This window comes from Bacillus sp. V2I10, assembly GCF_030817055.1.
Taxonomy (GTDB): Bacteria; Bacillota; Bacilli; order Bacillales; family Bacillaceae; genus Bacillus_P.
The window spans coordinates 4,195,115-4,308,720 of record NZ_JAUSYV010000001.1 but is presented as its reverse complement, the minus strand read 5'-3'; the positions used below and the strand labels follow the sequence as shown (position 1 = coordinate 4,308,720).

Sequence of the window (113,606 nt, the reverse complement as noted above, 5' to 3'; positions counted from 1 at the left end):
TAACGCAGCACAGATTGTATTGTTTATTTCAGTTTGTCTTTCATTTGTTAGGATAGAGTTTTTTATCATAAAATAACCCTCTTCAAATTTATTTGTTATATCTATTATACGAATACATGTTCTATTATCAAGTAAAAGAAAACCCTCTCACTTAAGAAAGGGTCTTTATTAAGGTATATCTAAAATCGTTTCAACATCATCTAAGCGATAATCAATATCTTCTAACTCGTATCTCAACTCTTCATTTTCCGATACTAATTCTTCGTTAAGTTCTTCTAATTCAATTAATCTGGCATTCATATCTTCTTTGTACTTGATTCATCAGTGCTTACAGTCTCTGCATTGAAAAAGTCTTTGGCAATAAATACAGCAGCTAAAAAGAAAATTCCCCATATGACATATCCTGCAATCTTACTCTTCATGTTTTTCCCTGTAATCGTAAAGATCTTCAACCGAAACTCCCAACAATCTGGACAATTTAAAAGCATCTTCTAATGTAGGCCTAGATTTACCGGAACACCATAAAGAAATTGTATTATTAGAAACCCCCATTAACTTTCTTACTTCTTCCCTACTGTAGGAAGATAATTCAATATATGGTTTAATCTTGATAATTAACATTTTATATCCTCCAAAATGCTTTTACCACTAATTTCTAATATGATCTCTATCTTGATGAAATTTCTGATATTGTTCAGCTTTTGGATTTAAACTAGTAAGATATTATAAAAGGAGCTCTAGCGATAAGTTGCTAGAGCTCCAACCTTCTGTTATTCTTTTGAAAAATACATTTAAAGGAAGATAGTTATGAAACCAAATCTTGATAAATCCACAATTGAATTAGTCAAAATGATTTCTTTAGTAGTTATAGCTGTAAGTACTGCTACTATTGCCTATCAATTTGATGATTTAATAGATGTACTTTCAGTCATAGGTAATAAATAATCTTTTTATCTATCTGATTTCAGAATGGATTAGTAAATACATAACAAAAATAAGAGCGTCCGCTGATTAGGCAGTCGCTCTTATTTTTGTTATCCTGTACTATAATAATTCTCTGCTGTGTAAATGTTCTATGACCAAAATATTTCACCTTTTGAAATAATGTATCGGTCTAAGAAAGTTTCAAAGTTAAGATTCAAAGGTGAAAGGTCTACAAACTCCAAGATGTTAAGGTAATTTGGATTTCCATTCTTTAGCTTATCTATATCTAAATATAAATAGCAATCTTCCAATAGGTGTGCAATGGGAATCCCCAATTCATTATACATCTCAATTTCTTGTAATTCCTTTATTTCATCTAAACTAAAGATTTTAAGGCCCCCGCCTATTTTTTGTCCGTCTTCATCAATAAACTGATAAATTCTTGCACCATTATGGAGTGTTAAGAATGCCTTGTAGTCCTCAGGAAGTTTGATGTTGTTCTCTTTTTCAAAGATTTCAACTTCTTTTAAATTGGTTGGAGAGTTGAAAGAACAAGCGACATCATAAACTTGACCTTCATATGAAATTTTTAACTGCCCCTTATCATTCAGCAATTCTTTGAGACCAGTTAGGGTATTTTTCACGAAATGACTCAATTCAGTTTATCCCTCCGTAACTTTATTAATATGAAGCCCACCAAGGAGTCACTGTTTTTTGATGAATTGTCGTAGGTAATGGAAACAAGTTGCCCATCGTATTATTTCCACCATATTTCAGTGGTAACTCATGGTGTATTTGCAAGGTTGTCCAATCCCATTTTGGGTCTCCATAATTTCTAATGTACCACGTTTTATACTTGCTAGGTAGAGCATAGTCTCTCTTGGTTCTTAATTCAACAGGAACTACTGCCATATTAGCTATCGATGGTTTCCACATGTAAGTATTATTATGGGTGTTACGGATTACAGGATATACTGCCGCCTTTTTATTCGCTAATACATCTACTGTTTGTCCTTGACTAGTCGATGGGTAAGAACCTGTCCAACCTACACTAGTATTATATGTTGATATCCAAAAGTTCGTAGATGTAGTTGTATAGACTTTAGTTGCTTTTTGACCTGCAAAAATCTCTGCACCTGTCCATTCTACATCAAAACCGACCATTCTAGAGTATGCGCCATCTACTGTTTTACCGTTGTATAAATCCCTTCCTAATAGCATGATAACAGGCTTTGTCCCAGTTATCGACTGTATCGTAGATGTCATAGTTATTGTTGATTTTGTGGCATCAAATATAGTGTCATGCACTGTTTTAAATCACATTTACTGGAGCATTTGGCTTAATGTCATTCTTGCTAGTGAAGTTCTTGCTACCTGTATTGTAAATGACTTCCTTCTGATTTTTATTGTACTGACTTTTTACTTCTTTTTTCAATACCTCAAATTCTTTAGCGCTTATCTGTGTCTGTGAACCATTCTGATTCGTTTTAAGATAAACACTCTCAGTCTTCTTAGTTACCGCAGGACTAGATACAATATACTTCTCTTCACCTGTAGCACTAGCACTCTTTCCACCTGCAAATGGCAAGAACGCACCTAAAACAAAAACAAGTGCCAGCAAAACTTTGGTAAACCTTTTCATTCCATTACCTCATCTCCCATTTTTTTACTTTCGTGACAATAATACCATAATATTGTAAATAAATGTTTAATAAAGTAATAATTTATCAGAATTTATTTTTTATTTACATTTTCTTAACCATTTTTCAATCAGTTAAAGATTGCACTTTATCAAATCAAAGGGTTTTATTATCATAAAAAATATTTTCTTATAAAATAAAAAATAAAAAACCCACCGTAATGGCAGGTTACTTTTTTTTTGATATTCTTCTTTGCTCTGATTCAGTGCGATTAACTTGCTTTTGCTCCTTTGGTAAGAATGTCAATGTATCCTTTGTTAATGGCAAAACCTGCAGCTGCTGGCTAGGATGCAGGAATAATCACAGAGAAAACAGTAAGTGCATTTGATCCTATTGTGGATTTGATTCAAGGGTTATCTTATCCTATAGGTCTAATCGTTATGATGTGTGGAGGTATCGTATAGATGATTGGAAATAAAGAAAAAGGTTTAGGTTTAATTACTAATGCTGGAATGGGGTATATCATTGTCCAAATGGTCCCATTAGGAATGAAATTATTGGTTGAGGTTGCTAAAATATTCTAAGTAAGAGCTCCATGAACTTTTTGCATAAATTTTGCATTATTATTTACAGATATGCTCATAAACCCTTATATATCAATGGTTTATGGATATAAGTAATACTCCCACCGTCGGAGTCAGACTAACGGATGGGCTCAAAGGCACCATAGTTCAACGAACTTCTTCGCCAGCCATTAAACATTATGGGCCCCGAACCCCATTTTCATTCTCTGTGGTGCAGCGTCGGTTTTGCGCTGCATGGATGGCTAACGGGTGCTTTTGTTCAATAAGGCTTTGTAATGATCTTCAGCAATCGGGCGCTTATCTGTAATAAGGTAAGTGTCCTTTTTAATGGAATAAAAGATTGAGTTAATCACCTAATTTTGAAATTATTGGTATTAAGCAATCTGGCAGGATTGTTGAATACATCTTTTTGAAAATGTTAGAAAATTGAAACTTCTTACACCTGAATTACGTATTTTAGATAATACGATAATAACGGGGGTGTAGTATTGAAGAAGTACATTTTTTTTGTCTTAGTAACACTAGTAATTGAGTCTTTATTAATTACTGGGACAATAGTTATTTGGGATACGCGTTTTCCAGAAACAATGTTCTTCGGTTCCTGTTTATTCATTTTTATTGCTTTTTTAATAAGTTCTTCAGGGGATTTCTTATCTAACTACTCTGAATACTCTGTTTTCGGGGCGATAGCAGGAAGTTATCAACCCAAGCGTGAAGAAACCTATTTGATTATTAGTCCATTTTTAGTTGGTTCTATTTTGTTTTTCATCAGCTATTTTATAATATATTATTTTATTTATTGAATGTTTTCCAGCAAAAAGATGCACTTAAATGCAACAGTAATAAACCTTATTCGTAGTGTGATTTTCTATTTAAGGGGGCGATTGAGTAGCAAAGTGTCGTCTCTTCTTATTGACGTAAAGGGCCAGATTGTTGTGTAACTTTTCAATGTAATTGGAGTTATATGTTAAAATGCAGCATAAAAATTGTGATGGATTTCACTTAAACTAACGGTGCAATTTAGTTGAAGAAGGAATTTGTATTTTCTTCCAGAATATAAATTATTAGAAATATAGAGGGGGAGTACAAATGAGTTTCTATTGGGTGGGCTTCATTTTTTGGTTTTTAATTGTTGCTTCATTCTTATTATTAATATTGGGTTTATGGAAAAAATCTTGGAAAGTTTTAATATGCAGTGGTATTTTACTTATTTTACCGTCATTATATTTTGGCGGTGCAGAGAATTGGTATAGACTGCTGGCTCTTTTTCCCGTAATCCCTTTTGTACTCGCTTATTATACAAAAAAGAGAGTTTAGTTCGAGGTGCATTATGAAAAAAAATATAAGTATTGCTTTTCTTTTTATGTTTTTGTTGTTAACTGCTTGTTCTGGACAAGAAAAAGGGGAATTAACAAGAGTAGATGTTCAAAAGGTTGATATAGAAGGAAATTACGAAGAAGTTGTAATGATATCTGATAACGAATCAATCGAGTTGTTAAAGAAAGCATTCGAACAAATCAAATGGGATAATAAAGTTGTTGATATGGCTAGAAAACCAGATGTAGAAGCGACTTTGTTTTATACTTTTGATAAAAATATGCCTGAAAGATTAGTTGAATATGAAATTTGGTTTAATGAAAGTGCAGGTACAGCAACGATTGTTAGCAATAATGAAAACGAAAGTTATGGAGAATTAGATAAGGATTATACAAGAACGCTTAAAAGCATTTTATTCAAGTAACGGGGTGCTTTTCTTCAGTAAGACAACATAAATGATATTCCACAATCGGGGGCGTTAGTTGAGGAGGATAATAGCTTATCCTTACTATAATTGTGGTGAATTGCGTAAATTATTTTGGAAAAAGGGGGTATTAAAAATTCGTATACAAAACCAAATTGTTATTGAATGGATAATTGCAAAATATTATGAGGATTTCTCATTTGAAAAACGGCTTGAAAGTGCTATTAAAATGGAGATGGAACTCCATCCTCTAAAAGAAGGAGAAGCATTAGAGATTCATCAAGTCGTCTTTGTAGGTGAATTCAATAATGAAAAGGTATATTTAATTATTTTAAATATCGTACCGGAAAAAGTGACTAATTGATTTCGAAGTAACAAAAGGAGCTTATTCAACAATCGGGGGCTTTTCTGGAATATTCATGCAGCGATTAAAGTTCTGGTCTGAGTAATGTACTTGTTCAGATAATGTTATTGCTATTGAATGTTTTAAAAGAAGTTGGGGGCGCATCTAATAATCATCTTTTTGACCACATAATTGACCACATTTTAGCCGAAAAAAAGTGAAAATTTACGAATGGAACAAAACATCATTTTCAAAAAATTATAAGTTGGATATATATAAGTAAAATGAAAAAAACTGATCTCCCAAGGTAATAAAGTAAACATGTTTGCCTTGCTTGGTAACCGGGATTTGAAGAAGTGAAAGCAGAGCTTGAAAAACGATTGAAATATGAAGTTAAAAGGAGATGCGCGAATGGCACATCTCCTTTTTTGTGAAAACAGCCAACTGACAATTGAGATTAGTCCTTTTTACAATGAAAAACTTTAAAACGGAACCCCTTAAAATTAAATTGGCGTTTTTTCTTCTTTTATTAAATGACCCCAAAGTTTTTCTTCAGATTTATTAAGTATCTTTCCAATCACTAGGGCCACCCTTAATGTTTAGCGATATAACTGACCGAAAAACTGACCAAACTGACTGTAGATGCTTTTAAAGTTTCATAAAGTAGTAGAATGATGGTTTAAAATATACCGGTGCAAATGGATTTGTCCTGCACTGGCCTGAACGTGCCAAACTATCTTATTTCCTTGACAGGGAAGGGGTCGAGGGTTCGAATCCCTCACAGGTCATCAAGCGTATACGTATCAAGGGTTTTGCAAGGATTTTGCAAACTTAGTAAGAAAGTGGTCGCTGTTAGACCCTTTTCTTATAACTAAGACCACTAACCTTCTTAAAAAATAAGAAGGAAGTGGTCTTTTTATGTTATTAAAATTTGCTTTTCAAGATTTTAAAGAAGACAGAGAATATCAAAACTTATCTAAACAAACAATCAAAACGTATCAAATTATTTTAGGAGAGTTTCAAAAGTGTTGTGCTGAAAAGGAAGTTAAAAGAGAGGTTTTATCAAAAAATAGTATTCTGCCCCTACAATCGTGTTAAATATTCATCACGTATGATTCTACTTGAAAAACATGTCAATTGAGATGTTTTTACGTGTGAATGATCTAAATTATTCAACTAACTAGGCAGAAAAGTAAAGGAAGCAACTTGCCTTATTTGCTATAATAAATCACATTATTTAAAAGATGTTGCTATGGAATTCTCTATTTGTTAATTAAAATGGAGCCTTCCAGAAGAAGAGGAAGATGGTTTTTGTAATTCATCCTTTAAAAAATAAATTTTTCTTTGGAATGTTTATTAGATCAAAAATTCTAATAAAGAACCTATTTTGAATAGTGGGCATTTAATATCTTTCTTTAATGAGTCTTCAAATTAATGAAAGAACCTAATATAAATAGAGAAAAAGGATGACTTAAAAAATTCGTTATGTGCAACCTTTTGAGCCATCATCTTAATAAACTAACAGTGTGGAAATTTAAATTGGTACAATTTGACCTCTAATTTCACCTGATGGATTTTGTTCAGTATGAGCATTAGCATAAGTTAATTCTTGTTCCATGAATTTTAATAAATCTTCTACAGTTTCTATACCTTCGTCATTTTCTACAATATCGTCATCCGTAATAATTCCTGTAACAACGCCTCTTCTTGTCGTTATACCATTTTGCTCTTCAAGCGTTTCTAAGTCAGCACCAAAAAGGAACACTACTACAGGTCCATTTTTACCACGTTCACCAAAGTGGATGTGTGCTTGAACAAAGTTTTCAATGTTTTCAACTTCTAGTGCAAACTTTATCTTAGTTCTTTGTTTATTAGCTGCAAATTTTGCAAAACCAAAAGCATTAGTTTCAACAGGAGGGACTTCATTTTCACCTTTTAATCTTGCCTTAAAGAATTTTAGCATGTTAATCACCTCACTTTCATGTAATTAATCCAGTCTATGTAAGGTAATTTTGATTTGTATAGGTTGGGTAACTAAAGAATTTTTAGTTTAAACAATTGAATTGAAAATAAAGATAATTGTGTCAATCAGCATTTTATTCCAACAAAAATTATATTAATAACCATTAGAATTTGTGAAGAGTTGTACTTAAGCTAACGAGTGCTTTACTTCAATAAGGAGTAATCATAAGTCTCTGATGGATTAATACATCATAAATAACTTTAAAAACCATTGCATACGTTACATGATCCTATTTATATTCCGTCTTTGAAGCATTACTAAGTTGTTATTTTCATCTGCAATATGAATTTCATCATCCTTTTTTGTAAAAATAGCCATTCTTTTATTTTCTTTATCTATATTCGGCTTTAAACTTTTTACCATATCTCATTGGATGTAAAATACACCAAATGGCTTAGCAAAACCTTTTTTGAAACAGGCACCAAAATTCAAGCGCATATTTTCACTCACACAGGTAAAATTACTAATTGTACGATCCACATCCCTTAGGAGGTCATCAGCATGGGCTTTTTTGATTTTTTTAAAGAAGGAGAAACTCGAAAAAAGGTACGTGAAGTAGATCGCAATGCCGATACAGAATTTGCAGCAGAAGACATACATGTTAATCTTCGTGAGGAAGAATTGGACATCGACAAACACCGGGTGGAGACGGGTGATGTGACGCTTCATAAGGACATTGTTGAGGAAGAACAATCAGTGAATGTCCCTGTTTTCCATGATCAAGTCGTCATTAAACAAAGAGCTGTTGATCACGAACCAACAGATGAACCAATTAAAGAAGAAGAGATGGTTCACATTCCAGTAACTGAGGAAAAAATTGATGTAGAAAAGCATACAGTCGTCACTGGTGAAGTCTCTGCTCATAAACGTTCGGTTCAGGAAACAGAACAAGTACACGACGTACTTCGTAAAGAAGTTGCAGATGTTGAATCGCATGGTAATACAGATATTATCAAAGAGGACTAATTCCCTCACCTACTTAACTAAAAGTTAAGTAGGTTTTCTTCTCTTTAAATAAAAATAACTTTAGGAGGTCCTATGGGAAAGTATATTACTATTGGTGCGATAATCGGTAGCATAATCGGTTGGATAACAGGTTTTACAGTTGTAACAGGAATCGTTTTAGGAGCAATCGTTGGCGGCATTATTTATACAATGAAAGAGAAAAGGAACATCGACGGACCATCTGAAAAAACAAATGAAAATAAAGAAAAAAAGCTTCAATTACGAGAAGAGCAGCTGGACATAAAAAAAGAACGTGTACAAACGGGTGAAATAAAGATTCATAAAGAAGTCGTCGAAGAACAGAAAACGTTCACGGTTCCGATTAAGCGTGAAGAAATGGTAATAGAAGCAGGAAATGAGGAGGAACTTCGAATTCCTCTGAAAGAAGAAGAAGTTGAAATAAACAAACACCCTGTGCAAGTGAATGAAGTATCGGTTACAAAACGTCAAATAGAAGAAATGAAACAAATAAAGAAAAAGGTGAAAAAAGAAACAGCACACGTTGACGTTGCAGGTCAGGCAGATGTCATAAAAAAGCCGCTATCTGAAACGAAGGACTAAACCATTCCCCGTCATAGGTGGTGACAGGTGAAGGCGCTACCATAACTTTTGAGATCACCATCGTCTCACCAGCAACCAACCCGGGCTACTTTGATAACACCATTCCCTTGTGCGTTTCAAGGAATTGGCTCTTTGCTTTTTAGTATCTGTTATCAATAAAAAATATTTTACGATTTGTTTGTATTAGTCTTCTGGGTTTGGACGTTTTCGTCTACTCTATTACCGTCTGGATCTTCGAAAGGCTCTTCTATATCTTCCTCAAGCTCTTCTCCAGAAATTTCTGCCGGATCTGGATCAACGTTACATCCAACTGCCATCATAATGGATAAAAATATACCTGTTAGTATTAGAAGCCATTTTTTATTCATGGGCATTCCCCTTTCTTAATTTATGAATGACCTTTTAGGTCTTTGCTTATCCCTTATATGTATAAAATTATGAGTTGATTTTTTCAAAATGAAATAAGATGTAAGAGACAGCAAAAATAAAGTACCTATTGAAGATATACTGATTGTTTATAATTTAATAGCTGACTCCAAAGTCTTTATACTCTATTCAAAATTAGTTTACATAAACCGAATCGGTCAAGGAATAAATACCCATAATAAAAATAGATAAAATAATAAAGGATGATGATTTCCTATGATTTATATTTATAATGATTTTGGTGGTACACATACCACGGCTTTGGCTGCCGCATATCATTTAAAACAATTACCTCAATCAGAAAGAACACTAACTTCGGAAGAGATATTAAATGTAAAATATTTCAACCAACTAACGAAAGAGGATTTTGGAAAAATTATTTTTCACGGGAACGATGAAGATGGCAACTCAGTGTATACAATTGGACGGAAAAGAAACAAGCTTGTTGTTCCAGCATTAAAAGAATTGACTTTCCTACTACAAAATAAATTTCATATTAATGAAAAAATAGTGTTCTCCAATACATCACCAACTGTTCCAATTCTTATGTCATTAGGGGGATTTTTCTCGAGAGGATTGAAAATTGACTTTATAGGTGTCCCGTTATTAGTAAAAGGTGCCAAACAATGCTGTGATAATGTTTATCGGTTAGTTGAAAACACGAAACATGTTGGTAAAACTCCTTTCAATGAAACCGTGATTATTTTAGAAAATGAAATGTTTAAGTAATACAACAATATAGTAAAAAAAGATTTCCATACATAGCAAATCTTTATAAAAATTATAGTGGAAGGGTTTCCACACCCCGTTCTAGATGAAATTAATTTTTCCAGGGCCCCACACCCCTTCTAATAAAGGGGCAAATGCATATCAATGTTCAATTGAACATCCTCCATTAACTGAACTAAGTAACATCCTATTTAATTTCGATTTACCTCCTAATGAATCATAATACATTACTTTAAATATCCTTTCATTTAACTTCTTTTCATCATAGAGTTCAAATACATAGGTCATGTTCATTTTCACAGTATCAGTTCCTTTTCTAAATATAAAATATAGGAATGATGAGAATCTGTAAAAACGACAAAATCGTATTTTGTGAGTTAAAATTGTCAACAACACTTAATTTAGAGAGGTCCTTCTATTGGATAAAATCAAAAAAAACTTGATATTCAAGGGTTTTTTTTGATGGAGCATACCGGGATTGAACCGGTGACTTCTACGCTGCCAGTGTTAACTTCATGAATCTTGAAGTTTGCAGCTTTAAGAACTTTTAGGTCTCTTTCTAAGATTTCTGTAGCGATATGATTTATTAGAACTGACCAAACTGACCGCAAATGCTTTTAATGTTTCATAAAATAGTAGAATGGTGGTTTGAAAAATACTGGAACAAATGGATTTGTCATTAATTATCCTGAACTTACCCAACTATGCTATTTCCTTGACAGGGAAGGGGTAGGGGGTTCGAATTCCTCATAGGTCATAAGCCTATAAACGTTGATATAAAAGGGTTTCCCGGAAAGGGAGACCCTTTTATTTGCTATGGAAATAATTTAACTGACCAATTAATTTCTGACCTTTAAAAAGCAATTCCAGCGTCTGAATCCATCTTTTTAGTGAATTGTGTAGAAAAGTTCATAGTATTCTCAATAAATTTATGTCCAAGTCTTTCTTGGATAACTTTATACTAAAACCTACACTTAACAAATAGAACGCAGATAAATGTCGGAGGTCATGAAAAGCAATTTTCTTAAGGTCGTATCGCTTCACTATTCGTGCCACGAAGATAAAGTGTATGTACCCTTGAACTTGGAACGCGTTTGGAATAAATAAAAAAGCCTTATCTTAATTGAGAGGGGCTTAGCTTGTAGACAAAGTCCCATGTCTATAAGCTTTTTTTATTGTTCTATTAAAGTAGATTCTGTTTGAGGGGAAATTAACTTGAGGAGCATGTACCACACGTGGTGAGATCGGCCGTTTAACAAAGAGTAAATAGAAATCATCAATAATAAATGGCCAATTGACAAAGCAATATAAAAAGAAAATATATAAAAAATTTTTAGTGAAAATCCAGAGATTTTCACTTTTTTATTGTACAAATTTAATAGAATGTGGACAATTACCGTTCCTGTTCCTTTTACATTTCATAGAATATAACATCTTAGTTCAAGGAGGTTTTTTATTTGTTTGGATATTCTATGGTACAGACTGTTCGTTCACATTCTCATAAATTAGATAAGTCTTTGCGTGAGAAAGTATTAAATTTATATAAACCGTTTAAGTGGACACCTTGTTTTTTGCATAACATTTTAGAAGGGTATATTAAAAAGAATAAGAAAATGTCTGTCATTATCGAATTTGAGAAAGATTGTTTTGAAGAGGGGTGCTCAGAAGTCGATCATATTTTTACGAATCAAAGAAGATGTCAGATTAGAAATCAGTTTTCTGTCATTTCTTGCTGCAGTGCAGAGATTACACCATCAGTACTGGATGAGCTGCTCACAAGCTGTAACCACGTTAAAAAAATCTATTTAAATCGTGAAGTGAGGGCCTTGTTAGATGTCGCTGTCCCTTCAGCTAATGCTAAAAATGTGATTAGAAATGGGACAACTATAACGGGTGAAGGAATCACGATAGCCATTATTGATACAGGTATTTATCCCCATCAAGATCTTTCTGGAAGGATTACAGGATTCGTAGATTTGATAAATCAAAAGACGGAGCCTTATGATGATAATGGACATGGTACACATTGTGCGGGTGATGCGGCTGCAGATGGCTCCGCTTCTTCTGGGGTTTATAGTGGACCAGCTCTAAAAGCTAATGTCATCGGGGTAAAAGTATTGGATAAGTTAGGATCTGGTTCATTAGAGACCGTCATGCAAGGCGTGCAGTGGTGCATCGATTATAATGAACAAAATCCTGATCGGAAAATTCATATCATCAGCATGTCTTTAGGTGCAGCCGCACAGCAGTACAACAATGAAAATGATGATCCGATGGTTCAAATTGTAGAAGCAGCTTGGGCAAAAGGAATTGTCGTATGTGTTGCTGCAGGAAACGAGGGCCCAGAGGGTCAAACCATTGCGAGTCCAGGAATAAGCGATCAGGTTATTACAGTTGGCGCGCTGGATGACAGAGACTCAGCTGAAAGTAGAACAGATGATGATGTAGCAAGTTTTTCAAGCAGGGGGCCTACGATTTATGGGAATGTAAAACCCGATATACTAGCACCGGGTGTAAATATCGTATCATTACGTTCACCAAATTCTTATCTAGACAAGTTACAGAAATCAAATCGAGTCGGCTCTCAATATTTCGTATTATCCGGGACATCAATGGCAACACCGATCTGTGCAGGAATAGCGGCACTGATTCTGCAAAATAATCCTAACTTAACCCCCCAAGAAGTAAAGAGCTTATTAAAAAATGGGGCAGATTTATGGAAAGACAGAGATCCGAATGTTTATGGTGCAGGTTATATAAATGCTGAAAATGCTATTCTTTAATAAAAGCTGAAATATGCTTTCCCTTCTCCTAAACGAGAGGGGTTTTTATTTCGTATGGAAATACAATTTCATTCTTTTGTTAACATGTTGCGCTGGGGCGTATTGCCAGTATCTCAATTTCCCTTGGTACCCAAGAGCAAGGTATTCATATTCAATAAATTCTATTCACTTTTACAGGCTCCATTTTTGATGTTCATCTTTCTGAATTTAAATTTCATATCACGGATATCAATTCTAATGCGCTTGGTTTTTTTCCTCCTCCTCCTCCTCCTCCTCCATCTTTAAAGGCGTCCCACATCGGTAAGCAGGGATAAAACATAAGCCACTTATCATTCGCTTGAGAGACCGCGCCTTCTATATTTCCATTAAAACTTAAACGGATAAGCAAATGAAAGTGATTAAAACTGAGTAATTATTCAAAGGTTAAAAATGGGTAAGAAAATAAATGAATATGACTTTACATAGGATGGAGGGGTATGGTATATTATTTTCAAGGAGGGAAGTTAATGGAAAAAGAAATTGTAAAAATGGATCTTCCTATTGAGGATGACTGCTGTAATACTTCTTCCCGAAAAAGTCATCACTCAGATTCAGTAAAGAAAAATTTAGTAACCCGTTTAAATCGCGTCGAAGGTCAAATCAGGGGTATTAAAGGTCTTATAGAAAAAGATACTTATTGTGATGATGTTATTACACAAATAGCAGCGACTCAAGCAGCTCTTAACAGTGTTGCAAAAATTCTGCTTGAAGGCCATTTAAAGGGCTGTGTAGTTGACCGGATCAATGAGGGCGATATGGAAGTTCTTGATGAGTTTGTCGTAACGATACAAAAACTAATGAAAAAATAAAAGGAGAAGTGAAAAATGGAAAACGTAAAATTAAATGTAAGCGGAATGTCCTGCGGACACTGTGTAAAATCTATAGAAGGCAGTGTAGGGAAACTTGAAGGCGTTAGTGAAGTAAAAGTACATTTAGAAGATGGAAAAGTGGATGTTGCTTTTAACCAGGAAAAAGTTTCTTTAGATAAAATTAAAGAAACAATTGATGACCAAGGCTATGATGTTGAATAAAAAATGAGAGTGCTTTTTAAGCACTCCTTTTTCCCAAAAAAATATACCCCCATCAGGTATAAAGGTGTAGGTTGACTTAAATGAAGAAAAAGTAGATGTATCATTTGATTCGAAAGTGGTTTGACAGTATAGATTTTGCTGAGTAAATCGCCTAAAGATCAAAGCTGTCACTAAGGAACTGAAAAAACGAAATGTCTCGGCGGCACTTCCCTCAAAAATATACCCCACTATAGTATGTGGTGATAGGAGTGTAAGATTATGAGCGATAAAAAAGAAACAACACTTCAAATAGCTGGCATGACGTGTGCAGCTTGTGCGGTGAGAATAGAGAAAGGTATCAAAAAAATAGATGGAGTAGAGGATGCGAGCGTGAATTTCGCATTAGAAAAATCAAAAGTAACCTTTGATCCATCTAAATCAAATGTAAATCAGATTAAAGAAAAAGTGGAATCTTTAGGATACAAAGTAGTAAGTGAAAAAGCAGAATTCAATATAAGCGGAATGACATGTGCAGCGTGTGCTAATAAAATTGAAAAACGTTTAAATAAGTTAAATGGAGTACAAAATGCAACGGTAAATTTCGCCTTGGAATCTGCGTTAGTAGAATATAATCCGGATGAAGTTTCAATCGTTGATATGAAAGAGGCCATTAAGAAATTGGGCTATCGTTTAGAACAAAAGCAAGAAGCTGCAGGCGAAAAGGTTGATCATAGACAGAAAGAAATTGAAAAACAAACAGGAAAATTCATTTTCTCTTCTATTTTGTCTATCCCTTTACTTTGGGCGATGGTCAGTCATTTTGAATTTACATCTTTTATTTGGCTGCCAGAGATGTTTATGAATCCATGGGTACAGCTCGCGCTTGCTACTCCCGTTCAATTTTTAGTCGGCGGTCAATTTTACGTAGGTGCCTATAAAGCATTAAGAAATAAAAGTGCAAATATGGATGTTTTGGTGGCGCTTGGCACCTCTGCAGCTTATTTCTACAGTATCTACCTGAGCATTCAAACAATAGGTTCTGATGCACATATGGTGGAATTATATTTTGAAACAAGTGCGGTGTTAATTACCCTTATTATATTAGGTAAACTGTTTGAGGCAAAAGCAAAGGGACGTTCATCTGAAGCCATTAAGAAGCTTATGGGCATGCAGGCGAAAACGGCCACAGTGTTTAGAGACGGCCAAGAATTGAATGTGCCAATTGAAGAGGTAATCGCTGGTGATATCGTATACGTGAAACCAGGTGAAAAGGTACCTGTTGATGGTGAGATTTTTGAAGGACGATCTGCTCTTGATGAGTCAATGATTACAGGTGAAAGTATTCCTGTTGATAAAACAGCTGGAGATTTAGTAATAGGATCAACCATTAACAAAAATGGGTTTTTAAAGGTAAAGGCAACAAAGGTTGGGAAGGATACTGCCTTAGCGCAAATCATCAAAGTAGTTGAAGAAGCACAAGGATCAAAAGCTCCTATTCAACGCCTAGCCGACGTAATCTCTGGAATTTTTGTCCCAATTGTAGTTGGGATAGCCATTGTGACATTTCTAGTTTGGTACTTTGTTGTAAGCCCTGGAGAGTTTGCAGTAGCTCTTGAAAAGTTAATTGCCGTATTAGTTATCGCATGTCCATGTGCTCTAGGTCTAGCTACGCCTACGTCCATTATGGCAGGGTCCGGCCGCGCTGCAGAATATGGAATTTTGTTTAAAGGCGGGGAGCACCTTGAAACGACACATCGATTGGATACAGTGATCCTTGATAAAACGGGAACTGTAACAAATGGAAAACCAACACTTACAGATGTTATTCTTTCAAATGGATTTGAAGAAAAGGAATTTTTAAAGGTAGTCGGTGCTGCAGAAAGAAATTCTGAACATCCGTTAGCTGAGGCAATTGTCCAAGGCATTAAAGAAAAAGGGATTGAACTGGGAACCACTGAACATTTTGAAGCAATCCCTGGCTTTGGAATCGAATCTAAAGTTGAAGGTAAATCCTTGCTTATCGGAACGCGCCGTCTTATGGAGAAAAATAACATTGATGTTGCGAACATATTGCCTAAAATGGAAAACTTGGAAAAGCAAGGTAAGACCGCAATGCTAGTCGCAATTGATCATCAGTTTGCCGGTGTGATTGCTGTCGCAGATACAATTAAAGAAACTTCTCAAAAAGCGATTGAAAGGTTAAAAAAGATGGGTCTTGAGGTTGTTATGATTACAGGAGATAACAAGCAGACAGCTCAAGCAATTGCAAATGAAGTCGGAATTGACCATGTTATAGCAGAAGTTCTGCCAGAAGGAAAGGCAGAAGAAGTTAAAAAGCTTCAAAAAGCTGGAAAGAAAGTGGCGATGGTTGGTGATGGTATTAACGATGCACCAGCGTTAGCTACTGCAGATATAGGCATGGCAATCGGTACTGGTACTGATGTAGCAATGGAGGCTGCTGATATCACCTTAATCAGAGGAGACTTAAATAGTATTGCCGATGCCATCTATATGAGTAAAATGACGATTCGGAATATCAAGCAAAATCTTTTTTGGGCCTTTGCTTATAATGCTTTAGGAGTTCCAATTGCAGCACTGGGCTTTCTGGCACCATGGCTTGCAGGAGTAGCAATGGCATTTAGTTCAGTTTCCGTTGTTTTAAACGCACTCAGATTACAAAGGATTAAGCTAAAAGGATAATTTTATCTATTAAAAAGAGAGGAGTGTTTTTATGAAACAAAAAAAGATAGTTACCTGGGCGATTTCAGCCATTGTTTATCTCGGGTTAGTAATTGGCGGATATACCGTATATGCAAGTATGAATAATAATAATGATCACACTGATATCCACTCGGCTGCATCAAATAGTAACGAGAAAAAAGAAACTAGTACTGAGGAAGAGCATAGCGATGATCATACTAGTCAAAAAAGTGAGGGGACGGATTCTGGGCATTCAGATCATGCTGCTCGTTCAGAAAGTGAAGTGGTCACAAACGTAAAATATGAGGAAGGCTTAATTACCATTGATTTAAAGGATAAAGATCAAAATTCACCTAAATTAGAAATTTCACACGAAAAAATTATGCATTTGATTATTGTTAGTGCCGACTTGGAAGATTACTACCATTTACATCCTGAGGAAAAAGGAAATGGCATGTATACTCAGAAATTTGACCTACCTGAAAACTCTTATAAAGTGTTTGTTGATATTAAACCCAAAAACCTTGCCTATCAGGTTAGTCCTATAGAGCTGCATGTGGGGAAAGCTCATGGTGAACATGAGGAAAATTCACTAAAGGCTGATACTAACTTAACAAAAACAATCAATGAAAAGACAGTTGAATTAACAACTACAGAGCTAGGAATAAACAAAGAAGTTACGTTAAGTTTTGATACGAAAGGGATTACTCCAGAACCCTATCTGGGGGCTTTAGGCCATGTTGTTATTTTGGATGATAAGGGCGAGAAATTTGTTCACGTGCACCCTGCATCAGAAGAAAAGACAGTATTTGAAACAAAATTTGATAAACCTGGGATCTACAAAGTGTGGGGAGAATTTAAATTTGATGGTAAAGTAAATAGCTATCCATTTGTTATAGAGGTCAAATAAAAAGGGTAGAACAAAGGGGAATTTTTATGAACTTAGATGGGGTTAGCAAACATCTATTAATTTGCAGCGGGAAAACATGCACAAAGAATGGAGCAGAAGAAGTAACAGAGACCATTAGGGGAGAATTAAAAAACTTAGAGCTGCAAAAGGAGATTCACACAACAAAAACATTATGTAACGGCCAATGTAAGCATGGTCCAATCGCTGTTCTATATCCACAAGGAACCTGGTATAAAGAAATGAATAAAACAAAAAGTGAAGAACTTATTCGGCAATTAAAAGAAAATAACAATGTTCATTTGAGTTCTGAGCTTTATTACCATGATGGGAAAACATTTAAGAACCATGAAAGTGAACTGTAACATCTTATCTTTATATCGAAAAAGGCGTTTCTGTGTCACAGGACGCTTTTTCTGCTGGAATAAGTCCAGTAACAATTGCAATAAAGTCTAAGATGGGACACAAATTCAGGAATAGATTTGATTAAAGTCAGTCATCTTAACACTAAGGAGATGATGAAAATTATGCCAAGGAATGAACAAAATAGTGAAGCAACTCCCCATTTTGATGGAGAAAATGAAAACGTCATAAATGATTCAACAGCCATGCAAGGCAAGCAAATGGGAATAGTAATCACCGCTGACGAAGAATTCACTCAAGACCAAAACCCATTTCATTTTTCTAACATTCAGACGAATGAAAAGATGGAAGATTTTGAGAAAATTATGCGTGGAAATAAAATCGACAATAAAATCAAGAAGTAAACATAGCTCAGTAATATGAAAAAGACTCGTCAAATGGGCGAGTCTTTTGTGTTTATTCTTTGTCAGCTGCAATGTCAAAACCACTGTCATTTTAACTGTTTCTTTTGAAAAAACGCATCAGATTAAAAAGCTGCCTTTTTAATTTTTCAATAAAATTCTATTAAAATTAGTATAGATATTATGTGGGAAGAATTGGTATCATTACTTAAAGAAGAATTTGACAATGAGGGAGAACGGTTGGATGTGGAAAAAGCTAATAAAGATGCTGCAAGAAAATAAAGATAAGATTTATTACAGCATCATACTGATTTTCTTTGTTCTGGCGGTTGTATACGGAATAAAAGGATATTTTCATCATCAATCTATTCACGCTGTTAAAGATGGAAATGACCTTATAGGCAGAATTTTCTCACCGTTTATATTAGCCGTTCTGAGATTCGTCTTAGTTGTGCTTTTAGGAATTTTCGTTGCTATGATTGTCATTGCAACCCCTCTAAAGAGAATTAAAGTGATGCAATTTGAAGTGGAGTTTGCGGAAATAGCTAAACAGCAAGAAAAACAATTAAACCAATTTCATTTTATATCGTCTGTTCTGAAGTTGAATACTTACTTTATAGGAAGAGTGTCTTCCTATTCCCCGGTCCCATATGAAAGGACCATTCAAGAAATCTTAGCAAAATACGAAGAATTCTTTCAAAATGAACTTTTAATCAATATTCAAGCGCAAGTTTGGGAATATCAAGCGGGTGCTTCACCATTCTCGAATCCATATTACACAAATATAATGGATAGGCTGGTTCTTGAAACATCGCCTGACAAACAAGTTTTTATAAAGAATAAGGTATCTATTGACACCAATATTTTAATGGCAGTTAGAGAAGAGTTTGGGAAAAAGGTTATTATCCTCATAGAGAGTAAAGAGCACACATTTACAGATTATGATAAAGAAGTAATTACTAGTATTTTTGAATATGGAAAAAATATTTGTCATACAACCCTTCTAATCCCATAACTGCTTGAGTGTTTACATAGATATTGATTAGGATATACAATAGAATAAAGGGAGTGAATTAAATGGAAAATCAAAATTCACATATGCGTATTTACCATTCCGAAGAAGAAGAATATGAAAATTGGAGAAAAAGTCAGGATTCTGAATTTTCTATAAAAGAAACATATAAATCACACTTTTTAGAAACAATCAAAAACAGCAGCATGACTGATGTTCAAATTAACAAAGTCAATGTCTCTAAAAACGACCCAGTATTGAAAAACATTCAAGCTTTTCTAAGTGCCAGCAGTGCAAAATAAAAGGAAACCGGGACTGCCGGTTTTTTTTGATTGGAATTAATGGCAGGTCACAATCATAGCCGTTTTAACAGGCTTGGAACAGGAATAAGTTTTAGTATCACGTCTTTCATTGTTGGATAGACGACTTTTTTTATGTTGAGATCGTGATGACGTTCTTTTTCCGTCCTAATCTCTTCTAACAAAGCTTTTTTCCACTCTTCTTTAGTCATAAGTGTTCAACCACCTTATTATTTATCCATCATTTAATGTATTCACTACGTCTATTATTCATTCTTATTTCAAATGTTTACTCATCATTAAATGCGACAAAAAAAAGAGCCTTTTTCGGCTCCACAGTGTTTAAAATTATCTCCAAATTAACTGCTTAAAATACAATTTCATCTAATAAGTAGAGAGAAAATGCCATGCGTTAATATAAAGTTAATTAACTTTGAAAAACGCAGTGAAATTCGTAAATGAATTCCACTGCGTTTAATTTTTTCATAAAAATTAGCATTTTAGGAGGAAATCTTTATACGTTTTTCTACTTTTAATGATTACCAGGTTTCATCAAGGTGCTGTGCATAGTAAGAAATCCCTCGTTTAAAGTATTGAAGGTTTTCATCAGTCGTGGTTTCCATCAAATTCATCAAGACTATTTCCATTGCTTCTTTATATTTACCGGTATTATACAAAGCCAGTGAATAAAAGACTTGCAGACCGCGATGTTCAGGAAACTGAGTCACACCGCGATGCAGTGTTTCAACCGCTTTATCATAATACCCCAAAAGACGATAAGTACTGCCTAGACCGAGTAAACATCTTTGTAGATCTGGTTCTGAAAGGCCTTGCTCAATCGCTTTAACATAATAAGGGATCGCTTCTTTCCCAAAGCCAGAATTATCATAAACAATCCCAATCTGATAATTAATCTCTGCGTTGTCTGGATAATCTTCAGACATTTTTAAAAGGAGAGTACGTGCTTCATTCAAAAGAGTCATATCTTGTTTTGCACGTCCGTCTTCACGCAGTGAAATAGCTTTGTTCAGAAGCTTACGTAAATTTGTATTTCCAGAAGTGTTCTTTAATTTTTCATTCATTTTTTAATCTCCCCTTCTGTTTTAGTGCTGTCAAGCTGCATTAATTATATTAATACTGCCAGGGAGTATTCATTTTTGGCTGCTACTCTCTAATAATATAATCATTGGTATTAATCCTCTTTCAAATTAAAAAGACCGGTTTTTTCGGTCTTTTTTGTATGTCTTCTGCGTCTCTTTTCATGTAAGCAATTATATGAAAATTTTTCCTTCCCCTACTTTCACACAAGCTCCTCCGATTTTGACTTTTTTATAATCATTTTCTTCTTTAGTGATAGAAATATCAACAAAACTAGGACGGCCCATTTCTAAACCTTGTTCGCTGCGAATGGTATATGTTCCATTTTCATTGAATGGAATGAGTCCATGTTCGATGAGATAAGCCCCTAAAGGTCCACTAGCGTTACCAGTAGCGGGATCCTCAGTAATCCCCATGGCAGGGGCAAACATGCGACCATGTACCGTTGAACTGGGATTTACGGTTTCTTGCGTGAATACGAAAATATGCTGCGTATCCTTATTAGCTGAAAAAGATTGCTGCCACACATCATTTCGGAAGTTGATGCGTTTCATGGCATCAAGTGAACGTACAGGAATATATAAGAAAGGGACACCAGATGAAATCGATTGAATAGGCAAGTTAGTATCTATTTCGTCAACAGAAAGGGACAAAAGATCAGCTATGACCTGGGTGTCATGATACAGGTCTCCAAATATCGGGATCGGCTGACTCATTTCGGCCTTTGTGATTTTATCATGCTCTTTATAAACAGTTACGTGAATATCTCCTACTCCTTCTTCCAAAATCCACTCATTAACTCCTTGTACTGTCTCTACCCAATTTTCAAGTCCTAAGAGAAATGCGGTTCCGACTGTTGGATGACCTGCTACCGGCAACTCAATTTGCGGAGTGAAGATTCGTACTTTTTTTGTTTTGGTCTGATCGCTAGGCGGGAAAATAAATACTGTTTCTGATAGGTTCAGTTCCCGGGCTATTTTTTGCATTAAATCTGTATCAAGCGGTTTTGAAGATTGAAATACAGCCAGTTGATTACCTCCAAACCTTTGATCAGTAAAAACGTCGACTAGAACGTAAGATAATTCTTCCATTTTCATTTCTCCTTTCAATAAAAACTCTAATAAAAGAATAACCTTTACATACATAATCTTACAACTATTATTAATTTTCACAATTTGGAGGACTTTAGTTTTATTGTTAGTTAGCTATAGGGCGCGATTTTTAATTAAGAAGGCAACCTTTTTAAATAGGACCAGATTGTTTAAGATCGGCAGGTATTTTTGTGAAGGACGATTTTGATTAATATTCTTAGTTTGCGCTCGGATTCTGATAAAATGGGGATACGTAAAGAATTGGTATTTATATCATAAGGAGGGAATCAGCAAGTTATGAAACCACGAATTACTGTAATTACATTGGGTGTAGATGATTTGGAAAGATCGTTAAAATTCTATCGAGACGGACTGGGGTTTCCGACAGAAGGTATAGTTGGTAAAGAATTTGAGCATGGCGCCGTTGCCTTTTTTGACTTGCAATCAGGTTCAAAGCTTGCAATTTGGAATCGCAAAGATATAGCTCATGAGGCAAAGGTTCCTTATACTGCATCAAGTCCTGCCGAATTTACTATTGGTCACAATGTATGCAGTAAAGAAGAAGTTGATAACGTAATGGAACAGGCGAAAAAAGCTGGTGCTATTATAACTGATCCGGCACACGACACATTTTGGGGAGGATATTCTGCCCACTTTCAAGACCCAGATGGCCATCTGTGGGAAGTAGTCTGGAATCCGCAGTGGGAAATCAAGGAATAACCTTAACTTGTGGCGGTTGACATTTTAGGCATTTCGATCATCGAGCTTCTCAAAGAGTCTTCACCAATAGGTCGCTTTAATTGAATAACAAAGGGAACTTCCAGTAGATGAAATAATATCAATAGTAGTACTTGGTACTTTTTTGGATTAAACATTTATCGGTAATCAAATAATAAAGGATAGCATCTTTTATAGAAATTTCCTAAAGGATATACGTCTTGAGCAAGCCGGAAGAATACTAGTCCGAAAAAATACGAGTGGCAATTTTCAGCTTAACTAGCACTCTTAAATATTGAAATCAATTCAAATATGGTGAGTAATGGAAGGAACTGTTGCAGCAGTTCCTTTTGCATTGTACTAACTTGGGAGGTTAGATTTAGAAGAAGTATCGTTTATTTAAAACATAAAATACACTTTAGCCACAATAATCTTATAGTAGTGCTTTACAGAGGGAGGGAAATGCCTTATATTTAAATCGTAATAATTACGATTTAAGGAGAGAGCTTCTTGACCAAAAAAATTCCTGTAACAGTTTTAAGCGGATATTTAGGAGCCGGCAAAACAACCATATTAAATCATATCCTTCAAAATCAAGAAGGGCTTAGAGTTGCTGTTATCGTTAATGATATGAGCGAAATCAATATAGATGCAGAAACGATAAAGCAAGGGGGAGGGTTAAAGAGAACTGAAGAAAAGTTAGTCGAGATGTCAAACGGCTGCATTTGCTGCACGCTTCGTGAAGACCTGCTTGTCGAAGTTGAAAAACTTGCGCAGGAAGGAAATATTGACTACATCGTAATCGAATCAACAGGTATTAGTGAGCCAGTTCCTGTGGCTCAAACCTTCTCATATATCGACGAGGAGCTGGGGATAGACCTTACTCGTTTTTGCAGGCTGGATACAATGGTTACGGTCGTTGATGCAAATCGGTTTTGGCATGATTTCAAATCAGGTGATAGTCTGATTGATCGAAAAGAAGCATTAAGTGAAGAAGATAATAGAGAAATTGCTGACTTATTATTGGATCAAATTGAATTTTGTGATGTTCTCATTATAAACAAGTGCGATCTCGTAACAGAGGAAGCATTACATAAACTTGAACAGGTATTAAGAAAGCTTCAGACGGGAGCGCGGTTCATTCGAACAGTAAAAGGCCAAGTTAAGCCCGCTGAAATTCTTCAAACTGGTCTTTTTGACTTCGAAAAAGCAAGTGAATCTGCTGGATGGATTAAAGAGTTAACTACCGGGCATAAAGACCATCAGCCGGAAACACAAGAATACGGCATCACATCGTTTGTCTATAAACGAAGACTGCCTTTTCACAGTGACCGTTTTTATCAATTAATGCATTCTCTTTCAGGGAATGTGGTCAGGGTCAAAGGAATAGCCTGGTGTGCTACAAGAAATCATCTTGCCCTTTCTGTCTCACAAGCAGGACCTTCTATCATTATCGAACCCGTGTCTTATTGGGTAGCAACTTTGCCCGTACTAGAACGGGATGCACTATTGAAAGAGAACCCTCATATACAAGCAGAATGGGATCCGGAGTTCGGAGATCGAATGACACAGCTTGTGTTTATTGGGGTTGATATGAACGAACGTGATGTTGTGAAGCTATTGGATAAATGTTTACTTACAAATGATGAATTTGATTCCGAGTGGAACAAACTTGAGGATCCGTTTGACTGGGAGATACCTATTTCGAATGAATAACGCTATTTGCAGATTGATTTTATGTATAAGAGGTGAAGGTGATGAACGAAAAGCTAATGAATATCTTAACACGCAGCATTATTGCAGGGCTGCCTCCGAAGAAAAAAAACCTGTATCAATACATTGAAAGTTTGGAAGATAGACTGGCTTCACAATGTGAGACAAAAGAGCAATTTCTGAACCTTCTTATCCAAAGGTCTCCATTTCAGCAAGCGGCTAATCATTTTTGTATGACAGTGGATGAAACATATAGATTGATGAAGCAGATTGAAAATGAAATAAACCGAGAACTGGAAAAAAAAATAGACAACCATAAATGGATCGACTATACAGAGAAAGTGATTAAAAATCAGGAAAAGACAAAACAAAAAATAAAATATTTTCTGTTTGTTACTTGAGTATTATGCTCACGTAGACCTTTGATATTTCTAAGTTTTAGGATACGTCTAACAGAGAGTATTTGAAATCTAATTCAATCCGTGTTTAAATAGTAATGATTACGATTTATTATATATTAAATAAATTATGAAAGAAAGGATGAGAGCAGTGGCAAAAAAGTCGAAAGTTGCAAAAGAGAAAAAACGTCAGGCATTAGTTGAGAAATATAGAGAATTACGAATTGAGCTGAAACAAAATGGAGATTTTGAAGCTCTTAGAAAGCTGCCTCGAGACTCATCGCCAACACGTTTAAAAAACAGATGTGAAGTAACTGGAAGACCGAGAGGATACTTAAGAAAATTTAAACTTTCCAGAATTGCTTTCAGAGAATATGCTCACAAGGGTCAGATTCCAGGAGTGAAAAAAGCCAGCTGGTAAATAACTCTCTATGATAATATCAGATAGTAATCTAAAACAGAATGGCAAAAAACATGAGTTAAAAAGAACCCTCCGGATATCTGGAAGGTTCTTTTTACGATTAATTTCGAATTCCAACTTACCTATTCTCCGGCAGGACACCTGAACCTTTTGTTAGAAAGCTAAGGGGCCAGCCAAAAAAGTGTAAGTAACTTCATTTCTATCCTATTTAATTTAAAGATAATTCCACTTGTTGTATAACTTGAGAAATCAGTTATAAGAAAAATTACATCTAAGGCTAAAAAAACTTTTATTGATAAACAAAATTCCAATGATTTGTTTTATTTACATACTAAAAGCCACCCAAAGGCGGCTGTTGAAAGTGTATAAAAAGGTATGGGAATACTGCTTGTGGATTCTTATAAGTTATGCAGGAGTCAGTCCTATTGTGCGATTATTTATAAAAAAGATCAGGTATAAGCCCCTGATCTTGTAAGACAGATAAGTTATTTTTACCTCTTATTTTGCTTTAGCAGTATCCGCCGCCGTTGCCTCCACCGTAACTGCCGCCAACAAAAGCAGCACCAACGATGATTAAAAGAATAAATAGTACTACAATTAAAGCAAAACCATTATTGTAGTTTCCTCCACAACTCTCACCCATAAAGTATTTAGGACTAAAATACTTTATGATGCAGCGTGAACGTTAGCTTAGACTAATTGAGCACATTTTGCAATTTTACTCTATAATTTAATGTGTGTGTATAGCTTCCCAAGGAAATTATCCATTTTTAATTGCAATTAATTCTTTGTGCTAAAGTAAAACCCATATAGGCTATTTTGTGCGCTTCAACCTGAGAGAAGATATGGTTGAAATCGATTTGATGAAAAATAGTTAAGAAGAATTTTGCTGCTTTCAATTGGATATGGAAAAGCATAGCTCACAAGGCGGCAGAACCTAATGCTCCAGTATGATTAAAGCCCCACTGTTAAGCGGGGCCTTAATCAACTAAGTAGTTTTAGGATTTTCTTTTATCCACCAATCAATATGATCTAAATTAAAGATAAGAATCTTGTTGATGGGGCTAAGATGGGGAATGGCTTTCCTTAGCAGCAAATGATTGATTTCCTCCTCAGTCATTGGATAGTCGACTGAATGTAAATACTCAATTAATTTCTGGGTTCCATAGACTTTTCTCAAATAATCACCTCCCACCAAGGTCTCTTTATTCAAAATAATGAGCAAAGAAATCTTAGTGGCAGATACTAGATGAAAATAAGCTTAATTTTATATACCCTATCTATAAAAAAAGTAACATTCTGTAATGATCGAAGATAATCTAGAAACATAGAGTAAGCTTCCTGTTTCATCTATTAAATGGCGCGTTCATTTTATATGGATTAACAGCTTGGGCGCATTGCTTAAATAAATGGCTTCTAATAAACATAACAGGGGTGTCTAGGATGTTTAAAATCCACAAAGAATCAAATGAATTAATCATTGTCATTCACGAAATTTATGGAATTAACAAACATATGACGGATTTATGTGAAGTTTTATCAGAACAAAATTTTGATGTTATCTGTCCAAATTTATTAGAACAAGAAATACCTTTTGACTATTTTCATGAGGAAGAAGCTTACCTTCATTTTATGAATAATGTAGGTATCACAAATGGATTCAATAAAATAAAAAATATCTTATTTGATATTAAAGATGAGTACTCAAAAATATTTATTATTGGATTTAGTGTAGGGGCCACTATTTCTTGGTTATGCAGTGAGATAGAGTTTGTGGATGGTATTGTCGGATACTATGGTTCACGTATTAGAGACTATGTAAATATATCTCCAAAATGTCCAGCATTGCTGTTTTTTCCCCAAGCAGAAAAATCATTTAATGTTCATGAATTAATTTCAAGTTTAGATAAACAGGGTATAGATGTACATTTATGCAGGGGTGAACATGGATTTAGTGATCCTTACTCACATAGATACAATGAAGAATCAGATCAGTATACATTTAGAGAAATATTGAAATTTTTTAGAAATAACTGAGTCTTTACTCCGCAAAGAGCGCATTCCTGTATTGGAGAAAACGACGTTTGGTCAAAAAAATAACCTCTTGGTATAATATGAGAGTCATTAAGCTGGCCAGCTTACTTCTCAAACACTGATTATAGGTTTGAATAGTGCAAACATAAGCTTGAAGGTTGTGCAAATACATAGAGTTTGGTGTATCTTTCACCTCGAGAATATCAAACCACATCGATTTCGTCATACAGTTAAGTTATCTAATGCTCCCTATCAATGACATTGATAAAGTTTAGTAGTGATGTTCTAAGACCTCCACATACCTGCGCTGAGGAAATTTTTTCTTTTTTTAGATAACAAAAAAAGGGGAATAGGGCTAGTAGGAGGGGACTAAAATGGACTTGTTAAAAATGGCATTAGACTTATTAGTTGGTCTTCTTGCTCTAATTTTCATCATGCGTTTGCTCGGGAGAAAAGAACTGGCTCAAGCAACCCCGCTTGATATTATCTACGTGCTGATTTTAGGAGGGATCGTTGAAGAAACAGCCCTTGATCCAAAAAAAGGATTATCGTATTTGATTACAGGTTTACTTGTTTGTTCATCAACAATTTGGCTTTTTGAAAAAGCAGCACAGAGAATAAAACTTTTTCGGAAAATATCAAAAGGGAAGCCTGAAGTTATCATTAAAGACGGATCAATTAACCCACATTGCAAAACGAGCACATTTAGATCTAGAAGAAATTTTAATGTTGTTAAGAATGCAAAATGTCTGGTCGGTTGAAGAGGTAAAGCTAGGAATACTAGAATCTAATGGGACTATTTCAGCTCAAAAAAAATAAGTGATTATTTTACTAAATCCGATTAGTTAAAGAGAATTGTGGAACCTGCTCCTAAAGGCAGGTTCCCTTACTTAATATCAACTATAAACTTTACATAGCCTCTTAAAAAGAAGTTCAGGATGAAAAGGATAAAAGCTCTTTACTTCTTGTATAATATGGATGAATTATCATTAGGGGATAAAAGATAGGAGAAAACGTCATGCAGCTAGAAAAATTTATTGATCGAAGAAAAACACATTCTGTTAAATGGTACATAGAGGATCAAGATATTATTCCATTATGCATTGCAGATATGGATTTTCAAGTTTCAGAAGAAATCGTAAATGCCATAAGTCAAAAAGCAGCGCACGGAATATATGGCTATAGTACATTTTGTGAACGGTATTATGATGCTGTTCAGTATTGGTGGAAAACACAATACAGCTGGGAGTTAAAACGCGAGTGGATTTCTTTTAGCCCTGGAATTATTCCTGGAATAAATTTATTATTAAAAACATTAACACAGCCAGGTGATGCGGTAATCGTGCAAGATCCTGTCTATTATCCGTTCTTTTCTACAATTGAAACACAAGGCTGTACCATTTTATATAATTCTCTTGTCTGTTCGAATGGATCATATGAAATGGATTTTGAAGACTTTGAAGAAAAAGCATCACATCCCAATACGAAAATATTCATTTTGTGCAGCCCTCATAATCCAGTAGGAAGAGTTTGGACTCGTGAGGAATTGCTTAAAATTGGAGAAATTTGTGACAAACATGGTGTTTTTGTTATTTCGGATGAAATGCATGGAGATTTAACTTACGCAGGTTATAAACATATACCATTTGCAACCGTTCACCCAAACCATTTAAAGTTTTCTATTACATGTGCTGCACCAAGTAAAACTTTTAATATCGCGGGTATGCAAAGCTCTATTTTTATTATTGCGAATAGAGATGTGAAAGAAAAATATGAAGCCCTATTAACAGGATACGGTTTAATGCGTCCAAATGCCTTCGCAGTCGAAGGAACGATTGCTGCCTATTATAAGGGATTGCCATGGCTTCAAAAAGTAAGGGGTTATTTAGAAGAGAACCTTCAATATGTATGTGCTTATTTAAAAGAACATATTCCTTCTATTAAAGTGGTGAAACCTGAAGCGACTCATTTGATTTGGCTGGATTGCCGTGATCTTGGGATTCCGCACGAAGAGTTGCATACATTCTTTTTAGAAAATGCAAGAGTTCGCCTTGATGAAGGAATGAAATTCGGTAAAGGCGGGTATGGGTTTGAACGTATAAATATTGCATGTCCTCGTGAGGTTTTAACGGAAGCTTTACTTAGAATGAAAGCTGCTGTAAAAGGAAAAGAAGAAACCTGATGATTAGCTGGAATTAAAAATTTTAAACACGATTAGGAGAACAGATCATGATTATCGAAACCATCGCTGATTCACTTGAAGATGCAAAAATCGCACAAACAGCTGGTGCCGATCGGATAGAATTAGTCACAGGATTGATGGAAGGAGGGCTTACGCCAAGCTATGGCTTAATTAGAAGTGTGTGCAGCGAGTTAACGATACCAGTGAATGTGATGATTCGCCCGCATAGCCGCAGCTTTTGTTATACAGAAGAAGACTTGAATATTATGTTAGAAGATATTGAGATTTGCCGCAATTTAGGGGCTGCTGGAGTTGTCTTTGGTGCTCTAACGCAAGAGAAGAAAATAGATGAGGATAAGGTAATTAAATTAATTCAAGCCTCAAAAGGGTTAGATATTACCTTCCACAGGGCATTTGACGAGGTTGATCATCTGTTCACGGCTTTAGGAGTTCTTCAAAAATACCCTGAGATATCTAGAATCCTCACATCCGGCAGCAAGCAAAAAGCTACAGAAGCGATCGAAGAGCTGGGTCAGCTTGCAGACCTTTCGGCAGGGACTGGACCCTCCATTATGGCAGGATCAGGATTAACACCTCAAAATTTGCAGGCATTCTTAAAAAAGGTAAACGTGAGAGAAGTACACTTTGGTTCAGGAATCCGTTTTGAATCAAGCTATCAGAACCCTATCGATCCCAATAAAATAAAAACAATCAGGAAAATCGTTTCATAAAGAGTGTCATGAAAAGTTTTTCAGAAATAGTTTGACTTATTTTACGGCAGATTTGGAGAGATAGTTTAACCATCACCGAAAAGGCTCCAGGCATTTATTAAACCCTGCAGCCTTTTGTTTATGAAGTTTTTTTCAATGGGATCATTGTTTCAGATCGCTTTTGCTGTTTTTTTCGATAAACGAATTTAGATAAGCTCACACTGATTTCATATAAAACGAATAACGGTACAATAACAAGTATGTCTGAAATAAGATCAGGGGGGGTTATGAAAATAGCAATCAATGTAAGTGAAAAGTAAGAGATCTTTCTTGCTTTAGAGAGCAGCATCGGATTAATGACGCCAATTGAGGTAAGAAACATAGCTATTAAAGGTATTTCAAAAAGCAATCCAAACGGGAGTGTCAGATTGATCATAAATTTAAAGTACTTTTCTGCAGTAAACATGGTTTCAAAATGTCCTTCTGATAAAGAGATTAAAAAATTTAGGACAAGCGGATAGACGATAAAATAACCGAATGATAGACCTGCAGCAAATAAAGTAAACAATCCTGGAATGTACGCTAACGCTGTTTTCCGTTCCTTATCGGTTAATGCCGGTTTTACAAACAGCCACGTTTGATAAGCTGCAATAGGAATAGTCAGTGCGATGGCAATGACCCCTGCAATCGTAAAATAGACCCATAGAATTTCACTTGGCCCTAAGACAGCTAAGTTATGACTGAGATCCCGAACCAGCCATTCGTATATTTCCTGTACAAATAGGAATGAACCAAATAAAAAAACGGCAAAAGCGACTAAAACAAAAATGAACCGTTTCCTTAACTCCCCCAGGTGATTGACAAAAGATAACTCTTTATTGTTCATATTAGCTTCTCCCTTTTTGAAAATAAGAGGAAGATGCAAACATGGTGTTTACATCTTCGGGCACTTTTACTTGGAGCTGCTGTTATCTTCTTTTTCTTCTGACATGATATCCTTTGTTGAGTTCTTAAATTCTCTTAATGTATTTCCAAATGCACGGCCGATTTCCGGCAGCTTCGAAGGTCCAAATACGATAAGAGCGATAATCAAAATAAGGATTAGTCCAGGGACACCTATATTTTGCAGCATGATCATTCCTCCATATTTCTCAAATTTTATAAGAATTAACTGTTCGTCTCTTCAGTATTTAAAGGCAGAGGATCTATACTTTGATCATTCGCAGTTAAATCAATTCCATAGTCCTTAGCGAAAACCATATGAGTTTCAACAAGTCCGCCTTCTTTGTTCTCATCTAAATTGAATACCCGTGCTCCGCGAAGTCTATTTCTTTGTGCACCTGAAAGGCCGTATGTGCCAAAGCCTGTGTTTCCGGCATATCCAAGGAGAATTCCATAGTAATTTCCGCAGTAAGTGTTCACATGATCATGTCCGCAGAAAACTCCTTTAACGTCTCCGCGCTCAAGCATAGCTGAAAATAAACCGCCGTTTACCGGTCCAGGACATTCATCTTCATTTCGTTCACCTGTGATTTGATGCTTTGCCATTGCAAGCTCATGGCTTGCTTGTGTTCTTACGTCTACGCCTCCATGCCACATAAAACGATGCTCCCATAAAGGGATATGAATGAATACGAGTGATGGAACTTTATAACCGTATTGCTTCTCAATTTTTTTTGATTGCTCATAGTACCAGTTCACCTGATTAAAACGGAGCCAGTCCCATGTAGGGTAACCTTTAAAATCTTGTCCGGCGATTTGTGATGGAGCATATCTTCCGCTGTCAAGAAGCCATAGATTGAATGCAGCTTTATTGCCTTTTGAATGTCTAATGAGGAGGTTCATGTTGCCTGTACCAGTAAGACCATTTTCACCTGGCTCGTTCATATTATATTTGTAATTCATATAAAATTGCAGCATCGCTTTCTCGTCCATTCCGCTCTTTGAAGTGGAGTCTTCATCATGGTTTCCAAACGTAACCGCCCATCTAATCCCTCTTTTTTCCATAGGTTGAGCAACATTATTAAGAGCTTGCTTCATCTCGAGTTCTGTATCACAGCCTCCAGCAATATTGTCACCGTTCAGGACCACAAAATCCGGTTTTTCAGAGTCAAGAACCTTCTCCATAAGTTCAAGTGTTCTCCGGTCAATACGTTCATCATCCTGAGTATCATTAAATTGAACGACCTTAAACTTTCCATCTGAGTTGAAGTGAAGCTTAGCGTCCGGTTCTTTTTCAGCATGTACAGTGTTCGTCAATAAATTCCCCGGCAGGCCGGTTGTCGCTAGTGTTAAGGCGAGTGTACTCATTCCGCCTATTTTTATAAAACTCCTTCTGTCTAATCCCTTTTGCTGATCTTGATTACTCATAAAAAAACCTCCCATTTTTTTAATTGATTCGTATAACAATTGAAAAGAGCAATAGTAATGGAGAATCATTTATGTAATGCTGCAAGCATTCACTACGTAAATGGAGATGGCGCCACGATCCCCGTTAGCTACATCTTCATCATAAGATATAAATATTGATAGATTATTAAACAAAACAGCAATGTAAGTAAATAAAACAAAACAAAAAACAAAAAAACAAAAATAAATCGCTTATTTCGCCTCAAAAAGAAGCTTTTTAGAATTATTTATGAGATATAAGGCTGATGAATCACAAGTTTTGACTTTTGATTTCGTTTTTATTTTTGTTTAATTTTACAAAAGTTAATATTTTCACTGTCTTTTATTTATATAACTTTTTTATAATGGGTTAATCCAAAACAAACCAAAACAAAATGGGGGAAGGAAATGAAAATGAATGATAGATATAAAGCGATAATCAGAGAACTGGAAATGAAAAATAAGATTGGCGTAGCAGATATAGCTATAAAATTAAACGTGACGCCTGAAACAATCAGAAAAGACCTGAGTGCACTCGAAGAGAAAAAGAAATTGCGCAGAATTCATGGGGGAGCCATCCAATATCTTGGTGTGATTAAAGAGCCTCATTTTAATAAAAAAGTCGGAATCTTTCATCCTCAGAAAAAAATGATAGGAGAAGCTGCGGCGACTTTTATTATGGATGGAGATTTAGTAGCTCTGGATGTCGGCACAACAACTTTTCAAATTGCAAGTGCTATTAAAGAAGTCAAAAATGTAACAATCGTGACCAATTCTCTGGCAGCAGCTGAACTATTAAATAGTCGGATCGAAAACAGGTTATTTGATGGAAAAGTCATTGTCCTCGGAGGTGTCTCCAATCCTCTGCAGCGTTCTATAAGCGGGTCCATAACCAATAAGTTATTGGAACAATTTTATTTTGACAAAGCCTTTATTTCGTGCGGGGGAATAAACAAGGATGGAATTTGTGATTTCAATGTAGAAGAAGCAACGGCTTCTTCTATTATGATGAAGAGATCAAAACAAGTAATTGTTGCAGCTGATTCTTCTAAATTAAATCAGAGGGCTCTTTTCCATATAGGGCCGTTCTCTGCTATTGACTGTCTGATTACTGATCAAAAAATGCCGGTTGATTGGTCTAAAGATCCAGTTATTGGTGATGTAGATTGGATAACTGTAGGTGACGCCAATGAGAGTTGATTATCACGTTCATCTTGAGGAAGGTCCGTATACATCTAATTGGCTGAAAAAAACCTATCAAAACCTTCTTATAGGAGAGCATTTTTCGCCAGAAGAAAAATCCTCGAAACAATGGGCTGCCCAATCCGTGCAAAAGTTATCTGAAAGAATGATAAAAGGAGCTTATGATCCAAGCTGGCTTGATTTATATCTTGAAAATGCGAAAAGAAAAGGAATCAAAGAAGTCGGGATTGTGGATCATTTATATCGTTTTACAGATTGCCGAAAGTATTTTGAAAAGAACATGCAGCTTGATGAAAGTCCGATCGGCCGCATGCAAAAGCAGTGGTTAAATCTAGTCATGACCGAAAGCATGGATCATTTTGCGGAATCCATTTCAAGAAATAAAGAAAAATGGGCCAAGCAAGGTGTGCAGTTAAAGATAGGAATAGAAGCAGACTACTTTGAGGATGATGAAGAGGATTTATTTGCATTGCTTTGCAAGCATGATTGGGATTTTATTAATGGCTCTGTTCATTTTATCAATGGATGGGGATTTGATAATCCTAAAACGATCGATGAGTTTGAAAATTATGAGGTACATGAATTATATGAAACATTCTTTAGAATTGTGGAAAAGGCCATCAGAAGCGACTTGTTTGACTATATTTCCCACCTGGATAATATTAAAGTTTTCGGCTACCGTCCCCATAACGATCTTTTGCTGCCCATGTACAAAAGGATAGTAAAAGCTATAAAAGAAATGGATGCAGCTACAGAGGTTAACGCAGGGTTATTTTACCGATTCCCGGTAAAAGAAATGTGTCCAAGTGAACCATTTCTTCATTTATTAATCGAAAATGAGATTCCATTGCTTCTTTCTTCTGATGCCCATTTTCCAGAGGATATAGGTGCTTTTCTAGATGAAAACATGGAGATGCTGATTAATAAAGGGGTAAAGGAAATCGCTACTTTTGATAAGAGGAAACGGATTATGAAGCCACTTCCGATTAGGGATCCTCATTGAAAATACTTTAGCAGAAAACAGATAAAAACACCTTAAATCTTGATTTGCGATTTAAGGTGTTTTTTTTAATGAAAATCTATTATTTTTTCTGTGCCGATTTCCGGATCACGATTTCAGGCTCCATCATCTGAATAAGGCTGACAGAACCAGGCTGATCGATTAAAGACAGGAGGGAATCAACCATTGTCTCAGCCAGGAGATCAATTGGAACACCTACGCTTGTTAGCTCTGTTTCAAGGCTCGCCATTTGCGGGATATTATCATATGAAAGTAAGGAAAGATCCTCTGGAATCCTCAAGTTTAGCTCCTTTACGGCTCTTAGGATCCCTACACTGATATCGTAGCTTCCGCTTATAAGAGCTGTTGGCTTGTTTTTATACTGCAGCAGTTCTTTTGCAGCAAGATAGCCATCATACCAGCTTAATCCCTTCGTATTGCAGATGCTTTCTTCGGTTACAGGAAGTTTAGCTTCTTCCATTCCTTTATGATATCCCTTGAGCTTTTCTGCCTGTCGTCTGTCAAAGGGTGATAAGTCCCCAATATAGCTTATTTTTGAATGACCCAGATCGTTTAGGTGAGCAACCGCTTTTTGAATCGCTTTTTTATGATTGACGTCGATAATAGGATAGGCATTGTCTCCTGAAACCCCGTAGGACAAGATGGGAACGGATGAGGCCATATTGGAATGCAGCTGAGTTTCACCGCCTTCCTCGAAAATCATGACGCCGTCAACCTGAAAGCTTTTAAACATTTCTACCGCTTTGTCAGCTGCATTAACAGATAGAATCATAAAATAATTTTTATTTGTCACGATTTCATTTATTTTCGATACTAGGGCAGTAAGGGCTATTCGGTCAATTGCAGGCCATACAAGACCTATCGTTCTGCTTTTTTTAGAAACAAGATTTTTTGCGGCAAAATTGGGAGAGTACCCTAAAGTCCGTGCTGCTTCTAAAACCTTTTTCTTTGTATCCGGCTTTACAAGAGGACTGTCATTCAAGGCCTTAGAGACAGTTGAATAGCTTACTCCTGATTCCCGGGCAATATCTTTTATCGTTACACTCATTAGAAATCCTCCAAAACAGTCAAAAATGAAATGTTGAAAATTTTCCGAATACAGACTATACTGTTAAATAACAACGTTGTTACTTGTAGTATAGTATAAAAGCTGAGGAAAAACATGCTTTTTAAAGAAAAATAACAACGTTGTTATTTTTTAGATAGAAATAACAACGTTGTTATAGAGATAGATTTCTCTCGGCCTTACTAGCATGAAGAAATGTAATCGGTATCAAAAGCAATTGTTCAACGAATCAATAGGGGGGACATGCATGAGAATATTATTAGCGTTAATGGCTGTCTGCATAATATCGGCTGGAATATTATCAGGGTGCAGCAGCAGAGCAGCTGGTGATGATAAGACCGTAATGATGAGGCTTGCTCATAATCAAAGCGAAACACATCCTGTTCACAAATCTTTAACTGAGTTTGCAAGATTAGTAGAAGAAAAAACGGATGGAACGGTTAAGGTCCAGCTTTATCCAAATGGACAGCTTGGAGCTGAGCGCGAAGTAATTGAACTGACACAAACAGGGGCGGTTGATTTTGCCAAGGTCAGCGCAAGTGCTTTAGAAAGTTTTTCTGATGTTTATTCTTTGTTTAGTCTGCCTTATTTGTTTGATGGAAGAGATCACTATTACAGTGTGATGAACAGTGATATCGTGAAAGGAATCTACAAGTCTTCAGAAGAGATTGGTTTTAGAGGAATTACTTTTTATGACGGAGGTTCCCGGAATTTCTATACGAAAAATAAACCAATCATGCATCCAGATGATCTAAAAGGGTTAAAAATCCGTGTTCAGCCTAGTGCAACAGCCATAAACATGATCGAATTGATGGGCGGGTCTCCGACACCGATGTCTTTTGGAGAGGTCTATACTGCCCTTCAGCAAGGGGTAATAGATGGTTCGGAAAATAATGAAACCGCTTTAACAGATAATAATCACGGAGAGGTTGCCAAGCAGTACTCTTATACAGAACATGCTTTGGTGCCGGATATTTTAATTATGAATCATTCAAAATGGAAGGAATTAGATGAGGAGCAAAAGCAGGCAATTACTGAGGCTGCTGAAGAATCAACCGAGTATCATAAAGCAGTCTGGAATCAGTCAATTGAAAAAGCTGTCGAGAATGCCAAGAAAAAAGGTGTCAAGTTCAGTAATCCGGATAAAGAGCCATTTCGAAAAGCTGTGCAGCCTCAGCATGAGGAGTTTGCAAAAAAAGAATCTACAGCAAAGTACTATAAAGAAATTCGTGCAGCAGCAAAAGAGAAAGAGTGAGGTACAAGGGAGGGAGATATTTATGCAGACAGTTAAAAAGAGAGCAGATCAAGTCATAGCTATTATTACAAGTTCACTTCTTGCGTTTATGGTTCTCATCGCCATATGGCAGGTCTTCACAAGATACGTTTTGAATTCTCCAAGCACGCTTTCAGAAGAGATTTTGAGGTATTCGCTGATTTGGGTTTCCATGCTTGGAGCAGCATATGCATTCGGTCAAAAGAAGCATATTGCGATTGAGTTTATTGTAGAAAAGCTGCCAAAAAACAAAGCCCTTATTGTAAGCGTCATCATTGAAGTTCTTGTCCTTTCATTCGCTGTTTTGGTCATGTTCATTGGAGGTTCACGGGCTGCAGCGATTACAATGGCCCAGTCATCAGCTGCGCTCGGAATTCCAATGGGGTACATCTATCTTTCCCTTCCAGTCAGCGGGGTCTTAATTATCGGCTATAGTCTTTTAAGTATCTATGAAGCGGTTTCAAAGAGAAAGGTAGAATTATATTCCGATGATTTAGAAGCAGTCTCAAAATCGCAAATCGAAGGTTAAAAAGGAGGGATAACAAATGACTTTAACAGCTGGGCTCATTCTCTTAAGCGTATTTTTTGTTCTTTTACTAATAGGTGTTCCAATTGCAATCAGTATTGCGGGGGCTTCCATTGCAACGATGCTGATTTTGTTCCCATTTGATGTAGCGGTATTTACATCTGCACAAAAAATGGTCACAGGATTAGACAGTTTTGCGCTATTAGCCGTTCCATTTTTCGTTTTATCAGGGATTATCATGAATAATGGCGGCATTGCCATTCGGCTGATCAACCTTGCAAAATTGCTTGCAGGACGCATGCCCGGTTCATTGGCTCATACAAACGTGATGGGCAATATGCTCTTCGGGTCCATTTCAGGATCTTCTGTGGCATCTGCTGCTGCAATAGGCGGAGTCATGTCTCCTATGCAGGATAAGGAAGGCTACGAAAGGACTTATTCTGCAGCGGTCAATATTGCATCAGCGCCAACCGGCTTGCTTATTCCTCCGAGCGGCCTGCTGATCATTTATTCGCTTGTCAGCGGAGGAACATCAGTAGCGGCGTTATTTATGGCAGGATACATACCAGGAATCTTGTGGGGACTTGCGACAATGGCAGTTGCCTACTTCATTGCCAAAAAGAAAAATTATCCTGTTTCACAAAAAATCACTTTTAGACAAGGGGCCTTGGTGTTTCTTGACGCTATTCCAAGCTTGATGCTGATCGTGATCGTCCTTGGCGGAATTATTGCAGGAATTTTCACTGCAACAGAGGGTGCTGCAATTGCAGTGGCGTATTCTCTTATTCTTTCAATCATTTATCGGACATTCAGCTTGAAAAAGCTTCCGAAAATGCTGCTTGAAACCGTTGAAATGACTGCAGTTATCATGCTTCTAATTGGTACTTCAACCATTTTATCTCTTGTTATGTCTTTTACAGGCATACCTGAGGCGATCAGCAGCGGATTGCTGGGTCTTACGGATAACCCGATTATGATCCTGCTGTTGATGAATGTCATTTTGCTCATTATCGGAACATTTATGGATATCACACCGGCTGTCTTAATTTTTACGCCTATTTTCCTCCCTGTAGTTGCAACATTTGGGATGGACCCGGTTCACTTTGGGATTATGATGGCTTTTAACTTGTGTATAGGGAATATTACGCCGCCAGTAGGAAGTGCGCTATTTGTAGGCAGCAGCATTGGAAAGGTGAAAATTGAACAAGTAATCAAGCCGCTGCTTCCATTTTACGGAGCGATTATACTAGTTTTGCTGGCCGTTACATTTATACCCGAAATCAGCTTAACCCTGCCTAAACTATTTGGATTGTAAATTCAGCAGAGAGAAGGTTTTCATGATGAGCATTAAAGAGAAATATACATTTGCATTTGAACAGGAAAGCCGGAATGTTCTTCATTTTAAGTTGGAGGATGGAACGGTAAGAGCATCTATTTTCATTTTGGAGAAGGATATTATTCGAATTTTGTTTACTGTGGGAGAAAAATTAACACTTGACAGGACATGGAGTATTGCTCCCGGAATGGATGATATTCCTTTAGAGGGAAAAAGCCGGTTTGCTACGGATGGGTTTTCATTGCCTGCATATGAAACCGAAATACTGGATGATTTCTTTGCTGTAAAAACAGAAGTGTTAAAGCTGCAGATTGATCTGAACGGATTTAAAATCACTTGGTATTACCGGAAAGAAAATGATTGGGTTCAGATTGCGAAAGACCGGAGCACCCAAGCCTATCATTTTGAACATTCACTCAGCAGCGGGCCTGCACATTATTTGCAGCGTCATTTAGACGAGCAATATTTTGGCCTTGGCGAAAAAACAGGATCAGTCGATAAACACGGAAAGCGTTATCGGATGCAGACGATTGATGCCATGGGATATGACGCTGAATATACAGATCCGCTTTATAAACATATACCGTTTTACATTACCCGAAAGAAAGAAACGGGGTTATCGTTTGGTTTGTTTTACGATAATTTATCCAGCTCGGTTTTTGAAATGGGTTCTGAGCTTGATAATTATCACGGACTGTACCGTTATTTTCAGGCAGAGGACGGTGACTTGGATTACTACGTCATTGCAGGTCCCAATGTCAGAGACGTCACAGAGAAATTTGCATGGATGACAGGAAAAACCATTCTTCCTCCAAAATGGAGCCTTGGATATTCAGGATCCACAATGAGCTATACAGATGCTCCTGATGCTCAGGAACAAGTAAAGAAATTCTTAAAGCTTTGCAGGGAGCATGACATTTTGTGCGATTCCTTTCAGCTTTCATCAGGCTATACATCAATTAATGAAAAAAGATACGTATTTACATGGAATGAATCAAAATTTCCACAGCCTAAAGAAGTGATCAATGAATTCCATGCAAACGATCTTAAATTATGCGCAAACATTAAACCGTTGCTTACTAAATGATCACCCTGTTTTTCAAGAATTGAAGGAAAAACGGATGTTCATTTTAAACAGCAAAACAAATGAAGCGGAAATGGCTCAATTCTGGGATGAAACAGGCGCATATTTAGATTTCACTAATCAGGAAACATACAACTGGTGGAAAGCTCAGGTGAAGGAGAAACTGCTTGAATATGGAATTGATTCAACATGGAATGACAACAACGAGTTTGAAATTTGGAGCAAAGAAGCTGAATGCCATGGCTTTGGAGAAAGAATAAACTTTGAAACCATTCGTGCTCTTCATCCGCTGCTCATGATGAAAGCATCCTATGAGGCACAAAAGGAATATAATCCTGAACTGCGTCCATATCTCATTTCACGCTCGGGAAGTCCCGGAATGCACAGGTATGTGCAGACATGGACAGGAGACAACAGAACAAGCTGGAAAACACTGAAATACAACAATAAGATGGGCGTCGGCCTAAGCTTATCGGGCATATATAATTTTGGGCATGATGTGGGCGGATTTTCAGGTCCTGCACCAGAGCCGGAACTGTTTGTTAGATGGGTACAAAACGGAATTGTTCATCCGAGGTTTACCATTCATTCATGGAATGATGATCAGACGGTAAACGAACCATGGATGTATCCAGAGATGCTTCCTGCCATTAAAAAATTAATCAAATTCAGAACAAAGATTACTCCGTATCTTTATACATCTTTTTACGAGGCGCATGAGAACTATAAACCAATCATCCGCCCAACATTTTATGAATTTGAGCAAGATGAAAAAACGTTTGAAGAAAACGATGATTTTATGCTGGGTGATAACCTGCTTGTTGCAAGTGTAGTGGAAAAAGGAAAAAAAGAACGGGACGTTTATTTGCCTCACCATCAAGGAGGCTGGTATGACTTCCACAAAGGAACATGGTTTGAAGGCGGACAGACGGTGACAATTCCCGCACCTCTTGATTATGTTCCCTTGCTTGCAAAAGGAGGAAGCATCCTTCCAGTTAATCTGGAGGAGGTCACATTCGCTGATAAACATAAAGATGAAAGAGGGTTTTTATTATTCCCTGAAAAGGGCTGGAGTGAATCCCATTACAGATTATATGAAGATGACGGTTTTACAACACAATACAAAGATGTCTTCGCCTATGTGGCTGTCGAAATGAAAACGAAAGAAAACGAGATTCATATATCCGTAGAAAAAAAGGGGAAATTCACTCTTCCATATGACACAGCAGCATTTATTTTACCGCAGGGTGAACAAAGAAAGCTGATTGTTGACGGTGTGGAATACCAAAGCGGAGAGCACGTCCATTTGAAAAAGGAGGGAATCTGAAGTGAAAAAATTTATGGATAACGATTTTCTATTAGATTACGAAAGCTCTAAGATTCTCTATCATGAATATGCAAAAGAAATGCCGATCTATGATTACCACTGCCATTTAAGTCCTGAAGAAATTGCGGAAAACAAGCAGTTCCGAAACCTGACGGAAATCTGGCTGAACGGCGATCACTACAAATGGAGAGCCATGCGTGCAAATGGCATCAGCGAAGATCTGATTACAGGCAGCGCAAGCGATAAGGAAAAGTTTGATGCATGGGCAAAAACAATGCCATCCTGTATCGGCAATCCCCTTTATCATTGGACACACTTGGAGCTGAAGCGATATTTCAACATCGATTTACCGCTGAGTGAAAAAACAGCAGACGAAATCTGGGAGCGCTGCAATCTTCTGCTTCAGCAGAAGGATTTTTCTGCGCAGTCCATCATTAAAAAATCAAATGTTCATGTGATTTGCACAACAGATGATCCGGCAGATTCACTTGCCTATCATAAGGAAATTCAAGCAAATGAAAGGATAGAGACAGCCGTTTTGCCAGCTTTTCGTCCGGATAAAGGGATAGAAATTACGCAGCAAGGTTTTCTTCGTTACATAGAGAAGCTATCTAAAGCAGCAAATATCGAAATCAACGGCTACCAAGATTTATTAAAGGCTTTTGAAAATAGGGTCGATTATTTCCACGGAGCAGGGTGCAGAGTGTCAGACCATGGTTTTGACCATCTTTTCTATGAAGAAGCAACACTGGAAGAAGTTTCAGCGATATTTGATAAGACCATTCAAGGTCAATCCATCACCATATCTGAAGAAAATAAGTATAAGACATATACACTTCTTCATCTTGGGAAGTTGTATCATTCTCATGGCTGGGCGATGCAGCTGCACATTGGGGCGATCCGCAATAACAATACAAAAATGTTTAAGAAAATAGGTCCTGATGCAGGGTTTGATTCCATGAACGATTTTGAACTGGCAAAGCCGCTGAATCAGTTTCTGAATCGTCTTGACAGAGAGAATGAGCTGCCAAAGACCATTCTCTATAATTTGAATCCTGCTCACAATCCGATCATTGCATCAGCCGCCGGGAATTTTCAAAATGAAGAAGCAAGAGGGAAGCTTCAATTTGGCACAGGCTGGTGGTTTAACGATCAAAAAGACGGGATGATCCGCCAGATGACAGACCTTGCAAGTATAGGGCTGATCAGCAATTTTGTAGGTATGGTGACGGATTCACGCAGTTTCCTATCTTATACAAGACATGAATACTTCCGCAGGATTCTATGTAACTTAATCGGCGGCTGGGTTCACAAAGGCGAAGCACCAGATGATTATGAACTACTCGGTCAAATGGTGCAGGATATTTGCTATAACAATGCGAAAACATATTTTGAGATTGCCAGATAATCAGATGGAGGGAAAACGCTTATGCAAATGACATTTCGCTGGTATGGAGACAATGATCCTGTTACCTTACAAAAGATACGACAGATTCCAGGTATGACTGGAATTGTATCCGCTATTTACGATATCCCTGTCGGGGAGGCATGGCCTTACGACAAAATTATTGAGCTCAAAAAGAAGGTTGAAGAGAGCGGCTTAAGCTTAAGTGTAATAGAGAGCGTCCCTGTTCATGAGGATATAAAGCTCGGCCTTCCTTCCAGAGATCGATATATAGAAAACTACAAAACTACGATTCGGAATTTATCCAGGGCTGGAATTAAAATTGTATGTTATAACTTTATGCCGGTCTTTGACTGGACTCGTTCATCACTTGACTATGAATTAGAAGATGGCTCCACAGCTCTTATTTATGAAGAAGAAAAAGTAAAGCAAATGAATCCGATAAACGGAGACTTAAAGCTACCGGGCTGGGACACAAGCTATGAACCGGAGCAATTAAAAAACCTGCTGAACCAATATCAGAATGTATCGGAAGAGAAATTGTGGACGAATCTCTCGTATTTTATTAAAGAAATCATTCCGGTTGCAGAGGAAGAGGAAGTCAAAATGGCTATTCATCCGGATGATCCGCCATGGTCAATCTTCGGACTGCCAAGAATCATTAACAGTAAAGAAAACTTAGACAGATTCGTCAATCTTTATGAAAGTCCATACAACGGTCTTTGTTTATGCAGCGGTTCGCTCGGTGCAAATCCAGATCATGATTTCCTTGAATTTGTCCGTTATTTTGGCAGCAAAGGGAAAATCAATTTCGTTCACTTAAGAAACATTAAATGGACAGGTGAAAAATCCTTTCAGGAATCTGCCCATCTTTCAACGGACGGTTCATTGGATATGTATGAAATTGTCCGTGCCTTAAGAGAAGTTGACTTTTCAGGACCGGCAAGACCGGATCATGGCAGAATGATCTGGGGAGAAACAGGAAAACCGGGTTATGGTTTGTATGACCGCGCGCTTGGTGCTACGTATCTAAATGGTTTGTGGGAAGCTGCAACAAAAGAAAAAAACAGAAAAGCCGAAACGGGGAATAAATATGAAGATTCCTTTTCAAATTAATTTAGAGGGAAAAGTAGCTGTCGTTACTGGTGGAAGCGGTGTTCTGTGCAGCCAATTTGCCAAAGCTCTTGCAGCATGCGGAGCAAAAACGGCAGTCATAAGCAGACGCCAGGAATCTGTAGAACGCGTTGCAGAAGAAATTCGTGCAGATGGCGGTACGGCTATAGCACTATCTGCTGATGTGCTTGATAAAACAAGTCTTGAGCGGGCAAAAGCAGAAGTGAATGAAAAACTTGGCCCCTGCAGCATTCTAATAAATGGAGCAGGAGGCAATCACCCTAAAGGGAATACGGATAAAGAATACTATAACAATGAGGATTTGAACAACTCAGAAATCAATACGTTTTTTGATTTGGATTCAGAAGGGGTCCGTTCAGTCTTTGATTTGAACTTTCTCGGAACCCTGCAGGCCACTCAGGTGTTTGGCAGAGATATGGGCGAAGGTAATGTGATCATTAATGTCTCATCCATGAATGCCTATACCCCATTGACAAAAATTCCAGCTTACAGCGGGGCAAAAGCGGCAGTCAGCAACTTTACTCAATGGCTGGCTGTGCATATGTCAAAGGCAGGCATACGTGTCAATGCCATTGCACCTGGCTTTTTCTTAACAGAGCAAAATCGAAATTTATTAACGAACACAGATGGCAGCTACACCGATCGGGCTAAAAAGATTCTTAACCAGACACCGCTCGAGAGATTTGGAGATCCTGAGGATTTGAATGGAACACTGCTTTGGCTTGTCAGCAATGAAGCATCCCGATTTGTGACTGGAACGGTGATTCCGGTAGACGGCGGATTTTCAGCTTATTCAGGAGTTTGATGACAACTGACTTTCGTTTGTTGGATAAATTCTTATTTTCCGTTGATAGAGTAAAACGAACCTTCCTTGAGAGGGTTCTTTTGTATCTTGAGGGAAAGTCATTCCAACGAGCAGAACTAACATTGATAAAGGAGGATGAAAAATGAACGTGCACTTTAAGAAGGCGATCCAACTTTTCCAGTGCCGGGAACTTATGATTACTGGCCTGCTTTAGCCGCGATCTATTTGAACGAATCCGAATCCACCCGAAATTCACTGCTGGAGTTCGCTTGGATTGCATCCGTTACCCCGATTGAAACGCAAATACATCAGTTCAAATAAGGGAAAACGGTCAAGTGAGACTGTTTTTTCTTATTTATTGTGGAAAATAGCATTATGCGGGTAACTCAGAGCCTTTGAAATTTTATTCCAAGACTTTCAATACTAATTCCAATACTTTTAATAATAATTCCGAGACTTTTAAAATTAATTCCAAGACTTTCCGAATTAATTCCGTACAAATGTGAACTCCGAATGAAAGCGTCTATCCTCATTCTAATAAGTGATCTTTTTTCTAGAAAAAAACTTTTAAATATCCACTCAAGCGAGTATACCGGTCAAAACTTTGTTGATTACCTGAAGCAGGTCCGCATCCTTAAAGCTCGCCGAAGGAGTTTAGAGAGCAAGCCCACGAAACTAGTAGAAAATAAAAACAAGAAAGTAAATGCCTCAATTTGGGGAAGTAAATCGGTAAACCGGAAAGAAAATCTATGAAAATGGTATGTATTTTTAAAAATAATCAAATTAATCCTTGTTGGATCGGATTTTCTTGTTTATTATCAGCTAAAACGGTCAGGAGGAAATCCATGATTACCTATCCTATCTTAAAAAATGAAGCAAAAATCGGAGTAACGGCACCCTCATCAGGGGTTCCCTCAGAATTACACGATATTCTTACCCAAGCCTGCACCCGCATGGAATCTAGAGGGTATAAAGTGATCTGCGGAAAAACACCGTGGACGCAGGAAAAAGCAAAATCGGCTCATTTTAGAACCCGGGCAGAAGAATTTAACCGTATGATGCAGGACGATGAAATCGATCTAATCATCCCTCCTTGGGGCGGAGAGCTTTTGATGGAAATGCTTGAACATGTAAACTATGAATCAATCAAGCAGAAATGGGTGCTGGGCTATTCAGATATCAGTTCGCTTCTGCTTGCCATCACGCTAAAGACCGGAATGGCCACTGCTCATGGAACCAATCTTGTGGATTTAAGAGGGGAGAAATCCGATCCTACAACAGCAATGTGGGAGAACGTTCTTAAGACAAAAAGCGGGGAATCGATTCTTCAATCCTCTTCCGGCCATTACCAGAATGAGTGGCAGCACACCAATCCGACTCCACACATCTTTCATTTAACTCAACCAACAAAATGGAAGACCTTGTCCAATCGGTATGAAAAAGCAGAAGGCCGATTGCTTGGAGGATGCATTGATGTAATCAGACATTTAGCCGGAACGCCTTTTGGCGATGTCAAAACGTTCAGCAAACAGCACATTCCAAACGAACCCATTCTCTGGTACTTTGAAAACTGCGAGCTGACAACAACCGATTTGCGCAGATCCCTTGTTCAGCTGAAACTTGCAGGATGGTTTGAAAACTGTTCGGGCATTTTGTTCGGAAGGAGTGCAGCAAATCATCCTGTCGATGATTATACAGTGTTGGATGTATACAATGATCTTGCTGAGGAACTGGACGTTCCAATCATATATGACATCGATTGCGGCCATCAGCCACCGCAAATCACGTTGATCAACGGGGCTTATGCGGAAGTTATAGCGGAAAATGGGAAAGGGGAGGTCGTTCAGAGTTTTAGAGAATAATTAGCAAAACAAAAAAGAGCATCATCCACGCCTGATGCTCTTTCCTGTATTAATAAATTTCTTTTATTCCCGCAAGCCTGATAGAGAAGATATTCTTGTTTTCGTCCTCTAAAGACAGTGTCTGATCACTAAGGTCCAGGTTGTGAACGCGGCCTTTTAATGTCTGAATCGCACCGTCGATGTAATAGTTAACCGTTACTAATTTATTTCGCCTCAAAGCTTTTAAGATCATGGTGAATTCTCCTTCCGCAAGTTGTTATATTTAAGGTTAAATAGTCTATAAAGTTGACTTTCTGAGATTATATTCCTATTATACTACAAGTTTTTGAAAGCGATTACATAAAGTTTGAACACTTTGTGAAAAAAAACACATTGGCTGCTTTCTGAGAAACGATTGAAACAACCAGTACATAATGATACCTTTAGATATAAGAAAAATCGGATATGCCAATTGCTTGGTCCATTCGAAAAGGCTTTTCTTTAATATAGTCATAGGAAGTGGGGATATAAAATGGGAAAAGGCTTAGAAGGAAAGCGGATTGTCATCGCAGGCTCCCGCAAAACAGATGAAATCAGCACATTAATTGAAAAACAGGGAGGTATTCCTTTAGTCCGTTCTCTGCAGGGGACTGTTTTTCTGGCTGAGGAGCAGGTTGAGCCGGCGCTGCGGAAATTTATTCATGACGGTGCGGATTGGGTCATCTTTACAACGGGTATAGGAACAGAAACGCTGTTAAATCTTGCTCGGAAACTAGGGGAAGAGGAAGGTTATTTAAATAGAATCCATCAGTCGCAAATCGCATCCAGAGGGTATAAAACATTTGCTGCTCTGAAAAAGCTTGGTTTAGTACCTGCGGCAAAAGATGATGACGGAACGACTAGAGGGCTTGTGCGCGCTCTGGAAAATGAGGATTTGAAAGGTAAGAAGATCATGGTTCAGCTTCACGGGGAAACGGCTCCGGCTTTGATCCGATTTCTTGAAGAAAAGGGCGCCTCTGTTCTGCAGGTTTTGCCATATCAGCATATTGCTCCAGATGAAGCGGCAGTCAGCCTCCTTTGTGAGGAAATGCTGAGCCGTAAAGTAGATGCTGTTTGTTTTACAACCGCGGTGCAGGTACGCGAGTTATTTGCTTATGTGAAAAAAAAGAAGTGTCTGCCGCAAATCCTTCACGCATTTGAGACTCATGTTTTGCCGGCCGCTGTTGGAAAAATTACTGCAGAGGCATTGATGGAAGAAGGCGTAGAAAATCCGCTTGCACCCGAGCTTGAGAGAATGGGTGCCATGATCATTGAACTTGCAAAGTTTTATGACGAAGCAAAAATAAAATAAAGGATGATGCATCATGCCAAAATGGCTGAACAACACGCTGTATGTCCTGGTCTTAATTGTCAGCATCGGATGTGTTTCACACGGTTTTGAGTGGAAAAAATAAAATGGGAAGTTCTTGACATAAAGTCGTTTACTCCGCATAATATATAAAAATCAATGAACGTTGAAGAGGGACTAGTATGCGGGTCTTTATGTGACAGAGAGCGGGGTTTATCAGCTGGAAGACCCCGCCGCAGCAAAGCCGCAGAACCTGCCCTCAGAGTCCTATGTCAAAAACATAGGCGCCATAAACCTGGCGTTATCAGGCAAAGCGGGATGCTGTGTGCATCCAACTAAGGTGGTACCACGGAAAAAGCCAAGCCCTTTTCGTCCTTTCTATAAGGATGAGAAGGGCTTTTTTGTATTAGGAGCTAGATATAAAATCATTTGTCCGGGCGGCACATCATATGGTTCGGCTATATGTTTCCCAATTTCCGCTAATAAATCTTCAAAATCGGCTAGAAAAAATGTAGTTTTCGCTAATAAATGTCTGGTTTTCGCTAAATGGAAACGCAGGCCGTCCGTATTCATTCAAAATAGGAGGTTTCATCTCATGAAAAAACGAATTGTCGTCAAAATCGGCAGCAGCTCCTTAACAAACCGCAAAGGAGAAATCGATCAGGAGAAGTTTTCGGATCACATTGCTGCCATCGCCGCCCTTAGAAAAGAAGGCCACGAGGTTTTGCTCGTCTCATCAGGAGCAGTAGCTGCGGGCTTCAGAAAGCTGGGCTATCCAGCGAGGCCTGTCACCCTAAAAGGAAAGCAGGCAGCAGCAGCAGTTGGACAAAGTCTCCTGATTCAATCGTATATGGAGCAGCTTAGCAGTTTTGGCATCATTCCTGCTCAAATTTTGCTCACCCGTAATGATTTTTCGAAAAAGGACCGCTATAAAAATGCATATGCCACAATCCGTGAGCTCCTTGACCGGGGCATCCTGCCAATCATCAATGAAAACGACACGGTTTCAGTAGAAGAGTTAACCTTTGGCGACAATGACATGCTTTCGGCTCTCGTCAGCGGACTCGTACAAGCAGATCAGCTGATTATTTTGACTGACATCAACGGACTGTATGATTCTAATCCGCGTGAAAATCCGGCTGCCAAAAAGTACGATCAGCTTCTCGAAATCACAGATCAAATGATGCAGGGAGCTGGATGTGCAGGTTCACTTGTTGGAACAGGCGGCATGAAGTCCAAGCTCATCGCAGCAAAAACGGCTTTATCTCTAGGAGTGAAAATTTTTATTGGCACCGGAGCGGGTTCAGAGAAATTCATCGAAATCCTTGACGGAAAAGGCGACGGAACGTACATAGGCGGAGACAGCCGTTTCTTCGTCAACAGCAGCAAGCAATGGATCGCCCTTCATTCACTCGTCAGAGGAAAAATCTATGTAGACCAAGGCGCTGAGCTTGCATTGACTGCAAACGGAAGAAGTCTTTTGCCGGCGGGCATTTATGACATTACCGGTACGTTTGAAGCAGGAGACGTCGTAGAAGTTTTCGGGACAAACGGTCTGCTCGGGAAAGGAGAAGTACTCTATTCATCAGAAAGTCTGAAACAAGTAATGGGAAAACGAAGCCACGAATTAACGGATGAAATTATCTCTATTGAAGTGATTCACCGCGACCGCTGGGTCAAAGCCTGAAACGGAGGGGAAAACATGAGCGAAGTACTAAGAAAAGGCAAGGCAGCCAAAGCTGTCAGCTATCATTTAATTGAAAAAACGACTGAAGAAAAAAACACCGCATTAGAAAAAATTGCCCAGCAATTAGAAAGGGAACAAGAGTATCTTGTCGCCGAAAATCAAAAGGATCTTGATTTTGGAAGAACTAATGGCTTATCTGACTCCATCCTTGACCGGATGCTGCTGAACAAAAAGCGCATTGAAGACATGGCACATGCCATTCGTCTCCTGATTAAACTGAAAGACCCAGTCGGAGAAACACTTGAAACCATCGAAAAAGAAAACGGTCTTCTTATCCAGAAAAAGCGTGTTCCTCTTGGAGTGATCGGCATGATTTATGAAGCAAGGCCAAACGTCACCATCGACGCCGCAACTCTTTCTTTGAAAACAGGAAATGCAGTCATCTTACGAGGCAGCTCATCCTCCATCCATTCAAACAAGGCGCTTGTATCCGTCATCCACCGAGCTCTTGAACAAACGGCAATCCCGCAGGAGGCCGTGCAGCTCATCGAAGACACAAGCAGGGAAACAGCGAAAGAGTTATTCACCCTAAATGAATTCCTGGATGTTTTGATCCCGCGGGGCGGAAAAAAACTGATTGATACAGTAGTTAGAGAATCCACTGTTCCAGTCCTTGAAACAGGCGCAGGCAACTGTCATATATATATTGATGAATCAGCAGATCCAACAATGTCTGAACGGATCGTATTAAACGGAAAAACACAGCGTCCATCTGTGTGCAATGCCATTGAAACGATTTTGATTCATGAAAAATGGCTTCAAACGAGCGGGGAAAAGCTTTTGCAGCAGCTTCACGATCAATCAGTTGAAATCTATGGTGATGAGCAAATCCGGTCTATTTTTCCAAAAGCAAAACCAGCAGCTGAAGAAGACTGGAGCACAGAATATTTAGCACTGACCGTCAGCGTAAAGACAGTTAAGGATCTGGATGAAGCCATCCATCATATCAATAAATATGGTACAAAGCATTCAGAAGCCATACTTACAAATAATGAAGGAAACGCATCACAGTTTCAGACACGGGTAGACGCTGCCGCTGTTTATCATAATGCATCAACCCGATTTACGGATGGCTTTGAATTTGGTTATGGAGCTGAAATCGGCATCAGCACACAAAAACTGCATGCAAGGGGACCGATGGGGCTGCCTGCGCTGACATCAAGCAAACATTTCATTTATGGAAATGGACAGATCAGGGAATAGCTAACAACATCAATTCAGGAGGGGCTGATCAAATTGAACACATCAATCAAATGGAACGGAAAAATGAGTTTCTCCGGCACAACGCCTTCAGGACATGAAGTGAAAATGGATGCCGCAGAAGAATTCGGCGGAGAAAATACAGGTGCAAGGCCAACAGAGCTGCTTTTACATGCAGTTGCAGGCTGTACTGGAATTGACATCATTTCCATCCTGCAAAAAATGAGGCTGAATCCTTCCTCTTTTCTCATGGAAGTAAACGGTACACGTGCAGAAGATCATCCGAAACGATTCACAGCGGTCCACATTCACTATATATTAGAAGGAGATCTGCAAGAAGAAAAAGTGATAAGGGCGATTCAGCTGTCGAAGGACAAATATTGTTCTGTTTCACAATCGCTGAATGCGGAAATATCGGTTGGGTATTCGATTAATGGTGTAATCGGGACACAGAAAATATAATAAAAAAAGAGAGCTGCCTAGTGCTGCAGCTCTCTTTTTCATTTATTAAAATCGTTCCCCCGTCATAGTTGACATGAATTTAGAAAAGAACAGACTGTAATTGAGTTCAAATGCGATACGGTGTTTTTTCTCTTTTTCCCCGATTTTCACATAGGGTCTGATATCTGCAATACTGTGGCCTCTTTCTATCCCATCCTTTGATTGGACAACATAAACGGGCAATGATCTGTAGCTCAGCATTTCCGGATGAAGCGGAGCCATAATCGTTAAGGCATCATGAACAGGACTGCCTGGTGCAGCCGGATTTCTTTTTTTGTAAAAAGCAAAATAGTAGTCAAGCAGAGGCTTTAGAATTTTGGCTTTCCCCATGCTTGCAATGTAATCGACCATTTCCTGGCTGACAATGGCTCGTTCGGTTACATTCAATGGGATAATCGTCAGATTGATTGCGTGATTCAGAACCACTGTGGCTGCAACAGGATCTGCATGGAAATTAGCCTCTGACACAGGTGTCACATTTCCAGGCACCCAAAAAGCTCCTCCCATGACATAAAATGCTTTTACGCTGTTCATTAACGTTCTATAGTGAATAAACATGGTAGCAAGTGATGTTAGCCTGCCAATGCTGATAATGGTCAAATCTTTTCCATGAGCTTCAATAAGCTTTGCTATTTCCAGAAAGTTATCGCCCTTGCCGGAATACTCCTGCTCAGGAATAATAGGGCCCATTCCGTATTCCCCGTGAATTTCTGGATAATAGGTCGGATTTTCTCCAGTCATCGGAAGCTCTGCCCCTTCAAAAATAGGGATTAGATCAGATTGTTTAAATAAATTGTGCAAATACTGAACGCTGGCCATTGCATTTTTTCTTGGAATGTTCCCGTAATCAGCTACAACCCCAACGATTTCGATCTCCTCATGCAGCACTCCATATATAAGGGCAACAATGTCATCAATGCCGAAATCCCCAAACAGCAAGACCTTTAACGCCACCGCAAAGCCTCCTCGTATTTGATAGTATTTCTAAGCTGTATCCTTTTTTCTTATGTAAAATGCCTCTTTTTTACAAGTTCTGGAAAATCGCTTCCAAATACCTAATTCATGGAAAACAATAAAAGTATGCTGTTGAAATTTGGCTCGGAAAATACAGAAAAAAAACCGCTCTATTAATATAGGCGGTTTACTTGATCTATTACATCTTAGGATTTGGTCCATATTTATTTGCATTCGGCTGACTATCTTGACAACTGAACACAATAATCACAATTGATCCAATGATCGGGATAAGGTTGATTAATAGCCACCATCCAGTTCTGCCGGTATCATGTAATCTGCGGACTCCAACTGCCAATGAAGGTAAAAGAACGATAAGAGAATAAATTCCAACCAGGATGTCAGTCAGACCGGTGATTGACTCAACGACAGTTAAAATTAGGGTGACAATCAGATTCATCAAAAAAAACATCCAGAATTCCTTCCGTCTTGCACGGCCTTGAAAAACGGCATAATTTTTTAACACATGCAGGTACCATTGCATATAAATTCCTCCTCTCAAACTCTATATATGAAGGCAACTTAAATAGTATATCATTTTCAGATTATCTATTAAAAATATTTTTCACATACTCCAAAAAATCGAAATCCCATGCAGGAGTTTCGATTTTTTCGTTTACTTATTCAAAATACTTTCCTCAAGAACCGCCGATTTATCCCCATACACCTTCGTAATATGGCCTTCTCCCCAGGCACAGAGAGAATCTAGAATCGACTGCAGGCTAAAGCCGTATTCGCTGAGCTCATATTCAACTTTGGGAGGAATCTGCTGATGGACAATCCGGTTAATGACGCCATCATCTTCAAGTTCCCTCAATTGCTGTGTCAGCATTTTTTGCGTAATGTTTGGCATCAGGCGCTTCAATTCGTTTGTCCGTTTTTTGCCGTGAGTCAAGTGACAGAGAATAACGCATTTCCACTTGCCGCCAATAATTTCAAGTGTTGCTTCAACAGGTATATTGTATTTTTTTTGCATGAAATCCCTCCTTAATAATAGGCACCAAAAAGTGCCTACCGAACTTAAAAGTTCCTACAGCACTTAAAAGTACGTACTTTTCATGATGTCTGATATGTTCCATAATAACATTTGCCGGCTGATCTTTACCATACACTTATTTTTAATAAATATTCAATTTTTTAGGAGGAAAAAAGATGACTTTAGATAAAAAAAGAAGTACACTCGCGCTGCTAGCATTAGCAGTCAGTGCTTTTGCCATTGGCACAACCGAATTTATCAGCGTCGGCTTGCTTCCGATGATTTCTGAGGATTTAGCCATACCTGTTACAACTGCAGGATTAACCGTTTCTTTATATGCAGTGGGGGTCATGTTCGGGGCACCGATTCTGACATCACTCACATCAAACATGTCACGCAAAACGTTATTGCTTTGGATTATGATTGTTTTTCTTATCGGAAATAGTCTATCTGCAGGAGCTACAAGCATTGGGGTTTTATTAGCCGGACGTATTATCGCCGCACTTTCACATGGTGTGTTTATGTCGATCGGTTCAACGATTGCAGCCGATCTAGTACCTGAAAACCGCCGGGCAAGTGCAATTTCCATCATGTTTACCGGTCTGACAGTCGCAACTGTAACAGGAGTTCCGTTTGGAACATTTATTGGCCAGCAATTTGGCTGGAGACTTGCATTTATTGTGATTATTATTATTGGGCTGGCTGCACTTATTGCAAACAGCATTCTAGTGCCGTCTGATTTGAAAAAAGGCAATCGCACAACATTTGGCGATCAGCTGAAGCTAGTAAAGAACGGCCGTCTGCTGCTTGTCTTTATGATTACAGCTCTTGGATACGGCGGAACATTCGTTGTCTTTACGTACCTATCACCGCTGCTTCAAAATGTAACAGGTTTTAAAGAAGGAACAGTAGCGATTATTTTACTTGTTTATGGAATTGCGATCGCCATCGGAAATATGATTGGCGGAAAGCTATCGAATAAAAATCCGATTAAGGCCTTATTCTATATGTTTATTGTGCAGGCTATCGTACTCTTTGTGTTAACCTTTACGGCTCCATTCAAAATTGCAGGTTTGCTGACGATCTTATTGATGGGACTATTTGCTTTCATGAACGTGCCTGGATTGCAGGTTTATGTCGTCATGCTTGCGGAGCGCTTTGTGCCAAGTGCCGTTGATGTGGCATCTGCAATTAATATTGCTGCGTTTAATGCAGGAATTGCGATCGGCGCTTTCTTGGGAGGAATTATTACGGATTCAATTGGCCTGATTCACACTGCTTGGATCGGAGGATTCATGGTTTTGGGCGCCGTTATTCTTACGGGCTGGAGCCGTGCACTAGAGAGTAAAGATCAGAAAATGAAAGGGCAAAAACTAGCCGGATAACTTACTTGAAAATACAGGAGGAATATGAAAATGATGAACAACTTACAAAGTACAACAACGCTGCATAACGGTGTGAAAATGCCATGGTTCGGGCTTGGCGTATTTAAAGTAGAAGAAGGACCAGAGCTTGTAAATGCCGTAAAAGCAGCCATTAAACATGGATACCGCAGTATTGATACGGCGGCTATTTATGAAAACGAAGAAGGCGTTGGACAAGGAATACGTGAAGGGATAGCTGAAGCTGGTATCCGGAGAGAGGATCTATTTGTCACATCGAAGGTCTGGAACGCGGATTTAGGTTACGATAAAACACTTGCAGCTTATGAAACGAGCTTAACTAAACTCGGTTTAGACTACTTGGATTTGTACTTGATTCACTGGCCGGCAGAAGGCAAATATAAGGAAGCATGGAGAGCGCTTGAAACTCTTTATAAGAGTGGAAAATTAAGAGCGATAGGCGTAAGCAATTTCCAAACTCATCATTTGGAAAGCCTGATGGAAGATGCGGAAATCAAACCAATGATTAACCAAGTGGAATTCCATCCGCGTCTGACTCAAAAAAATCTTCTATCGTTTTGCAGGGAACATGGTATTCAGCTTGAAGCATGGTCTCCTTTGATGCAGGGCCAATTATTGGATCATCCGCAGCTGCAGGGAATTGCAAATAAATACAAGAAATCAAATGCCCAAATCATTCTGCGCTGGGACCTTCAAAACGGAGTGATCACAATTCCAAAATCAACAAAGGAAGAACGCATCATCCAGAATGCAGCGATCTTTGATTTTGAGTTAACAGAAGAGGACATGGCTCTTATTGATGGACTGAATAAAAATGAACGAGTTGGTCCTGATCCTGACAATTTTGATTTTTAATAGTGAACAATATCCAATCGGACGCATTTCTCTAACAAGGAATGCGTCTAGTTTCATTTATTGGCTATTTTCCCTGGTATTACCCCTATCAGTAGTCAACTTTTGCTCTATATATCCTTTAGATCTATATCAAGGAAAATATTGTTAATCTTATTGACGAACGTTTGTTCTTTATTATAAAATACATTTATGGGTAATAATGTGAAAGTGGTTACAGCCATTGACAAGTTCAAACGGAGGTTTGAAGATTACTCAAGCATTTGTATAAAAATTTGAGCCAAGGAGCTGCTTAATTATGACATTGCGAATGTCCCCCTATTTAATGATGAACGGAAATGCAAAGGAAGCGATCCAATTTTACGAAAAAGCATTGGACGGGAAAGTCCTCTTTAACCAGACTTTTGGAGAAATGCCAGAAAATCCAGAATTCCCTTTACCTGAAGAAGCAAAGGAACTAGTGTCACATGCAATGATAAAAGTTGGCGAAACGGACCTCATGTTTTCAGATATGTTTCCAGGTCAAACCAGTCAAATTGGAGATCAGGTTACAATCTGTATTTCAACGAACGACATCGAAAAATCTAAACAAATCTTTGAATCCCTAAAGCAAGACGGACAAGTGAAAATGCCGTTGCAGGAAGCTTTTTTTAGCCCTGCTTATGGGATTGTAACGGACAAGTTCGGTGTAACGTTTCAAATTTACACAGAGGGCGAAAAATAATAAAAATAGCCCCCATGAATAACCCAAATCGGCTGTTTTGGTTACTCTTAGCAGGAAAATTCCCTATTTTCCGTTCCAACATTAAAATCCAGCAGAAGAATTAGCTCTATAAAAATAGATTGGTCTAATGCGAATGCCTAAGTAAACGGAATTCAAAAGATTTAGTGGGCACTAAAATTATTTGATCTTAAACAAGAACGCCCAATAGAAGGTCCTCATTATACAATTAAAGGGCGCATTTCTCTAACAAGGGATGCGCCTAGTTTCATTTTAGGGCCAATTAATTGAGTAAGAGGCTGCATAATACCTATTTTTTAAAAATAAAAAATAGGAATGTTCTTTTGAGACAATACGGTAATTCATTAAATTATGAAAAGAAGCCGTCCAGAATAAATTCCGAAGGGCTACATATCCAAACAAGTTAAATTAACTAACTTAATGCTTCAACCAGACTCTTTCCAAATTCTTTCGCACCATCTGGACCATCGCCTGTGATAATATCATTATATGCTACGACATGTTGTTCAACATATTCTACGTTATGAGCTTTTAATTCATTCTTTTGCACATCAACTGGGTAGCATGATGCTTTTCGATCTGACAATAAACCTGTTTTAGCTACAGTCACAGCTCCAGCACAAATTCCTGTTACAAGAATATTTTGTTCATGAGCTTGTTTCAAGTAGCTTAGTAATTCTTGATTTTCCCATAAATGATCGTTCGTACCGGATCCCCCAATGACAGCAAGAGTATCGTATTCAGTTGCTGCAACCTCAGAGAAGATCACTTCAGCGTTTGTCTTGCCTTGATAGTCACCAGTAATTTCACCTGTTTTTGTGCTTGCAATTGTTACTTCAATCCCTGCATTTTCAAGCGCCTCTTTAGGTTGAAATAATTCATCTTCATTAAACCGTTCTGGTGGTATAATTAATAAAGCTTTTTTACTCATAAATGTTTGCCTCCAAAATTAGAAAAAAGATTTGTCTTTAAGACTACCTTCATTTTACCGGCGGTTTTTTACATTGTGAAGAATGCACTTTTTTGTGCGAAGGTTACCAAAAGGTTACCAAAAGGTTACCAAAAGGTTACTAAAAGGAGTTCAATTACATGTCAGATCCATTAAGAACAGAGATTAAAGAGAGAATAATAAATCATGATTATCATTGTGAAAAAGAATATACCTTATCAATTATTAGCGGAAAGTGGAAAGTTGTTATTTTATGGCATTTAGGAGTAGAAGGGCCACACCGCTTCAGCGAACTTCAAAGGCTTTTTCCGAAAATATCCCATAAGATATTAACAAACCAATTACGCGAGCTCATAGATGATGGAATTGTTCATAGAGAAGTGTATCCAGAAATTCCTCCGAAAGTCGAATACTCAATGACTGACCTTGGGATGACGTTATTACCAATTGTTGAAATGATGTATGATTGGGGAAAAAAACGAATAGATCAAATTAAACAAGAAAACAACTATTCTGAATAAGAAAAATAACGAGATCGTTTTCAGTTATTTAAGATGTCTGTGCAGTAAAAGTTGTAATTGATGTTTTGATGGATGAAGAATCACGGGCTTAATAAATACTTATATTTACTCTCGCGGAAGTGCTTAATACGCAGGGAATGTGGTCATTAAGTGAGGATATGGGTAAAAAAGTAAGCTCAGTATTACTATACATAGTAAATCGGATGTCTGAATTCTTCCATTAACACATAGGGATGTGTTTCCATTAAAATTGTTTTAAGATAGTCTGGCATTCTCTCTGCTTCGTACGCACAAATTAACGGAAACGACAGCTGGTTTACAGCTTCGTCTACTACTTTCTCTAAATCACTTATTAGATGCAGCGGATCTCCCATAGTGGCCCACTCTACATGTGCCCATGAACGGAAAGAAATTTTATTTTCCACATATGGCTGTACGGTTTTATTAAAGTATTCAACGATTGCAGGAGGATGATAACTGCCGCTTGAATAATAGAAATCGAAGTTGTTTACATAGTGAACGAATTCCATTTGATTTTTTGTTAACCGAGTGCTCAGTTCATTGCGAATCGCACGGTAAACACGTTCATTTTCAATAAGAATAACGTAATCTCCCGCTAAAATGCCATCCTGGATATAACTCACAACCTGATCTATGTAATTCTTCGTTCCACTATAGGAATACAGCACATGAACATTCCTTTGGTCCTCAAACAACTGGTTCATTTTGCTCTTCAAGTAATCACCCTGTTTTTTATTTTTCCTTCATTATATTGGATTTCTGTGAATAAAGAAAAAAAATGAAAGGAGAATAGAGCTTTCCCTTAATCGCTGCAGCGTATGCGTCTTATACAGTACAGTATGAACGGTGGCTAGTCTTACGCTTTATTAAAGAAAATAATAAAAACGCCATTCACAAGACATGGCGTCTATTTCATAAAAGAAAACCATTTAAAGAATGGATTTTTCTTTTTGTCTGTTATTTTAATTTCATCCATCAGAAGTTTATCTTTACGTTCAGCTATCCATTGATTTAATTCAAGCTTATCCTGGCAGTAGGTCATATACGTTTCTCCGCCTTTACCGCTCGCGTTAATGATATATCTGCACGAATTATTTTTCATTTCGTCCCGCCTTTTTTTTCATAATGTGCTTTAACTTCCACCTATTATAACAAGTTTAATTAATCCGTCTACCCCTAATTTAAAAATAATTTTAGATTTATTTTACTGATAGTATCCCCCGTTATTTATAGTCAAATTGTAAAGAGTGCGAATAAGTACTTTTTACTAATTGTTAACAAAAATTTACATCCAATTTCCAAATTCTGTTGTATATTTATGGAGTATGTCTATTTCATATCTTTGGGGATAAGCAAATGTCTATTTTAACTAATTTCTCGTTAAAAAATCGGGCAGCGATTGTTATTATGGTGTTTCTTATAAAATCCCCCAAAAAGTCAAACCCGGACTTTTCGGGGGATTTCTTATCTGTCATGCCTGCGCTAACCAGGCGATTCTGCTTTTCTTTTTAGTATGATACAAATTATCGCATGCATAGGGATAAGAAAAAGCTTCTGAAAAGGGCTGATCAACTTGAAGCGAAATCCTTATGTCCCGCTTATTGCAGGATTGAATCTTATATTTATTGTTTATCTGGTTGTTAATACAATAAAGCACGTAAAAGTCTATCTTGTTTACAGCTCGGGTCTTGGTCCGTTTATCATTGGCGGACTGCTGCTTGCAGTCATTGTAGTTTTAATTGTGAAGGGGAGCAGTTATCGGTGAAAAGACAGATCGGACCTTAAAAGGGGGGCGGTCTTTTTTTAGTGGGAGGTATCCGGCTCTATTTCTTTTTTATGCGGCATCTCTTTAAGTCTGCAGGAAATAAAAAAAGACCCAAAAAGGATCCATGCGCTGTCAGACATTTTATTCTTTTGAGCCTTTTCCATCGTCCTGCTGTTTAGTGCCCTTACTTGTATAAGGCTTAAAGCTCTTCTTTTTATTGGCACTTGCCTGCCAGCGGTTCCAGCCTTTTTTGCCTGTTCCGCCGCCTGTCCCGCCTTTACTGCTCTTCGTTTTAGCTTTAGCTTTACCCATACTATCACTCCATTATGATTGAACGCTGAATTGCAGCGTGTTTATTTTGTATTAAGAAAGTATAAATTATACGCTTCGGTGTCTAGCTCCATCGCCCAACTCCTCGGCCAGAACGAATCCGCCAGTAAAGGCAAAAAGCGCCTTTTCTGTCGGATCCTTTTCTGTCTGTCGGAGCTAAACGGGCGATTCCGCTTTTCTTTTACTACACTACCACAAACATCAGATTCTATGTAAAAACCAAAAATAGTTCCAATATTCGGTTTAAGTTTTACCATCCAAAGCTTCAATCACTTCATCCGCTTTTTTCCAGGAATCAATCGATGCTCCTGCTGCGAAAGTATGCCCTCCGCCGCCAAACATACGGGCGATGTCATCAATCGGAATATTCCTTGAACGGATTCTTACACGAATTTCATTCGGATATTCAATAAAAAAGACCCAGATTCTCACTCGTGCCATCGAAGACAGGACATTCACAAGATTAGCCGCTTCCGCACGGTCCACCCCGTAAGCAGCCAATTTTTCCTCCGTTAAATGAACATAGGCAACCCCATGATCCGTCACCTTAAAAGTCATTAAAATCGCCTCGCGAAGACGAGTAACACCGCTGCTTTTCTTATTTAAATGATTATGAATCCGTTCAGGCTGAAAATGAAACTTCCTCAATGCCTTTACGGCCTTCAAAGTACGAGGGGAAACAGTCCCGTTCAGCAAACGTCCAGTATCTCCAATAATCCCGGTATACAATGCTCCGGCTGCTTCTTTGTTCATTTGAAAAACCTCTGAGTTCTCTAAAAACAAATCAACAAGCATCTCACTGGCCGAGCTGTACGAAGGATCTACCCATGAGAGATCACCGAATTGTTCATGATCAGGGTGATGATCAATTTTAATCAGCAGGGCTCCTTTGGAAAATCGCTGGTCGCAAATGCGAGAAGTATCGGCCGTGTCACAGACAATGACTAAAGCTTCTTTGTATGCTGCATCCGGGATTACGTCCATCTTATTGATGAAGAGAAGACTTTTCTCATCGTTTCCGGTGGCGTATATTTTTTTGTCAGGGAAAGAATGTTGAAGCGTTCTTTGCAATCCTGCCTGCGATCCCATGGCGTCGAGGTCGGGGTTGATGTGGCGGTGGATGATGATGGTCGGATGGGTTTTGATGGCATTTGTTATTTTCTTTTTAATATTCTCCATATAGAAATAATCCCCTTAGGAAATAAATGATAATTTAATCCTAACATAAGTAAAATTAATTTATCTTAGAGTAAAGGAGTATGTCTCTATATATTCAACTTTTTCTTGATGATTTCATACATTAAGTTCATAAGCCTAAAAATCGGAAGGAGAGAAATCATTTGCGAATAGATACTGTCTCAACAGTTGAAGAAATTAGGCCTGAACAACATGTGAACGGCCGAACGGTAATCGTCATTGATGTTCTTAGAGCATCGAGCACAATTGTTACAGCTTTAGACTCCGGTTTCGCTTCTGTTATTCCTGTTGGATCTGCTAAAGAGGCATTAGCTTTACGTTCTTTAGAGACGGTCATTGCAGGAGAAAAACATTGCAAAAAAGTTGATGGTTTTGACTACAATAATTCACCTGTGATCCTGAGAAAGAAAGATCATGGGGGAAAACACCTTGTTCTTACTACTACAAATGGGACTAAGGCAGTTGAAAAAGCAACTCAGGCAGATTGCCTGTTAATTGGCTGTTTTCTTAATTCCTCAGCCTGTCTCAGCGCTGCATTAGCTCAAAATCGCGATATTACATTATATTGCGCGGGAACCCGAAATCAATTTGCATTAGAAGATAGCCTTGCAGCAGGTTTAATGGTTCACTTAGCAAAACTAAAGTCTTCTTCTATCGAGACCTGTGATTTTTCAGATGCAATGGAAGCCAGCTTCCTTCAGCTTGCTCACCAGCTTCCTGAGCTTCTCTTTACTACCACTACTGGAAAACGATTAGTCAAGAATAATCATTCTGAAGATATTCTTTACTGCGGTCAAATAGATATATCGCAAATTGTTCCAATTGCTAAAGGAAATAGAATACTTTCATTATCGGACACATAAACCTGTATAGTAGAAATGGGACAGGGGTTGGTATGACAATGAATATATCTTCAGGAGAATTATCACTAGTAATTCTCATTATCATAGGCTTAATTGGCCGTTCTCCAATAATTGCCACAGCTGCCAGCTTATTGTTGGTGTTAAAATTATCTTCCCTGGAGCGTTATTTTCCAATGTTAGAACGGCGCGGCTTGGAACTAGGGCTAATGTTTTTAACGATATCTGTTCTAGTACCGTTTGCAAGCGGGAAAATTACCGGGAAAGACCTCTTGCTCCTTCTTACGACACTTTCGGGAGCGGTTGCTTTGGCAGGAGGAGCGCTTGCTACATATATGAACGGAAAAGGATTGGAAATGCTTCGGGTAGAACCTCATATGGTCGTCGGTCTTGTTGTTGGTTCCATTATCGGAATCGTGTTCTTGCGAGGGATTCCAGTCGGCCCTTTAATGGCAGCTGCAATCACTGCCCTGTTAATGAAAATCATCTATTTAATATCAAAAGTTTTTTAGTGTCAAGCTGTTGGTAACTTCTCCCTTTTTTTAAAGAGGGATGGAAATTGTTGGCTGCTGCCTGTTTCCCCTTTTTTACTTTTATCTGGTTTAATGAAAAAAAAAGCTAAAATTAAGGTCAGCATGCTTAAACCTGCCATACTGAAAAATACCGTCTTATGAGAAATTTTCATCAACCAGCTAAAAAGTGGCGGACCAAATGCTACCCCGAGAAATCGAACACTTCCATATAAAGAAGTAATCATTCCTCTTTCAGCTTTATCAACAGCTCCTGTGATTAACGTGTTCAAACAAGGAAGCAATAGGCCTGTACCGATACTGCCCAGCGTTAAAAGCCCAATCATAAGATATATTTGTTGAAAGAAAGATACAGCCAACATTGAGCCGGTTAAAATTAGAAGCCCTATTACCATTATTCTTCGAATTAACGGTTTGTTCTGTTTTATTTTTGCACCGGTAATATAAGATGTTACCACCATCCCCAACAATGGAATTGCTAAAATTAACCCCTTAATAATTCCGTCAATCTTAAATGATTCTTCCAAGATATCTGACAAATAAAACAAAACGCCAAAAAGGATAAACAAGCCTACTGATCCCACAAAAAATGAAGGAATCAGCCATTTTCCTTTCTGTTTAAATATTTGCTTCAAGTCCCCGAGATACTCAGGCAGAGGTTTCCCATTCTTTTTTTTCTTTTCTTTCACGCCAAACCATACAAAGAGAGCTGTTGCAAAGCAAAGAATTGGAAAGGTGAAAAATACTGCATACCAGATAATAAGAGCTATGAGAGATCCAATGATAGGCGATAGGATTTTTCCTAACCCATTCGTAGATTCAATAATACCAAGTGCTTTACTTTCCTGTGCACCTGAATAAATATCACCGATTAATGCCATCGCGATTGGAGAGGTTCCAGCTGCTCCAATTCCTTGAATAATTCTTCCTATGAGGATAATCATATAGGAATTATCCATTAACCAAGCTGCTAACCCTGAGATGATACCTCCGATGCCATAGATCACTAATGACGCAACAATGATCCACTTACGACCAAAACGATCAGATAAATAGCCAACAAAAGGAATAATCAAACCTGCAGCAAGCGAGAACATCGTGATGATGAGACTAACTTGAAACTGGGATAAGTCCAATTTTGATTTCATGGTGGGAAGTACAGGTACTAACATCGAATTGCCCAATACCATTACCAATGGGATAAGGGCGATAGCAAACATGTTTGCCTTTCCTTGTTTTGCTTTCATTTACCTTCCTCCAATATAAAATCGTTCTCTTTTTACCATCTCCCTTATTTGAATTTTTGATTCAAACCCATAAATGATTACATGTAAATTTTTTTATTCCATAAACTAGATTTAATTAGAATATTAAGCCTTTCCTTTATGCAGCCATTTTGGCTTCGTTATCTGGGAACAAGTATATTAAATGAAGGCAGGTAAGTCATTTGAAAATTGAAAGAGTCGAAACTTTTCCATTGTTGTATCAGCTTCCTGAGCCATATGGCGATGCAAACGGTTATAAGAAGTATCGCACATGTTTTTTATTTAAAGTCACGACAAAGTCAGGAATAGACGGATGGGGAGAATGTATCGATTGGCTGCCTACTTTAGAGAAGGGATTTCATGATCGTATCATTCCCTATCTACTAGGTAAACAAGCGACAGACCGGCTGCAGATTGTAAATGTTGTAAAAAAATGGAACAAAAGGGCTGCGGCAGGAATTAGCATGGCCCTTACTGAAATTGTAGCAAAATCAGCCGAACTTTCAGTTTGCGACCTTTGGGGCGGGAAGTTGAGAGAGGTGATACCGGTTTATGCATCGCTTCAATCCTATTCGGAAAGGGAAGACTGGATAAACCATTCTTTGCAAGAAATTGAACAAGCAATAGATAGCGGTTTTAATAAGATAAAAGTGAAAATAGGCGGAAAAACGCTGCAGGAGGATCAAGCTCACATTCAATCTGTTCAGAGGGTGCTGGAAGGAAAAATCCAACTCGCACTTGATGCAAATCAAAGTTACGATGCAGCGACTGCACGGAGATGGGATCGTCATTTCAGGGAGTGGTCAAACATGCTATGGTTTGAGGAGCCAATACCAATGGCGCAACTGGCAGACTACAAGCTTTTAAGAGCCAATTTATCAATACCTGTCGCGGGAGGAGAAAATTTACAGGGACCTGCACAGTTTCTTCCTTTTTTGAAAGAAGGAGCTGTTGATATTATTCAACCGGATGTTATGCATGAAAACGGGTTAGACGGATACCGTGAAACCATTCATCTCTCTCGAACATTTGGATTGCGGATTTCCCCTCATACATTTGACGGACCGCTTTCAAGGCTATATGCCATTTTTGGCCAAGCATGTCTACCTCCATGGAGTAAAATGAATCATGATAAAATTGAGCCTGTTGAGTGGGATGCCATGGAAAATCCTTTTACTTCGCTTCTATCGGTTCAACCAATAAACGGATCTGTAACGATACCAGGCGGCATTGGCATCGGAGCAGAAATGAATATAGAAGGCCTGGAGTATTATCGATGGGATGGAACCTTATACCATTAAGCGCAACAAAAAAACTGGAGTGAATAAATCCTTCTCTCCAGTTTTTCAGGGGACCTTGTTTAATCAACCTTCAAAATTGAACCTGACCGTTCTATTGGGAAAGTATCAAATCTTAGACCTCTTCTAAGGCATTCAAGGCTATATACATCTTCAAATTGGATATTCCCAAAATTTACGTTTCTTCCCCAATAATGAATTAATTCGCATTGCTGATTTTTTTGCGGAGCTTCCCAAATGAGATATTTCCTCATATTGGCAGGAATCGTTTTTTTAATAGTGTAAAGGAATTTTTTATCAATTTTTCCTTTGTCATTATAAATGCCAACATTTTCTCCTGATTCCCTTCCCTCTACAATGACATAAGAAGCTCCACATTCCAGATCGGAATAAAGGGTACTTTCTAATTCATTTACTTCACATTGACTGCCCGCATCTTTTTTACCGTATTCAGTTATGACAGTAAAACCTTTTGCTACAGCTTCCTTGATAATCTTTCGCCGTCTTATGGGTGACAATTCAATCGTACCGTCGGAAATTTCGAGATGGTCAAAACCTATTTTTTGCATATAATCGAAATACTCTTTTAATACACCCTTGTGAGAGGCGATTTCAAATAAAGTTCCGCCTGGGTATAAAATAACATTTGCTTTCTTGGCCAAAAGCAGCTTTTTTTGCAAAAGTTCAGGCGGATATAATACTGTTGTGCCAAAGCCCAGTTTTACATAGTCAACATATTGACCTCCAAGCTGTAAGAGCTCTTCAAATAAAGCGATTCCTATGCCTTTATCAATTAACATAGTTAAACCAAATTCTTCTGACTTATTGATCCTTTCTCCAGTTGGATCAATAAGCAGTGGATGCCAGGTATTTTGAGGATGATTCAAAGAAGGTCCCTCCTAATGGGTAAATGTCTATGAAACCATCCTATTCATAACGATCTGGAGAGGTTCTCTAATCAGCTTTTATTATTTTTTCCTTCTTCGTTGTCTTTATCTATATCGATTGACTCTCCGCCGAGATGAATAAATAGATTCGGCTCTTTTTCACCGTTTCCCAGGATGGATTTTTTTAGACCATCGATATATTTTGATGTGATATCGATATAGTTTTGCTTCTCTCCTGCATTATTCAGCTGGCCCATTACATAAAGGTCATCTTCACCCTTATACAAGTAGGCAATATACCCCACAGCTTTCCCGTTTGTATCCACCACATTTATGATTTCACCTTGCTGATTCCGAAACTCCGGTTGGAAGAATAACAAAAGTAAAAACTCCTTTCCGTTAGTAAAACTTATACGTCGTTTGTCTAAAATTCCTATAGTAGTTTGTCCTTATAGTGGCTAAAGAACACATAAAAAATACGCAGCTTGATTGGCTGCGCATAATCATTTGAAAAAGTAAACATTCTATCCTTAAACCTTTATCTTACTGAGGTATTTTAGCCTATGAAGTTGATTCCTTTCCCTTTTTTTAAAGGGCTATTTAGGAATGCAGCCTTTTTCAACCATGTAGTGAATGATTTGATCCACGGACTCCTCTACGGATTGCTTATCGGTTTCTAGTATAATCTCTGGTGAAACTGGCTCTTCATACGGGGAAGATATACCTGTGAATTCAGGGATTTCACCATTTTTCGCTTTTTTATAAAGTCCTTTTGGGTCTCGTTTTTCGCACTCTTGGAGAGGACATTTTAGATATACTTCAATAAATTCTCCTTCTTCAAGGACACTTCTTGCTAAATCACGGTCTTTACGATAAGGAGAAATAAAAGCAGTAATTAAGATCATGCCTGCATCAACAAAGAGCTTGGAGATTTCTCCAATTCTCCGAATATTTTCTTTTCGATCCTCCGGACTAAAACCAAGATCTTGATTAATTCCATGACGAATATTGTCGCCATCCAATAAATATGTCCTCAGTTCTTTCTCATATAGCCGTTTTTCGAGTGCGTTTGCTATTGTGGATTTTCCTGCACCGGAAAGACCCGTGAACCAAAGGACTGAACTCCTTTGACGGTTTAGTCTTCTTCTTGCTTCTTTCGTCACAGCAGCACGATGCCAAATAATGTTTACATGAGGTGCAAAGATGTCTGTCTCCTTTTTCATTTTTCTTGTAACCCCAATTGCATACCCCTAATTAGCACTGCTGCGACTTTCGGACGGCTAAACTCTAAAGGCGGCGTTTCCCCATTTTTCAGCATTTCTCTTACTTTAGTACCTGAGAGAATCACTCGGTCCCGGGAACTATGAGGGCAAGTTTTAGTTGAAGCCATATTCCCGCATTTCCTGCAATAAAAACTGTGTTCAAAAAACAACGGGGTAATACCTAACTCTTCTTCTGTAAAATGTTTGAAAATGAGCTGGGAATCGTATGTTCCATAATAATCGCCAACCCCAGCGTGATCCCGGCCAACTATAAAATGTGTACAGCCATAATTTTTTCGCACTATAGCATGAAAGATCGCTTCTTTTGGACCTGCATACCTCATAGCCGCTGGAAACACCGCAAGAAATACACGATTTTTAGGATAATAATGATTAAGTAATACTTCATAACTTTCCATCCGAATATGAGCAGGAATGTCATCCTCCTTGGTTTCACCGACCAGAGGGTTAAGGAATAGTCCATCAACGATTTCAAGAGCTGATTTTTGAATATATTCATGAGCACGGTGCACAGGATTCCGAGTTTGAAAGCCGACAATTGTATTCCAGCCCAGCTCCCTAAATGCAGCCCTCGTTTCTCTTGGATCGTGGTAAAATTCAATAAATTCATTCTTGGCTGGACGTGTTACAAGTGTAATTGGTCCGGCAAGGTAAATGTCGGGACGTTCGTATAGCTTTTTCACACCGGGGTGAGCTAGATCCGTTGTTTGATATATTTTCTCAGCTTCCAATTGTTTATTTGGACGATATTTTTCTTCTACTCTTAATATCCCGTAAACGGTTCCTTTATGAACAAGCTTAACTGTCTCACCTTCTTTTAGAGAATTCGCTTTTTCTTCCGGAACCGGGAGTGTTATCGGAATACTCCAAACGTGACCGCTTAATAGTCTCATTTCATTTAAAACGCTTTGGTAATCTTTTTCTCCAAGAAAGCCAGTAATCGGACTATAGGCACCTATTGCAATCAATTCAAGATCTGATAAAGCAAAACGATCCAGCTCTATTTCGTGTTCAACCGTTGAATGATCATATTCTGTGTTAATCCGATTGACCAGTGTTCCGCCATGCGGCTCAATCATGTCTACAGCACTCCTTCATTATTTGATGAATTCAGGTGCAAGCCGCACTCGGTTTTAGTTAATCCGGTCCAACGTCCTGAGCGTAAATCACTACCGTCTTTGACAGGGAAAGTACAATGCATGCAGCCAATGCTTGGGTATCCGCGCTTATGCAAAGAATTAAAAATAACATGTGCATCAGGGCGTATCTTGCTGATTAGATCAAGGAGGACAATCCCTTCTGCACCAAAACTGCACGCATAGACAAGTTCATCTTTAAACGTTTTATAAGTCCATTTGATAATTTCTAATGGTTCACTTCCGGCGAGGTTGTTATTTATTTCTATATAGTCTTTATCTGTAAGATGTTTGTAAGATCCTTCAGGCATTTATACCTCCCACTTTCTGTTATGAACAATATTTTCCATTTGGAACATTGGCTTTCGATTATTATTATAGTATGGGTACATACCTAATGTTCCAGAGAATGTAATCTCTCTAAATTACGATAAAAGAACAATAAATGAACCCTATTAATGTATTTTGATTCCTAACATATTTATTTTCATATGAAATCGAATCCATTAAACCCAAAATGATGATGAAAGGCTAAATGAAAATGCCTTGAGAAAAAAGCCGAAGAAGGCGGATCACCTCTTCGGCTTTTTCACTTTCCGATTATAAAAGCTTGATGCCGCTGATGAAGATCACCAACGCAACAACAGTTCGAAGTGGTTTGGTCGGTACTTTAGCAGACAAGGTGCTACCTATCATTACACCGGGGATAGAGCCTGTCAGAAGGTTCATCAAAATTGGATAATCAATGTTTCCAACACCTAAATAGAGCGAACCTGCAACGGTCACTAACAAAAATGCATGGGCAATATCTGTACCGACTAATTCAGATCCCTTTAATTGGTACAGATAAAGCATTGCAACGGCAAACAAGGAACCAGAACCAATCGATGTAAGCCCTACGATAAAGCCCAATAGGACACCAATGATAATTGTAAGCGTTTTTTTTTGCTCAATTGGCATTAATTGCAAACGATTTGGCCTTAACTTTTTATCAAAAAACACGCGAATAATAATTGATATGGCAACTAATATCAGAACATATCCGAGTGCATTTTTAATGATTTGATCTTGATTAAGGTAACTATGATTAAAGAAATTCAACAATCCAATTGCTGCAGCCGCACTTGGAATACTGCCTATTGCAAGATATTTCACTAATTTGAAATTAATCGTTTTTTGTCTCCAATGCTGCATTGTACCAAAAAATTTTGTTATAGAATTGTAGACAAGGTCAGTACCTACCGCAATTGATGGATTAATACCTGCAATAATTAAAATAGGGGTCAATAGCGCGGCTCCTCCTACCCCTGTTAAACCTATTAAAAAACCAACAAGTAAACCCATTATGATTATTTCTAAACTCATCATTTTCAACTCTCTTATTATTTTTTTTACTTAAGCACGAACTCGGATGGTTTGGATTTTCCATGGATGGAGATAAAGAAAAGTCTTTAAATATAGCCTTATTCATCAGGATATAGTTATTGATATATGCCTAGTCAAAGAAAAGAGTGTCTAAAAGGTTGGTTGGGTTTTGATGACATTTGTTAATTTCTTTTTAATATTCTCCATATAGAAATAATCCCCTAAGGACATAGATGTTAATTTAAACCTAACATAAGTAAACTTTATTTATCTTAGAGTAAAGGTAGTATGTCTATATATTTAATTCCAAATATAGTATTATTTTACTGAGTATTTCTATAATAATTTTTAAGTCAGGTGATCTCAAATGATCGTTGAAGAAAAACTGATTGTCAATTCAGACAAGGGAAATCTATTAAATGAACTATCACAGTCCATTTTAGAATGTGAACGGTTTTTTTTTAGTGTCGCCTTTATTAATTTTAGTGGCCTCCAGCTTTTGTTAGATGCTTTTAAAGAAGCAAAGCAATTGGGGATCAAAGGAAAAATGATCACCTCAACTTATCTCAATTTTACTGAAGCGAAAGCACTTCGAAAAATAAACGACTTTGAACATATCGATTTAAAGGTTTTTGTAACAGACAAGGAAATCGGTTTTCATACAAAGGCTTATATCTTTGAATATATTGACCGTTATAAGGTGTTTATTGGATCTTCAAATTTAACTCAAAGTGCATTAAAAAGTAATATTGAATGGAATGTAAAGATCATAACTAAAGAGAATACTTTTTTTATTAAAGATGTATTAAGCGAATACAATCAGCTTTGGGAGAAAAGCACAGAGGCAAATGAAGACTTTCTTAAAAGATATGAAGATTTTCTTAGCAAGCTGACTGGTATTACAACTAAACAGAATCTTATCTATGAACACTCTGACTATATTATTCCGAATAGAATGCAGAAAAGAGCGATGGAAAATCTCGAACGGTTACGTTCTTATGGAGAAAGTAAAGCTCTAGTTATTGCTGCAACAGGTACAGGGAAAACGTATATGTCCGCTTTCGATGTAAAGAATTTCAAACCTCGCAGACTTCTTTTCATTGTCCATAGAGAAGAAATTTTGAAAAAAGCGAAGGAAACGTTTGAAAAACTGATTGTAAATGAAGCGAAAACGTTTGGATTGTTAACTGGGAATCATAAACAGAAGCATGCGGATTATGTATTCACTACCATCCAGTCGTTGACTAGATGCTATCAAGAATTTAGAAAAGGCGAATTTGATTACATCATTTTTGATGAAGCCCACCATGCAACAAGTCCAAGCTATAAGGCAGTCCTAAATTATTTCGAGCCAGACTTCACATTAGGAATGACTGCTACGCCTGAACGCAGCGACAACCACAATGTCTTTGCATTATTCGATAATAATGTAGCAATTGAAGTCCGATTACATGAGGCATTAGATGATGAGCTAATTATCCCATTTCATTACTTTGGCATCACGGATATAGACGGAATCGATTTAAGTGATGTCGATATTGATAATATTGCTGAGGTTACGAAACGCTTAAAAGTTAATGAAAGAGTAGACTTTATTATAGAAAACATGAATTTCTACGGTCACGATGGGAAAAAGAGAAAGTGCTTGGGATTCTGTGCAAGCGTAGATCACGCTCATTTCATGGCGGAAGAATTTAATAAAAGAGGGTATAGCAGTGTAGCTTTGTCGGGAGCGAATTCCGTAGACCAGCGCTCCAATTTCACGAAACGATTAGAAAACGACGAAGATGAGTTAGAAATTATTTTCACCGTCGATATTTTTAATGAAGGTGTCGATATCCCGTCTGTTAATTCTGTGTTAATGCTAAGGCCCACAAACTCTCCAATCGTTTTTATTCAGCAGCTTGGAAGGGGACTTCGCAAACACGAAAGCAAGAGCTTCCTAACGGTTCTCGATTTTATCGGCAACCATAATAAAGCTTTTCTAATTGCCCTCGCATTAAATGGGAGCAGATATTATGACAAAGAAAGTTTAAAAGTGGCCATTGCTACTGATTTTGCTAATATTCCTGGGTGTACTCATATTCAAATGGATCGAATTTCACAGGAACGGATTCTTGAACAAATTGATAACGAGAATTTTAATTCAATGAAGTATTTAAAGGAAGAGTACTTCGAGTTTAAGAAAATGAATCAAGGTCATATACCATACTTGTTACTGGATTATTTAATGTTTGATGGTGCACCTGATCCTATTAAATTTATTCAAAAGGAAAAAACGTATTTAAAGTTCCTGAGCAAAGTTGAGAAGGATGATTACCTCAAGGGCATGTTAACCGATGAGGCATTCGAAAGTGCTCTCAAAGAACTATCAGATATGCTTCCATTAAAGAGAATATACGAATTTGTAATAATAAAAGATTTAATGGAAAATGAAACGATATCTTTAGAGCGTGCAAAGCTAGAAATCTTGAAATATGTGTCTGAAGTTTATGAAGATAGCGTTTATCATGCGTTTGAAAGCTTAAATCATGACTATTTTGACAGCATTCAAAAAAAGAGTAAGTTGAAACTGGTCGATTTAGAAAATGGGATCCTTCGTAAAACAGTAAGTTTTTCAAAAGTGCTAAATAATCCTGAGTACAGAAGATTTATAGAGGATATCGTAAATTATGGCCTTTTTCGATATGAAAAGGAATTTAAGAACACGGATTACGGGGTTCCACATTTTAAGTTATACGAACAGTATCAAATGATAGATGCAGCTCTCTTATCCAATTATCGAAAGATCCACAGTTCATTTAGAGGATCTGGATTATTGACAAACGGAAACGATTATTTTCTCTTTATCGACTTGCATAAAGAAGAGAATATCAAGGAGAGCATCAATTATCAGGACAAACTTATCAACGAAAGCACTTTTCAATGGCAGACTCCAAACAGCACAAGTCAAAGTTCTGAACGTGGGAAAAATATTATCTTTAATAAAGCTAGAGGAATTCAGCTTCATTTGTTCCTAAGAAAGTATAAAGAAATCGATGGGAAAGTAGAACCCTATATTTATATAGGCAAGGGAGACGTATTTGAATACGAGGGAGAAAAACCAATAACCGTTCAAATAAAATTAGAACACAAACTACCAGGACCTCTTTATACTGAATTCGTAGTAAAAGTATAGTCTTCTCAACTTGAGAAGACTATTTTTTCATTTATTAACGCTTCAACTGCTGGAATATCGGCTGGAGCCCAATTCAATGAAGCAAGATTTTCGCGCTTGAGCCAAATCAGTTTAGAATGCTCACTTGGTGCAGGAGTTCCATCCGTAATCCTAGCCTTGATACACAGAAGCGTAATGATAAACGTGTCATATTCATGAGTGTGTTCGTGAAATAAACCATCTGTAATAATCGTACATCCCAATTCCTCATCAATCTCACGAATCAAAGCAGAATGAATATCTTCATCCTTCTCTACCTTCCCGCCAGGAAACTCCCACATATTCGGAATGGCCATCTCTGGAGACCTTAACGCGCAGAGGATTTCGTTTTGATCGTTTTCGATAATTGCTGCGACAACTTTTAGTGATTTTTTCAAGGTGGAATCCTCCCTAATTAATTTCAACTATATTTTATCATAGAGAGACAGCTGGAAAAGATTTTTCTATTATTCTCTAATCCTGTAAAATAGGGATTAATTAGAAAAAATAAGTATTGAAGGAGTTATCCCTGCCAACCTATAACAAACTAGTCCGAGATCGTATTCCGGAAGTAATTGAACGTACAGCCTGGCTTAATCCAGTTACACCTGAAGAAGTAGCGCCATTTTTCTTTAAGTATCTCACCGAAAAAGAGTATAGAAGAAATATTGATTTTTCAGGGAAAGCAGCCAAGGAAATGTGGAACGGAGACTTAAAGAAGGTTTCTAAACTAATAAGAGATATGCCGATGACTAAATGGAGCGGGAGTTCAAATGGGTTGGTTACGTTTAATAAAGATATTTTTTCTTTTAATTTCTCAGTGAATGAAAAAGATGCGTTGCAATTGTATAGATGGACAAAGGAAATTTGTGAGTATCGTTTGCATCAGTATTATGAGAGGAAAGAAAAATAAGTAAAAATAAATGGATAAATCCTATGGGGTTTATCCATTTATTTTAAATGAAATATCCTGTGACCAGTCATATTTTATAGTGATGTAAAGTGACTTATAGAAGAAAATTATCTTTGAGATGCTCTGAAACCAGCTTTTTCTGCTTCTTCTGAAGAACAGAACCACTGTATATCATCCTGTGTTTTATCATAGTAGGCACCATCAGGCATATGATAAATTTTAGAGTTCATATTTCCCTTAATTTGTCCTTTGCAAGATAAATTTGATTCCTTATCATCACTTGGGTCATTTACAAATGCCTCTCCATTACCGCTTGTTCCAGTACTTTGTTTTGATGTTTGAGCCTTTCGCTCAGCTTCTTGTTTGGCTAAAGCTTGCTCTTGAGCTTTTCGCTCAGCTTCTTGTTTAGCAGCAGCTTGCTCTTGAGCTTTTCGCTCAGCTTCTTGTTTAGCAGCAGCTTGCTCTTGAGCTTTTCGCTCAGCTTCTTGTTTAGCAGCAGCTTGCTCTTGAGCTTCACGTTCAGCTTTTTGTTTGGCAGCAGCTTGCTCTTGAGCTTTGCGTTCCGCTTCTTGTTTAGCAGCAGCTTGTTCCTGAGCTTTCCGTTCAGCCTCTTTTTTATCTGCTTCTTCTTGATCTTTAAGTATTGCATCTTCTTTAGCCTTTTCTTCAATGGCTTTTTTGTTTGTTCTTTTTATCTTCTTCAGCAGCAAGCATTTCTGAAGCTTTTTCTTTCGTTTTTGTTGGTTCAACAACTTGAGTTTCACCTAATAATCCAACCATAAAAAAACAAATGAAAAATAAGTAGATATAAGTATAAAGCACTTTTCTTCTTGTTTGGTAGTGAACCATTGGTAAGACCAATCTTGGTTTGATTAAACCTATAATTAGAGCAAGAATACTAATAAATACACCAGTGGCTGCAATATTAGTTACTACTTCTGATTCAGGTAATATAAAACTTAAAAGTAACAATATGAGAAAACTATAAAAAAGTGATGCCAAAAACATTTTCCATCCAATTCTAGAGCGGTAACCGGCTATTTTTCTGCCCCAATTAATGATAAAAACCCCCGTTTTTTTATTGCAATTAAAGTACTCTTTTCCATCTCTCTATTTGTTATGTAAAAAGTACAAATCACTTTTTTATTATAAAGTGAAAATCTTATTTTTGTAACAGAAAAATTCCTTTTTAGTATTTTATTCTTGGTGAAAAACAAATAAGGATATGAAGTCATTTCATATCCTAAAATTTCTAATCTAATTGATTTTTTCAATCATCCGGATTCAAAATCGCCAAAACCTCATGATCCTCCCACTTCCCATTAATCTTCACATTCTTTCTTGCAAGGCCTTCTTTATGAAATCCTGCTTTCTCCAGTACTCGAATAGAGCCAATGTTGTGCGGCATGACCCCAGCTTCGATGCGGTGGAATTTGAGTTCTTGGAATGCATAGTTAACAATGAGTTTGACTGCTTGGGTTGTGTAGCCTTTTCCGTTGTGAGCCTTGTCCAGGAAATAGCCTAGGACGGCATTTTGGAGTGAACTCCGCATGACTTGGAAGAGGCCGATGGTTCCGAGTAAGCGATTGTCCTCATTTAGGAAGATGCCGAATTGATATTCGGTGTCTTCTTTGCTTTTTTGTTCGTATTCTTGGATCATGCTGCGCTGAGTTTCCAGGGTGTAGAAATCAGGTGTGCGGATCATGGAGAATTGTTCAAAGAACTCGCGGTTTTTGAGCTGAAGCTGAAGTCTTGCTTCTGCATCCTCCACTGTAAAAGGCCTTATATGTATATTTTCATTTTTAAACATCAAATCATCCCCTCTCTCTTAATTGTAACGAATTATAAAGGATAAACAAGATAGGAGGTGGAATATGATGGATGGAATTGTTTTAAAAGTCAGGGAGTGATGAACATAAATGTTGAGATAAAAAGACCAAGAATGGAAGATATGGATGAGCTGAATCAATTTTTCAGTAAAGTCATTAGGGATACATTTGATAAAGAAGGAATATCAGAACTACTTGATGATATGAAAGAGGAAATTGAAAGTAAGAAACAATACTTAAATAATGACTTGGAAAGTAAAGGGGCTAAGCGGTATTTTTTGATCGCTTTAAATGATAAAGAAATGATCGGTTCAATAGAGTATGGTCCTGTGAGCGAGTTGATTGTTACTTGCACAGAGGGCGCGTTGAGAGAAGGAGTCGAGGTAGGGACCGTTTTTGTACATCCGGATTATCAAAGACGAGGTTTAGGATCGCTGCTTTTGAATTTAATGCTCCTTACCTTGCAGAATAGAGGAATCAACGAGTTTTGTCTGGATAGTGGATATAAAAATGCACAAAAGGTATGGAGGAAGAAGTTCGGTGAACCTGATTATTTGCTTAAAGATTATTGGGGAGAAGGAAGTGACCATATGATTTGGAAAAGAAACACGAATGCTAGGTCCCTGCTATTTCATTTATAAATGGAATATTTAAAGAATCTTAACAAGGAAAACTTTCGATAAGGAAGAATAGTACGTAGTGGAGGCGGCATCCATGGATTTTTATTTTGAGGCTGAGGAACGGTCTGAGATTCTTGAAGATTTAACAGATGATCAGCGGTCGTATTTACTTGAACGGTTAAAGCGCGGAAAACGGACTCTTTTTTCAAATGAGCTGGTAAGAAGCAAGGGGACGTATAGTGGTTCAGATCAGGAACTTGACCGGGAAATTAACGACTGGGAGTTTATTGAGCTGCTTGATGGCGGTTTGGGGAACCGTCCTTTTCGCTGTGAGTGCGGCATGCCACTAGGGTATCAGTATATTGTGAAGAATAAAGAGACTGGCGAGATCAAGAAATTTGGAAAAGATCATTTTGAATTTCATACCGGGATTCCAGCATCCGTTGTGAAGGATATCATCAAAGGGTTTGCGCAGATTGATTTTGAACTGGATGAAATGCTTTATAAAGTGATGAATGGCTGGGATAGGAAAGTTCTTACGGAGGCTAAAGCGGTTGATATTGAACTTCCTGAAGAGATTCAGGAACTCATTAAGCTCGACCTGCCTTTGTTAGATCGACAGATTAATAGACTTTATCGAATGATTCAAAAGGAGAAAGGTGCTCGCAGTAAGGCACTGCGTCAGCCTGAAGCGGCTAAGGCGATGACAAGAGCTGCTCCAAAGAAGTTAAACGTGATTCATAAGGTAAGTTCTCCTTTAGGGGAGGAAATTCATCAAGCAATCATTCGTTTAATTGAAAACACCGGAACGATAAGTGTGCTGGAGGTGTGCCGCGAGATTAATCAGTTCAGTCATCCTTTTAAAGGATTTTATGACTCTGGAAAACCGAAGTCGTTTGTCTATGTGGCAATGGTGTTGGATCAATTGGCGGATCAGGGAGTCTGTCAATTAGATAGTAAGACGTTTGATGATCGGTGGTATTCAGTGAAATAAGAGGGATGGAATGAAGTAGTTTGTCATCTGTTTAAGTATGATGGCATTTGCTTTTTTGTGCCGGAAGATTTTTTAGTTAATGGCTTATTGGATAAGTTTACTTGTTAATTTAATTGGATTTTAGGGGCAATCTGAACTCATAAAAGATAGGAAACAGGTATTTTAAATATAGGGGAGAGAAAGATATGTACCAGCCAAAAGCATTCGGAACGTTTCTCAAAAAGAAGAATCACATTTTTCCGACAGTCTGCCTACCTACAATGGGGAGAGAGTGAAAAATCGATCGGCAGTTTCCTGCTGCTGAACCCTGGAAGTGCTAGTCATGATGCTGTAAAGGATTTGCAGGATGGGGAAAGTGTTTTCGCACAGGTTTCCCTGGATCCCACGATGAAGCAAGTGGTGAAATTAGTTGAAGCTTTCTATCATCTTGAGCCTCTAAATGGAAGAATTCATTTGTATAATTTGTTCACGCTGCAGAACCCAAAGGACAGTGAGGCCATTGCCTATAACGAATATTTGGGCGGGAGAGGGATGGTTCTTCCATCCGATATGCAAGTGCCCGTGAGTGAGCTGAAAAAGAATCCATGGATTTGCATCGGGTGGGGAGTAAATAATAAGAGTACGTACACATTTTTAAAGCAGCTGAAAAGCAGCTGGCTGGAGCAAATAGAACGTGCGGGCATTCCTTCGTTTGGCAAAAAGAATCAAAATGGCGATTATTATCATGTATGCCCTCAACTAACTGCGAAAAGGCATGCAATGGTCGAAGAGCTCAGGCAATTGTATGTTCAAAATGTTAATCCCCAAGATCTATCAGATATCATTGAATTTACGGTCGCTGCAACTCGTCCTAATCTTTATCTTGGGCCTTTTACTTCTTATTACGATGAAAATGAAGGATGGGCGATTTCTAGAGACAATCCAGAACGTGTCATTGAAAGTTTTTCACAGCTGCGACTTCGAAAGAATTACAAATTAAGAGCCTATCAATATACGGCTGGCGGAAACGGGAATTCTGCCGTTTGGGCCATTCCTCATGATCGGGAACTGCCGCCGCCTGAAGAATGCATGTATTCAGACCAGCATAGTTTGGAGCACCCGAAACCGGATTTTGCCTATGATCAGGTCATGATGGCAGTGGACGGGGATTATTCGCCGCTATCCTACTTGCAGGCAGCCATTGCTTATCATGAAATCGGGGAATTTGGCGCGCTGTGGCACGGGTGCTATTGGAGTGCCGGCGATATTTTGCCTATAGATGAGGACGAATACAGAGTGGCAAACAGCGTAGTAGATTACTTATATACACTAGGCGATTGGAATGAATTTAAAACCATTCCTCCTTCACTCCGACCGGTTTTCTTCTATGAGAACGAAAGGCCAACTGTTGTCTTTTACACGAAGAATGATGTAGGTATGGTTAAACTGAGCCGGTATACACATACTTTTGAAAAAGACAGTTATGTTCAGAAAGTAGAGTGTGAGGATTTGGCTTTTGCTGGGTTGGGAGTTATTTTTTGAAAAGACATGATGAAGCTCATGTCTTTTTTCTATGAAATTTCGTTCATTCAACACCCTTTTTCGTGCTATGATAGAATTGGGAATTTATAGTAAGAAAGGGGTGGTTGTTTCTGAATGCAGTTTATGAAGCTGACACTCTGATTTCTGCGATGGAAAACCGTGCAAAAAAATATGAAAATCTAAGAGAGAGGCTGCTTGTTTTAAAGAAGACATTCAATCAAGTCTCTCATTCAGGTGATGAATTTAAGGGAGCAGGCGCTAAAGTGATCAAAACCTTTTACCAAGAACAAGCGGCAATCGTGGATGAATGGCTTACCTTTATTGACATGCAGATTGCTTTTTTTCAAGGAGTATCGGCGGATGCCGCAGAGTTAAAGTTATCCGGACATACATATGTAGATATAGATTTTTTGGAAAGAGATTTAGTCAATGGCTATCGAAGAGCAAATGCTATGGTCTCAGATCAAAAGCAGGAGCTGACCGGTATCTTACGCAGCATCAGCGACCTCGTCGACCTTCAGCCATTTGATACCGGCACATTCGAAGCACACTTAGACAAAGCTGAAAAAGAAAGAAAAACCACAATTGACAAAGTTGATGAACTTAATGAAAAATTAACCTATGAATATCAGCGATCTGAAGCCATTCAAGATCACATTAGGAGCCGTTTTAAAGCATTAAATCATGCAACACGACAAGGCGGACAGGCATCTCCGATCTATTTCGATGCAAAAGCGTATCATAATAGCGTAGCCTACAATATGAAAGACAGCGTCCAGCATCAGGCGAAATCCTATCTTTCTTTTAAAAAGGAGCAATCTGAAAAACGCAGAATCGAGAAGCTGCAGCAAGAGCTGAAGACGCCGAATCTATCTTTAGATGAGTATTTGAAGATTGCGAAGGATCTTGGGGAAGAGAATTTAACTTCGGAGCAGCGGAAAATTATTGATCTCATTAAAGCTAATAAACAGCAGGGTGAAATTCTAAAAGGCGTTGGAGCCGGTTTATGGGAATTCACGAAAGACACCGCTGTAGGTTTATGGAATGTTCTAATGACGCCTCCTGAACAGGTTCTTTATGATATGGGAGCAGCTGTTATCAATTACGAGGAAACCTATGCTCAAATCAGTGCAGCTATCGCCAATTCCTACGAACGTGATATGGTAAACGGAAACGATTATACTAGAGCCAGATGGGTCACTTATGCGATTGCCACGGTTGGGACTTCTCTCGTAGGCACAAAAGGTGCTGATAAAGTAGGGAAAGCTGGTTTTGCTGCTGGAAAAAACACTGTTAAGAATGTGAAAGAGGCGGCTGCGCATGAGTTAAATCAAATGAATAATTCTAGCTGTTTTGCATTTAGGTATGGGTTTGCTGGGGGTATTGAAGGAGTTCCTTTTAATGTTGTTGATTCGACTAATCTAAAAAATCAATTGATTACAAAAGCTTCTTCATATTCCTTCAATGATGATTATGGAAATACGAAAACCATTAATCTTAGAATGGGGCATATGAAAAATGATGTTCATCCAATAACGAAGGTACCATATGATAAAGACGGATTTCCGATTTTTGAAGTCAAATATACTTTATACTTAGATAAAAAAGATTTTAAGAAAGATCGAACACCTCAATTTAAAATTCTAAATAAGCAACTATATAATCAAGTAACTAATGATCCTAATTTAATTAAAGAACTTAAATTAGATGAAGATGACTTAATAGATTTAAAAGCAGGTAAGACTCCTGAGAAGTATACTTGGCATCATCATCAAAAACCAGGAAGAATGGAACTGGTAGATAGTGAGATCCATTCCAAAACAGGGCATACAGGTGGACAAAAAATATGGGGTAAAGACTCTGGTTAAGGAGAAATGACATGCAAAAAATAAATTGGCACAAAAGAAAAACCTTTAAACAAGCTTCAGAGCAAGAAATCACTTCTGTCGAGGAAATATTGTCTATAAAATTTCCTATAGATTATAGAGACTTTATAAAGGATCATAATGGCTGTTCACCATTAGATAAAGACGTGGTTATCATAAACTCATTTAGAGAGACCCTTAATTACTTATTAAGTTTTGGCGATGATAACAGGCCTATTGACATGTTGAGAACGTATGAAAATATTAAAGATAGACTTATAGATAATGTTATTCCATTTGCGAATGATCCAGGAGGCAATATGTTCTGTTTTGATTTTAGAGAACTAAAACATGAACCTCCCATTGTATTTTGGGACCATGAAGAAGCTTATGAAGATCCTAATGGAGCTGTTACGTATGTGTGCTCGGGTTTTACAGAACTAATTAATTCATTACAATCTTTCGAAGAGGAAGATTAATTTTTGACTCATTGTTCCATGTTAATTGAATCAAACCTCATACAAAAAGACGGTTCTCATTCAAATAGAGTGTTATCGTCTTTTTTATTAATGATTAAAAATAAAACTATTATACCTTTATTAGAAGACTTAATAATTGGGCTCACTATAGATTAGAAAATGGTATTTCATCATTGCCAGAAGGACTAAGATTAAAGTAGGAGCGTGTTACTAATGGAGAAACAAGGAATGGTTTCTATATGGTTAGGTTCAGAGATTACTAATAAACAGATGCGAGAATTTATACAAATCTCTTCAGATACATCTGCTTTAAGCTTATTAAGAATATTGAATATTGATCACACCGGAGAAACCAAGGGAAGGCGATATCATTTAACCTCGCTGATTGAACGATACAGGGATGGTTTGTTGTAGGGAATAGGGTAGAGAAGTAGTTCACATTTATACGGAATTATTTTCTAAAGTCTCAGGATTAATCCGTAAAGTCTAGGAATTCATTCAAAAAGTCTTGGAATAAAGGTTGAAAGTCTCGGAATTAATAGAAAGGGTCACTCTAGTGCCGAGGAGAAATAGTCTTTTTCTAGAAAAGGATCACTTTAAACCGTAAATGAGCACCAATTGGAGAGGGGACTACGCTAAAAATAGCCTTCATGCTTTGGATTAGCCAATTTTTGATGGGGCGTTCACATTTATACGGAATTATTTTCTAAAGACTCGGAATAAAACCGCAAAGTCTAGGAATTCATTCAATAAGTCTTGGAAAAAAGTTTGAAAGTCTCGGAATTAATAGAAAGGGTTACTCTAGTGCCGAGGAGAAATAGTCTTTTTCTAGAAAAGAATCACTTTAAACCGTAAATGAGCACCAATTGGAGAGGGACTACGCTAAAAATAGCCTTCATGCTTTGGATTAGCCAATTTTTGATGGGGCGTTCACATTTATACGGAATTATTTTCTAAAGTCTCGGAAAAAATCCGCAAAGTCTAGGAATTCGTTCAAAAAGTCTTGGAATAAAGGTTGAAAGTCTCGGAATTAATAGAAAGGGTCACTCTAGTGTCGAGGAGAAATAGTCTTTTTCTAGAAAAGAATCACTTTAAAAAGTAAACAGGTGCTAATTGGAGAGATGCCGCGCTAGAAATAGCCTGCCTACTTGCATAAAGCAGAATTTAAAGTAGCGTTCAAAAGGGAAAACCTGGTCAACAGCCAGGTTTTCCCTTTTGATATAATTGTAGAATTTTCAAAATTATCATTGACAGAAAGCATATTTTTCCTTTTAATTATAAATGTAAACGCTTTATGAAACCGTTTGCACATTCGCGCAAGAACGATCCACGTACACACTCTCTTACCAGTTTCAAAGTTTCAAAGAAGTACAAGCTAATAAAATGGAGGTTGAAAGATGCCGAGATTATTGAAAAGTGCCCTTGTTTTTATTTTATTTATTTCAATGGTAATTCCAACATTACAGCTGCCAAAAGCAAACGCAGCTGAAAAGGACCCTTATCTTCCTGAAAACACGGTCAGAATTCACTATGTCAAAGACGATAAAAACTACAAAGACCTTGGATTGTGGCTATGGGAGGATGTAGCGGAAGCACCAAAAGAGTGGCCGAAAGATGCTGTGCCATTTACGGATGAGCAAACCGACGAGCATGGACGCTACATCGATGTGAAAGTAAAAGAAGGAGCGAAGAAACTCGGTTTCCTTGTTGTCAATCGCGCAACTGGCGAGAAAACAGGCGGGGATAAAGTTTTCACGATGCTTGAGGATTACAATCACCTCTGGATTAAAAATGCAGATGACACGGTATACACATCATCTGAATGGGATAATCCGATTGGCATAGTCAGTGCAGAAATTGTTTCAAAACAAAAGCTTCTGATTGGACTGACAAGAACAGAAGGTTTAACGGAAGAGGAGCTGCTTTCTTCTATTAAAATACAGGATGAAAACGGCGCGGATATCCCAGTTGAAAGTGTGAAAATGATATCCGGTTCAACAGTGGAAGTCAGTACTTCTGCAGAACTGATGAATGATTCTTACACCGTTACATACACCGGTAAATCCGTTACGGCAACTAAAGGCTGGAGAATGATTGATGAGCTTTATTCGTATGATGGCGATGATCTTGGAGCTGCCTATCAATCCGGCAAAGCAGTGCTGAAACTATGGGCACCTAAAGCAAGCAAGGTTACAGCCGTTTTTTATGATAAAAAGGATGCAGCAAAAGAGATTGGCAGGTTCAATTTAGCCATGGGAGAAAAAGGAGTCTGGTCAGTTGAAGCGCAGCCAAAGAATCTTGGAATCTCTGATTTAAAAGGATACTATTATCAATACGAAGTAACAAATGGCGGGGAAACAAAGAAAGTTCTCGACCCTTATGCAAAATCAATGGCTCCTTTCACTGTAAATACAAAAGGTGAAGCAGGACCAGATGGTGATATGGTGGGGAAAGCAGCCATTGTTGACCTTGCAGGAACAGATCCGAAAGGACTTGATTTTGCGAAGATTGACGGCTATGAAAAAAGAGAGGATGCTGTTATCTGGGAAGTGCACGTCAGAGATTTTACATCTGATCCTTCAATTGAAGGGGATTTAACAACTGACTGGGGTACGTATGATGCGTTTAAAGATAAGCTTGAATATATCAAATCTCTTGGTGTGACCCACGTTCAGCTGCTGCCGGTAATGGCTTGGTATTACGGCGATGAAACGAATATGAGAGAACGCGAACTCGAGTATTCTGCGGCAAACAATGAATATAACTGGGGCTATGATCCTCACAGTTATTTTTCACCAGACGGAGCTTATTCAATGGATCCGAAAGATCCGGAGCTTAGAATCAAAGAATTAAAGGGTCTCATTGACGCGGTGCATGATTCAGGAATGGGTGTTGTGCTTGATGTGGTGTATACACATATGGCCAAAGCAAGCATGCTGAATGATATTGTCCCGAACTATTATGCTTTTCAGGATGCTAATGGAAACTTTATCGGCGGTTTTGGAAACAACCTTGCAACCAATCACGTTATGGCTGAAAAACTGATGGTTGATTCGGTTAAATACTGGTTTGAAGAATACAAAATTGACGGCATGCGTTTTGATATGATGGGTGATGCTACGTACGATTCCATTCAGAATGCCTACAATGCTGCTGCAGAAATTAATGAAAATGCCTTATTTATCGGCGAAGGCTGGAGAACGTTCGGCGGCCATCTATCAGATCCATCACTTGCTGGCAAAGGTGCAGATCAAGATTGGATGAACAAGACGGATAATGTTGGAGTGTTCTCAGATGAAATCCGCAATGAACTGAAGTCTGGTTTCGGTTCAGAGGGCGAACCTCGCTTTCTTACAGGCGGAGCAAGAAGCCTTGATCTTATTTTGAAAAATATTAAAGGGCAGCCTACTAATACAGCTGCAGATGATCCTGGTGATATGGTTCAGTATATTGAAGCGCATGACAACCTGCCATTGTATGATGTCATCGCTCAATCGATCAAGAAAGATCCGGCCATTCCTGCAAACAATGAAGAAATTCATGACAGAATCCGTTTAGGAAACTCCATGATTCTCACTTCGCAGGGTACAGCATTCCTCCATGCAGGCCAGGAATACGGAAGAACAAAACAGTGGCTTGGAGAAGGAGTGCCTGAACAGAAATTCCACGCTATCCAGGATGAATCTGGAAAAGTGTTTGGCTATTTCATTCACGATTCATACGATTCATCAGATGCCATCAACAAATTCGACTGGAAAAAGGCGACAGATGATAGCATGTATCCAATAAATAACACGACTCGCGAATACACGGCAGGTCTAATTGAATTGAGAAAATCAACAGATGCTTTCCGGTTAGGAAGCAAGGAGTTAGTTGATTCCAATGTTACGATGATTGATGCTCCTGAAATGAATGATTCAGATTTAGTCATCGGATATAAAAACGTATCTTCAAATGGAAAAGAAGCTTACTCTGTATTCGTAAATGCAGATACGAAAGCAAGAACGCTTACTCTATCCGAGGATTTAAGAAAAGGCGAAATTGTAGTCGATAACGACGAAGCAGGCGCTGGAAAAGTTAAAAAAGCATCTGGATTTAAGCTGAAAAAAAATTCCATTACAATCGAGCCTTTAACGACGGTTGTTGTAAAAGTAAGCAATAAAAAACCGGTTAAACATCCATCTTGCCGTTAACAGCGTCGACCAATATACGATGCTGCGATTGCTTGGTGAGCTGGCTGAGCTGGATTTTACACAAATTTATATAAAATAATAAAGGACCAAATGGCCAAGCCATTTGGCCTTTTTAATTTATTCATTCCCTTTAATTTGCTGGTTAATTGTCCCCTCGTAATAATCATCACTGACTTGCTCATGAGTCTCGGCCAGTCCTTTTTCCAATTGTGTTTCACCTTCATAATTAGAAACATCAAATTGCTTTCCTGCAATTTCTGATGATTGTGTGTTTTTCTTCATTCATGCACCTCATTCATGTGTATTTATATATAGAGTGCTCTTATGTCCGTAAAACATTCAAATCATTAAAATAGCCTGTTTGTACATACTTAAGAGAACGAGGAAAATACTAAGAAAGATCTGATCTAACTAACAAGCAGGAGGTCAAAGATTTGGGTGCATCCAGGGTCAGTGAGGAGAACAAACTAAGCAAGTGGTGCATAGTAAGTATGGCTTCTATTCCACTCGTTATGACACTTGGCAATTCAATGCTTATACCTGTTTTGCCGATTTTTGAAAAAGAGGTTGGTATTACTCCTTTTCAGTCAAGTATGGTAATTACCAGTTATTCTATTGCGTCCATTATCCTTATCCCATTTGCAGGATACTTATCTGATCGAATTGGAAGAAAAGCTGTGATATTGCCCAGTCTATTTATTGCACTCATCGGCGGATTAGTGGCAGGATTTGCTTCTTGGAAGTTAAGTGATCCATATATGATGATCATTCTTGGGCGTATTCTTCAGGGGATAGGAGCAGCAGGTGCCTCACCCATAATCCTCCCTTTAGTAGGGGATTTGTATAAAACCGATGATGAAAAGGCAAGTTCATGCCTGGGTGTAGTGGAAACATCCAATACATTTGGAAAAGTGCTCAGTCCAATTATCGGATCATTATTCGCTTCAATCCTATGGTTTGTTCCGTTTTTTTCGATTTCTTTTTTTAGCTTAATTTCCATTCTTCTTGTTTTCTTTTTTGTGAAGGTTCCTAAAAGGAAAGAAAAACCAGCTGCTTTTAAAGAATTTCTTTCAAAAACAAAAAAGACCTTTCATCAAGAGGGAAAATGGCTCTACCTTTTGTTCGCCCTTGGAGCATTTGTTATGCTTATTTTATTCGCTGTATTATTCTTCTTATCAAACCATCTTGAGAAAGTGTATTTACTAAAAGGAATAAAAAAAGGATTCTTATTAGCCATTCCGCTTATGGTTTTATGCACTTCAGCATTTATAACAGGTAAATGTATAAAGGGTGATATGAAAATAATGAGAAGCATCACGATTTTCTGCCTTTTAATTTTATCTTTAAGTGTTCCGTTTATAGGCTACGTTAAATATGATCTATTTTGGCTTTTTTTTGTTACCAGTATCATTGGTATGGCTATTGGGGCTATGCTTCCAACCTTAGATGCAATTGTAACAGAAAATATCGAGAAGGAAGAACGGGGCACGATTACCTCATTTTACAGTTCTGCAAGGTTCATTGGTGTTGCCTTAGGGCCTCCAATTATGACTGCGGTGATAAAAAATTACTTGAACCTGAGTTTTATAATAGCTGGTATGACAGGCATTCTCCTGTTGTGGTTTGTCATAAAAAATTTTAAAGCAAAGCCTGAAAAAAGGAAAATAATTTACTTTTGACTTGCATCTGGTTAAAAGCCGGATGCTATTTATTTTCAAAAAAAAGAAAGAACTCTAAAAAGAGTTCTTTCTCCACTTAAATCAGAGAATCAAATGAAAATGAGTCAATGGATGAAATTTTTCCTCTCCACCAGGACGAAGAAGCATTCATTGCCGGTTGATGATATTTTGCGTTTTTTAGGTGGATATAGGCTGCGGCATCTTCCTCATTGTCTTTTTTATCCGCTTGTTCCTGCTTTTGTTTTAAGTATTCATCTCTTAAGTCACCAAATCGTTTGGCAATAATCTTGGACATTGTATTGTCTTTTAAATGAAGGGAGGATTCCGTGATCCCATCATAATAAGCTCTAGAACCAATTAATATGCCTGTAACGATGGCTCCCTGAATGTTCAGGGTAATCGCTACTTCTATGCCATCATTTTCGGCAAGGGACAGGAACATAAGCAAGACTGCATCTTCTGTAGGAGTCTGTTCTTTTTTTGAATTCCCCATTTTAGTCACTCCTTAATAATATCTAATTTTTGTTTTTTCTAGTTTCCAATATTTTTTCATCTTTAAGCAAATTAAAAAGATAATGAGCACAAATAGCAGACTAATATAAAAACCTGGTCTGACGGCCTTGTCCATTAACGTTCCGCTTACAGCAGCAAAAATCAAAACAATTCCAAGATATGAAGATAGTTTAGTGATCCATTTCGTTTTCAGCAGTTTTAAGGAAGACATAATAATGAAAAACCAATTGTACAGAAGGAGTATTCCTGCTGCAGTAGTTATATACTCGTATATTTTTCCCGGCAGAATCAGAGCTGTTATGATGGATGCAATAAGACCTATTGATGCTAAAGCAAGTGAAGGAATAGGAAGCTGTTTAAATCTCTTGCTTTTCTTAGAAAAAAAAGCTGGAGCATCACCATCTTTGGACAACGTAACAAGAAGGTTCGTTACACCGAAAAGGGAAGCAGTCATAGTAGAAAATCCAGCGGTAATAATTGCTGCATTAAATACATGTGGAAAAAACATAAGGTTATATCCAGTTAAAGCAGTTACAAATGGGCTTTCTTTTTCATGAAAAGAATCAGAGGACACCAGCAATACTGCAAGTGCCAAAGAAATGACATAAACGGCGGTCAGACAGAAGAGCATCACCTTTCCAGCCTTTGGCGCATCTTCCTTCTTTTTCAGCTGTATGGCCATAAGACCAATTACTTCAATTCCTCCATAGGCATAAAAAGCATAAGTCAATGAAGCCCAAAATCCTTTCCATCCATCCTTGAAAAGATCAAATGCTCCAGCAAACACTTCAGGTTTTTGGGGTCCTTTTATGAATCCCATAAGTGCCAGAACTGCCAGAATTATAAACATGATAATCGCAGCAAACTTTAATATGGCAAGAATGTTTTCTGTCTTATCGAACCCTTTGGTGCCTGTTATAACAACCAGGATGGAAAGAATCGCATAGCCAACGGCAAAAATCCATAAAGCTATATTTGGGAACCAAAATTGAGAGAGTATAGATAGGGCAATAAGCTGACTGCCCATAATTAAGATATTGGACGCCCAATAATTCCACCCGCAGCTGAATCCTGCCCATTTGCCGAATGCTTTCCCTGCATAATAACAGAAGGATCCTTCCTGCGGGTCTTTTGCTGTCATCTTTGCCAGAACATTAAAGACAATATATGTACCTATTGATGCCAAGAAAAAAGAAATGACAATGGAGGGACCAGTAATCATAATTCCAATGCTGGATCCAAGGAAATAACCGGTTCCAATGGTGCAGCCGACTCCGATTAAAGATAACTGCCACCATTTTAAATCTCCGCTGCTTGAGCTGCTTTTATTAGAACTGCTTGGAGTGCAGCCGCTCATGTAACCCCTCCTTCACAGTTTTATTGTTCGATATAAAGACATTGAATATGTATTTTAATTTGGAGGTGATAAATGTATTTTATCCGTTAAGCTTAAGCGAGTTTTTAGTTCTTTAAACAAATTAAACAAGCCAGAATTCTGGCTTGTTAAGAAAGGAAATTTGAAAGGTAATGAACCTTTATAATAAAAGTTTTTCCGTTTTTGATTAAAGTGTGCTCCGTGTTATTGTTAATTTTTTACAAGGTGTTTTCCTAAATCATGATGTAAATGATCGGCAGGTATTTTAGGTTTTGGCACTTGTCCTTTAGGTTCCGGATCGGAAACATATACAAAATCCCCGGTTCCATCGGGAGCGCTGCCATTAGCCCAAGGTCCCTTGCCTGATTCTTCTCCTTCTGATAAATTCCAGAATTTGTATGCTTCTTCTTGGGACTCTAATTCTGCTTCAGGAGGGAAAGAAGCAGGTACGACGACACCATTCTTTTCTTCTAGTTCCTGAATGGCAGCCATCCACTGATATTGATGATACCGATCACGGGCAAGCATTTTACGGAACGTTGCACGTACACCTTCATCTTTTGTCATGTGGTATAACCTGGATACTTGAAGTCTGCCTTGAGTCTCAGCATGTAAGTTAGAACGCATATCAGCTAAGAGATTTCCGCTTGCCACGATATATGACCCATTCCATGGTACTCCATTAGAGTTTGTCGGCAAGCCGCCAAGACCGCTTACAAGCAGATGCTGTGGATTTATTCCTCCCATGATGGCAGCCATTGCAGGATCCTCTGCTGCTTTTGCCTGATCTTCAGGAGAGGCACCATCCAATAATTGACTTATCAATGAGCAAAGCATTTCTACATGTCCGATTTCTTCTGTTCCAATATCCATCAGCATGTCCTTATATTTCTCATCACCACGGCAGTTAAATCCTTGAAAGAGGTACTGCATCATAACGGTCATTTCTCCAAATTGTCCACCTAATACTTCTTGAATTTGACGGGCTAGCATTGGGTCCGGGTTGTCTACTTTCACTTCAAATTGCAAATTTTTCTGATGCCGAAACATTTAACTTCCTCCTCCTGATATTTTGATTATTTTTACATTATCTACATACCCTGCAATTCTTTAATGAAACTTTAGAAGAGTCAAAATGAGATGAATTTACTATTATTACTTCTGGTCAATTAGGGATAAGAGGGAGTATATGAATGGGTTTTACCAGACTTTAAAAGTGGCATACTTTAAATGGATAAGGCCGTTTTTGTTTGGAAAAATAATCGTAAATAAACGTAAAGCAGGTGAAGAATTGATTGAAACAAATTCAACAAGATATTGTGAAAACTGCAAAAAAGAAACGCTCCACACAATAACTGAGGATGCTTTAGAAATAAATTATCTATGCATTAATTGTAAGAGAGATGAAAATCTAATAAAAACTTTTTTTTGAATTTATTGTTCTTCAAAAGAAGCTCTAACCTGACTTTTCTTAACATTTAAAAAGACTTCTGTCCTTAAGGATAGAAGTCTTTTTAAAAAAGTTGGATTTACTTGTGTTCATTTCTTTTCAGCATGAGGGATTCATAACTGGTAAGCAACTGACCTTTAAAGAGCAGATCATTTCCTGTTTTATTAAACTTCGATAATGATGGGAAGGATCATAGGTCTTCTCTTGGTTTGGACAAATAAAAAATGTCCAAGTTTTTCTTTTATCTCTTTTTTGATTGCGTTCCATTGGTGGTTTTTCTTTGTTAAAAGGGAATTTACAGTTGCTTTGGTAAGTTGATTAACCTCTTGCAATAACGCTTCAGAATCACGCGCATAAACAAAACCTCGTGATATAGCATCTGGACCGGAAATGATTTTTGCTTCCGTTTTGCTTAAAGTGATTACGATAACAAGCATTCCATCTTCTGAAAGCTGTTTCCTGTCTCTTAAAACGATATTGCCAATATCGCCAATGCCTAAACCATCAACATATACATTGCCTGCTTGTAGTGAACGAGTTTGAACGGCTGTCTGATTCGAAATGTCTACAATATCCCCATTTTTCATTACATACATATTTTCTGCTGCGACACCCACGGATTCAGCCAGTAAACAGTGATGGTGAAGCATTCTGTATTCTCCATGAATAGGGATGAAATATTTAGGTTTCATCAAAGTCAGCATCAGCTTGAGTTCTTCTTGATAGGCATGGCCTGAAACATGCATTCCAGTTGAACTGCCAGACCCGTATATGACAGTTGCTCCTAAGTTAAACAAGTTATCTATAATACGGGAAACGTTTCTTTCATTCCCTGGGATTGGAGAAGATGAAAAAATCACAGTATCTTCAGGCAATACCTCGACATTTCGATAACTTGAGTTTGAAAGTCTGGCGAGAGCAGCCATTGGTTCACCTTGACTTCCAGTACAAAGGATAGCTACCCGCTCAGGAGGCAATTGATTTATTTCATGTGCTTCAATCAGCATGCCATCGGGTATTTGAAGGTATCCTTGATCGATAGCCACGGATACCACATTCACCATACTTCGTCCGAGTAAGGCTAATTTTCTATTCGTTAATTTTGCAGCATTCACGATTTGCTGAACACGATTTACATTTGAAGCAAAAGTAGATATGAAAATTTTTCGATGAGCTTTCATGAAGGCATCTTCTATATGTTCTCCTACGATTTGTTCGGAAGGAGTAAATCCTGGCCTTTCAGCATTTGTGCTTTCTGATAAGAGCAGCAAAACGCCTTCACTGCCTATTTGGGCCATTTTATGTATGTCAGTATGCTGATTATTTACTGGGGTCAAATCAAATTTAAAATCTCCGGTATGGACAACAGTTCCTTCAGGGGTGTTAAAAACTACCCCAAGGCAATCAGGGATGCTGTGATTTGTTTTAAAGAAACTTAATTTTAGAAATTCAAATTCAATTTTTGATTCTGAGTCAATTCTTATCAGTTGTGTATCAGCCAAAAGGTTATGTTCTTTTAACTTAATCTCAATTAATCCTAAAGTAAGCCTGGTCGCATAAATTGGGATGTTCAGCTGTTTTAAAAGATAGGGAATACCCCCGATGTGATCTTCATGTCCATGAGTAACCACTAAACCTTTGATTTTATCTTTGTGCTCTTTAAGGTAAGCAATATCAGGAATGATCAAATCAATTCCCAATAGACTTTCATCGGGAAATTTCAATCCGCAGTCAATGACAACTATTTCATTATCGTACTGTAAGGCATACATGTTTTTACCGATTTCATTTAATCCGCCAAGTGCAAATACTGAAAGCTTTTCACTAGTCATCAAAACAAAAATCCTCCTATGTATATAAACTTTTTTGAGAGAGAATTACGTGATTCGTTTAATTGGCAGCGTGCAGCAGCGGAAAGATCCGCCTGATTTAATAATTTCACTAAAATCAATTTTAATCACATCATACCCACGCTTGCTTAATTGCTTGTTGACTTCTGCGTTTTGAGGTAAACTGATGATTTTTTTATTTCCTATTGAAAGAACGTTTACACCCATAGAAAACTGTTCTTCTTTTGAAACCTCAATTAAGTCAAATCGATTGGCTAAAAGGTTATATTCACTTTCATTGAGGCCATCTTTATAAATAAGGGCCTCTGTATCTGAAATAATATTGAAGATACAATCTAAATGTAAAATTTCTTTTTTAATAGGGATAGGAATGACCGTATAATCCATTAGATGTGATTGGATTTTTTCAATGGCACCGGCTGTTGTCCTTTCACTTAAACCAATATAGACTGTTTTACGGTCAATAATAACATCGCCGCCTTCAGTCTGATCTTCGACAAGGTCAATGTACTTTATTCCAATGGTATTAAGCCATTCTTTTAGAATTCCTTCTTCACCCTGCCTGATTGGCATTTTCATATCCGAAATAAATAAAACCTCTCCTACAGCAAATCCGATATCTCTAGTAAAAACCTGTTCTGGATATTTTTCTTTTGAAGGAAGGATATGAGTCTCGATTCCGTTATTTTTAAGCGCATTGGCAAAAGTTTGATGTTGAATGATTGCTTTTTCCACTTGAATATTTTCTTTATGATATCTTCTTTGAGTCTCATTAATTACCTGACTGATCCTCATAAATCTTGGTTCGCATAGGATTACATTCTTTAAAGAATCATATTCGGAAAAGCAGCTTACTTCTGTTTTATCTTCTTGATGCATTTCATTATCCTCCGAAAAAGTTTTATTGGATGCTCTGCAGGGCAACAAGTGTTTCATTTAAATGCATTAAATGTTCTTTAGCATGATGAACCATAGTTGCCTGTTCTTCATTTTGCAAATCCTGGTGCATAACAATACTTAATTGGTCTTTAGCTAACTTTAAAGCTCTTAAGGCTCTTTGGTATTCTTCGGAGTTAAAATTCATTTGGGCCTCGATCACCGCATTTCTTGCTTGTTCTACAAGCTGCAGCATTTCATCAAAATTAGTATGTTCCATTATCTTTCCTCCAAGAGACGCATGATCATCATTTTGTTTTCATCTTTCATAAAACCAGATTATCGTTGAACAAGTTTAACTGCTTCATACATGATTTTCTGCTGGGGCTTTTGCTTGCAGCACGTTTTCTTTATATTCTGCTCAGGTAACTTAAGACTCATACAGATAAATGAAATCCCTGTTAAGATAAACTTTGGTCTGTTTATTAGTTAAGGGCAATTTTCCACTCAAGATTAAATCATGCTTTTATAGCTGGTCTTAACAAGGCTTTCATTTCTATCGCATCTTGTCGTCATCAACCATCAAGCAATGTGATCATGTCACCGGTTTTGACAGTTCCTTCTTTTAATACAGCAGCATACACACCAAATATATTTTGATTTTCTTTAAAAACTGTTTTTAACATCGTTCGATCAATGATGCCGGAGGAAGGATCAATATTAATGATTGAACAGCGTTCACAGCCTTTTTTAATGACAACTTCCACATCCCCAATTTTCAATCGTTTTCCAACCCAGGTTTGCTCTGAAAAAGGTTTCTTATTATATAAATCTATGACGATATTGGGCCGAAAACGGAGGTGATTTACTTTTTTGTCTAAGACGTGAGAGATGTATTTTATAGAGGCATCAGTCACCAGAAGAATGTTTTCAACTTCGATTGCACCAAAGGGTGTATAAGCGGGATGATGTTTTATGCGGGTCAGCCTTTTTTTATATAATCTCTCAAGCCAATCAAGGAGGGCTGTATCCTCAAAAGCAAAAACCTTCCCCTCTGCTGAGATAACTTCCACAGACGGATAGGCTTCTGGTTGTTCATCACCTTTAAAACGTGCTTTAAAAGTTGTCATTTCAGGCAGTTGTGTTTGAGTTAAATATCTCCCTTCCTCAGTCATGAATCCGTGACTTCGATCTCCATATAATCCATGTCCCAATACATTTACTTTATTCATTTTTTCTCCGTGAAATGATTTTACCGGATACCTTATTATTTCTTTCACATTACCAATTATCATAAGATTTTCACCTTCCTTTTATTTAGCTTTCTTATCTTATACGCGCACCCTTTCCAGTTCCCAAAAATAAAGTGGGGGGAGGAGGGATAATATGTGAAGCTTATATATGATAAAAACTGCCTTTATAAAAACGAAGCAATACTTGAAGACTGGGAACGAAAAGCATTTTATTTATTCTCAGAAAAAATACAAAACAAGGAACTTAAATTTCCTTGTATACCAGCTGCGCAAGGGTTTGCTATGAATCACTTTAGATATGCATTTGTTAAAGATCCGTTTGACATGAACTCACTCTCTGATTTTGCACGCAAGTTTGCCTATTATTCCGAAATCTCTAAAACGACTGGCACATATTCTTCACTTATTGTTTTCTTTAATAACATGCCTGAAACTGATAGATATACGCCGGAGAATTATGAGGCTCTTTTTTGGAAGATATTATCAAGCATAAAGCAGTTCGATGAGGAACAATGGCCAGCAGACATTCCAATAGATCCGGAAAATAAATTCTGGGAGTACTGTTTCGCTGGTGAAAAGTACTTTATGTATTGTGCCACCCCCAGTCATCGCCACAGAAATAGCCGTTTTTTTCCTTACCTCATGTTAGCCATTACACCACGCTGGGTGTTAAATGAATTCGGAAAGAATAAAATCCTCAGCAGCAAAGTGAAAAAGGAGATAAGGAGAAGATTAAACCTATATGATACAATTTCCCCTCATTCAGATTTGAATCAGTATGGGAACGAGGATAATTATGAATGGAAGCAGTATTTCCTGCGGGATGATCAAACCTCACCCAAGTCCTGTCCATTTTCAGGCTATGGGAAAAATGGCATACACTCGGAGTCTAAGAAAAATAGGGATAATCTTTGAGGCTTCATTAAAATAAAATCAGCCATGCTTGATAGCCAAAATAGATTCCAAATCCAATCATCGATAATGATGAGAGGAATGAGATTGCGATCAGAATTTTAGAGTGTAGGAACTTTCTTGCGTAACTTGAGACTGCGGCCATTGTAAAATCCCAGATTAAAATCCCAAAGATGATAGCAGTACTGTATAATAGAAGCTGATTGGCACTGGAACTAGAAACAGTTTTAGCTAAAACTGATCCATAAATTCCCAACCAGAACATAATGGTCAGCGGGTTTGAAACAGACATGACAAATCCTGATAAAAATGAGCTTAAGACCGAATTTTTCAAAGAAGCATCATTCCTGATATGTATTTCTCTTATGCTCAAAAGACTTTCGATACCCGAGTAAATAAGGACAAAGAAACCAAAAATCCAAAGAAACGTTTTCATAAATGAAGAGTCTATAAAATGAATCACACCAAAATATACAAGCATCATATAAAGCAGATCAGCGAGCAACGCTCCTATCCCAAAAATCCATGCATGAAAAAATCCCTTTTTAATACCGCGATTAAGCTGAGCTGCATTTACAGGACCAATAGGTGCTGCAAGAGAAATACCAAGGATCATATAGGTTAAGAAAATGTTCAAAGTGGTGCCCTCCAAATTATTTTTATATGTAAGCATATTCCTAAGGAGAGGCATGTACCACTTTTATTAAAGAATAGGAAAAAGTATTTTTAATGATGAAAATAGTCATTTAAATGATCGCCATTTTTCATCATTCAAAAAAGGCCAAAAAAATTAGCCTAATCTCTTATCTGTTACATGTTTGACATTGGACGAGGTATAGCCTGAGGAGAAACAGAAAAAACGCTCAGAATAATTTCTAAGCGTTTTTTAGTGATTTCCACTGCTATTCAATGCAGTTCAAGCAAAACAAGAATCATTAAAGTAAACAATTTCAGATAGAAACTTGCTGCCTTTTAATTTTTTGAAAACATCTCTGGCTTCTTTTTCTGTGCTGAATTCGTACATTTTAATCGTTTCCTTTAAAAAGAGCGTGATCACCCACATGATATTTCCTCCTTGTTCAGTCGATTTTGTCTTCTTATTAAAACCTATTTCGAGATGGACATATTATGACTAAAAATCGACATCTGGTCAGGCAAGCATTCCGGAAACAGCATAGTTTTTCTTTGTGTAAACGTACCCTTCCAAGATAATTCTCGCTGTTCGAACAACTTTGATGGCACGAATATGGCCAGCGATAATATCCGTCTTTGTCTGCATAATTCCTGCTGGGTGACCTAGGCGAAAAACTTCATTTTGGACAGTTATAAGATCTGATAAGATCGTATCTTTCAGATATGCGCAACATGTTGTACAAATGGCTCCGGTAATGGCAAGGGCCTGATGCGGCTTCTGCATCGACATCATTCTGATTGTGCAATCCATTTCAGAAGCGGATCTTGGCGTTTCAGTTACATCGATGTAATCCAATGGGGGAGCGATAAGGGTCATTTTTGGCACCGCAGGAGATTGTTTTGTTGCCGTTTCTTTGCTTGCAAAACCGCATAACTCAGCTGCTGCTGCTCTGATTTCCTCAAGTTCGGCCAAATTCTCCGGTGTAAATTCGTGGGGAAGCTCAGTTCCGTTGAGACCCACATCTTTTGCATTAACGAAAACGAGCGGATTGGCCACATCAACTATTGAAACCTCAATTGGACCTCTCGATGTTTGAATAACATCTTTTTCGTTTCCAGTCGGAAAAAGCTTTCCAGTTACAGCGCCCTCTGCATTTGTGAAAGAGAGATAGATAGGAGAACCAGTTCCCGGCACACCTGGTATGGAGCACATTCCCTCTGTTTTTACCCGGCCATTTTCTACCTCTACCTCCGCGATGATGATTTTTTGAGTATTGGTATTGAAAATTCTCACCTTGGTAATTGGTTCGATTGCTGGTACAAGTCCCTGCTCAATCGCGTAAGGACCAACTGCCGAGGAAATGTTTCCGCAATTTCCTTTAAAATCAACCAATTGATTTTCAATGCTGATTTGGGCAAAGGTGTATTCTACATCAATCTCTTCTAAATTTGCCTTTTTGATGATTGCCGCTTTACTGGTTAATGAATTTGCTCCGCCAAGCCCGTCAATTTGCCTGCGGTCAGGGCTTCCCATAATGTCGAGTAAAAACTCATCCCAAAGCAATCGATCAGCCGGCATATCTTCAAAGTTCAGAAAGACTCCTTTACTTGTTCCTCCGCGCATCAGGACGACAGGCACTTTCATCGCGCATAACCACCTTTTCCTATTCATTTTCAAAAAGTACCGTTGCTTTTAAAAATATAGTATGATAGAGATAATCATAAGTAAAATAGATAATTTATTAGTGAAATACATAAAAAAACTTATAATCAAAGATCGGAGCTGAATGGAATGGATGAAAAAGACTGGATCGCTTTACGGATTTTAAGCGAAGAAAAAAATATCAGCCGGGCATCAGAACGTCTGTATATTTCTCAGCCTGCGCTGACATATAGACTGAAAAACCTGGAAGAAGAGTTCGGAACCCGTTTGTTTTTTAAAATTAAAGGGGGAATAGAGTTCACATCAGAAGGACTGCACTTAGCAGCGTACGCTGAAGAAATGATCAAAAATCTGCAGAAAACGAAAGATTACATGCTGAACATGCAAAATGATGTAAGGGGAACTCTCAGGCTTGGTGTTTCAAGCAACTTTGCACAATATAAGCTTCCCAAACTATTAAAAGGCTTTTCTACCGAGCATCCTAATGTGCAATTCAGCGTGAACACTGGCTGGAGTACGGAGATTATGAGCCTTCTGGATTCTTCAAGTGTTCAGCTGGGCATTTTGAGGGGAAATTATGACTGGTATGGGACGAAAACGCTTCTCCATAAGGAAAGGCTGTGTCTGATTTCGAAAAAAGAAATCAATATGGACCGGCTGCCACAGCTGCCGTTTATTCAATATAAAACAGATAGTTCCCTTAAAAATCTGATAAACGGGTGGTGGAACGACCGCTTTTCAGAGCCGCCATTTGTGACGATGGAAACAGACAGGCAGGAAACGTGCAAGGAGATGGTGAAAAATGATTTAGGAATTGCGATTCTGCCTGAAATTTGCCTGCAGCCATCTGATAATCTATATACATATGGTTTGTCCTATAAAAATGGGGAACCTGTCTTAAGAAATACATGGCTTATGTATAATCAGGATTCCTTGCAGCTGTCTACTGTTAAGCATTTTATTGACTTTTTAAATAATCATCCTGATATTTGAGGAAAGGAGAACTTTCCTCTTTCTTATTGAGATAAAAAATATAAAGAGCTGCGCATTGATGTCTAGCTTCATCCCAACTCCCTCAAAAAAGTAAAAACCTGTCTTTTCTGCCGGATTCTTATCTGTTTGCAGGAGCTAAACAGTTGCATCTGTATTTCTCATTATAAGTTTTTTTAAAAGAATAATTAAAAAAATATATATTTTACTTATTTCCTTGTTTCTAATAATCTTAAAATATGCAATATTGCGAATTATAATAAGAGTTATTTGAAAGCGGTTACTTACTACAAGGAGGGGATGAAGATACTTACTTTTTTAGGAATTTCAATGGTGGCGGTCTTTACCTATTTGATTATGGCAAAGCGGTTATCTCCTGTTACGGCCCTGGTCATTGTGCCAATTGTTTTTGCTCTGATTGGCGGTTTCGGGTTAGAGCTTGGGGAGATGATGATGGAAGGCTTGAAGGTAGTAGCCCCTTCAGCAGCTTTACTCCTGTTTGCGATCTTGTTTTTTGGTATCTTAATAGACGCGGGATTGTTTGATCCCCTTATTCATAAAATGATGAAATTGGTGAAAGGCGATCCAGTGAAAATAGCGATAGGAACCGCTGTGATCGCGATGATTGTTGCGCTTGACGGAGACGGGACAACGACACACATGATTACCATTTCGGCTATGCTTGCGCTCTACCTCCGAATAGGCATGAATACACTTATACTTGCTACGATTTCGATGCTGTCTGTCAGTATCATGAGCGGCATGACGCCGTGGGGAGGGCCGGCGACAAGAGCAGTTGCTTCTTTAGGCTTGGATGCAAATGAATTCTTTCTGCCTATGCTTCCGACAATGCTTTCAGGAATGGGATGTATTCTATTTATCGCCTTTGTTCTTGGGAAAAAGGAGCGGACTCGAATAGGAATTATTCAAATGGAAGAAGTGTCGAAGGAATCAATGGCGCTGAGTGAGGCTGCCGCCGCTTATACGCTGCAGGATGATGTCAAACGGCCAAAACTAAGATGGGTAAACCTGGTATTAACTCTCACGGTGATGGTGATCCTGGTCATGGGCATTCTCCCGGTTCCAATTCTGTTTTTAATCGGTACAGTGCTTGCCGCAATGATCAACTATCCGAATTTAGAGCAGCAGAAGGAACGAATTCTTTCACATGCAGGAAATGCTTTAACAGTTGTCATCCTTGTGTTCGCGGCGGGTATCTTTTCAGGGATTTTTTCGGGAACAAAAATGGTCGATGCCATTTCAAATTCATTGGTAGCCATCATTCCGGAATCTGTTGGTTCTTTTTTCCCGCTGGTTGTGGCGCTGACAAGTATGCCGTTTACATTCGTGCTTTCAAATGATGCTTATTACTTTGGTGTATTGCCGATTCTTGCTGAGGCAGGAGCTGCTTATGGAGTAAGTCCTTTGGAGATTGCGAGAGCTTCTGTTTTAGGCCAGCCCGTACATTTTCTGAGTCCGCTTGTTGCTTCAACACTTTTGCTTGTTGGTATGGTCAAAACCGATCTTGGCGAATTTCAGCGCTATGCCTTTAAGTGGACTCTTCTATGCTCACTTGTCATCATTATTGCTGCTTTTATAACTGGTGCTATTACTTAAAAGGAGAGGAGCCTGCTAAATGCCAGGCTCCGTTTCTTTTTGCGCGGCAACTGAAATGATCCCGACAATGATCTTCGCCAGGTTCATGATCGTATAAAGACGTGTATCATTTAAAAATTGTGAAGCCGGCAGCGGATCGATATAATTCACGATCCCTTTGAAATGGTAGTCTCCTACCTCCGGAAGCATTTTTTCAAGAGCTTTTCCCGGCGCAAGAGGGCCCTTATTAAAACTAACAGAACCGACTTGATCCTGATCGCCGAGGCATGCATCTATGCTGATGATGAGAGGTTTCTTAAATGGTTTTTGAATCTTTTTAAGGATTCCTTTCAAATTAAACGCATGAACCGGTTCTTCCAAAGTTCCGTATACACGATAGGGTATCTCACTTTCCAACAGCATTGTTCCGACTAATGGTCCTAATGAATCGCCGACATAACGGTCTGAACCAATGCATAAGAAAACAATCTCCTGATTCTCCCGTTCAGCATGCTGGAAAATTTCATTTAATTTCAGGGCTGCATATTCAATTTCTTTTTCTTCTGTTTTACTCTTGGATTTTACATAAAAAGCAGGTTCTTCTGTCTTTTCATTATAAAAAAGATTCACTGTTGTCCCCCCAATCGGCTCTGTTCATTATAACCTGAAAATTATGCAGAAGCCCGCGATTGCTTCTTCTTCTTACATTCTAAAACATGTAAGAATCGAAAGAAAGGAGGGATGATCATACAGACAGCTACTACCCTCAGCACTTGAACCGCTGCGACAAATGCAGAGTCGGCATGAAACACGACCGCAGCCGTTGTCATTTCTGCAATGCCGCCCGGGGCAAATGCAAGCACCGAGGTGATGAATGGCAAATCAGTTGCAGCTGAAACAAGATAAGCACATAGAAACATAGAGAGCACAAGCCCCGTAGTACTTAAGAATGAAACAAACAAGGTTTCCTTCAACCCGATGAACATTTTCTTATGAAAACGGGAGCCGATGCTTGCCCCGATAAATATTTGCGAAAGAATCATAAATTCAGGCGGCCACCAGGCTGTGAGATCATACCCGGCTGTAAAGCTGAAAGACTTTGCCATGGCAACGCATATCATTGTCCCGATCAGCCATGGGGCAGGAAATTTCAATAATTTAAATAAGTAAGAGCCGAGTAATGCGGCAAGTATGAAGACAACAGTCCCTGACAACTCGTTGAATTCAAACGTTGAAACGGCAGGAGAAACCGAGTGCTCAACCGGGGTGCCAATCCACATAAAGAGCAGAATTGGGATGGAGAGGACGACAATGAATATGCGCATGGTCTGAATGATGCTTACCATACCAGTGTTCGCGCCTGCTTCATCTGCCATACCAGGCATGGCGGACAAGCCCCCGGGCGCAGAGGCGAAAAAACTGGTCAGCATATCAAGTCTGCTGTATTTCCATAAAATTAGGCCTGAGAGCATAGCAAAGAAAAGAGAAAGAAGCAGCATCATCACAACAATCAGCCAATTCTCTTTAAAAATATAAAAAACAGAATCATTTAATTTCATGCCCAGTTCAATCCCTAAAATACCCTGCCCAATTAATAGCCAGTGCACCGGAATACCTGTTTGGGGCATTTTCAGCCATTTCGGACTCATGATGGAGAGTAAAGCAGCCATCAGCAGTGTTCCAATCATCCAGCCGACCGGAACGCCTGTTAAGGAAATAAGAAATCCACAAGCCCCGCAAACTGCCATAAAGAAGACACATTGAAAAAAAACGCTGTTTTCTTTCATTCAAGCTCCTTCTTTCCATGATTTAAAGCGGTGAACAGACACTATCACCAACTTATTAACCCAAATATAGTATACTTTTAGATATAAATAAAATATTAAATTATTATTCTTATCCATAAATAAATTTGATGTCTAATAGGGAGGAAATGAGGATGGATGAACGGGATTGGCTGGTTTTACAAACGCTTTACCGAGAAAAAAACATCACAAAGGCCGCTCAGTATTTATATATTTCACAGCCCGCATTGACGAATCGCCTGCAGCAGCTTGAAAAGGAATTCGGCGTGACCATCGTGCACAGAGGAAGGCGCGGCGTTCAATTTACTCCACAAGGCGAATATTTGGCGAAATGTGCACATGATATGCTGTCAGCCATTCAAAAAATAAAAGAAAATGTCCTGAATATGGAGGATAACACTGTTGGAACATTAAGGCTTGGTGTATCTAACTTTTTCACAGATTATAAGCTTCCTAATCTATTAAAATTATTTAAAGAGCAGTACCCGAATGTGGAATTCAAGGTAACGACCGCATTCAGCAGCGAGATTGCCCACTTAATTTACACCGGCGATGTTCACATCGGGTTTGTCAGGGGAGATTACGGCTGGAAAGGGCAAAAGCGTCCGTTGTTTGAAGAAACCTTGTGCATTGCTTCAAAAGAAGAAATAGATATCTCAAAACTCCCCGAACTGCCGAGAATTGATTATCATACAGACCCTCTTTTGAAAACAGCCGTAGATCATTGGTGGTCTGAACATTTCACTCAGCCTCCATTAATAAGTATAGAAGTGGATAAAGCTGATACGTGCAAAAAAATGGTTGTAAACGGATTAGGCTATGCCATCTTGCCGAGTATGATCTTAAGTGATGTGGATGACCTGCACAAAATTGTGATCGAAACAGTTGATGGAAAGCCTATCATGCGTAAAACATGGATGTTTTTTCACGAGGAATCCCTGCAGCTGAATATTGTGAAGGCATTTGTGGATTTTATCGAGAATTTGGATTTGGAGAATGGGATTTAGGCGCTTGCAGCATAAAAATGGTCTCCACCTTGAAAAAGTGCTTCAAAGAGGTGGAATGAAAACTAGACATCAATGAGGAAAATTTTAACCTTTCTTTACTCTAAAAAATAAGCTGATGTGGATTCACATCAGCCTTTTTCAGTATAGGACTCAGTTGGTCCTTTTATTTTTTTCTTGTTAAACATACTCTGTCTTTTCTTCATCGACTTCGTCAAATAACCGCCTTTAAACGAACGGATTTCATAGGACATCATGAAAGCAGCTGGCTCTCTTACCTGAATAATTTCGAGCAATTCCTCTTCGCGTGACCGCTTTGAAACGATGTCTAAACGATAGCGGGTGGAATTGATGCCCTGTCCTTCAAACGAAGTAACGCCGAAACCTGCATTTCTTAAATCATTCACAAGCTCCGTATTTCTCTCCGGAATATTTACTTGATACGTTATATAGCCAATGGCCAGTTTCTTCTCCAATAATCCGCCGAGGAGCAAACCAATACTGAACCCAACGACATAAGCGATAATGTTATAAAAGTTTGATAGATCCTGAAAGACAATCCCTAAGCTGATGATGTAGATAATCGCTTCCAATAAACCGACACCAGCTGCTGATTTTGTTTGATTTTTTACAAGAAGAATGGTTCTCATCGTGAGGACCGGGACAAAAATCAGCTGCAGTAAAAAGATCAACAACGCTTGAAGCATCATGTATAAAAACTCCTTCTTCCTAACATAGGGAAAGCTTAACATATTTCGTATTTCGATGGAATTAGTTTTTCTGCTTCCTGCTCAACTTTCCTCTATAGACACCTGGTGTAACGCCATATTTCTTTTTAAAAGCTCTAATAAAATAGTTTGTTTCCATCCCCAGTCTTTCAGCTATTTCATGAACATGCCATTCTGGTTCTTCTTCCAGCAAAAAAATAGCTTTCTCAAAACGTATTTTATTTAAATATTGATAAGGTGTCAGACCGTACATTTTGCGGAAAATTCTGGTGAAATGCTGTGGTGTAAAGCCGGCAAGACTTGATAAGCTTGCCATTTCCAGAGGTTCGTCGTAATGTTCGTGAAGCAGATTTACGATTTTGCGAATGTTTTCGTGAGGTGAATGTTTTGCGCTGTTTATATGGCTTTCGCTGTTCGTCTCTTCCAGCTTTCTCAGCTCCAGCAGGAAAGAGTAAAGGCTGACGGATGCATTCATTACTGCATCATTCTCATTTTTCTTTGCAATTTCCCACAGTTTTTCAACATATGACCAAAGAGATGAAAATGATTTTACTGTCATCACTTTCGGCTGTTTAAGTCCTATATTCTCAAGGATTGGATTTACCGAATTTCCCTCAAACCCAATAAACCCTAATTGCCAGGGCGACTTTGTTAATGGAAAATATTCATGCGCCACTCCGGCAGGTAAAACAAGGACATGCCCCGCCTTTAATTCAAGCTCGCCAAGCCCAAATATTCGAAATACCCCCGTGCCCTTTTTATTCAAGAAGACTTGATTCACGGGAAATCCGACTGGCCTGTTCATGTACACCTGATGCTCCCATCCAATTGAGTACAAAGTCAAAGGTATTCCTTTGTTATCCCCTCTCGTATTAAGAAAATGAATTGGCAGCATGGCTACTCCCTCCGTATGTTCAAAATATCCTATTTATTCGTTTGTTTTGTCCTATAGATTTGTGAAATATTCTATTATGATAAATATAACTAAAGATTAGAAATATTTAAATAATTAAAAAGATGTCAATGAGAAGTCGTCGATTCAGTCAATGTGCCTATTATCGGCTATTACGAAGGGAGGAACATGTACAACTGAAGAAACAATTGAACTCTCTTTCATGTGTGCTTTCAAGGAAATAGCTGAAGAGTCTCAGCTTGTTTGCAGCGAAATGAAAGCGCTTTTAAAAGGTGCTGCTTGATTCTTATTAGTTCATGAAAGAAGTGTAATTATGACTACTTCAAAAGGAATGATTGCAATGAAGTCAAGGAAGGTTTCAGGAATCGTCATAATCCTTTTTATGTTTTGCGCCCTGATCGGATGTACAAAGCCTGTAAGTATGGAAGATGCAGCCGCTGATAGCAAGGTTCAGCTTACTATATGGTATTACAATCGATCGATCGATGATGAACTTTTGGCAAGAGTTCAGGAGCAGTTCCCTCATGTTATATTGAAAACCCAAAAAATTGACGGTGCCACTTACAAAACAAAGCTTCAAACTACATTGATTGCAAAAAACGGAGCACCGGATATTGTTGCAATGAACGATTGGGTTTCTGAGTTTTTGCCTTATCATGATGAGTTTGTAAATCTATTAGATTTTGAAGGTGAAGAGATAAAAGACCAATTTTTGGACTGGAAGTGGAATCAGGCGTTAACACCAGATAAAAAGCATTTAATTGCTCTTCCGATGGACATTGGTCCAACCGCTTTATTCTATCGGGAAGATTTATTTAAAGAAGCTGGGCTTCCAACCGACCCGGCTGCTGTATCTGCGCATCTTTCAACCTGGGATGATTATATAAAAGCTGGGGAACAAATGAAAGCTAAAACCGGAGTCTACATGTTTGATACGATTAATAGAGTGTTCACCCAGCTCACAAGTCAAAGGAAAGATATTTTCTTCAATAAATCTGATCAATTTATAGGGGATGGTCCATCTATTAAAGAAGATTGGGAATATGGAGTGGAAATCCATAAAAAAGGATTAAGCGCCAACTTAGAAAATGGATCTGAATGGAGCGCCGGAATGAACAATGGAAAAGTGGCTTCATTTGTTGGCGCTTCCTGGGAAAAATTAATTCTAGAGGACGCTGCTCCTGATACCGCAGGAAAGTGGCGGGTTGCAAGGGTACCAGGCGGAGGCGGGAACAATGGAGGTTCATTTTTAGGTGTTTTAAAAAGCTCAAAGCATCCTAAAGAGGCATTTGAGGTTATCAAGTGGCTGATGAATCCTGAAAATCAGCTTCAATCCTATTTGAAAATGGATTTATTCCCTTCAACACCCAGCATATTTGATGAACCGGAAATGATTGAGGAAGAATCGTTTTTTGGCGGCCAAAAAACGGTGGAGGTCTTTAGCGAAGGAGCTCAAGATGTTCCTGTAGCGTACTATGGTCCTGAGCATTCTACAGCTAGAGCCGCTTTCGATGAACAATTGTTATTGATAGCAAGACAAAATAAAAATCCCGACATAGCGTGGAGCGATGCATTAGAAAAAATAAAAAGGGAACTTTCACATTAATGATCGGTCTGGAATTATTTAGCTTTCTTCATGCAATGGACTGAAGGCTTCTCCAGCAGAATAAAGGAGGTCTTGAAAGGTGGATGCCCAAATGAAAATTGAAAAAACGGAAGCACTTGCACACCCAGCCGTTCAGTTACCTAAAAGCAGCATCTGGCATGATATTTATAAAAATAAAGTATTGTATCTCTTTATATCGCCATTTTATCTTCTCTTTTTAGCATTTGGTTTGTTTCCTGTACTCTTTTCTTTATTTCTGTCATTTCAAAGCTGGGCCGGAATTGGAGAAATGGAGTTTGTCGGGCTGGTCCAATTCCAGTATTTAATAACGGATCCTGTTTTTTGGAAGGCAATTGGAAATACCTTTATTATTTGGTTTTTATCAACCATTCCCATGCTGTTTGGCGCATTGTGTATTGCGTTTTTGCTGAATGTACCCATGCTCAGATTCAAGGGATTCTACAGAACCGCTTTTTTCTTAACGAATGTTACATCTATCGTAGCGGTTACCATTATCTTTAAATCTATATTTGGAAATCAATATGGTCTCCTCAATTATATATTAACCGTGATCGGTCTTGAGCCTGTTCAATGGATGAACTCTGGCATTCTAGTCAAAATTGTGATTGCTTCCATGGTTGTCTGGCGATGGGCAGGTTATAACGCCATTATCTACCTTGCAGGCCTTCAAAGTATTCCAAATACACTTTACGAAGCTGCAAAAATAGATGGTGCGAGTTCTTATCAAATGTTTTTTCATATCACGATTCCCATGCTTCGACCTATTATCCTGTTTACGGTTTTAATGACAACAATAGGATCCATGCAGCTGTTCACTGAGCCGCAAGTTTTGCTTGGAGATTCGGGCGGCGTTGGAGAATCGGGCTTAACAATTGCTTTGTACATGTATCAGCAAGGGTTTATCAAGCATGAGTTTGGATATGCAGCAGCCATTTCATGGGCACTATTTCTAATCATTGCTCTTTTTTCATTATTCAACTGGAAAGTTGTTCAGAAGACTGGCGTGAAATCCTAGAAGGGAGAATCAATCTAATGAACCGAATGAAGGCACGGTTAAATAAAATGATCCTGCATCTTATCTTATTAATAGGTGTTTTCATTTCTATCTTTCCTTTTTACTGGCTTGTCGTTATGGCTTCAAATAAAACGGGCGACATTCTTGCGTTTCCTCCTAAACTGACACTTGGCAATGAGCTTTTTGCAAATATCGGTAAGATCCTCGAGAATGTGGACTTCTTTCAGGCTTTTTTAAACACCTTATTTGTGGCTGGAGCATCAACAGCTGGCATCTTATTCTTTTGTTCACTTTCAGGATTTACGTTCGCAAAGTTCATGTTTCCCGGAAAAAGAATATTGTTCGGGGGCCTGCTGGTCACACTGATGATTCCTTCGCAGCTTTCATTTATTCCATCTTTTCTTATGGTTGCGGAAATAGGCTGGGCCAGTACGTTTAAAGCGCTGATCATCCCGGGCATCGCCAGTGCTTTTGGGATCTTTTGGATCAAGCAGTTTGCTGAGGAAGCTATCCACGATAGTTTGCTTGATGCGGGAAGACTCGATGGCTGCAGTCCCTTCAGGCTATATTGGCACATTGCTCTGCCAATCTTGAGACCGGCGCTTGCATTTCTGGGTATTTTCTCTTTTATTGGCAGCTGGAATGACTATTTATGGCCGCTTGTGGCTTTAAATGATCCTGAAAAATTCACGCTGCAAGTTGCTTTATCGCAGTTAAATGGGATATACACAACAGATTACGGGATGATTATGGCAGGTACATTAATGGCCACTCTCCCATTAATCATCTTCTTCATTTTTGTAAGCCGTCAATTTATCTCTGGCATAACAGCTGGTGCCATAAAAGATTAATAGAATTGCCTTAAAGGAGGTGGGGCCTTCACTAAATGATTATTTGGAAGCTCCAGTAAAGGATGAAACCAATTAATAGGGAGGCTATTTTTATGACGTTGAAAATTGGATTTATAGGTACAGGCGGTATTGCAAAATTCCATATAAATAATCTTGCCAAGATAAAAGATGTACAAGTATCAGCCTTATGCGATGTTCAAGTGGAAAGAGCGCAGGCGGAAGCACAGCAATGGCCTGATGCAAAGGCTTATGCAAATGTAAACGATATGCTTGACGATCGGAATTTAGATGCCGTTTACATATGTGTTCCTCCTATGGTGCATGGTGAAGCAGAAAAAGCTGTTATTGAAAGAGGTATTCCTTTTCTTGTGGAGAAGCCGCTTGGCATTGATCATAAACAGCCGGATGACATTTTAAAGCTTGTAGAAGCAAAAAAGTTGATTACATCTGTAGGTTATCATTGGCGCTATCAGGAAGGAGTTCAAAGAGCACTTTCTATGCTCACTGAACGTAAGGCTGGTATGGCGCTAGGCTACTGGATGGGAGGCATGCCCATGGTGCCATGGTGGAGACTTCAGGAAGGTTCAGGAGGACAATTTGTTGAACAAACAACCCATATCGTTGATTTATTGCGCTATCTTTGCGGAGAGGTGAAAGAGGTTTATGCCTCCTATGGTAAACGTGTGATGCATGAAAAAGTAAAAGGAACTACCGTTGCTGATGTAGGGACTGTTACATTGACTCTCCATAATGGAATGGTTGCAACAATATCCAATACATGCATGTCTCCTGTTGGACATAAGGTTGGCCTTGACATTTATACAGAACAGGGAGTTTTGGAAATTACAGGATCAGGACTGAAAGAGATTTCTCCAGACCGTACTTTTGACTATCATGATAGGAAGAACCCTTATCTTTTAGAAGATGAGGCTTTTATTCAGGCTGTACAAACAGGTGATCCATCCAGTGTTTTATCAGATTATAGAGATGCTGTCAAAACGCACAAGGTAACATTGGCAGCGAATGAATCGGCTGAGTCCGGGAAACCGGTTTCACTTAAGGAGTTGTCAAGAATATGAAGTTTTCTCTTTGTATAGGTGCTTATAAAGGGAAGGATGCTATTTACCATTTAGAGAAGATTAAAGAACATGGCTTTCACGGTTTGGAGTATTACAGCTGGTGGGACCTTGATCTGGAAAAGATCTCAAAGGAACAGGAGCGGATTGGTGCAGGCATTATTGCTACCTGCACACGCTATTTTAATTTAGTTGATTCAAGCAGGCGTGCTGAATATTTAGCAGGTTTGAAAGAAACCATTGAAGCATGTAAAATTCTTGGAACTCAATCTATTATTACTCAAACCGGCAATGTTCAGGATGGTGTATCCCGGGAAGTACAGCAGCAGGCAATGATTGAAACATTAAAACAGTGTGCTGTTATGTGTGAGGATGCCGATGTCATTCTTGAAGTTGAACCTTTGAATGGACTTGTTGATCATCAGGGACATTTCCTCCAATATTCAGATGAAGCTGTGTCAATTATTGATAAAGTCGACAGTCCGAATGTTAAATTAGTATTTGATGTGTACCATCAGCAGATTACAGAGGGGAATGTCATTCGAAACGCAACGAAATATGCAGAGCGAATCAACCACTACCATATTGCTGATAATCCTGGGCGGAATCAGCCTGGTTCTGGAGAACTGAATTATGTCAATATCCTTAAGGCCATTAAAGAAACGGGGTACAATGGTTTTGTAGGGTTAGAGTGCGGTTATACGAAAAATACGGATGAAGCTCTAGAAGAATTTTCACAAACCATTATTAAAAATGTATTTCCATCTGAAGCGGGTGCTAGATAATTGCATTTCACATTAAGAGCTTTTTGGAAACTATCAAACTAGTAAGTCTCTCCCATATAAGGGAGGGGCTTTTTCTTTATTTTTGTCGGTATTTTCAGCTTGAATGTAAAAATAGTATGAACATAATAACAAATTTCGCTGAACCTTTACATAAAACTAAAACTCTTTTACATTGCCTTAACGATCCCAACTTGTTGATAAGTTACATTTAAACCAGTGAGTAAAGTCAGAAAGGAGAAAACAGAATGAAGGTTCAGGATGAAGCCGTTTTGCATCTTCAGATCGCAGAATCGATGATTGAAAAAATCCGCAATGGCCAATACAGGGAAAGTGAAAAAATCCCTTCGGAAAATGAGCTATGCCGCCAATTTCATGTGAATCGGCATGTAGTAAGACAAGCCATTGCGAGAATGACCAACCTTGGCTGGGTCACACCGGTTCAGGGAAAAGGCTGCTATATTAATCGCATCATGAAACCCGTTCAATATGTTCTGTCCTCTCAAACCAGATTCTCTGAAAATATGTCAAATCAAGGCGTTCCGCATAAAAGCAAGCTGCTTCATTGGGAAGCGGGGCTGCCGTCAGAAGAAGAGCGGGAGCATCTGCAGATTCAGCAGAATGAGACAGTGTACCGTTTAGAGATTTTAAGATATGTAGATGAAATGCCGATGTCCGTCACGACAACCGTTTTTCCAGAATCAGAGGTTCCAGGGCTTGAAAATTATTTTGAGGATTTTCATTCCTTATATGGACTGCTGGAAAAACACTATCAGTTTCGCCCTGTGCGATGCAAATCCATTTTTCACGCAAGTCTTCCGTTTTTGAAAGATGCAAAGGTATTGCTGATCCCTGAGAGCGTGCCGATTGTGCAAATTGAAAGTCTGATGAATCATCCTGGGGGTTCCCCGGTGGAATACAGCATTGCGAGGGTCAGAAGCGACATGCATCGCTGCCTGATCGAATTTTAAGGGGGTGTTGTCTGCATTTCTTAAAGCTTTGCGTTTTCTGAATTCGTTATCCACCAAACTAAAACACGTTAAAAGGAGAATCTTCAATGAAAAAATGGTTTGTTCTTATGTTCCTGTTTAGTTTTGCGGCAATTTTGTCTGCTTGTTCAGCTGACGCACAAAGCGGAAGCGGCGGCAGTGATGATACGCTGACGATTGCCTGGTATCCTAATGAATCCGGGGCTGATTTAAAAGGCGCACGCGAGGAAATCGGTAAAGTGGTTGAAGAAGCAACTGGCAAAAAAGTTGAGCACAAAACGACGACAGATTACATTATTGCAATCGAATCGATTGCAAATGGAAATGCAGATATCGCATTTATGGGAGCGCAAGGCTACATCGAAGCTAATGCTAAAAACGATAAAGTACAGCCGCTGGTTGTTCCAAGCGGTGCATCAGGCACAATCGACGATGCTGTTTATCACAGCTGGCTTGCTGTACAAAAAGAAAATGCAGAGTCATATAAAGACGGCGAAGAATTCAAGATTGATGAAATCAAAGATAAAAAGTTTTCATTTGTCTCAAACAGCTCTACTTCTGGTTTTAAAGTACCTTCAGACGGCATTGTTTCCTACTTCAGCAAAATGGACGAGTACAAAGATCTTAAAGCAGAAGACCTGCTAGAAGGCGGAAAGTTTTTCAGCGAGGTTCAATATGGCGGTTCCCATCAAGGATCTGCAGTGAATTTACTGACAGGAAAATCAGATGCAGCAGCTTTTTGTGATACGTGTGTACAAAACTATGTTGAGCTATCTGAAGGTGATGAGAATACTGCAGGAGCTGTATACAAAGTTAAAGAGGATGCTGCGGAGCCATTTAATACAGTCCCCGGTAAAGAGTTCACGTTAATTTCTGTCACACCGGTATTGAATGCACCATTTACAGTCAATACAGAAACAGTCAGTGAAGAAGATATTAAATCTCTTAAAGAAGTCTTTACTTCTGATGAAATGGCAAGCAATAAGAATATTTTCGTTCCGGAAGATTCAGAGACTTCAGGCTTGTTCTACAAAACGGACAAAGAACGTTTCCTTGAAGTTGAAGATGCATGGTTTGATCCGATCCGTGAATTATCTAAATAAATCATGAAGAAGAGGGAGATAACAATGACAGCGTTGCTTCAGTTAAACGGAGTATCTAAGCAGTATGGGAAAGATACTAAGGCGTTATCAGATGTTACCTTCTCTGTAAACGAAGGAGAGTTTGTTTCCATTATCGGTCCATCTGGAGCGGGGAAATCGACGCTCCTTCGCTGCATCAACAGAATGATTGATGCAACAGACGGAGAAATACTATTTGATCAAGCAAATTTGAATTCTTTAGGAAAGCGGGATTTACGAAAAGCGAGAACGAAAATGGGTATGATATTTCAGCACTATAATCTTGTAAACCGCTTAAGTGTGATTGAAAATGTGCTGCATGGACGGCTTGGCTATAAGTCTGTTTTCGCTGGGATGTTAGGCATATACAAGGAAGAAGAAAAGCAGGAAGCATTAAAAATCCTTCGAGCATTGGGACTTTTCGATCAAATTTATAAGAGATGTGATCAGTTGAGCGGAGGGCAGAAACAGCGTGTCGGCATTGCAAGAGCCTTGATTCAAGACCCTAGACTGCTGCTTTGTGATGAACCGATAGCGTCCCTGGACCCGAATGCATCAAAAATTATTATGGATCATTTGAAAACAATCTCGAAATCAATGGGAATTACGGTCCTTGTCAATTTGCATCAAGTAGATGTGGCTTTAACCTATTCCGATCGCATCATCGGCGTCAGCAAGGGAAAGGTTGTATACGATGGCCCGCCGAAAAATATAACAAATGAACAAATACACAGTATTTATGGCTCAGAAGCGGGAGAATTGATTATGGATGCAGGTGGACGCAATGCAGGGTAACTTCTTTTTGAAAAAACGAATTCAATCTGCAGTGATCTTGGCTGTTCTTTTATCAGTCACATACGGGGCGATGATGATCACGCAATTTAGTTTGAAAGATGGGTTAGCCTCCATTCCAAAAGCGATTGTATGGGGATTTTCAAATTTTTATCCAACTAGTGAATCATTAGAAAATCTTCCTTCTATCTTTGATAAGTTAATTGAAACGTTGCTGATTTCCATTGCAGCAGCATCTGTGGCATCCGTGCTTGCGGTATTCTTTGCTATTGCCGGTTCAAAAACAACGAAAGTAAATGGTTTTTTTGCCGGTTTGAGCAGAGGAATTGCGACCTTGTTCAGGAATATCGATGTTGCTGCCTGGGCCATGATTTTGCTCTTTTCCTTTGGACAAAGCTCGCTGACAGGATACTTTGCTTTATTTTTTGTGTCCTTTGGTTTTTTGACAAGAGCATTCATGGAAACGATTGATGAAGTCGGTCATGGCGCGGTTGAAGCATTGCAGGCAACAGGCGCCGGTTATTTTACGGTGATTGTTCACTCCGTCATTCCGGCGAGTCTTCCTCAAATGATCAGCTGGGTGCTGTTTATGATTGAGACGAATATCAGAAGTGCGACGCTCGTAGGAATCCTGACTGGGACAGGCATTGGATTTTCTTTTGACCTTTATTATAAAAGTCTTAATTACTCTTCTGCGAGCTTAGTCGTTCTTTTGATAGTTGGGTCCATTTTGCTGATTGAAGCGGCCTCAAATTATGTGAGGAGGGTGATTTTATAATGAGATCAGAAGGCTTTTCCATACCTCCGAATGCTGAAGGAAAACGGATAAAAGTAAAGCCCTTTAATAAACAGTCATTCATCATCCAGCTGACGATGGCTGCTCTTGCAGTTTTGACGGTTTATGGGTTCATAAGCTTTGATTATAAGGATGTTACTTTTTTAGGAGGACTTGCTGCTGCTTTTGAAAATTTCAAAGTAATGTTCACAGAGGCTCATTTTGTTCATTTCACTTTTTCGGAAGCGATTTATCAGATTTTAATTACGATTGGC

Annotated in this window: 122 protein-coding genes, 1 tRNA gene, 5 pseudogenes and 1 other annotated feature (2 of these 129 running past the window's edge); of the genes and pseudogenes, 76 read left to right on the top strand and 52 right to left on the bottom strand. The window is 38.2% G+C overall.

Annotated features, from left to right (window positions below):
* The 3 genes from QFZ72_RS21905 to QFZ72_RS21895 form a co-directional block, all read right to left on the bottom strand.
* On the bottom strand, nt 1-69 hold the start of the coding sequence (locus QFZ72_RS21905; RefSeq protein ID WP_307437796.1) for a YolD-like family protein. The gene continues 168 nt to the left of window position 1, outside the view; only the first 69 of its 237 coding nucleotides appear in the window; the start codon lies at nt 67-69; the stop codon falls past the left edge of the window.
* A gap of 99 nt (nt 70-168) precedes the next feature.
* Complete coding sequence (locus tag QFZ72_RS21900) at nt 169-300, bottom strand: hypothetical protein (protein ID WP_307437793.1); 132 nt, start codon at nt 298-300, stop codon at nt 169-171.
* Nucleotides 301-411: 111 nt separating this feature from the next.
* Nucleotides 412-621 carry a helix-turn-helix transcriptional regulator gene (locus QFZ72_RS21895; RefSeq protein WP_307437791.1) on the bottom strand — a complete coding sequence of 70 codons (210 nt, stop codon included), beginning with the start codon at nt 619-621 and terminating at the stop codon, nt 412-414.
* 186 nt (nt 622-807) lie between these two features.
* On the opposite strand from QFZ72_RS21895, the gene QFZ72_RS21890 reads away from it, so the two are divergent.
* Nucleotides 808-945, top strand: a complete 138-nt coding sequence (locus QFZ72_RS21890; RefSeq protein ID WP_307437789.1) for a hypothetical protein — start codon at nt 808-810, stop codon at nt 943-945.
* Nucleotides 946-1,073: 128 nt separating this feature from the next.
* Here the strand turns inward: QFZ72_RS21890 and QFZ72_RS21885 are convergent, their stop codons facing one another.
* The 3 genes from QFZ72_RS21885 to QFZ72_RS21875 are packed head-to-tail and all read right to left on the bottom strand — an operon-like array spanning nt 1,074 to nt 2,566.
* On the bottom strand, nt 1,074-1,580 hold the full coding sequence (locus tag QFZ72_RS21885; RefSeq protein WP_307437788.1) for an SMI1/KNR4 family protein: 507 nt from the start codon (nt 1,578-1,580) through the stop codon (nt 1,074-1,076).
* A gap of 25 nt (nt 1,581-1,605) precedes the next feature.
* Nucleotides 1,606-2,232 carry an HNH endonuclease signature motif containing protein gene (locus QFZ72_RS21880; protein WP_307437785.1) on the bottom strand — a complete coding sequence of 209 codons (627 nt, stop codon included), beginning with the start codon at nt 2,230-2,232 and terminating at the stop codon, nt 1,606-1,608.
* A gap of 4 nt (nt 2,233-2,236) precedes the next feature.
* Entirely contained in the window at nt 2,237-2,566 is a 330-nt protein-coding gene (locus tag QFZ72_RS21875; RefSeq protein ID WP_307437782.1) for a hypothetical protein, read from the bottom strand.
* A 1,070-nt stretch (nt 2,567-3,636) separates the two neighbouring features.
* Between QFZ72_RS21875 and QFZ72_RS21870 the strand changes: the two genes are divergently transcribed.
* The 7 genes and pseudogenes from QFZ72_RS21870 to QFZ72_RS21845 all read left to right on the top strand — a co-directional run bounded on the left by QFZ72_RS21870 (nt 3,637) and on the right by QFZ72_RS21845 (nt 6,330).
* Nucleotides 3,637-3,951 (top strand): hypothetical protein, encoded by a 315-nt coding sequence (locus tag QFZ72_RS21870; RefSeq protein WP_307437780.1) that lies wholly within the window; start codon nt 3,637-3,639, stop codon nt 3,949-3,951.
* A 286-nt stretch (nt 3,952-4,237) separates the two neighbouring features.
* A complete protein-coding gene (locus tag QFZ72_RS21865) occupies nt 4,238-4,465 on the top strand; it encodes a hypothetical protein (protein WP_307437778.1) in 228 nt (75 codons plus the stop codon).
* Nucleotides 4,466-4,478: 13 nt separating this feature from the next.
* Nucleotides 4,479-4,889 (top strand): YhfM domain-containing protein, encoded by a 411-nt coding sequence (locus tag QFZ72_RS21860; RefSeq protein ID WP_307437775.1) that lies wholly within the window; start codon nt 4,479-4,481, stop codon nt 4,887-4,889.
* 58 nt (nt 4,890-4,947) lie between these two features.
* Nucleotides 4,948-5,253, top strand: a complete 306-nt coding sequence (locus tag QFZ72_RS21855; RefSeq protein ID WP_307437771.1) for a hypothetical protein — start codon at nt 4,948-4,950, stop codon at nt 5,251-5,253.
* A 291-nt stretch (nt 5,254-5,544) separates the two neighbouring features.
* Nucleotides 5,545-5,666 (top strand): annotated as a pseudogene (locus tag QFZ72_RS29615) (hypothetical protein); the annotation flags it as partial.
* A 282-nt stretch (nt 5,667-5,948) separates the two neighbouring features.
* Nucleotides 5,949-6,020 (top strand) — tRNA-Ser (locus QFZ72_RS21850).
* A gap of 130 nt (nt 6,021-6,150) precedes the next feature.
* A complete protein-coding gene (locus QFZ72_RS21845) occupies nt 6,151-6,330 on the top strand; it encodes a hypothetical protein (RefSeq protein ID WP_307437768.1) in 180 nt (59 codons plus the stop codon).
* A gap of 436 nt (nt 6,331-6,766) precedes the next feature.
* Here the strand turns inward: QFZ72_RS21845 and QFZ72_RS21840 are convergent, their stop codons facing one another.
* Nucleotides 6,767-7,195, bottom strand: a complete 429-nt coding sequence (locus QFZ72_RS21840) for a CHRD domain-containing protein (RefSeq protein WP_307437766.1) — start codon at nt 7,193-7,195, stop codon at nt 6,767-6,769.
* A gap of 561 nt (nt 7,196-7,756) precedes the next feature.
* Between QFZ72_RS21840 and QFZ72_RS21835 the strand changes: the two genes are divergently transcribed.
* Nucleotides 7,757-8,221 (top strand): YsnF/AvaK domain-containing protein, encoded by a 465-nt coding sequence (locus QFZ72_RS21835; RefSeq protein WP_307437764.1) that lies wholly within the window; start codon nt 7,757-7,759, stop codon nt 8,219-8,221.
* Between the two features lie 72 nt (nt 8,222-8,293).
* Complete coding sequence (locus QFZ72_RS21830) at nt 8,294-8,821, top strand: YsnF/AvaK domain-containing protein (RefSeq protein ID WP_307437762.1); 528 nt, start codon at nt 8,294-8,296, stop codon at nt 8,819-8,821.
* Nucleotides 8,822-8,988: 167 nt separating this feature from the next.
* On the opposite strand, the gene QFZ72_RS21825 is transcribed toward QFZ72_RS21830, so the two are convergent.
* On the bottom strand, nt 8,989-9,189 hold the full coding sequence (locus QFZ72_RS21825) for a hypothetical protein (protein ID WP_307437759.1): 201 nt from the start codon (nt 9,187-9,189) through the stop codon (nt 8,989-8,991).
* A 274-nt stretch (nt 9,190-9,463) separates the two neighbouring features.
* Between QFZ72_RS21825 and QFZ72_RS21820 the strand changes: the two genes are divergently transcribed.
* The 10 genes from QFZ72_RS21820 to QFZ72_RS21775 all read left to right on the top strand — a co-directional run bounded on the left by QFZ72_RS21820 (nt 9,464) and on the right by QFZ72_RS21775 (nt 19,493).
* Entirely contained in the window at nt 9,464-9,976 is a 513-nt protein-coding gene (locus QFZ72_RS21820) for a DUF3189 family protein (RefSeq protein WP_307437757.1), read from the top strand.
* Nucleotides 9,977-11,433: 1,457 nt separating this feature from the next.
* Nucleotides 11,434-12,759 carry a S8 family peptidase gene (locus QFZ72_RS21815; RefSeq protein ID WP_307437755.1) on the top strand — a complete coding sequence of 442 codons (1,326 nt, stop codon included), beginning with the start codon at nt 11,434-11,436 and terminating at the stop codon, nt 12,757-12,759.
* A 506-nt stretch (nt 12,760-13,265) separates the two neighbouring features.
* Complete coding sequence (locus tag QFZ72_RS21810; RefSeq protein WP_307437753.1) at nt 13,266-13,607, top strand: metal-sensitive transcriptional regulator; 342 nt, start codon at nt 13,266-13,268, stop codon at nt 13,605-13,607.
* Between the two features lie 15 nt (nt 13,608-13,622).
* Nucleotides 13,623-13,829 (top strand): copper chaperone CopZ, encoded by a 207-nt coding sequence (gene copZ / locus QFZ72_RS21805; RefSeq protein WP_307437751.1) that lies wholly within the window; start codon nt 13,623-13,625, stop codon nt 13,827-13,829.
* Between the two features lie 258 nt (nt 13,830-14,087).
* Nucleotides 14,088-16,508, top strand: coding sequence for a heavy metal translocating P-type ATPase (locus QFZ72_RS21800; RefSeq protein WP_307437748.1), 2,421 nt, complete (start codon nt 14,088-14,090; stop codon nt 16,506-16,508).
* A 31-nt stretch (nt 16,509-16,539) separates the two neighbouring features.
* A complete protein-coding gene (locus QFZ72_RS21795) occupies nt 16,540-17,418 on the top strand; it encodes a hypothetical protein (RefSeq protein ID WP_307437745.1) in 879 nt (292 codons plus the stop codon).
* Nucleotides 17,419-17,444: 26 nt separating this feature from the next.
* Nucleotides 17,445-17,780 carry a (2Fe-2S) ferredoxin domain-containing protein gene (locus QFZ72_RS21790; RefSeq protein WP_307437742.1) on the top strand — a complete coding sequence of 112 codons (336 nt, stop codon included), beginning with the start codon at nt 17,445-17,447 and terminating at the stop codon, nt 17,778-17,780.
* 153 nt (nt 17,781-17,933) lie between these two features.
* Nucleotides 17,934-18,182, top strand: coding sequence for a hypothetical protein (locus QFZ72_RS21785; RefSeq protein ID WP_307437739.1), 249 nt, complete (start codon nt 17,934-17,936; stop codon nt 18,180-18,182).
* Nucleotides 18,183-18,423: 241 nt separating this feature from the next.
* The gene (locus QFZ72_RS21780) at nt 18,424-19,194 is read left to right on the top strand and encodes a hypothetical protein (protein WP_307437736.1); all 771 of its coding nucleotides are present in this window, start codon (nt 18,424-18,426) and stop codon (nt 19,192-19,194) included.
* Between the two features lie 62 nt (nt 19,195-19,256).
* Nucleotides 19,257-19,493 (top strand): hypothetical protein, encoded by a 237-nt coding sequence (locus QFZ72_RS21775; protein WP_307437734.1) that lies wholly within the window; start codon nt 19,257-19,259, stop codon nt 19,491-19,493.
* Between the two features lie 53 nt (nt 19,494-19,546).
* Here QFZ72_RS21775 and QFZ72_RS21770 read toward each other — a convergent pair whose 3' ends face one another.
* From QFZ72_RS21770 to QFZ72_RS21760, 3 genes are all read right to left on the bottom strand, one after another.
* Nucleotides 19,547-19,702 carry a hypothetical protein gene (locus QFZ72_RS21770; RefSeq protein ID WP_307437733.1) on the bottom strand — a complete coding sequence of 52 codons (156 nt, stop codon included), beginning with the start codon at nt 19,700-19,702 and terminating at the stop codon, nt 19,547-19,549.
* Nucleotides 19,703-20,029: 327 nt separating this feature from the next.
* Nucleotides 20,030-20,572 carry a tetratricopeptide repeat protein gene (locus tag QFZ72_RS21765; protein ID WP_307437730.1) on the bottom strand — a complete coding sequence of 181 codons (543 nt, stop codon included), beginning with the start codon at nt 20,570-20,572 and terminating at the stop codon, nt 20,030-20,032.
* Nucleotides 20,573-20,761: 189 nt separating this feature from the next.
* Nucleotides 20,762-21,679 (bottom strand): PhzF family phenazine biosynthesis protein, encoded by a 918-nt coding sequence (locus tag QFZ72_RS21760; RefSeq protein WP_307437728.1) that lies wholly within the window; start codon nt 21,677-21,679, stop codon nt 20,762-20,764.
* A 297-nt stretch (nt 21,680-21,976) separates the two neighbouring features.
* Between QFZ72_RS21760 and QFZ72_RS21755 the strand changes: the two genes are divergently transcribed.
* The 4 genes from QFZ72_RS21755 to rpsN all read left to right on the top strand — a co-directional run bounded on the left by QFZ72_RS21755 (nt 21,977) and on the right by rpsN (nt 24,928).
* Nucleotides 21,977-22,399: a VOC family protein gene (locus tag QFZ72_RS21755; protein WP_307437725.1), complete on the top strand. Its 423-nt coding sequence runs from the start codon at nt 21,977-21,979 to the stop codon at nt 22,397-22,399.
* A gap of 507 nt (nt 22,400-22,906) precedes the next feature.
* Nucleotides 22,907-24,112, top strand: a complete 1,206-nt coding sequence (locus QFZ72_RS21750) for a GTP-binding protein (protein WP_307437723.1) — start codon at nt 22,907-22,909, stop codon at nt 24,110-24,112.
* A 41-nt stretch (nt 24,113-24,153) separates the two neighbouring features.
* A complete protein-coding gene (locus QFZ72_RS21745; protein WP_307437720.1) occupies nt 24,154-24,510 on the top strand; it encodes a hypothetical protein in 357 nt (118 codons plus the stop codon).
* 148 nt (nt 24,511-24,658) lie between these two features.
* Nucleotides 24,659-24,928, top strand: coding sequence for a 30S ribosomal protein S14 (rpsN, locus tag QFZ72_RS21740; RefSeq protein ID WP_307437718.1), 270 nt, complete (start codon nt 24,659-24,661; stop codon nt 24,926-24,928).
* A 544-nt stretch (nt 24,929-25,472) separates the two neighbouring features.
* Here rpsN and QFZ72_RS21735 read toward each other — a convergent pair.
* A pseudogene (locus tag QFZ72_RS21735) lies at nt 25,473-25,571 on the bottom strand (YjcZ family sporulation protein); the annotation flags it as partial.
* 345 nt (nt 25,572-25,916) lie between these two features.
* The gene (locus QFZ72_RS21730) at nt 25,917-26,108 is read right to left on the bottom strand and encodes a hypothetical protein (RefSeq protein ID WP_307437711.1); all 192 of its coding nucleotides are present in this window, start codon (nt 26,106-26,108) and stop codon (nt 25,917-25,919) included.
* A 263-nt stretch (nt 26,109-26,371) separates the two neighbouring features.
* Here QFZ72_RS21730 and QFZ72_RS21725 point away from each other — a divergent pair, with 263 nt between their 5' ends.
* The 5 genes from QFZ72_RS21725 (at nt 26,372) to QFZ72_RS21710 (ending at nt 29,875) form a co-directional block, all read left to right on the top strand.
* Nucleotides 26,372-26,965, top strand: a complete 594-nt coding sequence (locus QFZ72_RS21725) for a dienelactone hydrolase family protein (RefSeq protein ID WP_307437708.1) — start codon at nt 26,372-26,374, stop codon at nt 26,963-26,965.
* A 371-nt stretch (nt 26,966-27,336) separates the two neighbouring features.
* The gene (locus tag QFZ72_RS21720; protein WP_307437705.1) at nt 27,337-27,723 is read left to right on the top strand and encodes a DUF421 domain-containing protein; all 387 of its coding nucleotides are present in this window, start codon (nt 27,337-27,339) and stop codon (nt 27,721-27,723) included.
* Nucleotides 27,689-27,781 (top strand): YetF domain-containing protein, encoded by a 93-nt coding sequence (locus QFZ72_RS29610; RefSeq protein ID WP_373464619.1) that lies wholly within the window; start codon nt 27,689-27,691, stop codon nt 27,779-27,781. Before QFZ72_RS21720 ends, QFZ72_RS29610 begins: the two co-directional genes overlap by 35 nt.
* 199 nt (nt 27,782-27,980) lie before the next feature.
* Nucleotides 27,981-29,144: a MalY/PatB family protein gene (locus QFZ72_RS21715; RefSeq protein WP_307437702.1), complete on the top strand. Its 1,164-nt coding sequence runs from the start codon at nt 27,981-27,983 to the stop codon at nt 29,142-29,144.
* A gap of 47 nt (nt 29,145-29,191) precedes the next feature.
* On the top strand, nt 29,192-29,875 hold the full coding sequence (locus QFZ72_RS21710; protein WP_307437698.1) for a copper homeostasis protein CutC: 684 nt from the start codon (nt 29,192-29,194) through the stop codon (nt 29,873-29,875).
* Between the two features lie 118 nt (nt 29,876-29,993).
* Here the strand turns inward: QFZ72_RS21710 and tatC are convergent, their stop codons facing one another.
* From tatC to QFZ72_RS21695, 3 genes are all read right to left on the bottom strand, one after another.
* On the bottom strand, nt 29,994-30,740 hold the full coding sequence (tatC, locus tag QFZ72_RS21705; protein WP_307437695.1) for a twin-arginine translocase subunit TatC: 747 nt from the start codon (nt 30,738-30,740) through the stop codon (nt 29,994-29,996).
* Nucleotides 30,741-30,806: 66 nt separating this feature from the next.
* A complete protein-coding gene (locus QFZ72_RS21700; RefSeq protein WP_307437693.1) occupies nt 30,807-30,986 on the bottom strand; it encodes a twin-arginine translocase TatA/TatE family subunit in 180 nt (59 codons plus the stop codon).
* Between the two features lie 35 nt (nt 30,987-31,021).
* Nucleotides 31,022-32,224: a metallophosphoesterase family protein gene (locus QFZ72_RS21695; RefSeq protein WP_307437690.1), complete on the bottom strand. Its 1,203-nt coding sequence runs from the start codon at nt 32,222-32,224 to the stop codon at nt 31,022-31,024.
* 426 nt (nt 32,225-32,650) lie between these two features.
* On the opposite strand from QFZ72_RS21695, the gene QFZ72_RS21690 reads away from it, so the two are divergent.
* Together QFZ72_RS21690 and QFZ72_RS21685 are read left to right on the top strand one after the other, a co-directional pair.
* Nucleotides 32,651-33,442, top strand: coding sequence for a DeoR/GlpR family DNA-binding transcription regulator (locus QFZ72_RS21690; protein ID WP_307437687.1), 792 nt, complete (start codon nt 32,651-32,653; stop codon nt 33,440-33,442).
* Nucleotides 33,432-34,448: a histidinol phosphate phosphatase domain-containing protein gene (locus QFZ72_RS21685; protein ID WP_307437684.1), complete on the top strand. Its 1,017-nt coding sequence runs from the start codon at nt 33,432-33,434 to the stop codon at nt 34,446-34,448. Before QFZ72_RS21690 ends, QFZ72_RS21685 begins: the two co-directional genes overlap by 11 nt.
* 79 nt (nt 34,449-34,527) lie before the next feature.
* Here QFZ72_RS21685 and QFZ72_RS21680 read toward each other — a convergent pair whose 3' ends face one another.
* On the bottom strand, nt 34,528-35,514 hold the full coding sequence (locus QFZ72_RS21680) for a LacI family DNA-binding transcriptional regulator (protein WP_307437681.1): 987 nt from the start codon (nt 35,512-35,514) through the stop codon (nt 34,528-34,530).
* 265 nt (nt 35,515-35,779) lie between these two features.
* Here QFZ72_RS21680 and QFZ72_RS21675 point away from each other — a divergent pair, with 265 nt between their 5' ends.
* The 8 genes and pseudogenes from QFZ72_RS21675 (at nt 35,780) to QFZ72_RS21640 (ending at nt 46,284) form a co-directional block, all read left to right on the top strand.
* On the top strand, nt 35,780-36,787 hold the full coding sequence (locus QFZ72_RS21675) for a TRAP transporter substrate-binding protein (RefSeq protein WP_307437678.1): 1,008 nt from the start codon (nt 35,780-35,782) through the stop codon (nt 36,785-36,787).
* A gap of 22 nt (nt 36,788-36,809) precedes the next feature.
* Complete coding sequence (locus QFZ72_RS21670; protein WP_307437675.1) at nt 36,810-37,334, top strand: TRAP transporter small permease; 525 nt, start codon at nt 36,810-36,812, stop codon at nt 37,332-37,334.
* A 16-nt stretch (nt 37,335-37,350) separates the two neighbouring features.
* Nucleotides 37,351-38,646 (top strand): TRAP transporter large permease, encoded by a 1,296-nt coding sequence (locus QFZ72_RS21665; RefSeq protein ID WP_307437673.1) that lies wholly within the window; start codon nt 37,351-37,353, stop codon nt 38,644-38,646.
* Nucleotides 38,647-38,671: 25 nt separating this feature from the next.
* Nucleotides 38,672-41,078, top strand: a pseudogene (locus QFZ72_RS21660) (glycoside hydrolase family 31 protein).
* A 1-nt stretch (nt 41,079) separates the two neighbouring features.
* Nucleotides 41,080-42,486 (top strand): glucuronate isomerase, encoded by a 1,407-nt coding sequence (gene uxaC / locus QFZ72_RS21655; protein WP_307437668.1) that lies wholly within the window; start codon nt 41,080-41,082, stop codon nt 42,484-42,486.
* 21 nt (nt 42,487-42,507) lie between these two features.
* Complete coding sequence (gene uxuA / locus QFZ72_RS21650; protein WP_307437665.1) at nt 42,508-43,599, top strand: mannonate dehydratase; 1,092 nt, start codon at nt 42,508-42,510, stop codon at nt 43,597-43,599.
* Nucleotides 43,577-44,422, top strand: a complete 846-nt coding sequence (locus QFZ72_RS21645; RefSeq protein WP_307437662.1) for an SDR family oxidoreductase — start codon at nt 43,577-43,579, stop codon at nt 44,420-44,422. Before uxuA ends, QFZ72_RS21645 begins: the two co-directional genes overlap by 23 nt.
* An 845-nt stretch (nt 44,423-45,267) precedes the next feature.
* Entirely contained in the window at nt 45,268-46,284 is a 1,017-nt protein-coding gene (locus tag QFZ72_RS21640) for a S66 family peptidase (protein WP_307437660.1), read from the top strand.
* Nucleotides 46,285-46,333: 49 nt separating this feature from the next.
* Here the strand turns inward: QFZ72_RS21640 and QFZ72_RS21635 are convergent, their stop codons facing one another.
* Nucleotides 46,334-46,516: a YolD-like family protein gene (locus QFZ72_RS21635; protein ID WP_133311741.1), complete on the bottom strand. Its 183-nt coding sequence runs from the start codon at nt 46,514-46,516 to the stop codon at nt 46,334-46,336.
* Between the two features lie 279 nt (nt 46,517-46,795).
* On the opposite strand from QFZ72_RS21635, the gene QFZ72_RS21630 reads away from it, so the two are divergent.
* The 4 genes from QFZ72_RS21630 to QFZ72_RS21615 all read left to right on the top strand — a co-directional run bounded on the left by QFZ72_RS21630 (nt 46,796) and on the right by QFZ72_RS21615 (nt 51,020).
* Nucleotides 46,796-47,614, top strand: coding sequence for a uroporphyrinogen-III synthase (locus QFZ72_RS21630; protein ID WP_307437652.1), 819 nt, complete (start codon nt 46,796-46,798; stop codon nt 47,612-47,614).
* A gap of 154 nt (nt 47,615-47,768) precedes the next feature.
* Nucleotides 47,769-47,991, top strand: a binding site (T-box leader).
* Nucleotides 47,992-48,206: 215 nt separating this feature from the next.
* Nucleotides 48,207-49,298, top strand: coding sequence for a glutamate 5-kinase (proB, locus tag QFZ72_RS21625; RefSeq protein WP_307437650.1), 1,092 nt, complete (start codon nt 48,207-48,209; stop codon nt 49,296-49,298).
* 15 nt (nt 49,299-49,313) lie between these two features.
* The gene (locus QFZ72_RS21620) at nt 49,314-50,561 is read left to right on the top strand and encodes a glutamate-5-semialdehyde dehydrogenase (RefSeq protein WP_307437648.1); all 1,248 of its coding nucleotides are present in this window, start codon (nt 49,314-49,316) and stop codon (nt 50,559-50,561) included.
* Between the two features lie 63 nt (nt 50,562-50,624).
* Nucleotides 50,625-51,020: an OsmC family protein gene (locus QFZ72_RS21615; protein WP_373464712.1), complete on the top strand. Its 396-nt coding sequence runs from the start codon at nt 50,625-50,627 to the stop codon at nt 51,018-51,020.
* Nucleotides 51,021-51,065: 45 nt separating this feature from the next.
* Here QFZ72_RS21615 and QFZ72_RS21610 read toward each other — a convergent pair whose 3' ends face one another.
* The 3 genes from QFZ72_RS21610 to QFZ72_RS21600 all read right to left on the bottom strand — a co-directional run bounded on the left by QFZ72_RS21610 (nt 51,066) and on the right by QFZ72_RS21600 (nt 53,049).
* Nucleotides 51,066-52,013, bottom strand: coding sequence for a nucleoside hydrolase (locus tag QFZ72_RS21610; RefSeq protein WP_307437643.1), 948 nt, complete (start codon nt 52,011-52,013; stop codon nt 51,066-51,068).
* Nucleotides 52,014-52,212: 199 nt separating this feature from the next.
* Nucleotides 52,213-52,557, bottom strand: a complete 345-nt coding sequence (locus QFZ72_RS21605; RefSeq protein WP_307437639.1) for a DUF805 domain-containing protein — start codon at nt 52,555-52,557, stop codon at nt 52,213-52,215.
* A 132-nt stretch (nt 52,558-52,689) separates the two neighbouring features.
* A complete protein-coding gene (locus tag QFZ72_RS21600) occupies nt 52,690-53,049 on the bottom strand; it encodes a winged helix-turn-helix transcriptional regulator (RefSeq protein WP_307437636.1) in 360 nt (119 codons plus the stop codon).
* A 176-nt stretch (nt 53,050-53,225) separates the two neighbouring features.
* On the opposite strand from QFZ72_RS21600, the gene QFZ72_RS21595 reads away from it, so the two are divergent.
* The 3 genes from QFZ72_RS21595 to QFZ72_RS21585 all read left to right on the top strand — a co-directional run bounded on the left by QFZ72_RS21595 (nt 53,226) and on the right by QFZ72_RS21585 (nt 56,028).
* A complete protein-coding gene (locus QFZ72_RS21595) occupies nt 53,226-54,434 on the top strand; it encodes an MFS transporter (protein ID WP_307437633.1) in 1,209 nt (402 codons plus the stop codon).
* A gap of 30 nt (nt 54,435-54,464) precedes the next feature.
* Nucleotides 54,465-55,307, top strand: coding sequence for an aldo/keto reductase (locus QFZ72_RS21590; protein WP_307437632.1), 843 nt, complete (start codon nt 54,465-54,467; stop codon nt 55,305-55,307).
* 295 nt (nt 55,308-55,602) lie between these two features.
* Nucleotides 55,603-56,028 carry a VOC family protein gene (locus tag QFZ72_RS21585; RefSeq protein WP_307437630.1) on the top strand — a complete coding sequence of 142 codons (426 nt, stop codon included), beginning with the start codon at nt 55,603-55,605 and terminating at the stop codon, nt 56,026-56,028.
* Nucleotides 56,029-56,458: 430 nt separating this feature from the next.
* Here QFZ72_RS21585 and QFZ72_RS21580 read toward each other — a convergent pair whose 3' ends face one another.
* Nucleotides 56,459-56,977, bottom strand: a complete 519-nt coding sequence (locus tag QFZ72_RS21580) for a DJ-1/PfpI family protein (protein ID WP_307437627.1) — start codon at nt 56,975-56,977, stop codon at nt 56,459-56,461.
* Between the two features lie 158 nt (nt 56,978-57,135).
* Here QFZ72_RS21580 and QFZ72_RS21575 point away from each other — a divergent pair, with 158 nt between their 5' ends.
* Complete coding sequence (locus QFZ72_RS21575) at nt 57,136-57,516, top strand: winged helix-turn-helix transcriptional regulator (RefSeq protein ID WP_307437624.1); 381 nt, start codon at nt 57,136-57,138, stop codon at nt 57,514-57,516.
* 185 nt (nt 57,517-57,701) lie between these two features.
* On the opposite strand, the gene QFZ72_RS21570 is transcribed toward QFZ72_RS21575, so the two are convergent.
* Nucleotides 57,702-58,253, bottom strand: coding sequence for an MEDS domain-containing protein (locus tag QFZ72_RS21570; protein WP_307437623.1), 552 nt, complete (start codon nt 58,251-58,253; stop codon nt 57,702-57,704).
* 191 nt (nt 58,254-58,444) lie between these two features.
* A complete protein-coding gene (locus QFZ72_RS21565; RefSeq protein WP_307437620.1) occupies nt 58,445-58,639 on the bottom strand; it encodes a hypothetical protein in 195 nt (64 codons plus the stop codon).
* Between the two features lie 471 nt (nt 58,640-59,110).
* Between QFZ72_RS21565 and QFZ72_RS21560 the strand changes: the two genes are divergently transcribed.
* On the top strand, nt 59,111-59,302 hold the full coding sequence (locus QFZ72_RS21560) for a hypothetical protein (RefSeq protein ID WP_307437617.1): 192 nt from the start codon (nt 59,111-59,113) through the stop codon (nt 59,300-59,302).
* Between the two features lie 141 nt (nt 59,303-59,443).
* On the opposite strand, the gene QFZ72_RS21555 is transcribed toward QFZ72_RS21560, so the two are convergent.
* Complete coding sequence (locus QFZ72_RS21555; protein ID WP_223440801.1) at nt 59,444-59,614, bottom strand: DUF3934 family protein; 171 nt, start codon at nt 59,612-59,614, stop codon at nt 59,444-59,446.
* Nucleotides 59,615-59,875: 261 nt separating this feature from the next.
* Nucleotides 59,876-60,811, bottom strand: a complete 936-nt coding sequence (locus tag QFZ72_RS21550; protein ID WP_307437608.1) for a DHH family phosphoesterase — start codon at nt 60,809-60,811, stop codon at nt 59,876-59,878.
* Nucleotides 60,812-60,972: 161 nt separating this feature from the next.
* Here QFZ72_RS21550 and QFZ72_RS21545 point away from each other — a divergent pair, with 161 nt between their 5' ends.
* Both QFZ72_RS21545 and QFZ72_RS21540 read left to right on the top strand, forming a co-directional pair.
* Nucleotides 60,973-61,692: a 2-phosphosulfolactate phosphatase gene (locus tag QFZ72_RS21545; protein ID WP_307437605.1), complete on the top strand. Its 720-nt coding sequence runs from the start codon at nt 60,973-60,975 to the stop codon at nt 61,690-61,692.
* 44 nt (nt 61,693-61,736) lie between these two features.
* Nucleotides 61,737-62,201 carry a DUF441 domain-containing protein gene (locus tag QFZ72_RS21540; RefSeq protein WP_307439931.1) on the top strand — a complete coding sequence of 155 codons (465 nt, stop codon included), beginning with the start codon at nt 61,737-61,739 and terminating at the stop codon, nt 62,199-62,201.
* A 2-nt stretch (nt 62,202-62,203) separates the two neighbouring features.
* Here QFZ72_RS21540 and QFZ72_RS21535 read toward each other — a convergent pair whose 3' ends face one another.
* Nucleotides 62,204-63,466 carry an MFS transporter gene (locus QFZ72_RS21535; protein ID WP_307437602.1) on the bottom strand — a complete coding sequence of 421 codons (1,263 nt, stop codon included), beginning with the start codon at nt 63,464-63,466 and terminating at the stop codon, nt 62,204-62,206.
* A gap of 200 nt (nt 63,467-63,666) precedes the next feature.
* On the opposite strand from QFZ72_RS21535, the gene QFZ72_RS21530 reads away from it, so the two are divergent.
* Nucleotides 63,667-64,785: a mandelate racemase/muconate lactonizing enzyme family protein gene (locus QFZ72_RS21530; RefSeq protein WP_307437598.1), complete on the top strand. Its 1,119-nt coding sequence runs from the start codon at nt 63,667-63,669 to the stop codon at nt 64,783-64,785.
* A 59-nt stretch (nt 64,786-64,844) separates the two neighbouring features.
* Here the strand turns inward: QFZ72_RS21530 and comA are convergent, their stop codons facing one another.
* The 6 genes from comA to QFZ72_RS21500 form a co-directional block, all read right to left on the bottom strand.
* Nucleotides 64,845-65,669, bottom strand: a complete 825-nt coding sequence (gene comA, locus QFZ72_RS21525) for a phosphosulfolactate synthase (RefSeq protein ID WP_307437596.1) — start codon at nt 65,667-65,669, stop codon at nt 64,845-64,847.
* Nucleotides 65,670-65,740: 71 nt separating this feature from the next.
* Nucleotides 65,741-66,049: a hypothetical protein gene (locus QFZ72_RS21520; protein ID WP_307437593.1), complete on the bottom strand. Its 309-nt coding sequence runs from the start codon at nt 66,047-66,049 to the stop codon at nt 65,741-65,743.
* Between the two features lie 216 nt (nt 66,050-66,265).
* Complete coding sequence (cysC, locus tag QFZ72_RS21515; RefSeq protein ID WP_307437590.1) at nt 66,266-66,892, bottom strand: adenylyl-sulfate kinase; 627 nt, start codon at nt 66,890-66,892, stop codon at nt 66,266-66,268.
* Complete coding sequence (gene sat, locus QFZ72_RS21510) at nt 66,889-68,031, bottom strand: sulfate adenylyltransferase (RefSeq protein WP_307437587.1); 1,143 nt, start codon at nt 68,029-68,031, stop codon at nt 66,889-66,891. The genes cysC and sat overlap by 4 nt, the downstream gene beginning before the upstream one ends.
* Nucleotides 68,032-68,033: 2 nt before the next feature.
* Nucleotides 68,034-68,399 (bottom strand): adenine nucleotide alpha hydrolase family protein, encoded by a 366-nt coding sequence (locus QFZ72_RS21505; protein ID WP_307437583.1) that lies wholly within the window; start codon nt 68,397-68,399, stop codon nt 68,034-68,036.
* Nucleotides 68,400-68,688: 289 nt separating this feature from the next.
* Complete coding sequence (locus QFZ72_RS21500; protein ID WP_307439929.1) at nt 68,689-69,453, bottom strand: sulfite exporter TauE/SafE family protein; 765 nt, start codon at nt 69,451-69,453, stop codon at nt 68,689-68,691.
* Nucleotides 69,454-69,820: 367 nt separating this feature from the next.
* On the opposite strand from QFZ72_RS21500, the gene QFZ72_RS21495 reads away from it, so the two are divergent.
* Nucleotides 69,821-72,631 (top strand): DEAD/DEAH box helicase, encoded by a 2,811-nt coding sequence (locus QFZ72_RS21495; protein WP_307437578.1) that lies wholly within the window; start codon nt 69,821-69,823, stop codon nt 72,629-72,631.
* Between the two features lie 5 nt (nt 72,632-72,636).
* On the opposite strand, the gene QFZ72_RS21490 is transcribed toward QFZ72_RS21495, so the two are convergent.
* Nucleotides 72,637-73,047, bottom strand: a complete 411-nt coding sequence (locus tag QFZ72_RS21490) for a (deoxy)nucleoside triphosphate pyrophosphohydrolase (protein ID WP_307437575.1) — start codon at nt 73,045-73,047, stop codon at nt 72,637-72,639.
* Between the two features lie 116 nt (nt 73,048-73,163).
* Here QFZ72_RS21490 and QFZ72_RS21485 point away from each other — a divergent pair, with 116 nt between their 5' ends.
* Nucleotides 73,164-73,562, top strand: coding sequence for a nucleoside triphosphate pyrophosphohydrolase family protein (locus QFZ72_RS21485; RefSeq protein ID WP_307437573.1), 399 nt, complete (start codon nt 73,164-73,166; stop codon nt 73,560-73,562).
* 107 nt (nt 73,563-73,669) lie between these two features.
* Here the strand turns inward: QFZ72_RS21485 and QFZ72_RS21480 are convergent, their stop codons facing one another.
* From QFZ72_RS21480 to QFZ72_RS21470, 3 genes are all read right to left on the bottom strand, one after another.
* Nucleotides 73,670-74,314 carry a cell envelope integrity TolA family protein gene (locus QFZ72_RS21480; protein WP_307437571.1) on the bottom strand — a complete coding sequence of 215 codons (645 nt, stop codon included), beginning with the start codon at nt 74,312-74,314 and terminating at the stop codon, nt 73,670-73,672.
* Nucleotides 74,229-74,564, bottom strand: coding sequence for a hypothetical protein (locus tag QFZ72_RS21475; RefSeq protein ID WP_307437569.1), 336 nt, complete (start codon nt 74,562-74,564; stop codon nt 74,229-74,231). Before QFZ72_RS21475 ends, QFZ72_RS21480 begins: the two co-directional genes overlap by 86 nt.
* Before the next feature lie 268 nt (nt 74,565-74,832).
* The gene (locus tag QFZ72_RS21470; RefSeq protein ID WP_307437566.1) at nt 74,833-75,372 is read right to left on the bottom strand and encodes a GNAT family N-acetyltransferase; all 540 of its coding nucleotides are present in this window, start codon (nt 75,370-75,372) and stop codon (nt 74,833-74,835) included.
* 99 nt (nt 75,373-75,471) lie between these two features.
* Here QFZ72_RS21470 and QFZ72_RS21465 point away from each other — a divergent pair, with 99 nt between their 5' ends.
* The 7 genes from QFZ72_RS21465 (at nt 75,472) to QFZ72_RS21435 (ending at nt 85,063) form a co-directional block, all read left to right on the top strand.
* Nucleotides 75,472-76,032, top strand: coding sequence for a GNAT family N-acetyltransferase (locus tag QFZ72_RS21465; protein ID WP_307437565.1), 561 nt, complete (start codon nt 75,472-75,474; stop codon nt 76,030-76,032).
* 73 nt (nt 76,033-76,105) lie between these two features.
* Nucleotides 76,106-77,005 (top strand): DUF3895 domain-containing protein, encoded by a 900-nt coding sequence (locus tag QFZ72_RS21460; protein WP_307437562.1) that lies wholly within the window; start codon nt 76,106-76,108, stop codon nt 77,003-77,005.
* A gap of 387 nt (nt 77,006-77,392) precedes the next feature.
* Nucleotides 77,393-78,526 carry a hypothetical protein gene (locus QFZ72_RS21455; RefSeq protein ID WP_307437559.1) on the top strand — a complete coding sequence of 378 codons (1,134 nt, stop codon included), beginning with the start codon at nt 77,393-77,395 and terminating at the stop codon, nt 78,524-78,526.
* 104 nt (nt 78,527-78,630) lie between these two features.
* A complete protein-coding gene (locus QFZ72_RS21450) occupies nt 78,631-80,394 on the top strand; it encodes a T7SS effector LXG polymorphic toxin (RefSeq protein WP_307437557.1) in 1,764 nt (587 codons plus the stop codon).
* 11 nt (nt 80,395-80,405) lie between these two features.
* A complete protein-coding gene (locus QFZ72_RS21445; protein ID WP_307437553.1) occupies nt 80,406-80,870 on the top strand; it encodes an SMI1/KNR4 family protein in 465 nt (154 codons plus the stop codon).
* A gap of 213 nt (nt 80,871-81,083) precedes the next feature.
* A complete protein-coding gene (locus QFZ72_RS21440; protein WP_307437550.1) occupies nt 81,084-81,284 on the top strand; it encodes a hypothetical protein in 201 nt (66 codons plus the stop codon).
* A 983-nt stretch (nt 81,285-82,267) separates the two neighbouring features.
* On the top strand, nt 82,268-85,063 hold the full coding sequence (locus tag QFZ72_RS21435; protein WP_307437546.1) for a pullulanase: 2,796 nt from the start codon (nt 82,268-82,270) through the stop codon (nt 85,061-85,063).
* Between the two features lie 117 nt (nt 85,064-85,180).
* Here the strand turns inward: QFZ72_RS21435 and QFZ72_RS21430 are convergent.
* Nucleotides 85,181-85,330, bottom strand: a pseudogene (locus QFZ72_RS21430) (DUF4025 domain-containing protein); the annotation flags it as partial.
* Nucleotides 85,331-85,554: 224 nt separating this feature from the next.
* Between QFZ72_RS21430 and QFZ72_RS21425 the strand changes: the two are divergent.
* Nucleotides 85,555-86,742, top strand: a complete 1,188-nt coding sequence (locus QFZ72_RS21425) for an MFS transporter (RefSeq protein ID WP_307439926.1) — start codon at nt 85,555-85,557, stop codon at nt 86,740-86,742.
* Nucleotides 86,743-86,818: 76 nt separating this feature from the next.
* Here QFZ72_RS21425 and QFZ72_RS21420 read toward each other — a convergent pair whose 3' ends face one another.
* The 3 genes from QFZ72_RS21420 to QFZ72_RS21410 all read right to left on the bottom strand — a co-directional run bounded on the left by QFZ72_RS21420 (nt 86,819) and on the right by QFZ72_RS21410 (nt 89,680).
* Nucleotides 86,819-87,235, bottom strand: a complete 417-nt coding sequence (locus QFZ72_RS21420) for a hypothetical protein (protein ID WP_307437543.1) — start codon at nt 87,233-87,235, stop codon at nt 86,819-86,821.
* A 12-nt stretch (nt 87,236-87,247) separates the two neighbouring features.
* Nucleotides 87,248-88,612, bottom strand: a complete 1,365-nt coding sequence (locus tag QFZ72_RS21415; protein ID WP_307437541.1) for an amino acid permease — start codon at nt 88,610-88,612, stop codon at nt 87,248-87,250.
* Between the two features lie 228 nt (nt 88,613-88,840).
* A complete protein-coding gene (locus tag QFZ72_RS21410) occupies nt 88,841-89,680 on the bottom strand; it encodes a manganese catalase (protein ID WP_307437537.1) in 840 nt (279 codons plus the stop codon).
* Between the two features lie 139 nt (nt 89,681-89,819).
* On the opposite strand from QFZ72_RS21410, the gene QFZ72_RS21405 reads away from it, so the two are divergent.
* On the top strand, nt 89,820-90,062 hold the full coding sequence (locus QFZ72_RS21405; RefSeq protein ID WP_307437534.1) for a hypothetical protein: 243 nt from the start codon (nt 89,820-89,822) through the stop codon (nt 90,060-90,062).
* Between the two features lie 182 nt (nt 90,063-90,244).
* Here the strand turns inward: QFZ72_RS21405 and QFZ72_RS21400 are convergent, their stop codons facing one another.
* From QFZ72_RS21400 to QFZ72_RS21385, 4 genes are all read right to left on the bottom strand, one after another.
* The gene (locus tag QFZ72_RS21400) at nt 90,245-91,912 is read right to left on the bottom strand and encodes a ribonuclease J (RefSeq protein ID WP_307439924.1); all 1,668 of its coding nucleotides are present in this window, start codon (nt 91,910-91,912) and stop codon (nt 90,245-90,247) included.
* A 45-nt stretch (nt 91,913-91,957) separates the two neighbouring features.
* On the bottom strand, nt 91,958-92,809 hold the full coding sequence (locus QFZ72_RS21395; protein ID WP_307437532.1) for a dimethylarginine dimethylaminohydrolase family protein: 852 nt from the start codon (nt 92,807-92,809) through the stop codon (nt 91,958-91,960).
* A 22-nt stretch (nt 92,810-92,831) separates the two neighbouring features.
* Complete coding sequence (locus QFZ72_RS21390) at nt 92,832-93,086, bottom strand: hypothetical protein (protein WP_307437529.1); 255 nt, start codon at nt 93,084-93,086, stop codon at nt 92,832-92,834.
* A gap of 295 nt (nt 93,087-93,381) precedes the next feature.
* Nucleotides 93,382-94,101 (bottom strand): MOSC domain-containing protein, encoded by a 720-nt coding sequence (locus QFZ72_RS21385; protein ID WP_307437526.1) that lies wholly within the window; start codon nt 94,099-94,101, stop codon nt 93,382-93,384.
* A gap of 93 nt (nt 94,102-94,194) precedes the next feature.
* Here QFZ72_RS21385 and QFZ72_RS21380 point away from each other — a divergent pair, with 93 nt between their 5' ends.
* A complete protein-coding gene (locus QFZ72_RS21380) occupies nt 94,195-94,974 on the top strand; it encodes a YqcI/YcgG family protein (RefSeq protein ID WP_307437525.1) in 780 nt (259 codons plus the stop codon).
* 7 nt (nt 94,975-94,981) lie between these two features.
* Here the strand turns inward: QFZ72_RS21380 and QFZ72_RS21375 are convergent, their stop codons facing one another.
* The 3 genes from QFZ72_RS21375 to QFZ72_RS21365 form a co-directional block, all read right to left on the bottom strand.
* The gene (locus tag QFZ72_RS21375; protein WP_307437522.1) at nt 94,982-95,608 is read right to left on the bottom strand and encodes a LysE family transporter; all 627 of its coding nucleotides are present in this window, start codon (nt 95,606-95,608) and stop codon (nt 94,982-94,984) included.
* 279 nt (nt 95,609-95,887) lie between these two features.
* Nucleotides 95,888-96,034 carry a hypothetical protein gene (locus QFZ72_RS21370; RefSeq protein WP_307437513.1) on the bottom strand — a complete coding sequence of 49 codons (147 nt, stop codon included), beginning with the start codon at nt 96,032-96,034 and terminating at the stop codon, nt 95,888-95,890.
* 87 nt (nt 96,035-96,121) lie between these two features.
* Nucleotides 96,122-97,249 carry a 2-methylaconitate cis-trans isomerase PrpF family protein gene (locus QFZ72_RS21365; protein WP_307437510.1) on the bottom strand — a complete coding sequence of 376 codons (1,128 nt, stop codon included), beginning with the start codon at nt 97,247-97,249 and terminating at the stop codon, nt 96,122-96,124.
* Nucleotides 97,250-97,396: 147 nt separating this feature from the next.
* Here QFZ72_RS21365 and QFZ72_RS21360 point away from each other — a divergent pair, with 147 nt between their 5' ends.
* Together QFZ72_RS21360 and QFZ72_RS21355 are read left to right on the top strand one after the other, a co-directional pair.
* Nucleotides 97,397-98,260 (top strand): LysR family transcriptional regulator, encoded by an 864-nt coding sequence (locus QFZ72_RS21360; protein ID WP_307437508.1) that lies wholly within the window; start codon nt 97,397-97,399, stop codon nt 98,258-98,260.
* 303 nt (nt 98,261-98,563) lie between these two features.
* On the top strand, nt 98,564-99,874 hold the full coding sequence (locus tag QFZ72_RS21355) for a CitMHS family transporter (protein WP_307439922.1): 1,311 nt from the start codon (nt 98,564-98,566) through the stop codon (nt 99,872-99,874).
* Between the two features lie 15 nt (nt 99,875-99,889).
* On the opposite strand, the gene yyaC is transcribed toward QFZ72_RS21355, so the two are convergent.
* Together yyaC and QFZ72_RS21345 are read right to left on the bottom strand one after the other, a co-directional pair.
* Entirely contained in the window at nt 99,890-100,483 is a 594-nt protein-coding gene (yyaC, locus tag QFZ72_RS21350; protein WP_307437506.1) for a spore protease YyaC, read from the bottom strand.
* A 41-nt stretch (nt 100,484-100,524) separates the two neighbouring features.
* Nucleotides 100,525-101,640 carry an AbrB family transcriptional regulator gene (locus QFZ72_RS21345; RefSeq protein WP_307437503.1) on the bottom strand — a complete coding sequence of 372 codons (1,116 nt, stop codon included), beginning with the start codon at nt 101,638-101,640 and terminating at the stop codon, nt 100,525-100,527.
* Between the two features lie 152 nt (nt 101,641-101,792).
* Between QFZ72_RS21345 and QFZ72_RS21340 the strand changes: the two genes are divergently transcribed.
* Nucleotides 101,793-102,665, top strand: a complete 873-nt coding sequence (locus QFZ72_RS21340) for a LysR family transcriptional regulator (protein WP_307437501.1) — start codon at nt 101,793-101,795, stop codon at nt 102,663-102,665.
* Between the two features lie 128 nt (nt 102,666-102,793).
* Here the strand turns inward: QFZ72_RS21340 and QFZ72_RS21335 are convergent, their stop codons facing one another.
* Nucleotides 102,794-103,369 carry a DUF2179 domain-containing protein gene (locus QFZ72_RS21335; RefSeq protein ID WP_307439920.1) on the bottom strand — a complete coding sequence of 192 codons (576 nt, stop codon included), beginning with the start codon at nt 103,367-103,369 and terminating at the stop codon, nt 102,794-102,796.
* A gap of 64 nt (nt 103,370-103,433) precedes the next feature.
* On the bottom strand, nt 103,434-104,285 hold the full coding sequence (locus QFZ72_RS21330; RefSeq protein ID WP_307437500.1) for an AraC family transcriptional regulator: 852 nt from the start codon (nt 104,283-104,285) through the stop codon (nt 103,434-103,436).
* 331 nt (nt 104,286-104,616) lie between these two features.
* Here QFZ72_RS21330 and QFZ72_RS21325 point away from each other — a divergent pair, with 331 nt between their 5' ends.
* From QFZ72_RS21325 to QFZ72_RS21280, 10 genes and pseudogenes are all read left to right on the top strand, one after another.
* Entirely contained in the window at nt 104,617-105,909 is a 1,293-nt protein-coding gene (locus QFZ72_RS21325; protein ID WP_307437497.1) for an ABC transporter substrate-binding protein, read from the top strand.
* 91 nt (nt 105,910-106,000) lie between these two features.
* Nucleotides 106,001-106,945, top strand: a complete 945-nt coding sequence (locus QFZ72_RS21320) for a carbohydrate ABC transporter permease (protein WP_373464618.1) — start codon at nt 106,001-106,003, stop codon at nt 106,943-106,945.
* Between the two features lie 26 nt (nt 106,946-106,971).
* Nucleotides 106,972-107,796, top strand: coding sequence for a carbohydrate ABC transporter permease (locus QFZ72_RS21315; RefSeq protein ID WP_307439917.1), 825 nt, complete (start codon nt 106,972-106,974; stop codon nt 107,794-107,796).
* Between the two features lie 92 nt (nt 107,797-107,888).
* Nucleotides 107,889-108,875, top strand: coding sequence for a Gfo/Idh/MocA family protein (locus QFZ72_RS21310; protein WP_307437494.1), 987 nt, complete (start codon nt 107,889-107,891; stop codon nt 108,873-108,875).
* Nucleotides 108,872-109,657 carry a TIM barrel protein gene (locus QFZ72_RS21305; protein ID WP_307437491.1) on the top strand — a complete coding sequence of 262 codons (786 nt, stop codon included), beginning with the start codon at nt 108,872-108,874 and terminating at the stop codon, nt 109,655-109,657. Before QFZ72_RS21310 ends, QFZ72_RS21305 begins: the two co-directional genes overlap by 4 nt.
* A gap of 245 nt (nt 109,658-109,902) precedes the next feature.
* On the top strand, nt 109,903-110,625 hold the full coding sequence (gene phnF / locus QFZ72_RS21300; protein WP_307437488.1) for a phosphonate metabolism transcriptional regulator PhnF: 723 nt from the start codon (nt 109,903-109,905) through the stop codon (nt 110,623-110,625).
* A gap of 86 nt (nt 110,626-110,711) precedes the next feature.
* On the top strand, nt 110,712-111,746 hold the full coding sequence (locus QFZ72_RS21295; protein WP_307437486.1) for a PhnD/SsuA/transferrin family substrate-binding protein: 1,035 nt from the start codon (nt 110,712-110,714) through the stop codon (nt 111,744-111,746).
* 24 nt (nt 111,747-111,770) lie between these two features.
* Nucleotides 111,771-112,559 (top strand): phosphonate ABC transporter ATP-binding protein, encoded by a 789-nt coding sequence (gene phnC / locus QFZ72_RS21290; protein WP_307437483.1) that lies wholly within the window; start codon nt 111,771-111,773, stop codon nt 112,557-112,559.
* Nucleotides 112,549-113,334, top strand: coding sequence for an ABC transporter permease subunit (locus QFZ72_RS21285; protein WP_307437477.1), 786 nt, complete (start codon nt 112,549-112,551; stop codon nt 113,332-113,334). Before phnC ends, QFZ72_RS21285 begins: the two co-directional genes overlap by 11 nt.
* A pseudogene (locus QFZ72_RS21280) lies at nt 113,334-113,606 on the top strand (PhnE/PtxC family ABC transporter permease); it runs 572 nt beyond the window's last position. The gene QFZ72_RS21285 and the pseudogene QFZ72_RS21280 overlap by 1 nt, the downstream one beginning before the upstream one ends.

Bases quoted from the DNA above. Each gene is read 5' to 3' on its own strand.
- QFZ72_RS29610 (WP_373464619.1), top strand. From the start codon at position 27,689: ATGTTGTTAAGAATGCAAAATGTCTGGTCGGTTGAAGAGGTAAAGCTA.
- QFZ72_RS21640 (WP_307437660.1), top strand. From the start codon at position 45,268: ATGATTACCTATCCTATCTTAAAAAATGAAGCAAAAATCGGAGTAACG.
- QFZ72_RS21745 (WP_307437720.1), top strand. From the start codon at position 24,154: ATGAACGAAAAGCTAATGAATATCTTAACACGCAGCATTATTGCAGGG.
- uxuA (WP_307437665.1), top strand. From the start codon at position 42,508: ATGCAAATGACATTTCGCTGGTATGGAGACAATGATCCTGTTACCTTA.
- QFZ72_RS21765 (WP_307437730.1), bottom strand. From the start codon at position 20,572: ATGAATGAAAAATTAAAGAACACTTCTGGAAATACAAATTTACGTAAG.
- QFZ72_RS21645 (WP_307437662.1), top strand. From the start codon at position 43,577: ATGAAGATTCCTTTTCAAATTAATTTAGAGGGAAAAGTAGCTGTCGTT.
- QFZ72_RS21495 (WP_307437578.1), top strand. From the start codon at position 69,821: ATGATCGTTGAAGAAAAACTGATTGTCAATTCAGACAAGGGAAATCTA.
- QFZ72_RS21365 (WP_307437510.1), bottom strand. From the start codon at position 97,249: ATGAAAGTGCCTGTCGTCCTGATGCGCGGAGGAACAAGTAAAGGAGTC.
- QFZ72_RS21585 (WP_307437630.1), top strand. From the start codon at position 55,603: ATGACATTGCGAATGTCCCCCTATTTAATGATGAACGGAAATGCAAAG.
- QFZ72_RS21620 (WP_307437648.1), top strand. From the start codon at position 49,314: ATGAGCGAAGTACTAAGAAAAGGCAAGGCAGCCAAAGCTGTCAGCTAT.
- QFZ72_RS21595 (WP_307437633.1), top strand. From the start codon at position 53,226: ATGACTTTAGATAAAAAAAGAAGTACACTCGCGCTGCTAGCATTAGCA.
- QFZ72_RS21800 (WP_307437748.1), top strand. From the start codon at position 14,088: ATGAGCGATAAAAAAGAAACAACACTTCAAATAGCTGGCATGACGTGT.
- QFZ72_RS21445 (WP_307437553.1), top strand. From the start codon at position 80,406: ATGCAAAAAATAAATTGGCACAAAAGAAAAACCTTTAAACAAGCTTCA.
- QFZ72_RS21825 (WP_307437759.1), bottom strand. From the start codon at position 9,189: ATGAATAAAAAATGGCTTCTAATACTAACAGGTATATTTTTATCCATT.
- QFZ72_RS21455 (WP_307437559.1), top strand. From the start codon at position 77,393: ATGAAGCAAGTGGTGAAATTAGTTGAAGCTTTCTATCATCTTGAGCCT.
- QFZ72_RS21860 (WP_307437775.1), top strand. From the start codon at position 4,479: ATGAAAAAAAATATAAGTATTGCTTTTCTTTTTATGTTTTTGTTGTTA.
- QFZ72_RS21820 (WP_307437757.1), top strand. From the start codon at position 9,464: ATGATTTATATTTATAATGATTTTGGTGGTACACATACCACGGCTTTG.
- QFZ72_RS21685 (WP_307437684.1), top strand. From the start codon at position 33,432: ATGAGAGTTGATTATCACGTTCATCTTGAGGAAGGTCCGTATACATCT.
- QFZ72_RS21470 (WP_307437566.1), bottom strand. From the start codon at position 75,372: ATGTTTAAAAATGAAAATATACATATAAGGCCTTTTACAGTGGAGGAT.
- QFZ72_RS21385 (WP_307437526.1), bottom strand. From the start codon at position 94,101: ATGATAATTGGTAATGTGAAAGAAATAATAAGGTATCCGGTAAAATCA.
- QFZ72_RS21500 (WP_307439929.1), bottom strand. From the start codon at position 69,453: ATGAGTTTAGAAATAATCATAATGGGTTTACTTGTTGGTTTTTTAATA.
- QFZ72_RS21865 (WP_307437778.1), top strand. From the start codon at position 4,238: ATGAGTTTCTATTGGGTGGGCTTCATTTTTTGGTTTTTAATTGTTGCT.
- QFZ72_RS21670 (WP_307437675.1), top strand. From the start codon at position 36,810: ATGCAGACAGTTAAAAAGAGAGCAGATCAAGTCATAGCTATTATTACA.
- QFZ72_RS21770 (WP_307437733.1), bottom strand. From the start codon at position 19,702: ATGACTAAAGAAGAGTGGAAAAAAGCTTTGTTAGAAGAGATTAGGACG.
- QFZ72_RS21440 (WP_307437550.1), top strand. From the start codon at position 81,084: ATGGAGAAACAAGGAATGGTTTCTATATGGTTAGGTTCAGAGATTACT.
- QFZ72_RS21890 (WP_307437789.1), top strand. From the start codon at position 808: ATGAAACCAAATCTTGATAAATCCACAATTGAATTAGTCAAAATGATT.
- QFZ72_RS21425 (WP_307439926.1), top strand. From the start codon at position 85,555: ATGGCTTCTATTCCACTCGTTATGACACTTGGCAATTCAATGCTTATA.
- QFZ72_RS21320 (WP_373464618.1), top strand. From the start codon at position 106,001: ATGAAAATTGAAAAAACGGAAGCACTTGCACACCCAGCCGTTCAGTTA.
- proB (WP_307437650.1), top strand. From the start codon at position 48,207: ATGAAAAAACGAATTGTCGTCAAAATCGGCAGCAGCTCCTTAACAAAC.
- QFZ72_RS21845 (WP_307437768.1), top strand. From the start codon at position 6,151: ATGTTATTAAAATTTGCTTTTCAAGATTTTAAAGAAGACAGAGAATAT.
- QFZ72_RS21285 (WP_307437477.1), top strand. From the start codon at position 112,549: ATGCAGGGTAACTTCTTTTTGAAAAAACGAATTCAATCTGCAGTGATC.
- QFZ72_RS21630 (WP_307437652.1), top strand. From the start codon at position 46,796: ATGGGAAAAGGCTTAGAAGGAAAGCGGATTGTCATCGCAGGCTCCCGC.
- phnC (WP_307437483.1), top strand. From the start codon at position 111,771: ATGACAGCGTTGCTTCAGTTAAACGGAGTATCTAAGCAGTATGGGAAA.
- QFZ72_RS21405 (WP_307437534.1), top strand. From the start codon at position 89,820: ATGAATGGGTTTTACCAGACTTTAAAAGTGGCATACTTTAAATGGATA.
- QFZ72_RS21310 (WP_307437494.1), top strand. From the start codon at position 107,889: ATGACGTTGAAAATTGGATTTATAGGTACAGGCGGTATTGCAAAATTC.
- QFZ72_RS21315 (WP_307439917.1), top strand. From the start codon at position 106,972: ATGAAGGCACGGTTAAATAAAATGATCCTGCATCTTATCTTATTAATA.
- QFZ72_RS21395 (WP_307437532.1), bottom strand. From the start codon at position 92,809: ATGCATCAAGAAGATAAAACAGAAGTAAGCTGCTTTTCCGAATATGAT.
- QFZ72_RS21400 (WP_307439924.1), bottom strand. From the start codon at position 91,912: ATGACTAGTGAAAAGCTTTCAGTATTTGCACTTGGCGGATTAAATGAA.
- QFZ72_RS21460 (WP_307437562.1), top strand. From the start codon at position 76,106: ATGGATTTTTATTTTGAGGCTGAGGAACGGTCTGAGATTCTTGAAGAT.
- QFZ72_RS21695 (WP_307437690.1), bottom strand. From the start codon at position 32,224: ATGAGTAATCAAGATCAGCAAAAGGGATTAGACAGAAGGAGTTTTATA.
- QFZ72_RS21900 (WP_307437793.1), bottom strand. From the start codon at position 300: ATGAATGCCAGATTAATTGAATTAGAAGAACTTAACGAAGAATTAGTA.
- QFZ72_RS21840 (WP_307437766.1), bottom strand. From the start codon at position 7,195: ATGCTAAAATTCTTTAAGGCAAGATTAAAAGGTGAAAATGAAGTCCCT.
- QFZ72_RS21785 (WP_307437739.1), top strand. From the start codon at position 17,934: ATGAAAATTATGCCAAGGAATGAACAAAATAGTGAAGCAACTCCCCAT.
- QFZ72_RS21760 (WP_307437728.1), bottom strand. From the start codon at position 21,679: ATGGAAGAATTATCTTACGTTCTAGTCGACGTTTTTACTGATCAAAGG.
- QFZ72_RS21635 (WP_133311741.1), bottom strand. From the start codon at position 46,516: ATGATCTTAAAAGCTTTGAGGCGAAATAAATTAGTAACGGTTAACTAT.
- QFZ72_RS21600 (WP_307437636.1), bottom strand. From the start codon at position 53,049: ATGCAAAAAAAATACAATATACCTGTTGAAGCAACACTTGAAATTATT.
- sat (WP_307437587.1), bottom strand. From the start codon at position 68,031: ATGATTGAGCCGCATGGCGGAACACTGGTCAATCGGATTAACACAGAA.
- QFZ72_RS21665 (WP_307437673.1), top strand. From the start codon at position 37,351: ATGACTTTAACAGCTGGGCTCATTCTCTTAAGCGTATTTTTTGTTCTT.
- QFZ72_RS21590 (WP_307437632.1), top strand. From the start codon at position 54,465: ATGATGAACAACTTACAAAGTACAACAACGCTGCATAACGGTGTGAAA.
- QFZ72_RS21895 (WP_307437791.1), bottom strand. From the start codon at position 621: ATGTTAATTATCAAGATTAAACCATATATTGAATTATCTTCCTACAGT.
- QFZ72_RS21340 (WP_307437501.1), top strand. From the start codon at position 101,793: ATGGATGAACGGGATTGGCTGGTTTTACAAACGCTTTACCGAGAAAAA.
- QFZ72_RS21780 (WP_307437736.1), top strand. From the start codon at position 18,424: ATGTGGAAAAAGCTAATAAAGATGCTGCAAGAAAATAAAGATAAGATT.
- QFZ72_RS21335 (WP_307439920.1), bottom strand. From the start codon at position 103,369: ATGCTTCAAGCGTTGTTGATCTTTTTACTGCAGCTGATTTTTGTCCCG.
- QFZ72_RS21690 (WP_307437687.1), top strand. From the start codon at position 32,651: ATGAAAATGAATGATAGATATAAAGCGATAATCAGAGAACTGGAAATG.
- QFZ72_RS21415 (WP_307437541.1), bottom strand. From the start codon at position 88,612: ATGAGCGGCTGCACTCCAAGCAGTTCTAATAAAAGCAGCTCAAGCAGC.
- QFZ72_RS21790 (WP_307437742.1), top strand. From the start codon at position 17,445: ATGAACTTAGATGGGGTTAGCAAACATCTATTAATTTGCAGCGGGAAA.
- QFZ72_RS21330 (WP_307437500.1), bottom strand. From the start codon at position 104,285: ATGCTGCCAATTCATTTTCTTAATACGAGAGGGGATAACAAAGGAATA.
- QFZ72_RS21680 (WP_307437681.1), bottom strand. From the start codon at position 35,514: ATGAGTGTAACGATAAAAGATATTGCCCGGGAATCAGGAGTAAGCTAT.
- QFZ72_RS21345 (WP_307437503.1), bottom strand. From the start codon at position 101,640: ATGAAAGAAAACAGCGTTTTTTTTCAATGTGTCTTCTTTATGGCAGTT.
- QFZ72_RS21755 (WP_307437725.1), top strand. From the start codon at position 21,977: ATGAAACCACGAATTACTGTAATTACATTGGGTGTAGATGATTTGGAA.
- QFZ72_RS21435 (WP_307437546.1), top strand. From the start codon at position 82,268: ATGCCGAGATTATTGAAAAGTGCCCTTGTTTTTATTTTATTTATTTCA.
- QFZ72_RS21575 (WP_307437624.1), top strand. From the start codon at position 57,136: ATGTCAGATCCATTAAGAACAGAGATTAAAGAGAGAATAATAAATCAT.
- QFZ72_RS21710 (WP_307437698.1), top strand. From the start codon at position 29,192: ATGATTATCGAAACCATCGCTGATTCACTTGAAGATGCAAAAATCGCA.
- QFZ72_RS21535 (WP_307437602.1), bottom strand. From the start codon at position 63,466: ATGAAAGCAAAACAAGGAAAGGCAAACATGTTTGCTATCGCCCTTATC.
- QFZ72_RS21305 (WP_307437491.1), top strand. From the start codon at position 108,872: ATGAAGTTTTCTCTTTGTATAGGTGCTTATAAAGGGAAGGATGCTATT.
- QFZ72_RS21615 (WP_373464712.1), top strand. From the start codon at position 50,625: ATGAGTTTCTCCGGCACAACGCCTTCAGGACATGAAGTGAAAATGGAT.
- QFZ72_RS21550 (WP_307437608.1), bottom strand. From the start codon at position 60,811: ATGGAGAATATTAAAAAGAAAATAACAAATGCCATCAAAACCCATCCG.
- QFZ72_RS21390 (WP_307437529.1), bottom strand. From the start codon at position 93,086: ATGGAACATACTAATTTTGATGAAATGCTGCAGCTTGTAGAACAAGCA.
- cysC (WP_307437590.1), bottom strand. From the start codon at position 66,892: ATGAAAAAGGAGACAGACATCTTTGCACCTCATGTAAACATTATTTGG.
- QFZ72_RS21325 (WP_307437497.1), top strand. From the start codon at position 104,617: ATGACTACTTCAAAAGGAATGATTGCAATGAAGTCAAGGAAGGTTTCA.
- QFZ72_RS21675 (WP_307437678.1), top strand. From the start codon at position 35,780: ATGAGAATATTATTAGCGTTAATGGCTGTCTGCATAATATCGGCTGGA.
- QFZ72_RS21835 (WP_307437764.1), top strand. From the start codon at position 7,757: ATGGGCTTTTTTGATTTTTTTAAAGAAGGAGAAACTCGAAAAAAGGTA.
- tatC (WP_307437695.1), bottom strand. From the start codon at position 30,740: ATGAACAATAAAGAGTTATCTTTTGTCAATCACCTGGGGGAGTTAAGG.
- QFZ72_RS21700 (WP_307437693.1), bottom strand. From the start codon at position 30,986: ATGCTGCAAAATATAGGTGTCCCTGGACTAATCCTTATTTTGATTATC.
- QFZ72_RS21725 (WP_307437708.1), top strand. From the start codon at position 26,372: ATGTTTAAAATCCACAAAGAATCAAATGAATTAATCATTGTCATTCAC.
- QFZ72_RS21605 (WP_307437639.1), bottom strand. From the start codon at position 52,557: ATGCAATGGTACCTGCATGTGTTAAAAAATTATGCCGTTTTTCAAGGC.
- QFZ72_RS21410 (WP_307437537.1), bottom strand. From the start codon at position 89,680: ATGTTTCGGCATCAGAAAAATTTGCAATTTGAAGTGAAAGTAGACAAC.
- QFZ72_RS21555 (WP_223440801.1), bottom strand. From the start codon at position 59,614: ATGGGTAAAGCTAAAGCTAAAACGAAGAGCAGTAAAGGCGGGACAGGC.
- QFZ72_RS21505 (WP_307437583.1), bottom strand. From the start codon at position 68,399: ATGCCTGAAGGATCTTACAAACATCTTACAGATAAAGACTATATAGAA.
- QFZ72_RS21810 (WP_307437753.1), top strand. From the start codon at position 13,266: ATGGAAAAAGAAATTGTAAAAATGGATCTTCCTATTGAGGATGACTGC.
- QFZ72_RS21565 (WP_307437620.1), bottom strand. From the start codon at position 58,639: ATGAAAAATAATTCGTGCAGATATATCATTAACGCGAGCGGTAAAGGC.
- phnF (WP_307437488.1), top strand. From the start codon at position 109,903: ATGAAGGTTCAGGATGAAGCCGTTTTGCATCTTCAGATCGCAGAATCG.
- QFZ72_RS21795 (WP_307437745.1), top strand. From the start codon at position 16,540: ATGAAACAAAAAAAGATAGTTACCTGGGCGATTTCAGCCATTGTTTAT.
- QFZ72_RS21360 (WP_307437508.1), top strand. From the start codon at position 97,397: ATGGATGAAAAAGACTGGATCGCTTTACGGATTTTAAGCGAAGAAAAA.
- QFZ72_RS21580 (WP_307437627.1), bottom strand. From the start codon at position 56,977: ATGAGTAAAAAAGCTTTATTAATTATACCACCAGAACGGTTTAATGAA.
- QFZ72_RS21775 (WP_307437734.1), top strand. From the start codon at position 19,257: ATGGAAAATCAAAATTCACATATGCGTATTTACCATTCCGAAGAAGAA.
- QFZ72_RS21420 (WP_307437543.1), bottom strand. From the start codon at position 87,235: ATGGGGAATTCAAAAAAAGAACAGACTCCTACAGAAGATGCAGTCTTG.
- QFZ72_RS21720 (WP_307437705.1), top strand. From the start codon at position 27,337: ATGGACTTGTTAAAAATGGCATTAGACTTATTAGTTGGTCTTCTTGCT.
- QFZ72_RS21830 (WP_307437762.1), top strand. From the start codon at position 8,294: ATGGGAAAGTATATTACTATTGGTGCGATAATCGGTAGCATAATCGGT.
- QFZ72_RS21465 (WP_307437565.1), top strand. From the start codon at position 75,472: ATGAACATAAATGTTGAGATAAAAAGACCAAGAATGGAAGATATGGAT.
- copZ (WP_307437751.1), top strand. From the start codon at position 13,623: ATGGAAAACGTAAAATTAAATGTAAGCGGAATGTCCTGCGGACACTGT.
- QFZ72_RS21875 (WP_307437782.1), bottom strand. From the start codon at position 2,566: ATGAAAAGGTTTACCAAAGTTTTGCTGGCACTTGTTTTTGTTTTAGGT.
- QFZ72_RS21295 (WP_307437486.1), top strand. From the start codon at position 110,712: ATGAAAAAATGGTTTGTTCTTATGTTCCTGTTTAGTTTTGCGGCAATT.
- QFZ72_RS21370 (WP_307437513.1), bottom strand. From the start codon at position 96,034: ATGTGGGTGATCACGCTCTTTTTAAAGGAAACGATTAAAATGTACGAA.
- QFZ72_RS21715 (WP_307437702.1), top strand. From the start codon at position 27,981: ATGCAGCTAGAAAAATTTATTGATCGAAGAAAAACACATTCTGTTAAA.